We start from the raw sequence: 115,343 nt of genomic DNA, 5'->3' as shown, positions 1-115,343 counted from the left end.
GAGTTGCTGGCTCAGGCCGGCGCCGCGCTGGCCGGTCGGCTTGCCGACGGTGATGCGGAACATCACCACCGCCTCGCGGCCCTGCGAGTCGCGCGCCACCACCTTGATCGCCACATCGCTCGTCAGATTGGCCGGCGGCTCGCCGGTGAAGGTGCCGGCCTTGCCGTCGAAGCTGAGCCAGCCAGGCAGCGGCTTGCCGTTGGCGAGCGTGGCCTGGAGCGTGACGGTCTCGTTGATCTGGGTGTGGAGGAAGGTGTCGGCCGGCAGTTGCAGGTTGAGCTGCTGGCCGAGCTTCACCACCTGGTCGTCCACGCCGCGGAACACCGACAGGTTCGGCTCCGACGAGGGATTGACCATGACCTGGAAGCCGCTCGGCCGGGTGTAGATGTCGCCCTGCTCGCGGCCGAGGTCGAACTGCGGCGTCGTCGGCGAGTGCGGCGCGTCGATCGGCTGCGGATGCATGAAGCTGCCGAGCGGCGTGGACGGCGGCGTGAGCGCCGAGTCGAACACGGGCGCGGGCGCGGCGCGGGCCGGCGCCGGCGGGGCGGGCGGCTCGACCGGCGTCGGCGCGGGCACGGGTGCCGGCGTGGGCGCGGGCAGCGGCGCGGGCGGCAGCTCGCGCTGCACGGTGATCGGCACCGCCGCGCCCTCGTCGCCTCCGGCGCCCAGCGGACGCAGCGCGAAGCTGTAGGCGCCGACCGCGCCCGGCGTGCCGCCGGCATCGCCCGCGAGCGCAGTCATGTCGATGCCGGACACCGACCAGTGGCCGTCGGCATCGGCGCGCACTTCGGCCAGCAGATGGCCGTCGGGCGCGTAGAGCCGCAGCGTCTGCCCCGGCACCGCATCACCGGCCAGCGTGATGACGTTGGCCGAGGTGACGCGGTCATGGTCGGAGGCGCCGAGGTCGAAGGCGGCGGGCAGGCCGATGCTCGGCGCGCGCAGCACCTCGACCGTGGCGGTGGCGGGCACCGAACGGGCGCCGTCGTTGTCCACCGCCGCGAAGCCGAAGCTGGCGTTGCCGTTCCAGCCCGCCTCGGGCACGAACCACGCGCGCGCGCCGGCCACGATGTCGTCGGCATGCAGTTCGCGCGTGAGGCCGGCGTCGGCATAGAGCCGGCCGTGGGCGGGCAGGGCGGTTATGGCGCGGCCGGCGATGCTGCCGTCGATGTCGCTCGCAGGCAGGTCGATGGCGATGGCGCCGCCGTCCTGCAGGCCGGTGGCGCTGGCGTCGGGCGCGACCGGCGCGTCGTTGCTGCCGGTGATCTCGATGGTGACGACGGCCGTGCTGCCATCGGTGGCGCGCACGGTGAAGCGTTCGGTGCGCACCTCGCCGGCGCGCAGCTCGTCGTGGGCGGCGTTGGGCGTGAAGGTCCAGCGGCCGTCGGCGGCGAGTGTGAACGTGCCGAGCGCGCCGGCGGTGCCGGCTTGCGGCACGAAGGCGGCCAGGCCGTCCACGTCGCTGATCGGCAGGCGGCCGCTGGCGGTCATCGCCGCGAGGTCGTCGCCTTCGGTGAGGTGGACGGTCGTGCCTTCGGGCGCCGACGGGTCGTCCACGCCGTGGATCGTGACGGTGATGACCTGGCTCGCCTTGCCGTCGCTGGTGGCGACGGTGAAGGTTTCGGTGCGCGTCTCGCCGGCGCCGAGCGATTGCACGGCGTCGTTGGCGACGTGGTAGCTCCAGCGGCCGGCGGCGTCGATGGCGAGGCTGCCGAGCACGCCGTCGGCCGGCGTGACGGTGGTGGCGAAGCGCGTGCCGTCGGCGCCGCCTTCGATGGCGAGCGTGCCGCCCGCCGCGAGGTTGCCGGCGCTGACGTCGCGGTCCTCGGTCACGTCGCCGGCGTGCTCGCCGGTGATGACCGGGTCGGTGACGGGCGGCGGCGCGTCGGCCACGCCGGTGATCGTGATGACGATGTCGTGCGCCGTGCCGTCGGCGCTGCGCACGGTGAAGGTCTCGGTCTTCTGCTGGCCGGCGTCGAGCCAGGCGATGGCGGCGTTGGCGACGCTGTAGGTCCAGTGGCCGTCGGCGTCGATGACGAGGTGGCCGACCGTGCCGTCGGCGGCGACGACGGGCGCGCTGGTGTCGATGCCCGACTGGCCGTGGTCGGCGTCGGTCACGGCGAGCGTGCCGCGCACTTCGAGCGTCGTGATGCTGTCGTCCTCGGTGACGCTGCCGGCGTCGGCGCCCGCGCCGGTCGAGAACACTGGCGCGTCGGCGGTGCCGGTGACGGTGATGGTGAGCCGCGCGGTCGCGCTGCCGCCGTGGCCGTCGGAGATGGCGTAGGTGAAGACGTCGTCGGCGGTTTCGCCGGCGCGCAGGTCGGCGGCGTGGCTGGCGGTGTAGCTCAGGCTGCCGTCGGCGGCGAGGACGAGGTCGCCGAGATGGCCGGTGAGCGTGCCGCCGCCGGCGAGGCGGGCGAGCGCCACGCCGCTGACGACGAGCTGGTCGTGGGCGTCGGCGTCGCCGTCGTTGACGAGCACGCCGTCGGCAGCGTCGATGACGAGGGTCTGGCCGGCGGTGACCGACAGGCGATCGTCGGCGGCGACGGGGGCGTCGTTGCGGCCGGTGACGGTGATGCTCACGGTGGCGGTGCTGCTGCCGCCGTGGCCGTCGGCGACGGTGTAGGTGAAGACGTCGGTGGCGGTTTCGCCGGCGCCGAGCCAGGGTGCGCTGGCCTCGTAGGCGTAGCTGCCGTCGGTATTGAGCGTGAACACGCCGAGGCTGGTGGCGATCGGCCGGCCGAGCTGGTCGGCGTTGGGCGTGCCGCCGGCCACGGCGACGCCGGTGATGACGAGGCTGTCGCCGGCGTCGGGATCGCTGTCGTTGGCAAGCAGGCCGGTAGCGGCGCTGGCGGCGAGATCGCCGGTCTGGCCGACGCTGGCGTGGTCGTTGTCGGCGACGGGCGCCTGGTTGGCGGGCGGCGTGACGGCGGTGCCGGTGACCGTGATGGTCAGCGTCGCGGTGGCGGTGCCGCCGTGGCCGTCGCTGGCTTCGTAGGTGAAGACGTCGGTCGCCGTGCTGCCGGCGGCGAGGCTGGCGGCGTTGTCGGCGGCGTAGCTGTAGCTGCCGTCGGCGTTGAGCGTGAGGTGGCCGTAGCTGCCCGCGACGCTCGCGCCGAGGTTGCCCGCGAGGGGCGAGCCGGCGCCCGCGACCACGCCCGAAACCGCGAGCGAATCGCCCGAGTCGGCGTCGCCGTCGTTGGCGAGCACGCCCGCGCCGGTCGAGCTGGCGCTGTCGCCCGCGTCGAGGCTGGCGCTGTCGTTGGCGGCCGTCGGAGCGTCGTTCGTGCCGGTGACGGTGAAGCTGATCGTCGCGGTGGCTGTGCCGCCGTGGCCGTCGCTGATCTCGTAGGTGAAGCTGTCGGTGCGCGTCACGCCGGTGGACAGGCTGCCCGCGCCATCCGCGGCATAGCTGTAGCTGCCATCGGCATTGAGCGTGAGATGACCGTAGCTGCCCACGACGCTCGCGCCGACCAGGCCGGCGGCGGGTGTGCCGCCCGCGCCGGCGGCGACGCCGCTGACGACCAGCGAGTCGCCCACATCCGGATCGCTGTCGTTGGCGAGCACGGCGCCCGCGCCACCGGTGACGGTCGCGTCCTCGTCGACCGAGCGGCTGTCGTTGGCGGCGGACGGCGCGTCGTTGATGCCGGTGACCGTGATGGTCAGCGTCGCGGTGGCTGTGCCGCCGTGGCCGTCGCTGACCGCGTAGGTGAAGACATCGCTGGCCGTACTGCCGGCGGCGAGGGCGACGGCGTTGCTGGCGACATAGCTCCAGGCGCCATTGGCGCCGAGCGTCAGCTCGCCGTAACTGCCCGTGATCGCCGAGCCGACGTTGCCGGCCAGTGGCGAACCGCCGCCCGCGACCACGCCCGAGACGGCGAGCGAATCGCCGCTGTCGCCATCGCTGTCGTTGGCGAGCACGCCCGCGCCGGTCGAGCTGGCGCTGTCGCCCGCGTTGACGGCGCCGCTGTCATTCGCAGCCGACGGCGCGTCGTTCGTGCCGGTGGCGGTGAAGGTGATCGTCGCGGTGTCGGTACCGCCATGCCCGTCGCTGATTTCATAGGTGAAGCTGTCGGTGCGCGTGACGCCGGCGGAGAGGCTCCCAGCGCCATCGGCGGCATAGCTGTAGCTGCCGTCGGCATTGAGCGTGAGATGGCCGTAGCTGCCCGCGATGCTCGCGCCGACCGAACCGGCCGATGGCGTGCCGCTCGCGCCTGCCGCGACACCGCTCACGACAAGCGAGTCGCCCGCATCCGGATCGCTGTCGTTGGCGAGCACGGCGCCCGCGCCGGCGGTGACGGTCGCGTCCTCGTTGACCGAGCGGCTGTCGTTGGCGGCGGAAGGGTCGTCGTTGGCGCCGGTGATGGTGATCGTCAGCGTCGCGGTGGCCGTGCCGCCATGGCCGTCGCTGACCGCGTAGGTGAAGACGTCGCTGGCCGTGCTGCCGGCGGGGAGGCCGACCGCGTTGCTGGCGACATAGCTCCAGGTGCCATTGGCGCCGAGTGTCAGCTCGCCGTAGCTGCCCGTGATCGCCGAGCCGACATTGCCCGCGACCGGCGAACCGTTGCCCGCGACCACACCCGCCACGACGAGCGAATCGCCGCTGTCGCCATCGCCGTCGTTGGCGAGCACGCCCGCGCCGGTCGAGTTGGCGCTGCCGCCCGCGCCGACGGCGCCGCTGTCATTCGTGGCCGTCGGCGCGTCGTTCGTGCCAGTGACGGTGAACGTGATGGTCGCAGTGTCGGTACCGCCATGCCCGTCGCTGATCTCGTAGGTGAAGCTGTCCGTGCGCGTGACGCCGACCGAAAGGCTGCCCGCGCCGTCGGCCGCGTAGCTGTAGCTCCCGTCGGCATTGAGCGTCAGATGGCCGTAGCTGCCCGCGACACTCGCGCCGACCGAGCCGGCCGACGGCGTGCCGCTCGCGCCAGCGGCAACGCCGCTCACGACGAGCGAATCGCCGGTATCGGGATCGCTGTCGTTGGCGAGCACGGCACCCGCGCCGCCCGTGACGGTCGCGTCCTCGTTGACCGAGCGGCTGTCGTTGGCGGCGGTGGGGCCGTCGTTGGCACCGGTGACGGTGATCGTCAGCGTCGCACTGGCCGTCCCGCCATGGCCGTCGCTGACCGAATAGGTGAAGACATCGCTGCCGCTCGCGCCCGCGCCGAGCCGCGCGGCGTTGCTGGCGACATAGCTCCACGCGCCGTTCGCGCCGAGCGTCAGCTCGCCATACGTCCCTGCGATCGCCGAGCCGACATTGCCCGCGACCGGCGTGCCGGTGCCCGCGACCACGCCCGCCACGACGAGCGAATCGCCGCTGTCGCCATCGCTGTCGTTGGCGAGCACGCCGGTGCCGGTCGAGCTGGCGCTGCCGCCCGCGCCCACGCCGGCGCTGTCGTTCGCGGCCGTCGGCGCGTCGTTCATGCCCGTGACGGTGAAGGTGATCGTCGCCGTGTCGGTCCCGCCATGCCCGTCGCTGACCTCGTAGGTGAAGCTGTCCGTGCGCGTCACACCGGCGGACAGGCTCCCCGCGTTGTCGGCGTTGTAGCTGTAGCTGCCATCGGCATTGAGCGTGAGATGACCGTAGCTGCCCGCCACGCTCGCGCCGACCGAACTGGCCGAAGGCGTCGCGCCCGAACCCGCCGCGACACCGCTCACCACAAGCGTGTCGCCCACATCCGCATCGCTGTCGTTGGCAAGCACGGCGCCGGCCGCACCGGTGACGGTCGCATCCTCGTTGACCGAGCGGCTGTCGTCGGTCGCGCTTGGCGCGCTGTTCACCGGCGCGCCGGTCACGACGATCGTGAGCGTCGCGGTGGCCGCGCCGCCGTGGCCGTCGCTGATCTCGTAGGTGAACACCTCGTTCGCCGTCGCGCCCGGGGCGAGCGACGCGGCGTTGTTGGCGCTGTAGCTCCAGTGCCCGTTGGCGCCGAGCGTCAGGTCGCCGTAGCTGCCGGTGACGGCCGAGCCGACATTGCCCGCCAGCGGCGTGCCGCCGCCCGCGACCACGCCCGACACGGCGAGCGAGTCGCCGGTGTCGGGATCGCTGTCGTTGGCGAGCACGCCGCTGCCGGTGGACGCGGCGCTGCCGCCGCCGAGCACGGCGCTGCTGTCGTTCGCGGCCGAGGGTGCGTCGTTGGTGCCGGTGATCGTGATGCTCAGCGTGGCCGTCGCGGTCGCGCCCTGGCCGTCGGTGATCGTGTAGGTGAAGACGTCGGTCGCCGTCGCGCCGGCCGCGAGGGCCACGGCGCTGTCGGCCACGTAGCTGTAGCTGCCGTCGGCGGCGAGCGTGAGATGGCCGTAGCTGCCCGCGATCGAGCTGCCGACCGAGCCGACCGGCGCCGTGGCCGAGCTGCCCGCCGTCACGCCCGTGACGCCGAAGCTGTCGCCGAGGTCGGCGTCGCTGTCGTTGACGAGCACGCCCGCGCCGGCCGCCGCCGAGGCCGTGCCGCCCGCGCCGATGCTGTCGCTGTCGTTCACGGCGGCGGGCGCGTCATTGGCGCCGCTCACCGCGATGGTCAGCGTCGCGGTGGCCGTACCGCCGTGGCCGTCGCTCACCTCGTAGGTGAAGACGTCGTTGGCGCTGCTGCCGGCGGCGAGCCGGGCGGCGTTGCTGGCCGAATAGCTCCAGCTGCCGTTGCTGCCGAGCACGAGGTCGCCGTAGCTGCCGCTGACGGTCGTGCCGACGTTGCCGGCCACCGGCGTGCCGCTGCCAGCGACCACGCCCGACACGGCGAGCGAGTCGCCGGTGTCGGGATCGCTGTCGTTGCCGAGCACGCCCGTGCCGCTGCCGCTCGCGCTGCCGCCGGCGCTGGCCGACGCGCTGTCGTTGGCCGCGGTCGGCGCGTCGTTGGTGCCGGTGACGGTGAAGCTGATCGTCGCCGTGTCGCTGCCGCCGTGGCCGTCGCTCACGGTGTAGGTGAAGACGTCGGTCGCCTGCGCGCCGGCGGCGAGGGCCGTGGCGTTGTCGGCGTCGTAGCTCCAGCTGCCGTCGGCGTTGAGCGTCAGATGGCCGTAGCTGCCCGCGACGCTGGCGCCGAGCGAGCCGGACGGCGCCGTGCCGGGCGTGCCCGCCGCGACGCCGGTGATCGCGAGCGTGTCGCCGGTGTCGGCGTCGCTGTCGTTGGCGAGCGCGCCCGTGGCCGCGTTGTGCGACAGGTTGGCGCCCGCGTTGAGCGCGCCGCTGTCGTCGCCGGCGACCGGCGCGTCGTTGGTGCCGGTGATCGTCACAGTGAGCGTGGCGGTGGCCGTGCCGCCGTGGCCGTCGCTCACCTCGTAGGTGAACACGTCCTGGCGGGTGGCGCCGGCGGGGAGGGCTTCGGCGTTGTCGGCCACATAGCGGTAGCCGCCGCCCGAGGCGAGCGTGAGGCTGCCGTAGCTGCCGGCGACGGCGTTGCCCACGTTGCCGGCCACCGGCGTGCCCGTGCCCGCGACCACGCCCGACACGACCAGCGAGTCGCCGGTATCGGGATCGGAATCGTTGACGAGCACGCCGCTGCCTGCGGCCACGTCCACGGTCTGGCCCTCGTTGGCGGCGCCGGTGTCGGCGCTGGCGGACGGGCCGTCGTTGGCGCCCGTCACGGTGATCGTGAGCGTCGTGTACGCGGTGCGCGACGAGGTGTCGGTGATGGCGTAGGTGAAGGTGTCGGTGCGCTGCGCGCCGGCCGCGAGCGCATTCGCGTTGTCGGCCGCGTAGCTGTAGCTGCCGTCGGCATTGAGCGTGAGATGGCCGTAGCTGCCCGCCACGCTCGTGCCGACCGAGCCGCTCGGCGCGCTGCCCGCCGCGCCGGCCGTCACGCCCGTGACGGTGAGCGTGTCGCCGGACGAATGGCTGTCGTTGCCCTTGACGTTGCCGGTGGTCGAGCCGTCCTCGGTCGCGGCGCCGGTGTCGGCCACGGCCGCCGGGCCCTGGCCGCGCACGGTGATGGTGAGCGTCGTGTGTCCGGTGCCGCCCTGGCCGTCGGACACGGCGTAGGTGAACACGTCGTTCACCGAGGTGCCGGCCGCAAGGCTCCCGGCGTTGTCGGCCACATAGCTGTACGTGCCGTTGCTGTTGAGCGTGAGATGGCCGTAGCTGCCCGCGATCGACTGGCCCACGTTGCCGAGCGGCGAGCCGGTTCCGGCGCTCACGTCGGTGACGGTCAGGGCGAGCGTCGCCGTGTCGTTGGCGAGCACGCCGGTCGCGGGCGCGAGCGTCGCGCCCTGATAGACCGAGCCGGTGTCGGCGCCGAGCGAGATGCTGGCGCTGGCCGCGCGCTGGGCCGCGAGCACCACGTTCATGCCGTCGACGAAGCGGTTGTCGGCCGGCATCGACACGCGGGTTTCGGTGTTGGCGAAGTAGCCCTCGTTGCCCGGCACGATCAGCAGGAAGCCGATGCCGTTGTAGGCGGCGGTGCCGTTGCCGGCGGTCCAGAAGTAGAGCGCATCGGAATCGCTCTGGTCGCCGTCGCGGCCCTTGATGTGCTTGGAGATGGCGCCCGCGAGCGTGACCGTCACGTTGCTGTGCAGCACGCCCGCGTTGTCGCGGAAGCTGCCGGTGAAGGTGATGCTGCCGGTGACGTCGTTGCCCTGGAGCTGGAAGTTGCCGTTGGCGTCGGTGCTGGCTGCCGAGGCGGTGAAGGCGATCGAGCTGGTCGAGAAATAGCTGCCGTTGACGGCGGCATTGCTGCCGGCCGGGTCGATGTCGGGGTTGGTGCTGCTGGCCGCGAAACCGCTGGTGCTGCCGGTGAAATAGAGCTGGTAGCCGTGGTTGAGGTACAGCGTGGGCGCGGTGAGCCGACCGTCCCAGCCGGCGGTCGAAAGGTCCATCGCGGCGGCGTCGATGTGGCCGTCGCTGGCTTCGAGCTGCCAGTCGCCGCCGGCGGAGGCGGTGCCGGTGGTGTCGGTGGAGGCGGCGACGTCGGTGCCGGTGAGCGCGCCGAGCCGGTCGATGAAGGCGAGGCCGGCGGCGTCGGCGGCCACGTCGCAGCCGTAGAGCAGCAGGTCGGCGCCGGGCGCGAGGCTGGCCTGCCAGCCGGCGAGTTCGGCCGCGTGCTGGTCGAGCGTGGCGCCGGTCAGCAGCGTGCTGCCGAGGGTGATGCTGCCCGCATCGCCGTGCGACACGACGTGGATGGCTTCGATGCCGTGATGGCCGGCGAGGTAGTCGCCGATCTGCGCGAGGCCGTCGCGCGTGGGGTCGAGCACGACCACGTCCACACCCGCGCGCACGGCGGCGGCGAGCTTGCCGGGGTCCTGCAGGCCGCCGTCGATGAACACGACTTCGTGGCTGCCGGCGGTCTCGCGGACAAGGCCGTAGTTGGTGTCGCGGGGCGTGGCGGCGTGGTTGCTGTCGTCGGCAGTGGGTGCGGCGCCCGCGGTGGTGGCAGCCGGCGTGCCCGACGCGGCTGCCGGGTCGGTCGCCTGCGTCATCTGCTGCGTCGCGGCCAGGCTTTCGGTGGCACCGGCGGCGGTCGTGCCCGAGGCATCGCGCGCGAGGCCGGCCGAGGCGGCGACTGCCGCCGATTCCGAGGCGCGCGCCGCATCGGCCAGCGCCGCATCGGCGGCGGCGCTGCGGGCGGCGGCGTCGGCAGCTGCGGCGGCATCGAACATCAGGCGCGGCTCGAGCGGCTGGATGCCCGGCGTGTTGCGGCGGACGAGGAGGGGGCGCAGGGGACGATGCATCGCGGATTCCGTTGCACCGGCCGGCGGCCGGCGCGTTGTTGCTTTGTGGAAGGGGGAAGGGCGGCGCTCAGGGCGCGCGGCGCTGGACCAGCACCCGGCCGCTCATGCCGGCCACGAGTTCGGCGGGCCGGCCGTCGATGGCGGCGACGACCTTGATCGACTGGCTCACCGGATCGACGCGCGCACCGAGGCGCAGCACCTTCGCGGGATAGTCGCGGCCGGTCTCGTCCACGGTGATGCGCACCGGACTGCCGACGCGCACCTCGGCCAGCCAGCGCGACGGCATGATGAATTCCAGCTCCAGCACGCTGTCGTCGATGACTTCGAGCAGCGCCTGACCCGGCTGCACGTACTGCTGCTCGCGCACCTTCTGCTCGGCCACGCGGCCGGCGAAGGGCGCGGCGATGGCGCACTTGCCGAGCTGGACGCGGATCTGGTTCATCTCGGCGCGGGTCTTGCCGGCCTCGCCCTCGGCCTGGTCGATTTCCTGGCGGCCGGTGGCGTTGAGTTCGGCCAGCCGGCGCTGGGTGGCGAGCTGCTTCTCGGCGGCGTCGAGCGCGGCCTGGGCGCGGTCGAGCTGGGCGCGCTGGAGGCTGCAATCGAAGCTCACCAGCATCTGGCCGGCGCGGATGGCCGAGCCTTCGGTGACGGGCAGGCTCTGGATGCGCGCGCCGATCTCGGCGGCGAGCGTGGTGTAGCGGCGCGGCGCGAGCTGGGCGCGCAGTTCGAGCGCGTCGGCGGCGGTGGCGGCGGTGGCGGCGGTGGCGGCGGTGGCGGCGGGCGCGGCCGGGGCGCCGACGGGCGCGGTCGTGGCGAGCGCGGTGCGCATCGGCTGCGCGGCCTGCGGGCCGGGCTGGGCGACGGCGTTCGGCGCGCTGGCGTTCTGCGTGACGGCTGGCCGGGGCGCCGGCTGGCTCGCCGTCGGCGTGGCCTGCTGGGCGCCGGCCGCGAGGCAGGCGCCGGCCAGCGCCAGGGCGGCGGCGGTGCGCGGGAGGCTGGACTTCATCGCCATCCCCTTCAGACGCCGAGCAGGCGGCTGCGCACTTCGGCGCGCAGGGCGTCGAGGCTCAGGTCGTCGGCGCTGTCGGGCATCGCGTCCACGCCCAGCGTCGATTGCAGCCGGCTGATCGCCGCATGCCATTGCGCCAGCGCCTGGAAGCGCCGCAGCTGGCTGACGATCGCCGTCGTCTCGGCGGCCACGCGGTCGAGCTTGCTGCCGGCGCGGGCTTCCTCGCGCAGGCGGGTCTGTTCGAGGATGCGCTGGTCGAGCTGCCACAGCGATTCGGCGCGCTCGAACTGGCGGCGCGTGCCGGCCAGCTGCTCGCGGGCGATGTGCACCTGGGCGATCACCGCCACATGCGCGGCCAGCCGGCGTTCGTCGGCGAGCTGGATGGCGGCGGCGGCGCCGCGCTTCTGCGCCGGCAGGCTCAGCAGGTTGAACAGGTTGGTGCCGAACTGCGCGCCCACCTCGGTCCAGGTCGGGTTGACGAGGTAGCGGTCGGAGTCGTGCGTGGTGCCGAGCGAGAAGCTCAGGTTGGGATAGGCGCGGGCCACCACCTTGCGTGCCTCGATCGCGGCGATGCGGCGCTGGTACATCTGTTCGCGCAGGTCGGGGTTCTGGGCGAGGGCGGTGTCTTCCATCGCCTCGGCCGGCGTGGCCAGCGGGTCGGCGCCGGCCGGCAGCTCGTCGGCGGCAAGCGTGGTCTCGGCCGTGATCGGCGCGTTCATGAGCTGGGCCAGCTCGAAGCGCGCGGTCGAGAGTTCCTGCTGGATGGCTTCGAGCAGGCGCATGTTCTCGGTGAGCTGGCGCTGGTAGCGCAGGCCGTCGAGCGGGGCGCGCAGGTTCTCGCCCTCGGCCTTGCGCGAATCGGCCAGCGCCTCGTCGGCGAGTCTGAGGGCGGCGGCGACCTTGTCGCGCAGCAGCTGGGCGCTGGCGGCGCGGAAGTAGGCGATGCGCACGTCCTGCACCAGCAGGTGGGTGGCCTTGCGGCGGCGCTCCGTGGCGGCCAGCAGGCGGTCGCCGGCCTGTTCGGCGTTGTAGCGGGCGAGGCCGTAGTCGAGCAGGCTCCAGCTCAGCGTGAGCGAGTTGACCATGTGGGCGCGCGATTGCGACAGCGCCGGATTGCTGTACGACAGCGGCGTGCCTGTCACCGAATCGACACTGCGCACGAGCCGGTCGGAATCGCGCGCGGTGTAGCCGGCCGAGGCAAGCAGCTTGGGCAGCTGGTCGTAGCCCACGAGCTCGAACTGGCGCAGCTCGAAGGTTTCTTCCATCTGCCGCGCGCGGCGGTCGACGTTGAACTTGAGCGCGCGGGCGATGGCTTCATCGAGCGTGAGCCGCTCGCCGAGCGGCGGCACCTCGGCGCGCACGGCGGCGCGGTCCTCCTCGGTGGTCTGGGCAAGCGCCTTGAGGCTGATGCGCTCGGGCTGGAGCGGCGCGCAGGCCGACAGGCAGGCCGCGAGCACGGCGACGGCGCCGAGGCGCAGGGCGAAGGGACGGGAGAGCTGCAAGGAAAACCTCCGGCGTTGGAACACCGTGCAGCCGATCGTCGGAAAGGGGCGGGCGCACGGGAGCAGGAATGCGGGCGCGCTGCCGTGGTCTGCGTCGCCACGGTTACCCCGGGGAGGTCCGGGTCTGGTCACGCGCCAGATGCAACAGCGCGTAAGCGTCTTGTTACTAAGCGGCTCCGATGCTAGGGAGCGCTTCCTGTCCCGTTGGGCGGAATAGCCGGGATTTGCTGGCGGTGCCGGAGCGTTTCATCCCGACAGGCGACCCTATCGTTGCGCAGCATGAAAAAAGCCGGCGTTCGGCCGGCTTTGCTGTCGGTGGGATTTCGGGGGCGTCGGTCAGGTGGCCTCGGCCAGCAGCACATCGATGCGGGCGCTGTGCACCGCCTTCTCCTCGTCGGGCAGGAAGGAGGCGTCGATGGAATTGCGCGCGAGGCGGGCCATCTCGGCATCGCTCAAGGCCAGCGCGGCCTGGGTCTGGCGGAAGTTTTCGAGCACATAGCCGCCGAAGTAGGCCGGGTCGTCGGAGTTGATGGTGACCATCACGCCCCGGTCGAGCATGCGCTTGAGGTTGTGCTCGGCCATGGTGTCGTACACGCAGAGCTTCACGTTCGACAGCGGGCAGACCGTGAGCGGCATGCGCTCGGCGATGAGGCGGTCCATCAGCGCCGGGTCTTCCTCGCTGCGCACGCCGTGGTCGATGCGGCTCACCTTGAGCAGGTCGAGCGCTTCCCACACGTAGGACGGCGGGCCTTCCTCGCCGGCGTGCGCCACCGTCAGCAAGCCCAGCTCGCGCGCCTTCGCGAACACGCGCTCGAACTTGCCCGGCGGATGGCCGACCTCGCTCGAATCGAGGCCGACGGCGGTGATCCAGTCGCGGTACGGCGCGCTGGCGTCCAGCGTGGCGAAGGCGTCTTCCTCGCTCAGATGGCGCAGGAAGCACATGACCATGCGCGAGGTCATGCCGAACTGCTCGCGGGCGGCGTCGAGCGCGCGCTTCATTCCGGGCATGAACACCTCGAAGCCGAGGCCGCGCGCGGTATGCGTCTGCGGGTCGAAGAAGATCTCGGTGTGCACGACGCCGTCGGCCTGGGCGCGTTCGAGATAGGCCCAGGTCATGTCGAAGAAATCCTGCTCGTCGCGCAGCACGTCGGCGCCCGCGTAGTAGATGTCGAGGAAGGACTGGAGGTCGCTGAAGTCGTAGGCGGCGCGCAGGGCCTCGACGCTCGGGTACTTGAGCGTGACGCCATGTTTCTGAGCCAGGCGGAACACCAGCTCGGGTTCGAGCGAACCCTCGATGTGCAGATGCAGTTCGGCCTTGGGCAGGGCGCGCAGGAAGTCGTCGTTCATGGCTGGCTCGCGGGAGAAGGGATGTCGGCGCGGCGCGCGCGGGCGTGCCGGCCGGAGGCGCCGAGTTTGCTTGAGGGCAGCCCCGCGGCCAAAGCGCACCGCGTGCCTGAGCGTCATGGCTTGATACGTCAAGCGCCATGCTGCACCGCGACAATCCCTTCGAACCCGGCGATCCGCGCCGGCCCCCCAGGGCCGGGCGTGGCCGCCGTCCCCGCGCAGGTGGTCCGGCAGGCACCGGATCGCCGCTCGATCTCCTCCTCCGGATCGCCCATGAACGAAAACCCGTCGCCCGAACCGCTGGCCGCGCTGTCGATGACGGCGCATGGTTTCCATCGCCTTGCCGCGAGCCGCTGGCGGGCGCGTCAGCCGCGCGCCCGGCTCATCTGCGCTCACGGCCTCACCCGCAATCGTCACGACTTCGATCCGCTCGCGCGCGGACTGCACGACTCGGTCGAGGTCGTGACCTTCGACTTTTCCGGCCGGGGCGACAGCGACCGGCTCGCGGCGCCCACCGACTACGGATTCAGTCAGTACGAACTCGACGCCATGAGCGTGTTGTCGGTCTGCGAGCAGGCGCACGCGGACGATCTCGCGCTGGCCCGCCGGCTCGTGGCCGGTCCGGGGCGGGATGGCGTCGCCCAGGTCCGGTCGCGCCGCGCGCCGCCGAGGCTGTCGTGGTGGCAGCGCCTGCTCGGGGTGCGGCTGCCGATCACCGAGGTGAACTTCGACGACACGATGCCGGGGCAGCGCGCCACGGCCACCGCCGGCGCGGCGGTGCGGGGCGGTGGCGCCGGCTGGCCAGGCGAGGTCGCGGGCCGGCATGGCGACGACCTCTCCCGCGTCGAGGCGGCGGCGCGTCTGCCGCTGGTGTGGCTCGGCACGTCGATGGGCGGGCTGGTCGGGCTGATGCTGGCGGCGCGCGCCAATTCGCCGATCGACGCGCTGGTGCTCAACGATGTGGGGCCGATGGTGCCGTGGGGCGGCATCGCGCGGCTGTCGAGCTATGTGGGGCGGCACACGCGCTTCGACAGCCAGGACGATGTCGAGGCGCATCTGCGCGATGTCTGCCGGGATTTCGGCCCGCTGACCGACGAGCAATGGGCCGCGCTCGCCGCCACCAGCGCCGAGGACGACGGCAAAGGCGGCCGCGCGCTGCGCTACGACCCGGCCATCGCGCGCGGGCTGGCGCTGGGCGGTGGGCTGATCGGCCGCACCGGCCTGCGCTGGTGGGAAGGCGTGGACCTGTGGCATCTGTGGGAGCAGGTGCGCTGTCCGGTCCTGGTGCTGCGCGGCGCCGAGTCGGACATCCTCCCGGAAACGGTCGCGCGCGAGATGCAGCGGCGCCGGCCGGGCACGCGGATGGTGGAATTCCCGGGCGTCGGTCATGCCCCGGCGCTGGTGGACGCGATGCAGATCGCCGCCGTGCGCGGCTTCGTGCTGGAGCAGGGCGCGGTGCCGGCCGCGAGCGACGATTCGGCACCGCCGGCCTGGGGACTGGCGCGCGCCGGCATCTGAGAGTTGCCGGTCCGGCGCCGACCCGATGGCCGCGCGCCGGAGCTGTCGGCCGGTGTGTCCGGCTCCCTGACGACGCGCGGCGAGCCGTGTGCCTCCCGCGCCGCGGAGCGATCAGCGCTTGAGCTTGGCGAAGGCCGCGGCCATCGCGCCGCCACCCGCCGTGGCGTCATCGCGTCCGCCGCGATAGCCGCCACCGCCGCCGTCACGCCGTCCGCCGTTGCCACTATCGCGGCCGCCGCGCGAACCGCGCTCCTCGCGCCCGCCGCCGGCCGCCTTGCCCGACGCGCCCACCTCGTCATCGAGCCGCATGCTCAACCCGATGCGCTTGCGCGGGATGTCCACCTCCATGACCTTCACGCGGACGATGTCGCCGGCCTTCACGACCTCGCGCGGGTCCTTGATGAACTTGCTCGACATGGCCGAGATGTGCACCAGCCCGTCCTGGTGCACGCCGATGTCGACGAAGGCGCCGAAGGCCGCCACGTTGGTCACCGTGCCCTCCAGCACCATGCCCGGTTGCAGATCCTTGAGGTCTTCGACGCCCTCGCGGAACTCGGCCACCTTGAACGAGCCGCGCGGATCGCGGCCGGGCTTTTCCAGCTCGGCGAAGATGTCCTTCACCGTCGGCAGACCGAAGCGCTCGTCCACGAACTGGTCGGGCCGCACGCCCGACAGCGACGAGCCCTGGCCCATCACGTCGCGGATACCCTTCCTGATGCGCTCAAGGATGCGCTGCACCACCGGATAAGCCTCCGGATGCACCGCCGAGGCGTCGAGCGGCTCGTCGCCGCCGTTGATGCGCAGAAAGCCCGCCGCCTGCTCGAAAGCCTTGTCGCCGAGCCGCGCGACCGCCTTGAGCGCCTCGCGCGTGCGGAACGGCCCGTGCTGCTCGCGGTGGGCAACGATGTTGCGCGCGATGCCCTGGTCGAGGCCCGACACATAGGCCAGCAGCGGCGCGCTCGCGGTGTTCACATCCACGCCGACCGCGTTCACGCAGTCCTCCACCACCGCGTCGAGCTTCTCGCCGAGCTGGCGCTGGTTGACGTCATGCTGGTACTGGCCGACGCCGATCGCCTTCGGCTCGATCTTCACGAGCTCGGCGAGCGGGTCTTGCAGCCGGCGCGCGATCGACACCGCGCCGCGCAGGCTCACGTCGAGCTCCGGAAACTCCTTCGCCGCGACTTCCGACGCCGAATACACCGACGCGCCGGCCTCGCTCACGACCACGCGCGTCATGCGCAGCTCGGGCATCTTGCTGATGAGTTCGTCGGCCAGCTTCACGGTCTCGCGCGACGCCGTGCCGTTGCCGATCGCGATCAGCTCGACGTTGAAGCGCTTGGCAATCGCGCCGAGCGACAGCAACGAGCGGTCCCAGTCGCGGCGCGGCTCGTGCGGATAGATGGTGTCGGTCGCGAGCAGCTTGCCAGTCGCGTCCACCACGGCCACCTTCACGCCGGTGCGCAGGCCGGGGTCGAGGCCGAGCGTCGCGCGCATGCCGGCCGGCGCGGCGAGCAACAGATCCTTCAGGTTCTGGCCAAACACGCGGATCGCTTCCGCATCGGCCTTCTCGCGCAGCTCGCCGAGCAGCTCGGTTTCGAGGCCGGGTTGCAGCTTCACGCGCCAGCTCCAGCGCACGACGCTCGCGAGCCACACGTCGCCGGGGCGCGGCGTGGCCGGGCGCTTCACGCCGACCACCGCCGCGACGATCGATTCGCACGGGTGTGGCTGCTTGGCCGCGACCAGCGCCTCGGCCTCGTCGTCGAGCGTGAGCGCGATGCCGAGGATGCCGGCCTGCCGCCCGCGGAAGATCGCCAGCGCGCGGTGCGAGGGCACGGTGCGCCAGGTCTCGGAATAGTCGAAGTAGTCGCGGAACTTGTCGGCGGCGGTCGCATCCTCGGCGCGCTTGGCCTCGACCACGGTCGAGCGCACGACGCCTTCGGTGCGCAGCTTTTCGCGCAGGCGGGCGAGCACGTCGGCGTTCTCGGCGAACTCTTCCGACAGGATGTCGCGCGCGCCGTCGAGCGCGGCCTTGGCGTCGGCGACGGCTTCGGTCACGAAGGCGGCGGCCTCGGCCTGCGGGTCGAGCGACGGATCGGCGAACAGCTTGCGCGCGAGCGGCTCCAGGCCGTTCTCGCGCGCGATCTGGGCGCGGGTGCGGCGCTTGGGCTTGTAGGGCAGGTAGAGGTCTTCGAGCGTCTGCTTGGTGTCGGCGGCCTTGATGGCTGCCTCAAGCTCAGGTGTCAGCTTGCCCTGCTCGGCGATGCTAGCGAGCACGGCGGCGCGGCGGTCTTCGAGTTCGCGCAGATAGACGAGGCGCTCGGCCAGCAGGCGCAGCTGGGTGTCGTCAAGGCCGCCGGTCACTTCCTTGCGGTAGCGCGCGATGAAGGGGACGGTCGCGCCTTCGTCGAGCAGGGCGATCGCCGCCCGGGCCTGTTCGGGTCGGGCGCCAAGCTCCACGGCGAGCTGGGCGATAATCCGCGCCTCGGTCTGTTCCGGTCTGCGATCTTGTTGCTGCGACATCCAAATCTCCGTTCACGCCGGCCCCCGGCGAAGGGCGCGCATTGTGCCATGCTGTTTTTGGCACTTTTCGCGGTCATTTCCCCCTTGCGTGCCGCATCGGAAGACGACCCGATCCGCCTGCCGGCGAGCGCCGTGACGCGCGATTTCCCGCCTGGCGGCAGCATCGACGAGGGCCGCATTCCCGCCGCACGCGCCGCCGTCGAGCAGGCCCGGCGCAGCGTGGCCTGGGCCGTGTACGACGCCGAATCGGCCTGTCGCAGGCGCTTCTTCGTGTCGGACTGTCTCGATGACGTGCGCCTGCGTTCGCGCGCCGCCTATGCCGATCTGCGCGAGGTCGAGATCGCGGCCGCCCGCTCCGAGCGCGAGGCCGCCGACCGAAGCCGCCAGGAAGCGCGCGACCGCAACGCGGCCGACGCCGCCGCGCGCGAGGCCGAAGCCGCGGCCGACCGCGCCCGCAACGAAGCCGAACAGGCGCGGCGCCAGTCGGCTGCCGAGGCCGAGCGCGCACGCTTCGATGCCGCCGCGCCCGAGCGCGCCCGCAATGCCGAGAGGGACGAAGCCCGCCGCGCCGACCAGGCCACCACCCGCGAACGTGCCCTCGCCGAAACCGCGCGCCGTGAAGCCGACGCCCGTCGCGCCTGGGAAAGGAAGCAGGCCGAGGCCAAGGCCAGACAGGAAGAGATGGCACGTCGCCGGGCCGAACGTCATGGCGAGGCCGCCGACGGCGCGCAGTGAGGCGCGCTCAACTGCCAGATTCTGGTTCGAGCAGCTTCAGCAGCGCGAAGGTGCAATTGTCGCCCTTGCCGCGCGCCCGGTAGCGCGCATGCTCGACCAGCGACTCGGACACGTCGCGCGCCGGACCGCTCGTCACCATGCGGGCGAGTTCATCGTCGGTGAAGTAATGCCAGAGTCCGTCGGTGCACAGCAGGAACGAGTCACCCGGCGCGATGTCGCGGGTTTCGCCGAAATCGACCACGGGTGGCTTTTCGGTACCGAGCGCGCTGGTCAGCACATGGCCCATCTTGTGGCGCGCCGCGCCTTCGCGATCGAGCTTGCCGAGCTTCACGAGATGCTCGACATAGGAATGATCGGTGGTGCGGAATTCGAGCCGCGAGCCCTTGAAGTAGTAAAGCCGCGAATCGCCTACATGCGCCCAGCTCGCCACGTCGGGCTGAATCACCATTGCCGCGAATGTGCTGTGCGGCTCCTTTTCGGCGGTGGCGGCGGTGAGTTGAATGACTGTGTGCGCTTCACGGATAATTTCGGACAGCAAATCCGTGACCGACTGGTGCTGAGGATTGAAGTCGTCGAATAGGGCGCGGGAAGTTGTCAGCACCTGCTCGGCCGCGAGCGCGCCGCCCGTCCGGCCGCCCATGCCATCGGCGACGACGGCGAGGGCGCAACCGGTGGCACGCTTGCTGGTGAAAACGCCGGCGCGATCCTGCTGCTCCTTGCGGTCGCCGATATGCTGGCCAATGCAGGCAGACAGCCGGAAGCGCTTCGTGGCGAGGGGGGATGGCAACTTCGTTGGCATCGCGCCACGGCTCATGAAGGGAATCACGCCGTCTTCGCCCGTCATGTGCGCAGGCTGGGAATGAAAATGTGGATTCGCCATGTTTGGAACTTCGTTTCCAGCCTGGCGGTCAAGCAAAACGAACCGGAGGCCGGTCTTGGCTAAAGATCTGGATGCAATCGCGAAGCAAATCATCGAATTGCAAATCGAACACCGCGATCTCGATGATGTGATCACACGACTTTGTGCAACACCGGTCCAGGATGAACTTCAAATCCGCCGCCTGAAGAAGAGAAAACTGCAAATCAAGGACCAGATCACTTGGTTGCAGATCCAGCTGACGCCGGACATTCCAGCATAGTGACGACCGGGTGCGCGTGAATTCGCGCACTTCGCTTCACGCTGATTGCAGCGTGATCTGGTTTGTTTTCAAACGATCGTCTCCCCCGTGAGTGATATTGCGCGGCGAGACCAAGAAGCAATCCTTGCCCACCGAACAGGAATCCAGCCAGCCCGATTCGCCGGCCATTGCGGTCAAGCCGAGCGGTGCCCGTGATGCCGATGTCGAGCGCCTGTTCGCCATCGACGGGCCGGTGGCGCAGGCCGCAGGTGGTTATCGGCCGCGCTCGGCGCAAATCGAGCTTGCGAAGGCGGTCGCCGAGGCAATCGACCAGCGATCGGCCATCGTGGCCGAGGCCGGTACGGGCACAGGCAAGACCTACGCCTATCTCGCGCCAGCGCTGCTCTGGGGCGGCAAGGTGATCGTCTCGACCGGCACCAAGACGCTCCAGGACCAGCTTTACCACCGCGATCTGCCGGCGGTGCGCAAGGCGCTGAACGTTCCTGTGTCGGTGGCGCTGCTCAAGGGACGCGCCAACTACCTCTGCCATCACCACGCCAAACGAGCCTTCGAATCGGGGCGGCTCGGGTCGCGCGAGGAGTCGGCCCAGCTGAGGCGCATCCGCGCCTTCATGCTCACCACGCTCACCGGCGACAAGGCCGAGCTGGCCTCGGTGCCCGAGGGTTCGCCGGTGTGGACCCAGGTGACGTCCACGCGCGACAACTGCGTCGGCACCGAATGCGCCGACTACAAGGACTGCTTCGTGATGAAGGCGCGGCGCGAGGCCCAACAGGCCGACGTGATCGTCGTGAACCATCACCTGTTCTTCGCCGACCTGATGCTGCGCGACGAAGGCATCAACGAGCTGCTGCCGGCGGCCAACACCATCATCTTCGACGAGGCGCACCAGCTGCCCGACACCGCCACGCTGTTCTTCGGCGAGACGCTCGGCAGTTCGCAGCTACTTGAGCTGTGCCGCGACACGGTGGTGGAAGGGCTGGCCGCCGCGCGCGACGCGGCGCGCTGGCCCGAGCTGGTCGCGCCGCTCGAAAAGGCGGTGCGCGACCTGCGCCTGAGCCTGCCGAGTCCCGGCGGCCAGACGCGCACTGCCTTCAAGCTCGCGGCGAGCCAGGTCGCGCTCGACTCGGGCTTCTGGCCGGCGCTCGACGAGCTGAGCCGGCGCCTGCGCGACCTGTGCGACGTGCTTGACGACCAGGGCGTGCGCAGCGAGGAGCTGGCCGCGCTTGCCCGTCGTGCCCACGAGCAGGCGATGCGCCTGAAGTTGTGGCGCCGCGAGGCCGGTCTGCCGATGGAGCCAGAGCCGGAGGAGGGCGCTTCCACCGAGCCGCCGACAGCCGCGCTGCCGCTCGAAGGCGGCGAGAACCCGCTGCCGGAACCGCAGGCCGATCCCGATCAAGAAGACGCCGACGGCCAGCGCAGCAACTGGGTCTGCTGGATCGATGTGTTCTCGACCAGCATCCAGCTGCATCGCTCGCCGCTGTCGGTCGCGCGCATCTTCCGGCGCGAGCGCGAGGGTTCGCAGCGCGCCTGGGTGTTCACGAGCGCGACGCTGGCGGTCAAGCGCGACTTCAGCCATTTCACGCGCCGCATGGGGCTGGATGATGCGCGCGCCGAATCCTGGCCGAGCCCTTTCGACTATCCGAACCAGGGTTTGCTGTACGCGCCAGCCGGCATGCCCGAGCCCCAGCACCCGCTTTTCATCGAGCGCGTGGTGGAGGCGGCCTGGCCGTTGATCGAGGCGGCGGGCGGTCGGGCCTTTTTGCTGTGCACGACGCTGCGCGCGGTGGACAAGGCGGCCGAGCTGCTGCGCATCCGTCTGGAGGCGGCACGCATCCGGCTGCTGCGCCAGGGTGATCTGTCACGAGGCGAGCTGCTCGAAACCTTCCGCAAGTCGGAGCGCGCGCTGCTGATCGGCAGCCAGAGCTTCTGGGAAGGCATCGACGTGCGCGGGGATGCGCTGTCGCTCGTCATCATCGACAAGCTACCGTTCGCGCCGCCCGATGATCCGGTGCTGGCGGCGCGGCTTGCCAAGCTCACGGCCGATGGCGGCAATGCCTTCGCGCAATGGCAGTTGCCCGAGGCGGTCATCACACTCAAGCAGGGGGCCGGCCGGCTGATCCGCAGCGAGACCGATCGCGGCGTGCTGATGATCTGCGACCCACGGCTGGTCGATAAGCCCTACGGTCGTCGCATCTGGCAGAGCCTGCCGCCGTTCGGCCGCACCCGCGTCGAGAAGGAGGCGATCGCCTTCCTGCGCGAATGCCTGTCGTCGACCGGCGACATGGCGCAGCCGAGGGACGCCGCTCAGGACTGAGCGTGTCGCCCCGCCGGCATCACCAGAACTGCCACCACTTCTTGTCGGGCTGGCCGAGGCCTTCCTTCATGAAGCGGCTGTCGGGGTAGTTCTGCGCCAGGACGCGCTGGGTGTCGTCGCGCTGGCGGTCCATGCCGAGGCGGTCGTAGGCGGCGTACATGATGTACAGCGCCTCTTCGTTCGACTGCGTGGTCTGGAAGTCGGTGATGGCCGTCTGCGCGCGGCTGAGCGCTGCCACGTAGGCACCGCGCCGGTAGTAGTAGCGCGCGACGTGCAGCTCGTAGGCGGCCATCGCGTTGACGAGCCAGCGCATGCGCCCGCGAGCGTCGTCGGCGTAGCGCGAATCGGGATAGCGCTCGACCAGTTCGCGGAAGGCGTCGAAGGAGTCGTGCAGTGCCTTGGTGTCGCGCTCGGTCGGATCCTGGCGTGAGATGGCGCCGAGGATGCCGCTGCCGTCGTTGAAGTTGACCAGCCCGCGCAGGTAGTACAGGTAGTCGACGTTGGGATGGTTCGGGTACTGGCGCAGGAAGCGGTCGATGGTGGCCAGCGACTGCGCCGTGTCGCCCGCCTTCCACTGCGCATAGGCCTGCTCGATCATCGCCTGCTGGGCGATGCGGCCGAAGGGGAAGCGCGACTGGATCTGGTCGTATTTCTTGCCGGCTGCGTCCCAGGCGCCGCCGTCGAGGTCTTCCTTGGCCTCGGAATACAATTCCTCGGCGGTCGGGTTCTTCTTGGGGGCGCTGCCGCAGGCACCGAGCCCCGCGACCAATGCAGCCATGATTGCTGCCCGAGCCGCGTTGCGCCTCCAGCCTGCCCGCTGCGCCTTGCCAGCGCGGCTGTCGCCGCTCCGAGTGATCCGGTCCGCCATTCGAGTACTACCCGTTCAAACAAAAGCGTCGAGTATAGAGGACCGATGGTGAGCAATTCCGGCACGGCCAGCGCCGCAATCCCGGGCAGCGACGATGCCGAACATGATGACGAACTGGCCTGGCCTTCGGGGCCGCATGCCGTCGCCGAACTGACCGCCGACGTTCCTGCGGACGCCGTCGGCGAGCGCATCGATCGCGTCGTCGCGCGACTCTTCAGCCAGCATTCGCGTGCCCGCATCCAGGGCTGGATCGACGAGGGGCGCCTTTCTCTAGATGGCCGGCCGGCCACGGCGCGCACCAAGCTGCGCGGCGGCGAGCGCATCGTCCTGGTGCCGACGCCCGATCCCGAGTCGCTCGCCTACCGGCCCGAGCCGCTCGACTTTCCGGTCGTGCATGAGGATGCGCAGGTCATCGTCATCGACAAGCCGGCCGGGCTGGTCGTCCATCCGGCCGCCGGCAACTGGTCGGGCACGCTGCTGAACGGTCTGCTGCACCGCTATCCCGAACTCGCCACGCTGCCGCGCGCCGGCATCGTGCACCGGCTCGACAAGGACACGTCGGGACTCATGGTGGTGGCGCGCACGCTGGAGGCGCAGACCGATCTCGTGCGCCAGCTCCAGGCGCGCAGCGTGTCTCGACGCTACCTGGCCGTGTGCTGGGGGCGCCCGGCCGACGCGCGAACCGTCGATGCGCCGATCGGCCGCGATCAGCGCGAGCGCACCCGCATGGCGGTCGTGCCGCACGGCAAGCCCGCGATCACGCATCTGCGCAGGCTGGCGACCGCCGAGTTCGATGCCGCCGGCGGGCCGCTCAGCCTCGTCGAATGCCGGCTCGATACCGGACGCACTCATCAGATCCGCGTGCATGCGGCACATCTCGGCTTCGCTCTCGTGGGCGATCCGGTGTACGGCAACCTGCGCCGGACCAGGCTGGATCGTGAATTGCTCTCGCGTCAGGCGCTGCATGCCTGGCGGCTGGCTTTTGATCATCCCGCCAGCGGCGAGCGTCCTGCCTTCGCGGCCGAACCGCCGCCCGACTTCGTCGCCTTGTGCGAGCGGCTCGGACTGGCTGATGGGCTGGCGCTGGCAGATCAGGACTGATCCGCTTCTCTTGCCTCACTCATGACATTTCCCTCTTCCGGTCCTCGCGTGATCCGTCCCGACTGGCGGGTAGCTCCCGTGGTGCAGGCCTGCTGCACTACGCGTGTAGGCGGCGTGAGCGTCGGTCCGTATGGGGCCTCGGGCGGCCAGGGCGGGCTCAACCTGGGCAGTCATGTGGGCGACCGGCCGGAGGCGGTCGCCATCAATCGTCGGCGTGTGGTCGACGGACCGCTCGGTGGCGCACGACCGGTCTGGCTCGAGCAGGTGCATGGCACCGCGGTCGTCGAACTCGGCCCTGATCTGCCGCTCACACCACCTGTCGCCGATGCCGCCTGGACACGCGAGCCGGGTATCGCCTGCACGATCATGACCGCCGACTGCCTGCCGGTGCTGCTCGCGGATCGCGCCGGGCGCATGGTCGGTGCCGCGCATGCCGGCTGGCGCGGCCTCGCGGATGGTGTGCTGCAGGCAACCGTCTCCGCGATGCGGGACGGTCATCGCCGAGCCGGTGACAGCGCCAAGGCCGGCGGCGCGGAACTCGATCTGGTGGCTTGGGTTGGCCCGCATATCGGCGCGACCGCATTCGAGATCGGGCCGGAGGTGCGCACCCGTTTCCTGGATGTGATGCCCGGCGAGGACGACGCATTCGAACTGAATGCCGCCGGCCGCTGGCTCGGAAATCTGGCTCGCCTGGCAAGGCGCGCACTGCGCGAGGCAGGCGTTGGTGAAGTGTTTTGTGACAGTGCTTGCACTGTCGCCGACCCGTCATATTTCTATTCGTATCGGCGTGATCACATCACGGGGCGCATCGCGAGCTTCATTTGGCTCGCCGTTTGACCTTTCTCACTTTGCCGAATCTCGATTCACGTTAGTGTCGGCTTCATGATTTCGTCTTTCCCGCAACAGCCGCCGATGTGGGCCGCCAAAGATATACATGAATATCCCGAGTGGCAGCGCGCCATAAAACAGGAAAGTCAGAACGCCACCGACTACCGACTCACTGATCGCGACGGCGCTGCCCATCAGGAGCGTTACGAATAACCACGCAATTGCAATGATGTACATTTATTCAGGAATCGTGCTTGATCGGCAGACGCCGCCGGCCATCGTGCGCAGCAGCTATTTGGCGTAGTACATCACGGAGACGATCGCATGGCCAACCCGCAGCCCGCTTCGAACGAAGCAGCGCCCACGGTCCCGTTTGCGCCATTCGGTGCATTCCCGTCCACCCCGTTCAATTTCGACCCTGCGTCGATGACGGCACCGTGGAAGCAATTTACGCAAATGCTCGGCACCGCCGGCAAGCCGGGCGGTCAGGCCGCCCAGGACTGGCTGGCAAAGCTGATCGAGCCGACCAAGCTGGCCACCATCCAGGCTGATTACGTCCGCGAGCTCGGCGAACTCATGCAGTCGGGCTTCGCGCAGCAGAAGACCGAAGCCGATGCGAAGGTGAAGTCGATCGGCGATCGGCGCTTCCAGGCGCCCGAGTGGCAGGACGGCGGAATGTTCGAGTTCCTGTCCCGCGTCTACATGCTCAATGCCCGTGTGCTCACGCGGCTGGCCGAGGCGGTCGAGGCCGAGCCGCGCGTCAAGCGACGCATCACCTTTGCCGTCGGGCAATGGATCGATGCCATGTCGCCGGCCAATTTCCTGGTCACCAATCCGGAGGCGCAACGCAAGCTGGTCGAAACGCGCGGCGAAAGTCTCAGGTCAGGAATTGCGAATCTGCTGGAGGATGTCTCTAAGGGCCGGATTTCGATGACGGACGAATCGAAATTCGAGGTCGGTCGAAATGTTGCGACAACCGAAGGGCAGGTCGTTCTTCGCACCGACATGTTCGAGCTTATTCAGTACAAGCCGCTGACCGCCGAAATCGACAAGCAGCCCTTGCTGATGGTGCCGCCCTGCATCAACAAATTCTACATTCTCGATTTGCAGCCGGATAATTCGATTGTCCGCTACATGCTGTCCCAAGGCCATCCGGTCTATATGGTCAGCTGGCGCAATCCCACCCAGGAATGTGGCAATTGGAGTTGGGATGATTACATCGAGCGTGGCGTCATTGCCGCAATCGAGGCGACGGCAAAAATCGGCGCCGAATTGACCGATGCAAAGAAGATCAATGTTCTGGGTTTCTGCGTGGGTGGCACCCTCACCGCGACGGCCATTGCGGTGCTCGCCGCACGCGGCAAGCATCCGGTTGCCAGTCTCACCTTGCTGACCACGCTGCTCGACTTTTCCGATACCGGCGTTCTCGACGTCTTCATCGATCCGGCCATCGTCGCGCTGCGCGAGGAGCGCATCGGCAAGGGCGGGCTGCTGTCGGCATCCGAGCTGGCCACGACCTTTAGCTTCCTGCGCCCGAATGATCTGGTCTGGCCGTATGTGGTTGGCAACTACCTCAAGGGCGAGACGCCGGCAGCCTTCGATCTGCTGTATTGGAACAGCGACAGCACCAATCTTTCGGGACCGATGTACTGCTGGTATTTGCGCAATACCTATCTGGAAAACAAGCTGAAGATCCCGGGCGAAACCTCGGTGTGCGGCACGCCGCTCGATCTGGGCAGGGTTGATCTGCCGGTCTACTTCTACGGCTCCCGCGAAGATCACATCGTCCCCTGGGAGTCAGCCTATCAATCGATGGCCGTGCTGCCCAACGCCGACAAGGCGAAGTCCTGTTTCGTGCTCGGTGCCTCCGGCCATATCGCAGGCGTGATCAACCCGGCATCCAAGAACAAGCGCAACTATTGGGCCTATGACGGCGAGGGTTTCGGCGGCAAGGCGAGGAAGTCTGCGTTGCCGGCCACGCCGCAGGAATGGATCGACGGCGCCACGTCGGTGCCCGGCAGCTGGTGGCCGCACTGGTCCAAGTGGCTTGACCAATTCTCCGGTGGCAAGGTCGCCGCGCCCGCCGAGGCCGGCTCCCCCGGTTTCCCCGCTCTTGAACCCGCCCCGGGCAGCTACGTGAAGGTGCGCGTCGTCTGACGCGTGCCGGCAGCGCTGCCCTCAACCCCGCCTCGCGACCGCGCCTCAACCACTGCGCCCGGCGCGAAGGAACATCCATCACAGGAGATGAACATGGCTCAGAAACTCGCTTACGTGACCGGCGGCATGGGTGGTATCGGCACCGCGATGTGCCAGCGCCTGCATCAGGCCGGCTTCAAGGTCATCGCCGGTTGCGGCCCGAGCCGCAACTCCGAGGAATGGCTCAGCGAGCAGCGCAAGCTCGGTTTCGAGTTCTACGCCTCGGTCGGCAACGTGAGCGACTGGGAGTCGACCGTTGCCGCGTTCGAGAAGGTCAAGGCCGAGCATGGCGCGGTCGACGTGCTGGTCAACAATGCCGGCATCACGCGTGACGGCGTGTTCCGCAAGATGACGCTCGACGATTGGAAGGCCGTCATCGACACCAACCTGAACAGCGTGTTCAACGTGACCAAGCAGGTCATCGGCGACATGATCGATCGCGGTTGGGGCCGGATCATCAACATCTCGTCGATCAACGGCGAGAAGGGGCAGTTTGGTCAGACCAACTATTCGGCGGCCAAGGCGGGCATGCACGGCTTCACGATGGCCCTGGCGCAGGAAGTCGCCAACAAGGGCGTGACCGTCAACACCGTGTCGCCGGGGTATATCGGCACCGAGATGGTCCGCGCCATCCGTCCTGACGTGCTCGAGAAGATCGTGAGCCAGATCCCGGTCAAGCGCCTGGGGGCGCCCGAGGAAATCGCCTCGATCGTCGCCTGGCTTGCTTCGGACGAGAGCGGCTTCGCCACCGGAGCGGATTTCTCGCTCAATGGTGGCCTGCACATGGGCTGACGGGGCATAGTTCGCACCGGTGGGCGCTCGCCAAAGAGGGGCGAGCGCCTTTTTGCATTGATGCTCACGGCATATCGCCTCATATGCCGGCTTTTTCGAGGACACCATGGCGGCAAACGGCGTACGCATCATCAAGAAGTATCCGAACCGGCGCCTTTACGACACCGAAACCAGCACCTACATCACGCTCGCCGACGTCAAGCAGCTCGTGCTCGATCACGAGACCTTCCAGGTGATCGACGCCAAGTCGGCGGAAGATCTGACGCGCAGCATTCTTCTTCAGATCATTCTTGAAGAAGAGTCGGGCGGGGTGCCCATGTTTTCGGCCGAAATGCTTGCCAACGTGATCCGTTTCTACGGCCACGCAATGCAGGGAATGATGGGGTCGTATCTGGAGAAGAACATCCAGGCCTTCATCGAAATCCAGGCCAAGCTCCAGGAGCAATCGAAGGCGCTCATCGACAACAAGGCATTCGCGCCCGAGGTCTGGACGCAATTCATGAATGTCCAGGCGCCGATGATGCAAGGCATGATGACCAACTACATCGAACAATCGAAAAACCTTTTCGTGCAGATGCAGGATCAGATGCAGCAGCAAGCCCGGTCGATGTTCAGCGCCTTTCCTTTCCAGCAGCAGCCCGGCGGCAAGCCCGACGACACCGACTGATCCCGGAACGACTGCCGGCCTGGCCTAGAATCGCGGCTTTCGTCGTCACGGCCTCGCATTCATCGGATGCATTGCCGCCGGCTCAACCGCATATCCGCGCGCTCGCCACAAAAAGGCGGGCGCGTTTTGTTTCATGGCTCAAGAAAACCCTGCTGATCGCCCCGTCAATGCCGCGCCGCGCGTGGGCTTCGTCTCGCTCGGCTGCCCGAAGGCGCTGAGCGATTCCGAACAGATCCTCACGCAACTGCGCGCCGAGGGGTACGACACCGCACCTGACTACAAGAGCGCCGACCTCGTCATCGTCAACACCTGCGGCTTCATCGACGCGGCGGTGCAGGAATCGCTCGACGCGATCGGCGAGGCGCTGGACGCCAACGGCAAGGTGATCGTCACCGGCTGCCTCGGCGGCAAGAAGGATGCGGGCGGCGAGGACATCGTGCCCAAGGTGCATCCGAAGGTGCTCGCCGTGACCGGACCGCACGCAACCACCGAGGTGATGAACGCAGTGCACCAGCACCTGCCCAAGCCGCACGACCCGCTGACCGATCTCGTGCCGCCCCAGGGCGTGCGCCTGACGCCGCGCCATTACGCCTATCTGAAGATTAGCGAGGGCTGCAATCACCGGTGCAGCTTCTGCATCATCCCGAGCCTGCGCGGCGACCTCGTCTCGCGCGACATCGGCGACGTGATGCGCGAGGCCGAGGCGCTGAAGAACTCGGGCGTGAAGGAGCTGCTCGTCATCTCGCAGGACACGTCGGCCTACGGCGTGGACCTCAAGTACCGCTCTGGCTTCGTCAATGGTCGGCCGGTGCGCACGCGCATGACCGAGCTGGTGCAGGAGCTGGCGACGCTCGACCTCTGGGTGCGGCTGCATTACGTGTACCCGTATCCGCATGTTGACGAGGTGATTCCGCTGATGGCCGAGGGCAAGCTGCTGCCTTACCTCGACGTGCCGCTCCAGCACTCGCATCCCGAGGTGCTCAAGCGCATGAAGCGGCCGGCATCGGGCGAGAGCAATCTCGATCGCATCCGCGCCTGGCGCGCGATCGCGCCGGACATCACGCTGCGCTCGACCTTCATCGTCGGCTTCCCGGGCGAGACCGACGACCAGTTCGAGCATCTGCTCGACTTCCTGCGCGAGGCGGAGCTGGATCGCGTGGGCTGCTTTGCCTACTCGCCGGTCGAAGGCGCGGCAGCCAATGCGCTCGAGGGCGCGGTGCCGGAAGAGGTGAAGCAGGAGCGGCTCGCGCGCTTCATGGAAGTGCAGGCGGCCATCTCGCAACGGCGGCTCAAAAAGAAGGTCGGCCGCACGCTCAAGGTGCTGATCGACCAGGTGAACCAGGACGGCGGGGTGGGGCGCTCGTTTGCCGACGCGCCCGAGATCGACGGCGTGGTCTACGTCGCGCCGGCCGACAAGCCGTGGAAGCGCTACAAGGCCGGTGACATCGTGCGCGTGAAGATCGAGGGCGCCGACGAGCACGACCTCTGGGGCTCTGTCTGACCCGCGCCTGCCGGGGCCGACGCGACGCGAGCGTTACCGCGGGTCCTGCTTTGTAAGACCCGGTGGCGCGAAAGCCTTGCGCGACCGGCCGCGCGCTAGCTTGACCTCCGTTGAAACCCGAAGGCGAGCGCCCCGCGCCGATCCGACGCAGCAGGCTGCGGACCGCGCCGCCTTCCGAGAGGGAGGCCAGCATGACCGTCGAGCCGGCACGCGCCGACACGTCCGCATCCGATCCGCTTCCATGGCACTGGCAGGAACTCGACTGGGCGTCGATGCGCCCCGGAGGCGGGCATGACGAACTGCTCGTCGCGCTGATCGCGGCGGCGTCCTTCGTCGAGAGCGCGACCGCCGTCTATACGCGCAATCTCGTCGGTCATTTCCATGACCGCCCCGAGGTGCGCGACTGGCTCGACGCCCACTGGCGCGACGAGGAGTTGCAGCACGGCGCGGCGCTGCGCGAATTCACCCAGCGCGCCTGGCCCGACTTCGACTGGCCGGCCGCCTACGCCACCTTCCACGCCGACTACACGCGGCGCTGCACGCCCGACGATCTCAACCCCGACCCCCAGCTCGAATTGGTCGCGCGCTGCGTGGTCGAGACCGGCACCGCGACGCTCTACCGCAGCTTTCATGAACTGGCGCTTGCGCACGACGAGCCGCTGCTGGCCGATCTGACGCGCCGGATCATGCGCGACGAGGTGAGCCATTTCCGGCATTTCCACGGCTTCTTCAGGCGCGTGGCCGAGCCGCAGCGGCGATCGCGGCTGGCGCGTCTGCGGGTGATTGCCGCCCGTGCCACCGAAGTGCGCGACGACGACGCGGCCTGCGCGCTGCGCCATGTGCACGCCCATCGCTTCGCGCGCCGAGCCGGCGACACCGGCTTCGATGCGCTGCGGGCGCGCGGCGCCAGCGTGCTGCGCAGCCGCTATCCGTTCGCGATGGTGGTGCGCATGGGGCTCAAGCCGCTCGACCTGCCCGCGCGCGTGGGCATGGCAATCGAGCGGCCGGCGGCGTGGATGCTCGCGCGGCTCATGCGCTGAGCACGGCCCATGCGTTGACTGACGCGACCCTGCGTCGCGCCACGGGACGCCGCGCACTGCGGCCTCGCATCCGGCAGCGGTCCCACACGGCGAGGAGCGCGCGGAAAGCGCGCACTGCCTGACATTCCATGCCTACGCCGTGCTGACGATCGAGCAAGTACCGCCCCCCTCCTTCGGGGGGCTGTTGCTGCCCTCGGGCAAATACCGCAGCAGGCGCGCCGGGCGGGTGCAAACATCATGGATTCACATTCGCAGCCGTACGGGCTCCCGGCCCCGACGCGCGCGATCGCGGGTCCGGGGCCCGCAGCCAATCCAGCCGGGCAGGGAGAAATCAATGAGCCGAGAAGTCGTGGTTGTCAGCGCCGTGCGTACCGCCATCGGGGAGTACGGCGGCGGGCTCAAGGACGTGCCGCCGATCGAGCTGGGCGCCCTCGTCGTCAAGGAGTCGCTCGCGCGCTCGGGCCTCGCGGCGGAGGAGATCGGCCATGTGGTGTTCGGCCATGTCATCAATACCGAGCCGCGCGACATGTACCTGTCGCGCGTGGCGGCGCTGAACGGCGGGCTGCCCAAGGATGTGCCGGCCTTCAACGTGAACCGGCTGTGCGGCTCGGGCCTCCAGGCCATCGTCAATGCCTCGCAATCGATTCTGCTCGGCGATTGCGATTACGCGATCGGCGGCGGCGCCGAGAGCATGAGCCGCAGCCCCTACAGCGTGCCGGCGGCGCGCTGGGGCGCGCGCATGGGCGACGCGGCGATGGTGGACATGATGGTCGGCGCGCTGACCGATCCCTTCGAGCGTTACCACATGGGCGTCACGGCCGAGAACCTCGCGGCGCAGTGCGGCATCTCGCGCGAGGACCAGGATGCGCTCGCGGTCGAGTCGCACCGGCGCGCGGCGGCGGCCGTGGCGGCGGGCTACTTCAATGACCAGCTGGTGTCGGTGATGGTCAAGGGCCGCAAGGGCGAGGTCGAGTTCCGCACCGACGAGCATGTGCGCGCCGATGCCACGATCGCCGACATGCAGAAGCTTAAGACCGTGTTCAAGAAGGACGGCACGGTCACGGCCGGCAATGCGTCGAGCCTGAACGACGCAGCCTCGGCGGTGGTGCTGGCCGAAGCCGGTGCGGCGGCGAAGCGCGGCCTCAAGCCGCTCGCGCGGCTGGTGGCGTATTCGCATGCGGGCGTCGATCCGTCGATCATGGGCATCGGCCCGGTGCCGGCGTCGAAGAAGGTGCTGGAGAAGGCCGGCCTGCGCGCCGACCAGATGGACGTGATCGAGGCGAACGAAGCCTTCGCGGCCCAGGCGCTGGCGGTGGTGCGCGGGCTGGATCTCGATCCGGCCAAGGTCAATCCCAACGGCTCCGGCATCTCGCTCGGCCATCCGATCGGCGCGACGGGCTCGATCATCACGACGAAGGCGATCTATGAACTGCACCGCACCGGCGGACGCTATGCGCTGGTGACGATGTGTATCGGCGGCGGGCAGGGCATCGCCGCGATCTTCGAGCGCATCTGAGGCGCGGTTCCGGGCGCGGATGACGCGCCCGGCGGTGGGGGCGGCGTGGCCGTCCTTCCGCCACGGCGGGCGCGTGGGCAGTGCGAGCTGCACGCGCGCCGGCCCCGGCCACCGGGCGGCGCGATGCCGCCCGGGGCACGGACAGGGTTTCTGGCCGAAGGTCACCCGCCGCCCCGACTGCCCGCGATGACCGGCAAGCCGGGAAGGACGATTGGCTAAGCTGCGCGCTCCGCCGCCCGCCGGCACCTCACCTCCGCGCGACATGAGCCAGCCCGACAACAACAACGCCCTCGATCCCGATCTCGCCACCGACACCCGACTCGCCCAAGCCGGCTATAGCGCGCCGGGCAGCTTCGAGTCGCTGGTCGCTCCCATCCATCACGCCTCGACCGTCGTCTTCCCCAGCCTCGCCGAGATGCGCGCGCGCAACTGGGAGCGCGACGACGTCTACACCTACGGCCTGCACGGCACGCCGACCACACGCGAGCTGGAGGACCGGCTCGCCGACATCGAGGGCGGGCAGTTCTGCGTGCTGGCGCCGAGCGGGCTGGCGGCGATCTCGATGATCGATTTCGCCTTCCTCAAGTCGGGCGACGAGCTGCTGCTGCCGCACAACGTCTATGCGCCGAGCCGCGAGCTGGCGCGCACGCTGCTGGCCGACCTCGGCATCGTCACGCGCTACTACGACCCGCTCGACGCCGCCGCCCTCGCGCTGCTGCTCACGCCGGCGACGCGGCTCGTGTGGCTGGAGTCGCCCGGCTCGGTGACGATGGAAGTGGCCGACCTGCGCGGCCTCGTGGCCCAGGTGGCTGCCGCCAACGCGCGCCGCCCGGCTGCCGAGCGCATCGTGACCGCGATCGACAACACCTGGGCCGCCGGCCTCGCGCTCAAGCCCTTCGACCTCGGCATCGACATCTCGATGCAGGCGCTGACCAAGTACCAGTCCGGCGGCTCGGACGTGCTGATGGGCGCGGCCATCACGCGCGAGCAGGCGCTGCATCTGCGCATCAAGACCTCGCACATGCGCACCGGTCTGGGCGTGGGCGCGGATGATGCTTGGCTGGTGCTGCGCGGGCTCAAGTCGCTGCCGGTGCGCCATGCCCAGCACGACCGCGCCGGGCGCGAGCTGGCGGGCTGGCTGGCGGCGCGGCCGGAGGTAAAGCGCGTGCTGCATCCGGCGCTGCCGGGCTGCCCGGGGCACGAGTTCTGGCAGCGGGATTTCAGCGGGGCGGGCGGGCTGTTCTCGGTGATCTTCGACGAGCGCTATTCGACCGCGCAGGTAGAGCGCTTCGTCGAGGCGCTGCGGCTGTTTCCGCTCGGCTATTCGTGGGGCGGGGCGTCGAGCCTGTCGATGGTGTACGCGCCGTCGCGCACCGCGTGGGTGAAGGAGAAGGGCGCGATCGTCCGGTTCAACGTGGGGCTGGAGGCGGTGGGGGATCTCGTGGCGGATGTGGAGCGGGCGTTGCGGGTGCTGGCGTGACTTCCAGCCGGCGCTGAGTCATTCGTGCGCGGCATGCGCCGGTCGTGAGCGGTTGCGCGGTCCGCGCGCAGGCCGGAGCTCAGTTGAGCGCGCTCGCCGCCAATCCCCCGAGCGACAACCGCGACAAGGCCACCGCCATCCCCGCCGGCCCGCTGCCGCGATAGAGCACGCAAGGCTTCCCCGCATGCCGGCAACGGTCGCGCAGATGGGCGAGGGCGTCGTCGTCGATGGCATGGCTCGGGCAGAGCACGACATCGGCGGCGGCGATCGCGTCGAGCAGGGCGGGCGTGTCGCCTGCAGTGGCGGCGGCCGGCGTGACGAGGCGGCCATCGAGCGCGAAGCCGAGGCGCCGCGCGAAGCCTTCGCAAAGCCGGGTCAGGCCAGGTTCGGCGCCGAGGCAGAGCACGCGCGCGCCGGCCTCGGTGACGCCGCCGCAATTGCCGGCGTTGCCGCAGGCCGCGCCGCGCGTCGGCGAGGTGGCGATCAGGTCTTCGAGCGCGGCGCGTTCGTCGAGCAGTTCGTCGCGCTCGCGGGCGAAGCGGGCGGCTTCGGCGCGGGCGTCGGCGAGGGTGCGGGTCAGGTCCCAGATGCGGCTGACGCCGGCCGCGAGTTCGCGGTTGGCGGTCTGGAGGCGCTCGTTGCGGTCGCGCAGCGCGGCGGCGGTCGCGGCCTCCGCACGCAGGGCATGGGCGGCGGATTCGGCAGCGAGACGGGCCTGCTCGCTCGCGGCGATCTGCCGCTGCACGGTGGCGAGCTGGTCGCGCAAGGCCTCCACTTCGCGTTGCAGCGCCGATTCGCGGCGGGCGTTGCGGCGGCGTTCGCGCACCAGGCGTTCGAGCACGGGCGTGGCCTGGCGACGGACGGGGCGGACGGCGAGCTTCATGCCGGCACCCCGCTGCGGTCGAGCAGACGTTCGGTCATGGCTTCGCACAGCGATCGCAGTTCGGCGTCGAGGTCGCCGCTGTCGATCAGGCGTTCGAGCATCAGCGCCGCGCGGCGCGCCGCATGGCGGCAGCCGGTCAGGTCATGCCTGAGCAGCTGATCGAAGCTGCCGATCCAAAGTTCCGGGTGAGTCATGCCGCCCTCCGCGCCAAGCGCATTCACGATGGGCGGATGTTAGATGCGAACAATTCTCATTTGCAAGCGGGATGAGAAAATCCGCCTGAAGACTTGCGCGGCGTCAAGCGGGACCGGGCGATGAGGCAATGCCCGATGGCGGCAACCGATTCATTGGTTTTCGTCTGCCGGACCGTTCGCTCAGAGCGGCATCGCCGGATACATCGGCTTGCCGTCGTTGAGGTTCAGCCAGCCCCGCACGATGCGGTAGAGGAGCCAGACCATCAGCACGCCGTGCGGAATCCAAGCCACGAAGGCGCCGACGCCGAGCGTCACGACCACGAAGGCGATCAGCAGTCCGGCCCAGAGCATCCCGAACCAGAAGCTGCGCATCTGCCAGCGGAAATGGCTTTCGAGCCAGGTACCGCGTACCTCGTCGAGCTTGATGTAATTGACGATCAGCGCCGCGATCGCGGTGATGAAGGTGAACCAGCCGAGCGCATAGAGCGCGTAGAGCACGGCGGTCAGCTTGCGGTTGGAATCTTCGCGGCTGTCGAGGATGAGCACTTCGGGCATGCGGCAGTCCTTTCTGCGGTGGAAAAGCTCGGTGTCTTGCCTGGCGATCACGGGCGGACCGCCGGGCAGCAACGGATACGCAGCCCGGCGCGGATCAGCCCAGCACGCGCAGCAGGCCGTCAAGGCCGCCGTGGTTGATCGCGACCTTCGCCTGCTCGCGCACCTTGGGCTTGGCGTGGAAAGCCACCGACAGGCCCGACACGCCCATCATCTTCAGGTCGTTGGCGCCATCGCCCACGGTGATCGCCTTCTCGCCCGGCACGCCGATCTGGTCGCACACCTCCAGCACCGTGCGCGCCTTGACGTCGGCATCGACGATCTCGCCCACGACCGTGCCGTCGAGCTTGCCGTCGGCAATGCCGAGCGTGTTCGAGCGCGCGTAATCGAGTGCAAGCCGCGCCTTGAGCTTCTCGGTGAAGAAGGTGAAGCCGCCCGACACGACCATCGTCTTGAGGCCGGCGTTCTTCGCGGCGGCGAGCAGTGTCTCGGCGCCGGGCGTGAGCTTCATGCGCTCCTCGTACACGCGCTCCAGCGCGGCGGTGTCGAGGCCGTCGAGCAGCGCGACGCGGCGGCGCAGCGATTCGCTGTAGTCGGTGATCTCGCCGCGCATCGCCGCCTCGGTGATGGCGGCGACCTGTTCCTTGCGGCCGCAGTAGTCGGCGATCTCGTCGATGGTCTCGATGGTCACGAGCGTCGAGTCCATGTCGAGCGCGATGAGGCTGAAGTCGCTCAGCTTGGGTACCGTCTCGAGCCAGACGTGGTTCAGGCGATAGGTCGCGCACAGCTCGGCGATGGCCTGACGCGGGCCGGCCGTATCGGGCGCGTTGCGGAACAGGAAGCTGCGGCCGTCGTCGAGCAGGCCGTGCCGCACCGGCGCGGCGTGGCGCAGGCGGGCGCGGATCGCGTCGATGGCGAACGGGTCGATCTGGGGGCCGTGGACGACGAGATTCATGGGCATGGCGGGGCGGGAGAAAGTGATTCGCGGGCGCGGATGATCGCAAATCCGCGCCGGCCTCCGCCTCAGCGCAACTCGTCGCGGTCGCTGCGCGGGCGCAGATAGGTGGCGAAGCGCGGCAGGCGCAGACGCTCGGTGTAGCCGCTGTAGCGGTAGGTGATCCAGCTGCCGAGCGGCGGCGGGTTGCGGCGGTCGGCGTCGCTCAGGCCGCTGCCGATCGCGAAGCGCTGGCCGTCGGCGTTTTCCACCAGCAGCGCGCCGACCAGGCCGCTGTACTTGCCGCGCCCGGTCTGGTAGCCGATCACGCGCGCGTCGGCGTCGGGATGGGGCTTGAACTTGAGCAGGTCGTCGCTGCGGTCGGGGCGGTAGGGCGAATCGCCGCGCCTGAGCATCAGGCCTTCTCCGCCGCTGCGCACGGTGCGCTCAAGCAGCACATCGAGCGATTCGCGGTCGGGCACGCGGAACTGGTCCACCAGCCGCACCCATTCGACGCCGATCTCGGCCATCACCTGCTTGAGCGCCGAGCGTCGCCGGTCGAAGCCACCCGGATGCGCCGGCAGGTCGAACACCATGAAGCGCACGTTGCGCCAGCTGATGTCGTCGGGCCGCGCGCGCCGCACCAGCGCCGACACCGCCTCGAACTGCCCGCGCCCGATCCACAGCTCGCCGTCGAGCGGCTGGCGCGGCAGGTCTTCGGTGAACCAAGCCGGCGCCGCGATCACCTGGCCGCTGCGAGTGAGAAGCCGTTCGCCGTCCCACCAGGCGCGCACGCCGTCGTATTTCTCGCTCACCCAGTAGTCGGCGAGATTGATGTCGTCGCGGAAGTCGTTGGCCAGCATGACCGGCGGCGGGCCGCCCTCCCAGGCGGCGAGCGCGGCGCAGTCGTGGGTGACGGCCAGGCCGGAGACGACGCCGGCGAGCGCCAGGGCCAGCGCGAGTCCGCGCAGGCGAAAGGAGGGGGCGGAGTGGACGGTCATGGCGGGGCGATGGGCGGCGAACGGAAGCTTGAATCCTGCCTCAGCGCAGCTCGCCGAGGAGGCTGCGGATCAACTTCGTCCGCTCTTCCACCTTCTCGGCCGACTTGGAGATGCGCAGCCGGTCCTGACCGGCGAGGCGCACATGCTTGTTGCGCTGCATCAGCGACACGATCTTGCCCGGATCGACCGGCGCGTCCTTCTCGAACTGGATGACGATGGCCTCGTCGCTCGCGTCGATCTTCTGGATGCCGTAGGGCTTGCAGGCGATGCGCAGCTTGTGCACGTCGATAAGCGCCTGGGCCTGCTCGGGCAGCTTGCCGAAGCGGTCGATCAGCTCCTCGCGCATCGTGTCGATGCCGTCGGCGTGCTCGCAGTTCGACAGGCGCTTGTAGATCGTCAGCCGCTCGTGCACGTCGCCGCAGTAGTCGCTCGGCAGCAGGGCGGGCGTGTGCAGGTTGATTTCGGTGACGGCCGCGAGCGGGCGTTCGAGGTCGGGCTCCTTGCCCTTCTTCAGCGAGCGGACGGCCTCGTTGAGCATGTCGATGTAGAGCTGGAAGCCGATTTCCTGCATCTCGCCCGACTGCTTGTCGCCGAGCACCTCGCCGGCGCCGCGGATCTCCAGATCGTGCATCGCGAGGTAGAAGCCCGAACCCAGCTCCTCCATCTTCTGGATCGCGTCGAGCCGCAGCTGGGCCTGCTTGGTGAGGCCCTGCGGATCGTGCACGAGCAGATAGGCATAGGCCTGGTGGTGCGACCGGCCGACGCGCCCGCGCAGCTGGTGCAGCTGGGCGAGGCCGAACTTGTCCGACCGGTGAATGATGATCGTGTTGGCGTTCGGCACGTCGATGCCGGTCTCGATGATGGTCGTGCACAGCAGCACGTTGAAGCGCTGATGCGTGAAGTCGCGCATCACGCGTTCCAGCTCGCGCTCGTGCATCTGGCCGTGGCCCACGCCGATGCGCGCCTCGGGCAGCAGCTCTTCCAGCCGGATGCGCCGGTTCTCGATCGTCTCGACCTCGTTGTGCAGGAAGTAGACCTGGCCACCGCGCTTGATCTCGCGCAGCACCGCCTCGCGGATGACCGACTCGCTCTCGCGCCGCACAAAAGTCTTGATGGCTAGGCGCTTCTGCGGCGCGGTCGCGATCACGCTGAAATCGCGCAGCCCTTCCATCGCCATGCCCAGCGTGCGCGGGATCGGCGTGGCGGTGAGCGTCAGCACATCCACCTCGGCGCGCAGGCTCTTGAGCGCCTCCTTCTGGCGCACGCCGAAGCGGTGCTCCTCGTCGATGATGACCAGCCCCAGCCGCGCGAACTTCACGTCCTCGCTCAGCAGCTTGTGGGTGCCGATCACGATGTCCACCGTGCCGTCGTTGATGCCCTTGACCGCCGCGCTCGTCTCCTTGCCGGTACGAAAGCGCGACAGCTCGGCGAGCTTGACCGGGAAGTTGGCGAAGCGGTCGCTGAAGTTCTGGAAGTGCTGCTCGGCCAGCAGCGTGGTCGGCGCGAGGATCGCCACCTGCTTGCCGCCCGCCACCGCCATGAAGGCCGCGCGCATCGCCACCTCGGTCTTGCCGAAGCCCACGTCGCCGCACACCAGCCGGTCCATCGGCGCGCCCGAGGTCATGTCCTGCATCACCGCCGCGATCGCCTGGGCCTGGTCGGGCGTTTCCTCAAAGCCGAAGCCTTCGCAGAACAGCTCGTAGTCCGACGACGAGAACTCGAACTTGTGGCCCTGGCGCGCGGCGCGGCGCGCATACAGGTTGAGCAGTTCGGCGGCGGTATCGCGGATCTGGGCGGCGGCCTTGCGGCGGGCCTTCTCCCACTGGCCCGAGCCGAGCTGGTGCAGCGGCGCGGAATCCGGATCGGCGCCCGAGTAGCGCGAGATCACATGCAGCTGCGACACCGGCACGAACAGCTTGGCCTCGCCCGCGTATTCGAGATGCAGCAGCTCCATCGGGCCGTCGCCGAGGTCCATCGTCTCCAGCCCGCGATAGCGGCCGATGCCGTGCTGCACATGCACGACCGGATCGCCGAGCTTCAGCTCCGACAGGTCCTTGATGATCGAATCGACCGCCGTGACCTGTTCCTGCTTGCGCCGCTTGCCGCGCCGCGCGGCGCTTGCGCCGCCGCTGAACAGCTCGCCCTCGGTGATGAGGTGGACGGCGTTGTCGCCCTCGCCGGCCGAGAAGCCGAAGCTCAGCGGCGCGATGCCGAGGGTGATCGCGGCGCTGCCGGTGGTGAAGTCGTCGAGCACGTCGGCGTTGACCGACTTGAGCGCGTGGTCGCGGAACAGCTCGGCGATGGTTTCGCGGCGGCCGGCGGATTCGGTCGCGATCCAGATCCGGCCGGGCGTCGTCGCCGCGAACGCCCGCAGGGCGCCAAGCGGATCGGTCGCGCGCCGGTCGATGGCCAGCGGCGGCAGCGGGCGGGCGAGGGCGCTGCGCTCGCTGTCGGTATGCAGCGCGAGGCGCGCATGCGGCTTGGCCAGCGTGAAGAAGTCTTCCGACGTGAGGTAGATCTCTTCGGGCGACAGGATGGGCCGCTCGGGGTCGGCGCGCAGGAAGCGGAAGCGCGAGCCGGTGTCCGCCCAGAACTTGCGGATCGCGCCGTCGATGTCGCCGCACAGCACGATGCCGGCGTCGGCCGGCAGGTAGTGCAGCAGCGTGGACGTGCCATCGAAGAACAGCGGCAGGTAGTACTCGATGCCGGCCGCCGCCACGCCGTTGCCGATGTCCTTGTAGAGCGGCGAGCGCGACGGGTCGCCCTCGAAGCGCTCGCGGTAGCGCTTGCGGAAGAAGGTGCGCGAGTTCTCGTCCATCGGGAACTCGCGGCCCGGCAGCAGCTTGATGTGGCGCGTCGGGTAGAGGCTGCGCTGGCTGTCGACGTCGAAGGTGCGCAGCGTCTCGATCTCGTCGTCGAACAGGTCGATGCGGTAGGGCACGACCGAGCCCATCGGGAACAGGTCGATGATGCCGCCGCGCACCGCGTACTCGCCGGGCGACATCACCTGGCTCACGTTCTGGTAGCCGGCGAGCACGAGTTGCTGGCGCAGCTTGTCGGCGTCGAGCTTCTGGCCCTGGCGGAACTCGAAGCTGTAGGCGGCCATGAACTCGGGCGGTGCAATCCTTTGCAGCGCCGTGGTCGCGGCCACGAGCAGCACATCGACCTTGCCGTCATTCAGCGCCGACAGCGTGGCGAGGCGCCGGCTCACGAGGTCCTGGTGCGGCGAGAAGCTGTCGTAGGGCAGCGTCTCCCAGTCGGGGAAGTCGTGCACCGCGAGCGTCTTGCCGAGCTGGCCGGCCCACCACGGGATCTCGTCCATCAGCCGCTGGGCGTCGGCGGCCGAGGCGCACACGACCAGCATCGTGCGGCCCGGCGCCGCGAGCCGCGCGAGCGCCAGCGCATCGGCCGAGCCCGCGAGCGCCGGCGCGACGAAACGCTGGCCGGCGGGCGGGAAGGCAAGGCCGAGCGACCAGGCATCGGGCAGCAGCGCGGCCACCGGCGGCGCGGCGGGTGCGGGCGGGGCGGGGGGCTGGCTGGTGCGCGAGGTGGCCGTGGCCATGACGGTCGCGGCGGCGGGGCTGGCGGCGGATTTCGATTTCTTGTGCGTCATGGGCTTGGACGTGCGGCGTCGGCCCGGTCGCGGCGGAGTCGCGCTTGCGGCGATCCGCACCCGTGGGCGCCAGGGAAAGCGGCGGATTGTGCCACGCGCAAAACGGGCTTCCGGGCATTGACCGGGCGGCAGGCAAGGCGTTCGGCGGACCGGCGAACCCCCTGACGCTTCGGCCTGATCGGCGCCCGGCAGCGGTCCGTCCGTGCCCCAGCGCTGATCACCCGGGTGAAGCATGGCGACGCGGCGGCGTGGCGTCGCGGTCGTGCGCCGTCGCCCCTGTCCGGGTGATGCTGGCCGGCGCAGGATGTCACGCCCATCGCCCGAAGCCGGGGTTTGCCTGTGCCGTCAGGCTGAAACCTGCGTGCGAGAATCCGGCCCCGCTTTCCGCCAGACAACATTCGACGCGAGCGCAAACTCACATGACCGCCAGTTCAGCCCGTTTCATTGCCCTGATCCCGGCCGCCGGCGGCGGCAGCCGCGCCGACCTCGGTCTGCCCAAGCAGTACGCCGACATCGGCGGGCGCAGCATGCTCGACCGCACGCTCGACGCCTTCCGCGCCTCGCCCCTCATCGACGCGGTGTACGTGGTGCTCGCGCCCGACGATCGCCGCTTCGACCTCGCCACCGAGGAAGTGCGCCCGCTGTACGTCGGCGGCGCGTCGCGGCGCGATTCGGTGCTCGCCGGGCTGAATGCCATCGCCGGCAGCTACGGCCCGAACGACTGGGTGCTGGTGCATGACGCCGCGCGCCCCGGCATCACGACCGCGCTCATCGCAGACCTCATCGACGCCTGCCGCGACGACGCGGTGGGTGGCCTGCTCGCGCTGCCCGTGGCCGACACGCTCAAGCGCGCGAGCGGGCAGGGCGACGAGGCCCGCGTCGGCGCCACGCTGCCGCGCGACGGCCTCTGGGCCGCCCAGACACCGCAGATGTTCCGCCTCGACCTGCTGCGCCGCGCCTACGCCGCCGCCCCCGACGCCACCGACGAGGCCGGCGCCGTCGAGGCCATGGGTCACGCGCCGCGACTCGTGCCCGGCAGCCAGCGCAACTTCAAGCTCACCTGGCGCGAGGACTTCGCCCTTGCGCGCCACCTTTTCGCCAACGAATGAACACCACCGCCAAGCCCAGTACGCCGCCGTTCCGCATCGGGACCGGCTTCGACGTCCATGCCCTCGTGCCTGACCGCAAGCTCATCATCGGTGGCGTCGAGATCCCCTTCGACAAGGGCCTGCTCGGCCATTCCGACGCCGACGTGCTGCTGCATGCGATCACTGACGCGCTGCTCGGCGCCGCCGGCCTCGGCGACATCGGCATGCACTTCCCCGACACCGATGAGCGCTTCAAGGATGCCGACTCGCGCGTGCTGCTGCGCGAGGCCGTCGCCCGGGTGCACAAGGCTGGCTGGTTCGTCGGCAACATCGACTGCACGATCATTGCCCAGGCGCCGAAGATGGCGCCCTTCATCGCCATCATGGTCGGCCGCATCGCCACCGATTGCGGCATCGCGCTCACCCAGGTGAACGTCAAGGCCAAGACCACCGAGAAACTCGGCTTCACCGGCCGGGGCGAGGGCATCGCCGCCGAGGCAGTGGCGCTCGTGGTCGCGGCGCGCTGAACGGCGCCGGCCGCAGTGTGCCCACGCCATCGGATGCTTCCCCGGCGCGCCGGCGACTGCCGCGTGCCTGCCCCGACCCACTCCGCCGTGCTTCGCCCGCACGCGCAAAGCACGGCGCCAACCCGTCGTCAATCCGGTGCGGGGTGGCCCTGCCTGCCTTGCCTGACAGCCCTCGGTCCTGATTGCTGGTCAGTGATCAGAATGTTTCCCGTTTCGCCTAAAGGAAATCACTAGAGTCTCGCGCGGCGGACGTTGGCCACCGCTGATCGCCGTCCGGCGCGATTGCTTGCTTTCGCCGCTGATCGGCGGTGAGCGGCGCAGCAATTACGTCCATCGCCGATGAGCGGTTGAGGGCAATCGCTTGGTGAAATAGCCCCAGGGGGCAAAGTCAATTCGTGCGATCTGTCCGGTTTCCGGCACATATGATCCTTGCGGCACACAAGAAAACCGCCCCGAGGATCCCTTGACGAAGCCCAGGAACCGCATGCGCGGCTTCACGCTGATCGAGCTGCTGGCAGTGGTGGCGATCACCGCCATCCTTGCCGCGATCGCCGCGCCTCCGATGTCGCAGTTCATCACCCGCAACCGCATCGCCAGTCAGGCCAACGATCTGCTCTCGCTGCTGGCGAGCGCGCGGATGCAGGCCATCCGCGAACGCACGCCCGTGGGGGTATGCGCCACCAACGATCCCAAGGGCAGTGCCGATTGCGTCAGTGACGGCGACTGGGGCGCGGGCATCGCGGTGTACGCCTTCAATGCGCTAGGCAACCGCGCCGCCGACGCGGCCGGCACGCCGCTGCCGCCGGTGCGCATTCTCCAGGCCGCGAACAACGGCAACGTGGTGACGCGCAACGGCGCGAGCGGGCCGATCCGCTTCGGCCAGTCGGGCCGCTGGCTCGACTTCGCCGGCAACGGCAACATCGCCTTCATCCTGTCGTCCGACAACTCCGACGAGCCGGCCGAGCGGCGCGCCGTCTGCCTCTACCCGAGCGGCAATTCGCGGGTGGTGGCCACCCGCAGCAACGGCCGCGGCACGGGAGCGAGCTGCTGATGGACCGGCGCCCGATCCGGCCGGGCGGTCTTCCCGCCCGGCAGCAGCGTGGCTTCTCGCTCATCGAGGTGCTGATCGTGCTGATCGTGGTGTCGATCGGCCTGATCGGCCTAGCCGGCCTGCAGGTCAACGCGATGAGCTACGGCCTCACCGCCGTGTCCCGTTCGACCAGCGCCTCGCTCGCCTACGACATGGCCGACCGCATGCGCGCCAACCTGTCCGGCCTCGTGGCCGGCAACTACCTGCTCAACCAGACCTGGAGCGGCAGCAGCGCCGTGCCCGCGATGCCCTCCTGCTTCACGACCGCTACTGGCGTGACCGCGGGCAACTGCACCGCCGCCGAGATCGCCGCGATCGACCTGAACCAGTGGACCGCGCGTGTCGCGGCCGAACTGCCGAGCGGGCGTGCCCGCATCGAGGCGCTCGACGGCAGCGGCAAGGTCGCCAACTTCCGCAACGGCGTGCGGATCATCGTCGGCTACTCCGAGCGCAATGCGGCGGCCTCGCCAAGCACCGCGCCAGGCACGCGCAACGCCTACTCCACCAGCAGCAACTGCCCGACGAGCTTCAACTCGTCCAACTCCGATCCCAGCATCCAATGCTTCCAGCTCGACGTCGCGCCATGAGCCGCCGTGCCGGCCGGCGCCCGCATGGCCGCTCCCTGGTCGAACTGCTCATCACGCTGACCATCGGCCTCGTGATCTCGATCTTCCTGACCGGCATCTACATCACCGGCCAGGACAACGCCCGGCGCATCGACTCGACCCAGCAGATCGATGATGGAGCGCGCTTCGTGCAGCAGCTGCTCGCGCGCCAGCTGCGCGAGGCCGGGTATTCGCCGGTGGTCGGCACCGGCCGCGCGCGCATGTACGCCTGGGGCGACCTCAACCTCAATGCGCCGCTCTACGGCTGCACCGGCAGCTTCTCGAGCGCGATCAGCGTGGCCGGCGGCCTAGCCCAGCCCGGCTGCACCGTCGATGCCGGCACGTCGAGCGAAATGATCGAGGTGCGCGCGCTGACGGTGGCCGCCAATGCCGCGACCGGCGAAGGCCAGACCTGCGTCGGCACCGACGCGCCCGCGCTGGGCCGGCAGCCGCTGCCGGCCCAGCCCATCGTCGTCAACCGCTTCTACCTCGCTACCGGCAGCAGCGGCCAGAGCGAGCTGTTCTGCCGCTCGAACGGCAGCAACGACAGCCAGTCGCTTGCCAGCGGCGTCGAGCAGCTCGTGTTCTGGTACGGCAGCAACGCCACCGGCGACGGCCGCCAGAGCATCAGCCGTTGGGACCGCGCCAGCACCGTGCCCGACTGGAACACCGTCAGCTCGGTGCGCTTCTGCTTCGTGATGGCCTCGCCGGGCAACGGCTCGCTCAGCGCCGCCTCGGGGGACGCCGCCGCGAGCTACCAGGACTGCCTCGGCGTGACACGCACCTCGGCCGCCGACGGTCGCCTGCGCCGCGCCTACTGGACCACCGTAACGCTCAGGAATGTCGTCAATGGATCGACCACGCCGCTGCTCTGAAGCGCGCCCGGCGCGTTCGCGCGGCCCCGTCGCCGCGCGCGGCCAGCGCGGCATCGTGCTCATCATCGCCCTCGTGTTCCTGGTGGTGCTCACCACGCTCGCGCTCAACGAGATGCGCCGCACCAGTCTCCAGCAGGGCGTGGCCACGAGCGAGCGCGACCATCTGCTGGCCCAGCAGTACGCCGAGCTGGCCCTGCGCGACGCCGAGCGCGACCTGCTCGGCCTGAACGCGCAGAACGCCGTGTGCCTGCCCACCACCACCGGCTGCCGCGAGGCGCTCGACTCGCGCACCGGCGTCGATGGCCAGCCCTTCGCCAGCGCCGCTTCGCGCTTCACCAGCCAGTGCATCAACGGCCAGTGCGCCGACGTGCCGGCGCCCGGCGGCAATCCGGCCGATCCGACGTGGATCGCGCGTACCAACTGCGTCACCTATGGCCGCTACACCGGCGCGCTGATCGAGACCGCCGAGGGCCTCGCGCCCATCCGTGCTCCCTGCTACGCGCTCGAATGGATGCCGGCCAATGCAGGTGGCCGTCAGGCAATCCCGGTGATCCGCATCACCGCCTGGGGCTGGGGCCGAGACCGCAACGCCACGCCGGTCGTGGTGCAGGAAGTCTTCAACCGCGGCCCCTACTGAGCCGCCCGCCGGTGCCGAAGAAGCTCCCAACAGATCAGAACATCATGAACACCACGCTTCGTTCGCTCGCGCTCGTCGCCTGCCTCGCCGCGCCGCTGCTGGCGCACGGCCAGGGGGCGTCGATCGCGCAGACGCCGCTGACGGCGGTGATCCAGCCGCCCGCCAATCTCGCGCTCGCGCTGTCGGTCGAGTACCCGACCGCCGGCTACGCCTACAACGGCGTGGCCTATTCGCGCACCAAGGAGTTCGCGGGCAACTTCAACTCGCGCATCTGCTACAGCTACGACAGCAGCAAGCAGTACTTCGTGGCCGCGACCAACACCACGAGCAGCACCTCCAACTCCTTCGCCTGCGCCAACACCTACTGGTCGGGCAACTTCCTGAACTGGGCGACGACCTCGTCGCTCGACCTGTTCCGCATGGTGCTGTCGGGGGGCTGGCGCGTGCTCGACCAGACCTATGCCGAGGGCGGAAAGACGGTCATCAGCCGCGCCTTCCTGCCCGACGTGGCGAGCAACAGCGTCCCGTCCTTCTACGCCAGCGGCAACTTCCCGCGCCTGAGCATCAGTAGCACCAACGCCAGCGGCTCGGTGCCGACCACCGTGCTGGGCACGCTCGGCACGCTGTATGTCGTGAACTGCCGCGACAAGATGTTCGTCGGCAGCGCCTCGAACAGCACCGGCACCTGCGCCAATCCGGGCACGGACGGCGACCGCTTCGCCGGCTATGCGCGGGTGTCGATCTGCGATTCGCTCGAGGTGTCGACCGGGCGGTCGAGCCTGTACTCGGGTTCGCTCAAGCTCTGCACCCGGTACGGCAGCTCGGGCAGCTATGTGTACAAGCCCGAGGGCGTCATGCAGTTCAACCGCAATGACGTCAACTACGCCGCCTTCGGCTACCTGATGGAATCGAGCCAGTCGCGCTACGGCGGCGTGCTGCGCGCGCCGATGCGCCACATCACCGACGAGTACAGCGAGACCACCGGCGTCCAGCTCATCAACCCGCTCAACGACACGCTCGGCGTGAGCGGCGTGCTCAACTACCTCAACCGCTTCGGCCTGTCGCAGCCGTCGCTGCAACCGTATGCAAGCGACGGTACGGTCAACGCCACCTGGGACACGAACCAGTCGCATTCGTACAAGGTGTACGACCAGTTCAGCGAGCTCTGGTACCAGGCCTTCCAGTACCTGCGCGGCAAGCCGGCCGACGCGCTCGCCACGCAGAACATGACCACGGCGATGAAGTCGGGCTTCCCGGTGTACTCGGCGTGGAAGGGCTCGGGCCTGAGCGGCGCGCTGCCCGATCCGGTCACCTCGTCCTGCCAGAACAACTTCATCTTCACGATCGCCGACACCAATACCTGGTGCGATCGCTATCTGCCCGGCAACACCACCACCAACAGCAGCTGCGGCGATTCGCCACGCTCGGTCGCCAGTGGCGAGATCGACGCCTACGCGGCCACGGTGACGCTCGGCAACTCGATCGCCCAGCTCAGCGCCCAGCGCGCGGCCGGCGCGCTGGCCAACCGCTCGACGCTCGCCACCGACCTGACCGGCGTGGGCAACGCCGGCTATCTCGCCTCGGGCCTGGCCTACTGGGGTGCAACCCACGCCTTCCGCTCCGACCTCGGCAGCACCCGGCCGCTCGTCACCTATGCCTTCGACGTGATGGAGAGCTCGGGCATCGCGGTGGAGAACCGCCAGCTCTACCTCATGGGCCTGGGCGGCGGCGCCAAGCTGGTGGATGGCGTGTACCGCTCGCCGTACCAGAGCAACGGCATGCCGAACAACTACTTCCAGTCGAAGGACCCGTTCGTCATGTTCGCGTCGATGCAGTCGGCCTTCGCCCAGGTGGTGGCGGCCCAGACCAGCGGCTCGACGCCCGCGGTGAGCGCCGCGCGCACCTATGCCGGCTCGCTCGCCTTCCAGCCCATGGCCGACACCGGCGGCTGGCAGGGCACGCTGCGTGCCTTCGCCCAGCAGGCCTTCGGCAGCTACACCGCCGGCCAGCAGGTGTGGAACGCCGCCACCCAGATCACCAGCGACAGCGGCCGCAAGATCATCACCTGGAGTCCGACGCTCAGTCGCGGCGTGCCCTTCCAGTGGAGCAACCTCGCCACCGCCCAGCAGACCGCGCTCAACACCGACGAGAACGGCACGGCCGATACCAAGGGTTCGCAGCGGCTGAGCTGGCTGCGCGGCAGCGCCAGCAACGAGGGCACGACCAGCGGCTACTTCCGCCAGCGCACCAACACCAACACGCTCTACGGCAACACCAAGCTCGGTGACATCATCAATTCGAGTCCGGCCTATGCCGGCGTGCCCTCGGCCAGCATTGCCGATGCGAGCTACGGCAGCTTCCGCAGCACCTATGCCTCGCGCACGCCGGTGGTCTGGGTCGGCGCCAACGACGGGATGCTGCACGGCTTCAACGCCAACACCGGCGCCGAGGTGCTCGCCTACGTGCCGGCCTCGGTGTACAGCAACCTCAGCAAGCTGCCTTCGCTCACCTACAGCCACCGCTATTTCGTCGATGGCTCGCCGATCGTGGGCGACGCCAACATCTCGTCCACCACCACGGCCAACTGGGCCACGGTGCTGGTGGGCACGCTGGGCGCGGGCGGCAACGGCGTGTTCGCGCTCAACGTCACCAACCCGACCAACTTCAGCGAGGCCAACGCCTCGTCGATCGCGCTGTGGGAGTTCAGCAGCAGCGACGACGCCGACCTCGGCGCCATCATCGGCACGCCCACCCATGCCACCGCCACCGGCGTGCCCGAGCAGATCACGCGGCTCAAGGTCAACGGCCGCACGCGCTGGGCCGTGCTGCTCGGCAACGGCTACGGCAGCACGGCCGGCAAGCCGGTGCTGTACGCGCTCTTCCTCGACAAGACGGGCAGCGGCTGGACCGCCGGCACCGACTACGTGAAGCTCGTCGCCGCCGACACCGGCACTGAGGCCACGGGCAACGGCCTGTCGATGCCGGTGCCGGTCGATTTCGACAACGACGGCATCACCGACGTGATCTACGCCGGCGATCTGCGCGGCAACCTCTGGCGCTTCAACGTGAGCGTGGGTTCGGGCGACGGCACCGTCACCGACGCGCCGAGCACCTGGAACGTGGCCAACAGCGGCGCGCCGCTGTTCACCGCCTATGCCGCCGACGGCACGACACGCCAGCCCATCACCGGCGCGCCGGTCGCCGTCCCCAACCCGGCCACCGGCGACGGCTGGCTCGTGGTGTTCGGCACCGGCAAGCTGTTCGAGACCGGCGACCAGGCCAGCACCGGCCAGCAGGCGCTCTACGGCATCTGGGACGCCGACGGCGCCACCGCCGTGAGCATGAGCCAGCTCAAGAGCCTGGCGCTGTCCAGCACCACCTACACCTCGGCCACCAACAGCGGCACGGTGCGCGGCTTCACCACCGCGACGGGCGCCTTCTGCTTCAGCACCACGCAGAGCTATGGCGGCGCGAGCTGCAACGCGAGCAGCACGCTGTTCAAGGGCTGGCGCGTGTCGCTGCCGGCCTCGGGCGAGCGCGTGACGAGCAATGCCGAGAACGTCGGCCGCTATGCCGTCATCACCTCGTTCATTCCGCCGGCCGCCGATTGCTCGACCGCCGGCAACACCTGGCTGAACGTGATCGACATCGTGTTCGGCGGGCTGTACGCGCCGCCGTTCACCTCCACCAGCGGGGTGGAGATGCCGTCGCAATCGCTCGGCTCGTCCAACTTCACGGTCGGCATGGCGCTGCAAAGCACCACGCTGCCCGCGACCGGCGCCTGTTCGGGCTCGTCCTGCGGCACGACCTGCGGCCTCGGCGTGAACGTGGTGACGGGCGGGACCAACGGCGTCCAGACCTCGGCCCAGCTCGAAGCCTGCGGCAACCTCGGCCGCCTGAGCTGGCGTGAATTCGGCCGGCCCTGATGGCGCCGCTCATGCACCACCCCACAGGAGGAAGCGCCATGCGCATCCAGCCGGGCAGCCGCCAGCGCGGCTTCACCCTCATCGAGATCATGACGGTGGTGGCCATCGTCGGCATCCTCGCCGCGATCGCCATCCCCAACTACACCGAGTACGTGCACCGGGCCAACCGCGCAGAGGCGCGCAGCACGCTGATGTCGGCCGCGTCGTGGATGGAGCACCGCTTCGGCGAGACCAACAGCTACGTGCTCACCACCGCCGCCAGCACGCTGTTCAGCCAGCGCTTCGGCAACGTGCCATCCCAGGGCAGGGCGCGCTACACCGTGAGCGTGACCGCCTCCACCGCCACCAGCTACACGCTCACCGCCGCGCCCACCGGCTCGATGGCCAGCGACGCCTGCGGCAGCTTCACGATCGACAACTACGGCGTGCGCGGCCTGAGCGGCGCGAGCCGCGGCGTGACCGACTGCTGGGGCAAGTGACCCTCGCTGCCTGACGCGCCGACCGCGCGCTGGCGCTCGCGCTTCTCCAGCCGGCGCGCGCGACGCCGGCTCGCATGGCAGACCAGCGCCGCCACCACCGTCGCCAGCATCGAGGCCTTGGCCGACAGCGAATTGTTGGACGACGCGGTGACGATGAAGAACAGGATCGACACCCGCGACGGCCCCGGCGCCAGCCGCCACAGCCAGCGCAGCAGCATCACCATCGCCACCACGAAGGGCACGAAGCCGATCGCGCCGAACTGGAGGTACATGTTGATCCAGAAGTTCTCGATGGTTTCGAGCGGATCGGCCAGCGACAGCTGATGGATGAAATCGAGGATCTCGGCCGGTGACGCGCCCGCGACCCATTGCTCGGGCGTGAGCAGGTCGAACACCTGCCAGATGCGCGCCCGAACCTCGGCGCTGTCGTCCACCTTCATCTTGGCGAAGATGCGCTCGCCCAGCCCGGCCAGCAGCACGATGCCGACCAGCGCGCCGATGCCCAGCACCACCAGCAGGCTGCCGCCGGTGATCTGCACATAGCTGAACTGGCCGCGCAGCAGCCTTGCAAAGGCTTGCAGCATCAGGTAGCCGCCCAGGAACACCAGCGTCAGCAGGAAGGACGTGCGCCCGCCGTAGGCCAGCAGCGCCAGCACCGTGATGCCCAGCAGCGCCGCGCGCTGCCAGGTGGGAATGCGGAAGGTGAGGATGAGCGGCGCCAGCGTGCCCGTCACCAGCGCGCCATTGAGCGGATGCCCCGTGAGCGCCACGGCGCGGAACAGCTCGCCCTCGTTGGGCTCGACGCCGGCCACCGTCCACAGCACCACGTGCTGGCGCCGCGCCGTCTCGACGAAGGCCAGGAACTCGTTGAGGAACACCAGCGCGAAGATGAGCCGGAAGGCCGTCACACGCGCCGACGGCGGCAGCGCGAGCAGCGTGATGGCGATGAGCGCCGGCATGATCAGCGTGTCGATCAGGAAGGCCGCGCCCGACATGCCGTAGCGCGCGATCGAGTACACGAGCAGGAACAGCATGGAGCCGAGCCACACGCCGAGCGGCGGATGGCGCCGCAGCGCCGCCGTGAAGGTGGCAAGGGGGTTGCCGTGCGCGAGCAGCGCGGCCGCCAGCGCGAGCACGCCCACATAGGTGCCCGGATGCAGCTTGAACAGCACATTGCCCGTGGGCATCGTGTAGGGGATGCCGAGCTGGAACAGCAGCGCGTCCGACAGCGTCTGGTACAGCGCGAGCGAGGCCAGCACCGCCAGCGTCGCGAGCCGGCCCATGCCGGGGTTGACCATCCTCATGCGCGGTTCCGCCGTCGGGTTCAGCGCCGCGGCACGAGGCCGAGCGCGGCGGTGGCCTGCGGGTCGAGCACCGGATCGGCGCCGGGCGCCGACCGCGTCGCGATGCCGAACGACGCCGTGTAGGCCCAGATCGTCCAGCCGATGCCATGATGCTCGGCGGCGCGGCGCACATCGCCGATCCAGCGCCAGCGCGAGTCCGGATCGACATTCGGCCGGATCACGCCGAACTCGTTGCACAGCACGCGCACCTGCCTGTCGCGCGCCCAGGCCGCGACGTCGGCGAAATAGGCATCGACGCGCGCCGCGTCCCAGTTCTCGTCGCGGTAGGCGCCGAGCTCCTTGCCGGCCTTCGGATGCGGAATGCTCAGCGACGGCGGATGCGCCGCCAGCTCGCTCGCGGGCCAGCGCACGTCGCGCATGAAGCCGACGGCGGTGTGGAGGTTGTCGAGCCAGTTCGCGCCCTGATGCGTGAACACGTAGGGCAGGTAGAAGTGCACCAGCCAGATCACGTGCGGGTCGTCGACCAGCGCGGTCTGCTTCAGCCCTTCGAAGCTGCCGCCGTTGTAGCCGGTCAGCAGCAGCGCGTGGCGCGGCAGCGATTCGCGCACGGCGGCGATCAGCCGGGCCTGCACGCGGTCCCAGTCGGCGGGCTTGAAGCCGTAGTACTGCGGCTCGTTGTAGGGCTCGATGGCGACGCGTTCGGGCGCGGTGTCGGCCAGGCGGCGGGCAAGGTCGCGCCACAGATCGACGAAGGCGGTCTCGTCGCTGCGCGAGGCTTCCATGCGCTTCTTGAGCTCGTGGCCCGGATGCATGTCGACGATGACGTCGAGGCCGGCGGCGAGCGCGGCATCGACGCCGGCGCGGTAGCGGCTCCAGCCCGGCATCGCGGCGCCGGCGCCCGGCTTCCAGCCGAGCTTCTCCGGGTCGAAGGGGATGCGCACATGGTCGAAGCCGGCGCGCCTGACGGCCAGCAGCTGGGCCGGCGTGAAGGGTTCGTCCTGGCCCAGTTCGAACCATTGGCTCAGGTTGACGCCGCGACGCAGCGCGGGCTCGGCACGGCCGGCGGCTCCGACCGGCACGGCAGCGGCGGCGGCATCGCGCGCCTGCACGCGCGGCGGCATGGCGCAGGCGGCCAAGCCGGCGCAGGCGAGCGCGGCGGCGAGGGCGCGGCGGCGGGGCAGGGCGTTCATCGGCGCTCCGGAATCGCGGCCAGCACCGGCAGGCGCAGCCGGCGCTCGACCTGCTCGGGCAGCGCGAAGCTGTCGTTGAACAGCTCGGCGAAGCAGGCGATGGCGAGCGCCACCGCCACCGCCAGCACGAAGCCGACGGCGATGATGATCGGCTGGAGCTTCTTGGCTTCGAGCGGCGGGCGCGCGGGCTGGACCACGCTCACGTTGGTCTGGCGCTCCTTGTCGAGCGTGTCGAGCGTGCGGGCCTCGTCGAGGCGGCGGCGCGCGATGTTGTAGGCGTCCTCGGTCAGCTTGTGCTCGCGCTGCAGCTCGACCATCTCGCGCTCGCGCTGCGACAGCGTCTTGAGCTGGCGCTCGGCCTCGCGGGCGATGGCGGCCGCCTTGGCGCGCGAGGCGCTGGCGGCTTCGTAGTCGGCGCGGGTGCGCAGCAGGTCGCCCTCGACCGAATCGCGCACCGGGCTGCGGCCCACGCGCTCCGACTTGGGCGGCGACTTTTCGGTCTCGGCGATGAAGGCTTCGGTGCGCGCGATGTCGGCGCGCACGTCGGCCACGAAGGGATGGCTCTCGACATAGCGCGAGCTGAGGTCGCGCTCCTTGAGCCTGAGGTCGAGCAGGGTCTTGCGCGCGTTTTCCACCGCGTCGCTGCGCGCGGTCTCGCTGTAGAGCACCACGTCGCCCTTGACGCCGCCGAAGCTGCCGTCGAGCGCCTTGAGCCGGCTGCCCGACTGGGCCACGGCGAGATCGCTCGCATCGACGCGGTCGGTCGCGTCCTGGTACTGCTTGAGCAGCATGGCCTGCTGCTCGTTGAACGAGACGATGCCGTTCTCGCGCTTGAACTTTTCCAGCCGGGCCTCGATGTCGTCGAGCTTGGCGCGCAGCTGGTCGGCGTTGCGCTGCTCCTCGGCGCCGTAGCCGCGGCCGAAGATCTCGCGCCGGCGGTCGATGTAGGCCTGCACCAGTTCGTTGGCGATGCGCGCCGCGACTTCGGGGTCGTTGTGCTTGGCGGCGACGGTGATGGTGTTGGTGTCCTTGAGCAGCTGGCCGGTCACGGCGTCGCGCAGGGCGATGAGGGCGGCGGTCTTCTTTTCGTCGTCGGTGCCGCTGCCGGCGGCGATCTTCGGATAGAGCAGCTCGACGCCGAGCTTGTCGAGCACGGCCTGGAAGTTGTCGCGGCTCATGAGGATCTCGACTTCGGAGCGCAGGGTCTGCTCGCGGTCGTAGGCGATGGGCGCGGCGTTGCTCACGTCGCCGGTCTCGGGCCGGTAGACGTATTCGCGTCCCAGGCGCAGCAGCAGCGAGGTGTCGGCGGTGTAGCTCGGCTTGGGCAGGAAGCTGGCCGACACGCCGAGCGTGAGCGTGAGGAAGAAGCCGGTGAGGATCTTGCGGCGGTCGCGGAAGGCGATGACGAGGAACTCGCGCAGCGTGAGCTGGCGCCGCGTGTCGGTGTCGATGCTGATGACATCGGGCAGGTAGGCGCTCATTTGGTGACCTTCGTGCTCGGGTTGAGGTTGTAGTTGAGGCCGAGGCTCACGGGCAGGTTCTTGCGGATGTACTGGTCGACCCAGAGGTTGACGTTGGCCACGCCGCTGCGCGGCACCACGAGCACGTCGTCGGCGCGCAGCACCACGTCGGCCTCGGGCGCGCTGCCGTCGAGCACGCCGCGCAGGTCGATCGCGTAGGCGGCCGGCGCGCCGCCGGCCTCGGGGCGCAGCAGGACGATGTGGTCGGTGGCGGCGGTCTCGCGCAGCCCCTCGGCCAGCAGCAGCGCCTGGGTGACGGTGACGCGGCCGTTGAGCGGGATCGCGCCCGAGCGGCCCACCTCGCCGCCCACGAACACGCGCTGCGCGCTGCCGGTGGCGAGGTTGACGCTGGTGTCGGGCCGCTTGAGCACGCTGGCGTAGCGCTGGGTGAGGTCGCGCGACACCTCGTCGAGCGTGCGGCCGGCGAGCATCTGCCAGCCGATCCACGGCAGCGTGGCGCCGCCGTCGGGCGCGACCTGGATGGTCTGGGCCTGATCGGGCTGGTAGTCGAAGCGCAGCATGAGTTGGTCGCCGGCAACGATGCGGTAGGTGGCGCCGGCTTCGGTCGGCACGGCGGCGGGCGGGCGCGGCGGCGCGACGGGCAGGGTCGGCAGCGGGCTGGCGCAGCCGCCGAGGGCCAGCACGGCGACGGTGGCGAGCAGGGCGGGGCGGAGGACAGGCATGGCGTGAGCGCTCATCGGAGGGCGGTCGTTGTGATGCGAGCGTGCGCTCGCGTGCGCGCGGTGGCCGCTCGTCCGGTGGCGGACGGCGACGGCCGGCGCGCGGGCGGTGCGCAAAGGCGGACGGCGCGGCGGGTGGTGATACGGGTGGCGATCGGGACCGGCCGCGCGGCCCCGCCGACGGTCCGGCACGGGCGCGTGGCCGCGGCCGACCTCATGCGGCGCCGCCGGCGCGCGGCGGCAGCGTGCGGCCGAACATGAGCTGCTCGAACAGCGCGAGATAGCGCGACACCGCGCGGTCCTCGGTGAAGCCCATCGCATGCTCGGTCGCGCCCTCGGGCAGCGCGTCGCGGTCGACCGCGTGGGTGATGGCGCGGCGCATCGCCTCGATGTCGCCCATCGGCACCAGGGTGCCGAACTTGCCGCCTTGCAGGATCTCGCGCGGACCGACCGGGCAGTCGGTGCTGATGACATGCGTGCCGGCGGCCATCGCCTCGACCAGCACGTTGCCGAAGCCTTCGAACAGCGAGGGCAGCACGAAGACCTTGCAGCGGTGCATCCAGGCGAAGGGGTTCTCGATGTTGCCGACCAGCCTGACCTTCTCGTCGAGATCGAGCCGCTCGATCATCTGGACGATGCGTTCGCGGTCGGGGCCGTCGCCGGCAATCAGCAGGCGCAGGCGCGGCCGGCGGCGCCGGGCGCGGTTGAAGGCGCGCACCAGCGTCAGCACGCGCTTCTCGCGGCTCAGTCGGCCGACGAACAGCACCGTGTCGTAGCGCTCGCGGTCGAGCCAGGGATGGTCGATCGGCTCGGCGCAGAGGTCGGCCACGTCCTCCGGGATGATCGGATTGAAGATGAGCCTGGCGCGGAACTGCGGCGCGATCATCGCCGTGAGGTCGAGCTGCACGCCGCGCGACACCGCCACCACCGCGTCGGCCAGCGGATAGCCGCGCCGGATCAGCGTCGGCAGCATGCGGAAGCGCCAGCCGCCCTCGGCGCGGATCTGGTTGCTGATCGGCGCGTGCTCGGTCAGCACCAGCCGGCACTTCGACCGCGCGAGCTTGCGCGCGGCGACGGCGGCCAGATTGTTGTGCGGCAGGCCCGACAGCAGCACGTCGGGCTTCTCGATGGCGATGAAGCGCGCGAGCTGGCGCACGGCGGCGAAGGTGCGCTTGACGTCGAGCGACACCACTTCCAGGCCGGCGGCGAGATGCAGGGTGTCGGGATGGGTGTCGTGCACCACCAGCACCACCTGCGGGCCGCGCCGCGCCATGCCGCGCGCGAGCCGGATGAGCGACAGCTCGGCGCCGCCGACGCGGATGTCGGGCAGGTAGACGGCGATCTTGTAGTCGCTCGCCGGGCGGTCGTCGGCGTGGCGCGTGTCGCCATCGACGGCGCCGGGAGCGGGATGGCGGTCGGCCTCGGAGGCGGGAGCGGTATTGCGGACGGCGTCTGGCATGGGCATGTCCTGCGGGCTCAGTGCGCGACGGGTTCCGGCATTCGGGTGTCGAAGGCCGAGGGCAGGTCGTCGAGGAATTCGCGCGCCTTCGGGCTGACGCGCGCGAACAGTTCGAGGTAGCGGCGCGCCACCGTGTCCACATGCTGCTGCTGGGCGCGACGGCGCAGCGCGGCCGTGGGCCAGGGCGATTCGAGCTGGCGCTCCATCGCGGCGGCCAGCGCGCCCACGTCGCCCACCGGCACGAGCTGGCCGTAGCGGCCGCCGTCGAGGATCTCGTCGGGGCCGTAGGGGCAGTCGGTGCTGATGACGGCGGTGCCGCAGCCCATGGCCTCGATCAGCACGTTGCCGTAGCCCTCGTAGATCGACGACATCACCAGCGCCTCGCCGGCCGCGATGTAGGGCAAAGGGTTGTGCTTGAAGCCCGCGAGCTGCACACGCTTCTTGAGGCCGAGGTCGTGGATGAGCTGGAGCAGCGGCCGGCGCTCCGGCCCGTCGCCGAGGATGAGCAGCCGCGCCTCCGGCGCCTTCACGCGGGCGAAGGCGCGGATGAGCGTGGGGAAGTCCTTCTGGTGCACCAGCCGGCCCGCGCCGACGAACACGCGCAGCATCGGGTTCTCAAGCCAGGGGTGATGCGCGGGCTGGGCCGCGCGCTGGTGGAAGGCCGAATCGAGCACCGGGTTGTAGATGGTGTCGATGCGGTCGAGCGGAATGCCGGTGTGCTCGGCCATGTCGATGCGCACGCCTTCCGACACCGCGATGATCCCGTCGGCCCACTGGCCGAAGCGCCGGTACAGCCCGGGCATGGCACGGTGCTGCCAGTTGCCCATCTCGACGCTCTCGCGGCTGAGCGCGTTGTGCTGGCTGATGATGACCTTGGCATCGCTGCGCGCCAGCGCCCGCGCCCACAGCGCGATGATGTTGTTGTGCCCCATGCTCGACAGCAGCACATGCGGCTTGAGCGCGCGCAGGAAGCGGATCATCTTGGGCAGCGCCTCGATCGAGCGCGCCGCCTCAAGAGGCACCACGTGTACATCTTCGGGCAGCATGTGCAGCAGCTCGCCCTCGCGGCGGTGGATTGCCACCACCACGTCGATGCCCATCTTGATGAAGGCGTCGATGAGCGAGAGCTTCATCCGTTCCACGCCGCCACCGTCGAAGTTCGGCAGATAGATCGCCAATCGCAAGGGTTCGCTCATGCTCACGCCAACCTCCCGGCGCGGCGGCTTGCCAGCCAGGCCCGCGCATTCCTGATATTGAGTAGTAGTTGAATTGCCCAGTAGGTCGCGATGCCGAAGGCGATCGCCGCGGCCAGTTCGAGCGCGCCCCGGTCGGGGTCGGCCCATACCAGCGCGGCCCACATCGCCGCCGAGGCCAGCAGCGAGCCGCCGATGGCGCCGATGGGCAGCGGCACCGTCAGCACGCGCCGGCCGATGCGCGCGCTCAGCAGCACGCCAAGCGCATAGGTGGCCACCGTCACCCAGGCCGCGCCGTCCAGCCCGAAGCGCGGCAGCGCCCACAGGTTGGCCAGCACGTTGAAGACGGCGCAGGGCAGCAGGCTCCAGAGCAGGCCGGTCGTCTTGCGCGACAGGTGGAAGGCGTGGTCGAAGTAGTGCACCTGGAAGCCCGCCAGCAGTGCGCCGAGCGCGATCGGCGCCATGAGCGGCACCGCGCCGTCGCGGAACTCCGGCCCGATGAGAACGCTTGCAAGCGGACCGGCCAGCGTGGCGATGCCGACGCAGGACGGGATGGCGACCATCGCCAGCATCCCGCCGTTGCGCCGCAGCTGGGCGCGCGCGGCCGGCACGCCGCCGGTCTCGATCGCCTTCACCGCGAGCGGGAAGGCGGCGAAGTTGATCGCGATGAAGATCGACGCGAGCGAGCGGTCGACGAGGCTGTAGGCGACCGAATACACGCCCACCGCGTCGGCGCCGAGGATGTGCTCGATCAGGAAGCGGTCGACCGACGACAGCACGAAGTTGAGCGCGTAGGCGCCGGTGAGCGGCGCGCCGTAGCGCAGGTAGTCGCGGATGCGGCGCAGGTCGAGCAGGCCGCTGCTCAGGCGCGCGACGCGGCCGAGGCCGGGCAGGGCGACGAGCAGCGACGACAGCGTCGCGCCCGCGAGCAGGCCGATGACCGGATCGCGGAACACGCCGATCAGCGCCACGCCCAGCACCACCGTGCCGATCGCCTGGCCGGTCTCGACGAGATTGAAGCGCAGCACCCGCAGCCGGCTGCGGTTGAAGGCCTGCTGCACGCTCACGAGGCTGCGCAGCAGCACCATCGGCAGCAGCATCAGCAGCGCGTCGCGGCCGAGCGAATGAAAGCGCAGCGCCGCGATGACCGGCAGGTACACGGCCACGAAGGCCAGGGCCATCAGGCACCACGACTGGTAGATCGCGCCTTCCACCTTGGCGTCGCGCAGCGGGTCGGTCACCTGGCCCGGGCGCGAGAAGCGCATGGCCGAGACCTGCACCCACTGGAAGAGCGTCGATTGCAGCAGCAGCACGAGTGCGATCGCCAGCGCATAGACGCCGTACACGGCCGGGCTGGTCAGCCGCGTGAAGGCGTACACGGCCAGGAAGGAGGCGAGGCCCGGGATGATCTGGGCGGGCGCGAAGCCGGTGACGAGCTTGAGCATCGGCTCAGCCTCCCCGCGCGCCGCGCCGCGCGCGCAGCCGCAGCATCAGCTTGCGGCGCAGCACCACCGGGTTCACGACCATGCGCTTGCCGTCCACGAGCGTGAAGCGGCCCCAGGCCGACACCGTGTGCAGGCCGTCGGGGTTCGCGTCGTCGGGTTCGGGCTTCCAGAGCCGCACGATCTCTTCCTCGTAGCGGTCGGGCGTGCAGACGAGGATGCGGCGGAGGGAAATGGCGCCGCCGTAGGTGCGCGAGCAGTCCTGCGCCGGCCGGTACAGGCCGCCTTCGTGCCAGAACGGCGTGCCGCCGCAGCGCGCGCCGCGCACATCGGTCAGCACCGGATTGTTCTGGTGCTCGTGCCAGGGGCCGGTGAGGCTTTCGGAATAGCGCAGGCAGAGGTTGTCGAAGGCGCCGCGATCGGCATCGGTGTAGGCCAGCCAGTAGAAGCCGTTGCAGCGGAAGACGATCGGGTCGGCCGCCGCCACGCCTTCGAGGATGCAGGCGATGCGCACCCAGTTGCCGCGCTCGTCGAGCTCGTGCAGCCAGCATTCGCGCGCGGATGCAGTCTCGGCGATGGCCCATTGCCGACCCTCGGCCTCGAACACGAACGGGAAGGAGACGTGGTGCTCGCCGGCCGGGTTGAAGCGCGCCACGGTTTCGAGGCCGTCGGGCACGATCTTCATGCGGCGCAGATGGCCGATGCCGGTGTGTTCGTCGAGGTATTCGGCGAAGAACTCGCGCGTGCTGCCGGGCAGGCCGAAGGGATCGGCCAGATAGCCGTCGTCGCTGCGCTGGCCGAGCCATTCGATGCGCTGGCCGAGGCGCTCGTCGAAGGCGACGCGGCCGATCGGCTCGCGGATCCAGCCGACCATCCACGATTCGGCCAGCAGCAGCGAGCCGAGCTTGCGCGCGAGCGCGCGGGCCTTGCCCTCGAGCAGCCGAGCGAGCACCGGCACGCTGAGCTGGGCCGGCGCGACCTCGCCCGTCGCCTGGAGGGGCACGCCGGCCTTGAAGTCGCGCAGCACCTGGAGCAGCAGGTTCGCGGCGCAGTCCAGATAGCGTTCGAGCGCGCGGCTCCAGTCGGGGCCGGTGGCGATGCGGGCGGCGCGCAGCACCCGGCTGCTGCCGGGCGAGTCGGCCACGACGAACACGCTGCCCACGCTGTCGCGCGAGATGCCGTCGATGCCGGGGAAGGCGCCGGTCACGGGGCGGCCCCGCTCATCCACCAGACGCCAGCTCGGCCAGCGCGCCTCGGTCGAGGCGTCGCAGCCGGCGGTCAGGTCGATCACGAGGTCGCTGCTGCCGAGCGCGCGCGCGGCGGGCTGGCGGCGCAGGTAGTCGCGGTCGTCGGTGAAGGCGAGTCCGGGGAATCGGCGCGACAGGCTCCGGCGCGCCAGCTTCCATCCCAGGCCGCCAGCGGGCGCGGTGGCCGATTCGACCAGCAGCAGCGGCGTCGGCACCGCGTCCTGGATGCGGTCGAGCAGGCGACCGACCCAGGCGGGCAGTGGTCCGGGCGGGACAATGACCTGGATGCGTTGCACGGAATCTCAGAGCCGGCGGTAGAGGGCGTCGGGCACGTAGAAGCGGCGCCGGTTGAGCACCGTGCCGACCACGTTGGCGCGCAGCGAGCGCAGGTTGGCCACCAGCTTCTCGGCCACCGGCGCGCGGGTGCGCTCGGCTTCCAGCACGACCAGCACCGCGTCGGCAAAGGGCGCGCAGACGAGGCCGAGCTTGGAGCGCGAGGCCGGCGGCACGTCGAGCACGATCTCGTCGAAGCGCGAGCGCATGTGGCGCCAGACCGCGGGATCGCTCAGATCGGCGGCGGTGCGGCGGCGCGAATGGCCCGGCGGCACCAGCGCGCCCGCATGCAGGTTGTGGCCGACCTCCGACACGAGGTCATCGACAGGCGTGCCCTGACGCAGGGCCTCGAACAGAGGCCGGCTGCGGCTCGGCGCGTCGCCCAGCACCTCGGGCGTGATGCCGAGCACCAGCACGCGGCGACCATAGAGCGTGGCCGCGACCTCGGCGAAGGACCAGGCGACGGTGGACACGCCTTCGCCGCCACTCGGCGCGATGAATTCGGTGACGCGTCCGCGCGTGGCCGGCACCAGCGCGTCGAGCCGCAGCACGAGATCGATGACGGCCTGGCTCACGGCCTGGTCCGCGTGCTCGCCGGTGAGCGCGTCAACCGGCGGCCGAACCGCCGGGCGGAGATCGAGTCGGGAATCCAGAGGCATGGTCGTGTGGGCATCGGCGGGCACTGCCCAGACCGGGCCCTGCATGTGGGTGGTCAAGCTCAATTCCGCGCCTGTTGGTCTATTGGTAGTTACCCGATAAGAAGACTCGGCGAGCAACGCTTCTGACTATGCCTAGGAATTTAGCTTAGGAGTGATTCATCCACGCCATTTCCCCGATCGGCGGTCCGGGAGCCTTGCGATGACTTATCCCACCAAGAATCCGTGAAGTATTTCACGTAAATATCGTCCGACAGGCGATGAACAGCAATTCCGTATGCTGATCCGCGCGCTTCTACCGTTTGTCGCCGCGAGTCTTTCCTAGACTCCCCTAGTTTTCGTAATACGGAAGATGTGTCGCTTTGTGACGAGGTTTGCGTTGCCGGTCGATGCAGTGCAGCGACGATGAACGGTCGATGCCGACGTCCATCCGGCAGCCCTCGCCGGCCGATGGACGGCGACCGGCGCGCGATACCAGCCACGAACGGGGGACGCGATAACATCCGCGTCCTTTCGACGCCCACGCCCGGGTGGTGAAACAGGTAGACACAGCGGACTTAAACTCCGCAGCCCCTAACACGGGCGTACCGGTTCGATTCCGGTCCCGGGCACCAGTCAAGGCTGCGTTGCGGCCATGCCACCACTCATGTCCAGCCTGGATTCCGCAGAACTGATTCACCGCTTCGCCACCGCAACGGGCGGTGCCGGCGACGACGGGCTGAGGCTGTCACGCTGGATCGACGCGGCCTGGGAGCGGCTCGCCGACTTCTGCCAGGCGCAACGGGTCGAGGCCGGCGATACGGTGATCACCGCCGGCAACACCGAGCAGACGCTCTATCTGGTGTGTCGCGGCTCGCTCGAAGTGGCGTATGTGGCGCGGCCGGCGCTGACCATGTCGATCGTTTCGCGCGTGCCGGCGGGTGGCGTGGTGGGCGAGCAGTCGTTCTTCGATGCTTCGCCGCGCTCGGCCAATGTCTGGGCGGTGGAAGACAGCGAGCTGCTGCGGCTCGAATGGCGCGATTTCGAGCGCCTGGCCGCGAACGACGCGCGGCTCGGGTTCGAGTTCTGCTCAGCGCTCGGCGGCCTGCTCGCGCGACGCTTGCGTACGACGACGGCGCGCATGGGCCCATGAGTGGCGCGCGACGCGGCTAGAATGCGCGTCCGCCTCAGGAAGCGTGGCAGAGCGGTTTAATGCACCGGTCTTGAAAACCGGCGATGGGGTAACCCATCCGTGAGTTCGAATCTCACCGCTTCCGCCAGATGCCAAAAAGCCCCGGAAATCTCTCCGGGGCTTTTTCATTTCATTATCCGGATTTCCGGTGATTATCGTCTGCGCATGAAATGCCGGGGTAAAGACGTGCTCTCATTCAATTGTCCGGCAATCGGCAGAAGGATATCGGCGTCATCGGTCATCTCGGCGTGGTTTATGCAGCCAAATCATCATGGTCGGAATATCTTTTTTGAAACGGACCGACTCTGCCGGAATCTTCCGGCGCTATGTTTCGCCTGATTCGGATCTGTTTCCGTGCAATTGATGAGGACTTCATGAAAAAAATCATTCCGGCATTGTCATTGGCGCTGCTTTCGGTCGGTACCGCGCAGGCATCGATGATCACCGTCACGCTCGAGGGCCGGCCCGACTGGTCCACCGAAGGTCTTGGCGATGGCCTGTTCAGTTTCGTCGCCAGTTTCGATTCGAGCCAGTTGACCGGCAAGCCTTATGGCGCCTTTTCGGTGGATGGCACGGTCAGCGTTTCTCTCAATGGATCGGGGCTTGGCGGCTGCACCGTTGTGGGCAGTGGATGCGCGGGCAGTCCCGATGTTCATGAATCCGGAGTGAACTATTACGAGTACGAGCCCGGTCAATATATTGCGTTGCCGTGGTCCGTGGATGCCAGCTACAGCGGGTATATCGGCTTGTTCCGGAATCAGGATGGCTCCTTCGATCTTTCCCGCACCAATCTTTCGGTGGCGCAAAGCTATTCGACCTGCAGCTCGAACCTGATCTTTGGCGACATGTGCTACGGGAGCGGCACCACGATGTCGACCGACGGAACGGGCTTCGTCCGCTACAACGGCAGCTACGGACGCACCAGCGAAATGGGCCTCACGGTCGGGACGATCTCGAGTTGGTCGATCTCGCCGGTGCCCGAGCCCGATGCCGGAGTGATGGGCGCCATCGGCATGACGGCAATGCTCGCGCTCGCCATCGCTCGCCGTCGCGCTCAGCCTGGTCGACCGTCCAGCCTCGGCCGCGACAGCACCGGCCAGTAACGCAGCGCATACAGCCCGAAGCCGGCCGACCACAGCAGCGCCGACGCAATCACCGTCGCGAGGTAGTCGAGCGGGAACAGCAGCGGCAACAGCACGCGGATGACCGCAGCGAAGGCCACCAGCAGATAGCAGGCGACCTCGCTCGCATCCGCCTTGAGCGGCCGGCCGGTATGGCCGCGCGCGGTACGCGTCATCATCCCGATGCCGATCACGCCGATGGCGCCCAGCGTCAGCGCATGCACCGCGAGGTTGGGCGCGAACAGCCCGAGCGCCGCGAGCGCGCGCAGCGCCAGATGCACCGGCACCCAGGCGTAGCCGAGATGCAGCACCCAGACGAGCGGCGTGCGCAGCGTGCGCCACGGCTGCCACAGCGCGAGGCGCGCGAGATGCGTGGCGCCGGTCACGCCGGCAAGCATCGCCATCGCCAGTCCGTCGAGCCGCAGCGCATCGGCCGCGAGCAGCGCCAGCGCGCCGCCGAGCGCGAGCTTTTCCAACCAGGGCAGGCGCCGCGCCTGCGTGCCCGGAATGCCGTTGTTGGTGAACATCGGGATCACGCGCCCGCCCATCACCGCGAGCATGAACAGCACCACGTCCAGCCCCACTTGCAATCCGGCCCAGGCTGGCAGCGCCACCACGCCGAGCTGGCCCAGATGCACGAGTGCCTGGGCGCCCGCCATCAGCATCAGCAGCCCGACGAAGAAGTAGTTGCGCTTGCTGCGCGCGCGCCAGAACGGGATCGCGAGCGCAATCGCCGCCGCGAGCGGGAAGGCCACGTTCACCACCGCCGCCGCGATGCTGAAGGGCGTCAGCACCAGCACCCGCCCCGCGAGCCACAGCGCCGCGAAGCCCGCGAGCAGCGGCCCGGTCGGCGTCGGCTGGTCGCTCCAGTTGCGGCCCGCCGTGAACAGGAAGCCGACGATGAGCGCGAGCGTGAAGCCGAACAGCATCTCGTGCGCATGCCACACCGGCCCCGCGAGCCAGGCGTGCGGCGCGAGCCCGAGCAGCTGCGCCGCCCACAGCAGCACCGACAGCGCCGCGAAGCTGCTCGCCAGCAGGTAGAACGGCCGGAAGCCGAGCCGCCAGAGCGCGAAGCCTTCGGGCGGCGTCGTGCGCGGCGCCTCGTTGATGGTCAGGATCTTGGCCACGTCGGGCTCCCTTGTTGTTCTGCGTGAAAGCGCTTGCAGGCGCCGGGTCAGTTGCAGCCGCAATGCAGGTCGGCGAACGGCCCGGTGCCGCTGTGGTCGGCGCGCGAGGCGGGCACGAACTGCCCCTCATGCACGTCGAACACATGCACCTCGCCGTCCTCGATCACGTAATGCCAGCCGTGCAGCGTCAGTTCGCCGGCCTCGACGCGGCGGCGGACCATCGGATAGTCCATGAGCCGCTCGAGCTGGAGCACGACCGCGCGCTGCTCGGTGCGGCGCAGCGCCTCGGGGCCGGGGCGCACCGGCAGCGCGGCCTCGCGCGCGAGGTCGAGCCAGCGGCCGAGGTTTTCGGCTTCGGCGGGCGTCTCGTCGTAGAGGGCGCGCATCGCGCCGCAATGGCTGTGGCCGCAGACGACGATGCGGCTCACCTTGAGCACGAGCACCGCGTACTCGATCGCGGCGGCGGTGCCGTGATGGCCGCGGGTACCGTCATGCGGCGGCACGAGCGCGCCCACGTTGCGCACCAGAAACAGCTCGCCCGGCCCGGCGCCCGTCAGCAGATGCGGCACCACGCGCGAATCGGAGCAGCCGATGAACAGCGTGGTCGGATGCTGGCCGCCGTCCACCAGTTCGCGGAACTGCTCGCGGTACTGCGGAAAGGCGTGGTCGTGGAAGCGCCGCAGGCGCTGGAGGAGTTCGTCGGGCATGGCGGGCCGTGTTGATTGCACGTGCGCGGAGTCTGGGGCGTCGAGGCGGGCGGTGGCGGTGCGCGGCGCGTGGGGTTGATGCAGCGCAGTGCCCGCGTGCAAGCGGGCCAGGCTCGTCGCCGACTGCCCGGTTACGCCTTGCGATGAAGCAACGCCGACAGGCGCGCGAGACTGCGCGTCATCCGTCAACCGACTTCCGCGAGGCCGGCATGCAAGCCCGAATCACTCTCCTGACGCTCGGCGTCGATGACCTCGAACGCGCGGTCGCCTTCTACCGCGACGGCCTCGGCTGGCCGACCGAGGGCATCGTCGGCACGCAGTTCGAACATGGCGCGGTCGCGTTCTTCGACCTGCAACCGGGGCTGAAGCTGGCGCTGTGGCCGCGCGCGAGCATCGCGGCCGACACGGGCCTGCCGCTCACGCCGGGCTGCGCGACGGCGTTCACGCTGGCGCAGAACGTCGGCTCGCCGGCCGAGGTCGATGCGCTGCTCGCCGCCGCGCGGGATGCGGGCGCGACGCTGGTCAAGCCCGGGCAGCCGACCTTCTACGGCGGGCATGCGGGCTACTTCCAGGATCCGGACGGGCATCTGTGGGAGATCGCGTTCAACCCGGCGTTTGCTGCGGGCGGCTAGCCCGGCCGCGCTCTCAGCCGCGCAGCCGCCCAAGGGTCGCCAGCAGCGCCACATCGCTCTCGCAGCGGGTGGCACGGATGGCAAAGCCACGATCGGCGTCGGTCTGGACCGGCAGGCGCACGGCGGTTCCTGCGGGCGTGGGAATTCGGGCCTTGCTCGCGGGAAGACCGAGCGGAATTCCTTGGAGCGCAGGAACGGCGACGCCCGGCCCGCCGCCGTCCTCCCTCAGAAGTCCTGCTTCACAAAATCAAACGGCCCCAGATTCACCTGATGCGTCCTCACGTACTCCTGGATGTCATCCCAGAAGGCCGAGGCCGCCGCCGCGCTCAGGTCCACCAGCACGGTCTGCGTCACGACCGAGCCAAAGAACCCGCCCGCCGGCGCGATCAGATGCGGCGCGACCGCCCCGGCCACCTTGCCGCCGATGCCCGCGCCCACCTTGGCCGCCGCGTCGCCGAAGGAGGTGACCGGCGCCTGTTCCAGCCCGCCGCCGGCCATGCTCGGCGGCAGCGCCTGGCTCGCCGGCCCTTGCGCGGGCGGTGCCTGCGGTTCCAGCGCCTTGCTCACCGATTCGCGCACCGACTCCTTGGGCGCCTGGATGCCGCTCAGCGCGCCGAGCGCCGCGCCGATGGCGGCGCCGACGATCGCGCCGACCAGCACCTTCTCCATCACGTCCTTGAAGCCGTTGTTCTTCCCGCCCGCGAAGCCCGACGCAAAGCCCATCGCCGCGCCGTTGATGGCGCCGCTCACGCCGCCCGCCACGGCCCCGGCGCCGACGCCCGCGCTCATGCCGAGCCCGCCCGCGACGCCCACGCCCGCGAAGGCCGCGCCGAACGCCGCCCAGCCGCCGACCGCGCCGCCCACCAGCGCGCCGAGCACGATGTCGCCGGCGTCGCCACCCGCGCGCGCCGCCGCGATGCCGCCGATGAGCCCGCCCGCCGCGATGCCGACCATCGTCGCCGCGAACACCGCGCCCCACGTCACCGACAAGCCGCCCACCGTCAGCGCCGCCATGCCCGGCGCCGCGATGCCGAAGGTGAAGACGCTCACCACCACGGCGATCGCGATGATCGCGATGGTCGCCACCACCGCCGCGAAGATCTTCCAGAAGCTGCGTCCGCTCGGGTCCACATAGCTGGTCGGGTTGCAGCGGCAGTAGGCGTAGGCGTTCCAGGCGAGCGGGTCGGCCGCGTCGGTCACGAGCGGATCGGGTGACAGGAAGCGTCCGTGGCGCGGGCTGTACCAGCGCGCGCCGAGCAGCACCAGCCCGGCGCCGAGCGCCTCGCCGGTCGCGAAGCCGCCGGGCACGACGGCCGGCCCGCTGCGCGCGATCACCTCGCCCCAGGGGCCGTAGTCGAGCCGCAGCTGCACCGCGCCGGCGGCGTCGGTCACGAGCACGAGCGAGCCGAGATGGTCCACATGCAGCCATTGCCGCTGGCCCGCGCGCTCGCGCGCGACCGTGCGCTGGCCGTCGGAAAACTGGAGCACCGGCGTGCCGTCCTCGACGCGCAGCAGCGGGTCGGGGCTCCACACGTCGCTCGTCATCGCGCCGCCGGCGTCGAAGCGCCTGCGCCGCGCGAGCCGGCCGGCGTGGTCGTACACGTATTCCTCGTGTCCGCCGGCGGCGAGGTCGATGCGGCGCAGCCGGCCCTCGGCGTCGTGGCTGTGCGTGCCCCAGGGCGCGGAGGCGACGTTGCCGCGATCGTCGTAGCCGAAGTGGTCGGGGCCGGCGCTGGCGAGGCAGTTGGCCGGCACGCCCGCGCCGCCGTAGGCATAGGCGCCGAGCGCCGAGTTCTGCGCGAGGTTGCCGGCGGCGTCGTAGGCGTAGGTGGTGGTGCCGCCGGCGCCGGTGGCCTCGACGAGGCGGTAGAGGTCGTCGTAGCGATAGGTCCAGGCCAGCGCCGCGTCGGCCGAGGTGAGCGCGGTGACGTTGCCGACCTTGTCGTGCTCGTAGCCGAGTTCGCGCAGCACGCCGCCGGGGCCGGCGAGCTTGCTGTGCGTGCGCCAGCCGGTGAGGGCGTCGTGGGCGTCGTCCTGCGTGGTGCCGTTGGCGAGGCGCAGTTGCGAGCGCCGGCCCGTCAGGTCGTACTCGATCGCGTCGATCACGCCGTCGAGCGCGGCGAGCCGGCCGAAGCCGTCGTAGCGGTAGCGCGCGACCGTGCCGCCGGGGTAGGTGACGCTGTCGATGAGGTCGTCGGCGCGGTGGCTGATGGCGAGCACGAGCGTCGCCTGGCCGTCGGCCGAGAGCGTGCGGCGCGCGAGCCGGCCGCGCGCGTCGTAGTCGAGCACGAGGCTGCCGCTCTCGTCGTCGATGCGCACGAGGCGCCCGCCGGCCGTGTGCGTGCCGGCGTCGGCGGGGGGCGGCGCGCCGGCGTCATGCCACTGGTAGCGCGCGACCGGCGCCGAGTCGGCCGTGCCGTGGCGCACTTCCAGCGGCCGGTTGGCGAGGTCGAAGCGGCGGCGCACGGTGCTCGCGCCGCTGCGGGTCTCGACGTTGTTGCCGCTCGCGTCCCACACCGCCACCTGATGCGACTCGGGCCGCTCGACCGCGAGCAGATGGCCGAGCAGGTCGTAGCTGAAGCGCGTCGCGAAGCCGGCGGCGTCGATGTGCTCGATGCGCCGGCCCTTGAGGTCGTAACGGTCGGTCGAGGCGAGCGTGTCGGCGCCGAGGCGCTGCTCGATGCGCTCGACGCGGCCGGCGGCGTCGAGCAGGCGGCGGGTGATGGTGCCGGCATGCGGCGCGTCGGCGCCGGCGCGGCTGTCTTCCTCGTCGGCCTCCTCGATCACGCCGGGCAGGTAGCGCGCGGTGCTGACGGCGCCGTCGGGCCGCACGGTGCGTGTTGGCCGGCCGAGCGCGTCGTAATGGATGGCGGTGTGCGGCTCGGCGGCGACCGGTGCCACATGCACCGCGCCGGCCGGCGCCGGGCCGTGGCTGCGCACGACGAGGCCGCGCGCGCCATAGACGTTGCGCGTCTCGCTGATGGCGCCCGCACCGTCGCCGAGGCGGCGTTCGAGCAGGCGGCCGGCGCCGTCGATGAACTCGCGCTCGATGCGCGGCGCCGTGCCGTCGGCGGTGCGCTTCGTGACGGTCACGCTCAGCGGCAGCGTGCTGGCGTCATAGCTCCAGGCGAGAGTCGGCTCGGCCTCGCTGTCGCCGGGCAGCACCTTGGCCACCAGCCGCGCGAGCGCGTCGAAGCGCGCGGTCGAGCGTTCGCCCGACGGCTCGACGAGCGCGACCGGCTGGCTCACGCGCGCGTCGTATTCGGCGCGCAGTTCGTTGCCGGCCATGTCGCGCACGCGTACCGGCCAGCTGCCGCTCGGGTCGAAGTCGATCTCGGTCACGCCGCCGCGCGGACCGGTCGTGCGGCCCTTGACGATGCCGCCCTCGATCGCGCGGTCGTAGCGTCCCAGCTCGATCCACCAGCCATCGGTGCCCGCGCGCCGCGTGTAGCCGAGCGCCGCGAAGTCGGGCAGGGCGGCGCCGTACACCGCCGCCGCCTGCGCGTCGGTGATCGCGAGCGCCGAGCGCGCCGTCACCAGCCCTTCGGCGCCGACCTTGCCCGCGGGCTGGTGGTCATACTCGACGCGCGTCTCGGCGATGACGACGCCCTTGCCGTCGGTCTGCCGCGCCCGCGCGAGCCGCTGGCGGAAGCGCCCGACGGGATCGGCCGCGTACTCGGTGTAGGTGCGCAGCTCGCTCTCGGGCTTGGTCGCGTTGCCGCGATAGCTGCGCTCGCGCGCCTTGGTCACGTTGCCGTCGGCATCCCAGGCGAGCTGCTCGCTGACGATGCGGCTGAACGCGGTGTTCGCGCCCTCGAAACTGCTGCGCACCGTCGAGCGCAGGCGCGGCACGACCGTGCCTTCGACCGCGCCGTCGGCCACCTCCCAGCGCTGTTCCAGCCGGTCGAGCAGCTTGCCGTGGTCGTCGCGCCGGTCCTGGCGGCGCAGCCGGCCCCGGATGGCGCGCAGGCGGCGGCGTTCGTCGGTGGTGGCGGGTTCGCTGCCGTCGATGTTGGCGCCGTGGTGGAACCAGCGCTGGGTGTGCAGCGTCGCGACCGAGTCGTCGCCGGCGTCTTCCTGCTCCACGCGGCCGAAGCCGCAGACCTCGCGCAGCACGCCGTCGTAGCGGCCGTCGTGGTAGCGCAGGCGCGTGGTCTCGGTGGCGCCGCCCACGTCCGTGACCTCGATCTCGCCGACGACCGGGATCACCACCGGCAGCCGCGTCGCCCAGGGCTTGCCGAGCACGCGGTCGCGCGCGGCCTCGATCGCGGAGTTGGACCAGCGGATCTCGGTGTGCCGGCCGCAGCCGTTGTCGATGCTTTCCAGCAGGCCGCAGCGCGCGCCGCCGAGGGGCGCGAGCGCATACCAGCGCGCCCGGCCCGAGGTGGTGGGCGCGCTCCAGCACAGCGCCGGCGTGCCGTCGCCGCGCAGGTCGGCGATGCGCAGCTCGCCCATCGCGCCGGTGGGCACATGGGCGATCTCGCGCGGCGGCTCGAAGCCGGCGCCTGCGCGGTTGGGCCACCAGCGCACCACGCCGTCGGCGAGCTGGATGAGTTCGGCGCAGCCGTCGCCGTCGAGGTCGGCGAGGTAAAGGCGGCTGGCGTCGGTGTCGAAGGGCAGGGCGGGGGCGTCGGCCATGCGCACCGCGTCGCCGAACACGCCGTGGCCGAGGTGGGGCCAGTACGTCACGCCACGTCCGTCGGCGCGCACCAGGTCGGGCGAGCCGTCGCCGGTCATGTCGGCGCAGAAGACGTGCGGGTCGGCGAGGTTGACCGGCGGGCCGTCGGGTGTGGCGGGCACGACCGTGGGCCGGCGCTGCCAGCCGCCGCCATTCGCGCCGCCGTCGCCGTTGCCGGCGCGCGTGGCGAGCATGAGCGCGCGGCCGTTGCTCCAGAGCAGGTCGGCCGCGCCGTCGCCGTCGAAGTCGGCAAGCCGGCAGTCGGGCGACATGAGGGCGAGCGAGGGCGCGTCGTCCCAGTCGACCGGGCGGGCGAAGCCGTCGGCCGTGCGCGGCTGGTAGCCGCGCAGCGGTTCGTCCACGCGCACGACGTCGGCGCGGCCGTCGCCGTCCAGATCGACGAGCGCGGCGCGCGCCATCGGCGACGCGAGCTGGGGCACGAGGCCGGCGGCGCGCGGCCGGTCCCAGCGCCCGCCGAGGTTGGGCCAGACGCGCGCCGTGCCGCCCGCGCTGATCTCGATGAGGTCGGGCAGGCCGGTGCCGCTCCAGTCCACGAGTTCGACCCGGCCGCGCCCGTCGAGGCCGGGTGGCAGCGCGCCGTCATCGACCGCGCCGATGCGGTCGAGCGCGGGCGCCTTGGGCTGGGTGTAGCCGAAGCTCAGCGGCGGCGCGGCGAGGCTTTCGCCGTCGGCGTCGAAGCCCGCGAGCGCGACGGACGCGAGCCAGGACGCGCCGTTCGGCTCGCCGCGCGCATAGCCGAGCGACCAGCGCCGCAGCAGGCTCGCGTCGGCGCCGTCGAGGTGCAGCTCGATGGCCGAGCAGCGTTCGTCCGTGCGCAGCAGGAAGCCGCCGCGCCCCCAGCTCAGCGGATCGGGCCGCGCCTCGTACACGAAGGCGAGATGCCAGAGGCTCCAGCTCACGCGGTCGAGATAGCGCTGGGCGCCGGCCGCGCGCCAGTCGAAGCGCGCGACGTTGCCGAGGTTGTCCTCGATCGCATGCAGCAGCCAGGCCCAGGTGCCGCCGCCGAGGCCGGGGATGCGGCTGTCGTCGGTGGTGCCGAGCTCGAAGCGCATGCCCGCGCGGTCGGTCACGCGAAAGCCGTCGCCGAGCGCCTCGATGCGCCAGTCGCCCGTGTCCACCTCGGGGCGCAGGCCGCCGTCGGGCAAGCGCAGCAGCGGGCCGGAGCCTTCGAGGATGAGGGTGTCGCTCGCGTCGTAGCGCGGCCGGCCGAGCATGGTGCTGCGCAGGAGGCGCGGCAGCGCCAGCGTCCAGCCGAGGCCGAAGGGGCCGTTGCCCGCGCCGGAGTCGTAGCGCAGCGCGAGCTTGGGGCCGATGTCGTTGGGGCCGTTGGGCACGTCGAGCGGGATGCCGAAGGTGCCCGTGCCCGTCGAGAGGTCGGGCGAGAAGGTCTCGCCCAGACCGCCGAGGCGACCGCCGCCGGGCAGCGACGGGGCCTGGCTCGCGAAGCCGGAGTCGATCGCCATGGCGGTCTCCTCAGGCGCGCGGCGTGAAGGTGTAGGACAGCACGAGCGCGATGTTCTCGATCGCGTCGAGGTCGAGCTTGCCGTTCTTTACCCAGTCGGGGTTGTCGGCCTTGGGCAGCTCGATGCGGTAGTTGCCGAGCGCCGTGCCGTTGCCCGCCGCGAGCGCCGCGAGGTCGGCCACGGCCACGCTGCCGTCGGCGGCCGTGGTGACGGCCACCGGATCCTTGCCCGGCGCGCCGACCTTGAGCTTGATGCCGCCCGCGCGGGCGAGCGGCGTGGTCACGACGACGAGGCTCAGTTCGGCCAGCTTGGGCTCGGTCTCGGTCGCGGCAAAGTCGTTGCGGTCGAGACTGAAGGCCAGCACGCCGGAGCCCTGAAACGCGAAGAAGGCATCCGGGAACACCCAGCGCAACGGGAAGGGCCGCGTGCGCTGGTTGGCCTGCGGGCGCGCGGCGAGTTCGGCCAGCACCGTGTCGCGCAGCATCGGGTCGAAGCGCGCCTCGTAGGTGAAGGTGAGGCGCACGTCCACGAGCGCCTGGTAGTCGATGGCATTCACGGCCTTGGGCAGCTCCAGCGTCCAGGACGACGCGAGGCCCGCGCCCTCGAACACCCGCCGGCGGCGCCGGTCGCTGTCGATCACGATCGCATCGGCGCGCGGGTCGTAGTCAGAGATGACGAGCGTCTCGCGCGACTGAACGCGGGTCTTGATGCCGGTGCTGTTCTCCGGCCAGGGCATGGGCATGCGGTAGCGCGACAGCCCGGCGTTGGTGAGCGTGCCGCTGATGCCGCGCGCCGGCACGATGCCGTCCACCGCGATTTCCACATGCTCGATGCGCCCGGCATAGCTGCCCGGATAGACCGAGTCGAAGTCATCGAGGTCGGTCTGAAACTCCATGCGGCCGGTGGCGCGCAGCTGCGTCTCGAACAGGAAGGGATAGCGCTGGGCCAGCGAGATGGTCTGGCGCACCGGCTGCGACTTGGCCGTCACGCTCGTGATGAGGTCGTAGCCGAAGGACTGCACGTCGGCCATGAGCGAGTCGGCGGCGAGCATGCCGTGCACCGCGTTGGCGGCGTAGTCGGCCTTGATGACGGCGCGCTGCACATCGTTCTCGAAGTTGTAGGCGCGCTGCATGCGCTTGGCCACGTCGAGCGCCATGCCGAGGTAGCGGCCCGAGATCTGGCCCATGCGGTCGCCGAGGGCGTGCCACACGTCGGGCGTGAAGCGCTGGTCGTCGAAGGCGGCGAGCAGTTCCTGCGCGCCCGCGACGCGCACATCGGCCGCATGCACGCCGGCCTGGGCGGCGGCGGCGCGTGCCTGGGCCACGCCGAGTTCGGCGGCGGCTTGCGCGGCGGCGGTGTCGAGCTGGGCCGCCTCGCGGTTCATGCGGTCGATCTCGTACTGGTTCTGCAGGCGCGCGGCGGTGAGCTGCTCGGCCGCCGCGAGCGTGCCCCGGTCGCCCGAGATCTTGTAGCCGCCCTGGATCATGCGGTCGGCCAGCGCGTTGAGCTGGCTCGCCTTGCCGTCCTCGCCGCCGCTCAGTTGCGCCGACAGCGCCTGGTGCATCGACCAGGCGGCCGACTTGGCGGCGTATTCCCCGGCGAGGTCGCGGGCATCGGCGGCGCGCTGCTGCGCGAGCTGGCGCGCGATCTGGTACACGCCCACCTCCTGCTGCGCCGCGTTGAGCTGGGCCGCCGCCGCGTCGCGCTCGGCCTTGGACTGCGCGATGTTCTGCGTGAGTTGCAGGCGGGTGAGTTCGCCGGCGTCGGCCTTCTCCCAGAAGGTCATCGCGTCGCGCTCGGCGCTGATGGCGAGCTGGCAGAAGTTGATTGCGACCGATTGCAGGTAGTCGAAGGTCCAGATCGGCACGTTCTGGGCCCAGTGACCCCAGAAGTCGAGGCCGCCGGCGATCTTGGCGAGCTGGGCCTGAATGTCGAACATCACGGCGGCGATGGTCGGGCCGGCGGTGATCTTGTCGGGCGTGCCGAAGTTGGCGATGACGTTGCGCGCGGCGTCCGCCCCCGGCGTGAGGCCGATGAGGGTGTAGAGCGGCGCGTCGGGCGCGCTGCCGTCGGTCTTGAGCACTTTCTCGTAGATGGGCAGGGCGGCCGGCGCATCGTCGTCGCGGAACAGGGCGTTGCCCCAGTCGAGATAGAGCGTGGCGAGGCGCGACCACAGATAGGGCGCCTCGATCGCGGCGTTGAGATAGGCGTAGCCGGCGGCACGCAGATACCACTCCTCGGCCACGGCCCAGGCGCCCATCGCGTGGAAGCATTCGGCAAGGCCCAGCGGCGTCTCGTAGTACCAGGCGTGAGCGAGGCCGGCGGCGACATCGGCGGCGTGGCTCGGGCGGATGAGCACGTCGGGCAGCACGGTGAGCGCGCGACGGGCGTCGTACACGTTGGCGAGCAGGTCATCGACGGCGATGGCGTCGCCGGCGTTCCAGACCAGCTTCTTCACGTCGTCTCCCACTCTCACGCTGTAGCTGCGGCGGGCGACGGTGATCTGCGGCGGGATCTGGACCGGTGTCGGGTCGGAGAACACGCTCGGCGCGATCTTGGCGAGGCTGAGCAGCCGCGCGCCGCTGATCGTCGGCGGCGCGACGACGGCGCTGGCGGCGAGCGCATTGCTGCCGACCGTGAGCGGCTGGAGCGGCGTGCTGCCGACCATGCGGCCGACGGGCGTGGCGACGGCCGCGCCTCCCGTGGCGTCGGCCGCGAGAGCGACGGGTGCCGTCGCGTCGAGCGCGGCGGCCGGCAGGCCCGCGGCGGCGGTGGCCGCGATCGGGGCGATCGGGGTGGCGCGCAGCGCCGGCGTCGCTGCCGACTCGATGCCCTTCACCACCTCCGGCGCGGTCTGCATCGCGCGGTCGTGAAAGAAGCGCGCCGACGCCTCGTTGCCGCGCGCCATGAGCTGGTCGGCCATCTCCAGGTCGGCGGCGGCGCCCATGCCCTTCGCGTCGATGTTGTCGGCCATGAGGCCAAGCACGGGCGTGTCGGCGAGCGCGACGGTCTCGCGCGGACGGGCGCCGGCGGCGGGCTGCTCGACCGGCAGCAGGTTCATCCACTCGGCGCTCGACGAGGCCAGGGCGCGGCGCAGGTCCACGCTCCAGGCGAGTCTTTCATCGAGGTCGAGCGTCGGCTGGATCTGCGACCACAGGATCTGGCGCGCGCGCTGGTAGGTGTCGACGGCGTCCTGGTAGCGGCGCGCGCGGTAGGCGCCGCCCGCGTCGATGAGCATCTGCTCGACGATCGACAGCGTGCGGTTGGCTTCGTTGACGGTGGTGATGACGGGCCGGAAGCGACGGAACGAGTACGCAAGCTCGGCATGGATGACACTGGACATGGATCACTCCCCGATCGGTGCCCGGGCAGGCACCGCTGCAGACGGCGGGACCGGAGGTCGTCCCGCAAGGCGGTTCGAGCGGCATGCACGATGCGCACGAAACGTGACGTGCTTCTCGGATGCCGTTGTTTGTCTGCTTGATGAGAAGCGGGGCTGAGTCTCTGCCTCGCATGCCGCCCTGCCAACCCGAGGGCAATTTGCTCCGGCTGAACCTGACTGGCGCCCGCCGACAGGCGTGGCGGGCGCCGCCTGAAAGCACGACGCCCCGGCCGGTTTCCCGGTCGAGGCGTCGTCGTTTCGGCATGCCGGCGGTGCCGAAGCCCGCCGGCGGCGATGCGGCCTTACGCCGCCTTCACCTTCAGGCGCCAGGCGTGCAGCAGCGGCTCGGTGTAGCCGCTCGGCTGTTCCTTGCCCTTGAACACGAGGTCGAGCGCCGCCTGGAAGGCCGCGCCGTCGGGGTTGCCGACGAGGCTCTTGTAGGCCGGATCACCGGCGTTCTGCTGGTCCACCTTGGCGGCCATGCGCGCGAAGGTCTCGCGCACCTGGGCTTCCGTCACCACGCCGTGGTGCAGCCAGTTGCAGATGTGCTGGCTCGAGATGCGCAGCGTCGCGCGGTCTTCCATAAGACCCACGTCGTTGATGTCGGGCACCTTCGAGCAGCCGACGCCCTGGTCGACCCAGCGCACCACGTAGCCGAGGATGCCCTGGGCGTTGTTGTCGAGTTCCTGCTGCTTCTCGGCGTCGCTCCAGTTGGCTTCGGCGGCGACCGGCACCGTCAGCAGGCCGGCGAGCAGGCTGTCGCGCTCGGCGTTGGCGTCGATCTTCTCCATCTCCTGCTGGATCGCCTGCACGTCCACCTGGTGGTAGTGCAGCGCATGCAGCGTCGCGGCCGTGGGCGAGGGCACCCAGGCGGTGTTCGCGCCCGACTTCGGATGCGCGATCTTCTGCTGGAGCATCGCGGCCATCAGGTCGGGCATGGCCCACATGCCCTTGCCGATCTGCGCCTTGCCGCGCAGACCGCAGGCCAGGCCCACGAGCACGTTGTTGCGCTCGTAGCTCGTGATCCAGGCGCTGGTCTTCATGTCGCCCTTGCGGATCATCGGGCCGGCCTGCATGGCGGTGTGCATCTCGTCGCCGGTGCGGTCGAGGAAGCCGGTGTTGATGAAGGCCACGCGGCTCGCGGCTGCGGCGATGCAGGCCTTGAGGTTGACCGAGGTGCGGCGCTCCTCGTCCATGATGCCGAGCTTGACGGTGCCGTTCGGCAGGCCGAGCAGGGCTTCGACGCGATCGAAGATCTCGGTGGCGAAGGCCACTTCGACCGGGCCGTGCATCTTGGGCTTGACGATGTAGACCGAGCCGGTGCGCGAGTTGCCCTTGCGCTTGAAGTCATGCAGGGCGATGGCCGTGGTGACGACCGCGTCCATGATGCCTTCCGGAATTTCCTTGCCGTCGCCCCAGAGGATGGCCGGGTTGGTCATCAGGTGGCCGACATTGCGCAGGAACAGGAGCGAGCGGCCGTGCAGCACCACTTCGCCGCCGTTGGCGCCGGTGTACTTGCGGTCGGCATTGAGCGTGCGCTTGAAGGTCTTGCCGCCCTTGCTCACTTCTTCGACGAGCGTGCCCTGCACGATGCCGAGCCAGTTGCCGTAGCCGACCACCTTGTCTTCGGCGTCGACGGCCGCGACCGAGTCTTCCAGGTCGAGGATGGTCGAGATCGCGGCTTCGAGCACCACGTCCGACACGCCGGCCGCGTCGCTGCTGCCGATGGCGGTCGAGCGGTCGATGATGATGTCGATGTGCAGGCCGTTGTGCTTGAGCAGCACCGACTTGGGCGCGGCCGCGTCGCCGGTGTAGCCGACGAACAGCGACGGCGTGGCGAGGCCGGTCTTGTCGCCGCTCTTGAGCGTCACGACGAGCGCGCCGCCTTCGACGGCATAGCCGGTCGCGTCCTTGTGCGAGCCGCTGACGAGCGGCACCGAGCTGTCGAGGAAGTTGCGCGCGAACTCGATGACCTTGGCGCCGCGCACCGGGTTGTAGCCGCCGGCGCGGGTCGCGCCGTCGTCTTCGGGCAGGGCGTCGGTGCCGTAGAGCGCGTCGTACAGCGAGCCCCAGCGCGCGTTCGCGGCGTTGAGCGCGTAGCGGGCGTTGAGGATGGGCACGACGAGCTGCGGGCCAGCCTGCTCGCGCAGTTCGGAATCGACGTTGGCGGTCGTGGCCGTGACCGATTCCGGCTGGGGCACGAGGTAGCCGATCTTTTCGAGGAAGGCGCGGTAGCCGGCGGCATCCTTGACCGGACCCGGATTGGCGCGGTGCCAGTTGTCGAGTTCGGTTTGCAGGCGGTCGCGCTCGGCCAGCAGGGCGGCGTTCTTGGGCGCGAAGTCGCTGACGATGCTGCTGAAGCCCTTCCAGAAGGCGTCGGCGTCGATGCCGGTGCCGGGCAGGACCTGGCTGTTCACGAAGTCGTACAGCACGCTGGCCACTTGCAGGCCGTGCGCATTGATGCGTTCGGTCATTTCTCTCTCCTCGATGCGGGGTTCGACGGTTGCGGGCGCGTGGCCCGCACGGATGGTTGGGTAATCGTCGCGGCGCACCGGCTTCTGCGTGGCCGGCGTCGCGCGCGGGAGCCCCGGAGGGCGGTCTCGACCGGGCGGGCAGGGTGGCGGCGCTTTCTTGCAGCCGCCTTGCCGGTCGGTCCGCCCGAGGGGCGATGCGCGATCAGCCGAGGGCGGCGATGCCCGCCTTGGCGATCTGCGCGTCCTGGTCGCTCTTCACGCCCGACACGCCGACGGCGCCGACGGTCTGGCCATCGACCACGACCGGCACGCCGCCTTCGAGCATGCCTTGCAGCACGGGCGCCGACAGGAAGGAAACGCGGCCGCCGTTGATCATGTCCTCGTACACCTTGCTTTCGCGCCGGCCGAGGGCGGCGGTGCGCGCCTTCTCCTGGCAGATGTAGGCGCTGAGCGCGGCGGCATTGTCGAGCCGGACGAGGCCGAGCAGATGGCCGCCGTCATCGACAACGGCGATGGACACGGCCCAGTTGTTGGCGATGGCCTCGGCGCGGGCGGCGGCGAGGATGGCATCGACGTCGGAGACAGTGAGGACGGCTTTGGTTTGCATGAATCACTCCTTGTGGGAGCCGCGACTCTAACCGCATCGGAAGATTGGCAATAGTCCGCGCCTGGCACTGGATAATTGACTTTTCAGTCATGAATCACGCGGGCAGACGCGCATGGACAGACTCAAGCAGTTGCAGACCTTCGTCGCGGTGGCCAATCGCGGGACGCTCGCCGCGGCCGCCGCCGCCGAGGGCGTGGTGCCGGCGGTGATCGGGCGTCGGCTCGATGCGCTGGAGGCGCGGCTCGGCGTGCGGCTGTTCCAGCGCACGACGCGGCGGCTGTCGCTCACGGCCGAGGGCGGGGCATTTCTGGAAGACGTGCAGCGGGTGCTCGGCGAGCTGGAGGCGATCGAGGGCGCGGCGAGCGCGGGCGGAGGGCGCATCGACGGCCATCTGCGGGTGACGGCGCCGGCCGGCTTCGGGCGCAAGCATGTGGCGCCGTGGGTGCCGGGATTCGTGCAGGCCCATCCGGGACTGAGCTTCGCGCTCGACCTGACCGACCGCATCGTCGATCTGGTGCATGACGGTTACGACTGCGGCATCCGCATCGGCGATCTGCCGGATTCGTCGCTGGTGAGCTTCCGGCTCGCCGAGAACCGGCGGCTGGTGGTGGCGGCGCCTGACTACCTCGCGCGGCGCGGCACGCCGGCCACGCCGGACGATCTCAGGCATCACGACTGCCTCGGGCTGAGCGGACCGGGCGGCGTGCGGCCCTGGCTGTTCGCGGGCGGGCGCGGCGGCACGCGGGCGGTGAAGGTGCCGAGCGTGCTTGATTGCTCGGATGCCTCGGCCATCACCGACTGGGCGCGTGCCGGTCACGGGCTGGCGTGGCGCAGCCTGTGGGAGGTGGAGGACGACCTTGGGACCGGCGCGCTGGTCGCGGTGCTGACCGAGTTCGCGGCGCCGGCCAATGGCATCTACGCCGTGGTGCCGCAGCGCAAGCACCTGCCCGCGCGGGTGCGGGCCTGGGTGGACTGGTTGCGGCAGTCGTATGCGAGCGACGGACGATTGCTCGCGGCCTAAGCGGCGGCGACCCGCGCGCGATGGCCGCCATGCAGCTCAGGTCGGCTGCGAGAGCGCGTCGTGCGTCAGCGCGAGATCGAATTCGGGCGCCGACGTGACCGCGAACGCGAGCATCCCGATCAGCGCCGCAAACAGCACGGTGCAGGCGACATGATGCTGGCGGCTCAGGCTGGCGAACTCGCGCGGCTGGCCGGTCTCGATCGCGGTCGAGCGGCGGCCGGCGAGACGGTGGGTCTGGGCATGGCTCAGCAGCGCGAGCAGGCCGAGGCCGAAGCGCGGGTCGAGCAGACTGTCTGGCCCGCTCACGGGCAGCAGCAGCGCGCCGCTGATGGCCGCGGCCAGGACGATCGGACTGGCCACCGTGGCCTCGGTACAGCGGCAGTTGCCGGCCAGCATCAGCGCCTGAGCGGGGCGGTTGCCATGGCTGGACAGCTCGCAGAGCACGCCCGTGAGGAGGCAGCCGAGTGCGGCGCCCAGGGCAGCGATGTGGATGACGAAAAGTGCGGAATTCATCGGGACAACGAAGGGATGCGAACGCAAAGGCGAAGCGCGTGAGGCTAGGCCAGGGTGGATGTCGGTTTGATGAGCGGGAGCAAGTTTCATGTCATGAAGTCCCCTCTGTTCATCAAGGATTCCCCCGGATGCGGTAGTGCCAGCCTCGTGGCACGCCCGCCAAGCGCCGGTTCGGCGCCACCCGCGCCCGGATAAACTCGCCGCCCGATGAGCCCAGCCATTCCCATGCCCATGCCCGCCGCCGAGCGCGCCGCGCAACTGCGCGCGCAACTGCTCGCCCTCGACGCCGCCTATTACGAGCGCGCCGAACTCCTCGCCACCGACGCCGAGTACGACGCGTTGTTCCGCGAACTCCAGGCACTTGAAGCCGACCATCCCGATCTCGTCACGGCCGATTCGCCCACGCAGCGCGTGAGCGGCCGGGCCGCCGGCGGTTTCGAGCCCGTCGTGCATCGCGTGCCGATGCTGTCGATCCGCACCGAGACCGAGCACGGCCCGGCCGGCGCGCTCGCCTTCGATGCGCGCGTGCGGCGCGAACTCGGCCTCGGCGACGACGATCCGCCGGTCGGGTACGCCGCCGAGCTCAAGTTCGACGGCCTCGCCATCAACCTGCGCTATGAGCACGGCCGCCTGACCTGCGCCGCCACGCGCGGCGACGGCATGACCGGCGACAACGTCACGGCCAACATTCGCACGATCAAGGCGATTCCGCAGCAGCTGAAGGGCGCCGCGCCCGAGGTGCTGGAAGTGCGCGGCGAGGTGTTCATGCGGCATGACGACTTCGCGCGGCTGAACGAGAAGCAGGCCGAGCAGGGACTGAAGAACTTTGTCAATCCGCGCAACGCGGCGGCCGGCGCGCTGCGCCAGCTCGACCCGGCCATCACGGCGCAGCGCACGCTGAGCTTCTTCGCCTACGGTCTGGGCGAGGTGGCGGGCTGGGACGAGCCGGCCACCCACGCCGGCATGCTGGACGCGCTCGCCGCCTTCGGTCTGCCGGTGAGCGAGGACCGCACCGTCGCGCGCGGCGGCGAGGAACTGATCGCCTACTACGAAGGCATCGCGGCGAAGCGCGCGACGCTGCCGTTCGACATCGACGGCGTGGTCTACAAGGTGAACAGCCGAGCGCTGCGGCGCGACATGGGCTTCGTCTCGCGCGAGCCGCGCTGGGCCGTGGCGCACAAGTACCCGCCGCAGGAGCAGACGACGACGGTGGAGGGCATCGACATCCAGGTCGGCCGGACGGGCGCGCTCACGCCGGTGGCACGGCTGGCACCGGTGTTCGTCGGCGGCGTGACGGTCGCCAACGTGACGCTGCACAACGAGGACGAGATCCGCCGCAAGGACGTGCGCGTGGGCGATGTGGTGATCGTGCGGCGCGCGGGTGACGTGATCCCCGAGATCGTCGGCGTGCTGGCCGACCGCCGCGCGTCCGACCTGCCGCAGTACGTCATGCCCACTCACTGCCCGGTGTGCGGCTCGGCCGCCTATCGCGGCGAGGACGAGGCGGTGCTGCGCTGCACCGGCGGGCTGGTGTGCCCGGCGCAGCGGAAGCAGGCGCTGCTGCATTTCGCGCAGCGCCGCGCGCTCGACATCGAGGGCCTGGGCGAGAAGGTGGTCGATCAGCTCGTGGACGCGGCCATCGTCCGCACGCCGGCCGATCTCTACAACCTCGGGCTGCTCAACCTCGTCGAGCTGGAGCGCATGGGCGAGAAGAGCGCGCAGAACCTGCTCGACGCGATCGCGAAGTCGAAGCAGACGACGCTGGCGCGCTTCATCTTCGGGCTCGGCATCCGACAGGTGGGCGAGCAGACGGCCAAGGATCTGGCGCGGCATTTCGGCTCGCTCGACGCGCTGATCGCGGCGGCCGAGCAGGACGATGCCGAGGCCAAGGCCCAGGGCGTGGGCCTCGTGGGCGGCGCGGGCGAGACGGCGGCGGAGGCGATTGCCGAGACGTCGGTTCAGGAGGTGTTACAGCCTAAGCTCGAATTTGAGGCCGAGGCGCCGCAGCCCAAGCCGGAAAAACGCGCGCGAGTGAAAGCCCCCGTGCTGTTCCCGCGCCTGACCTCCGTGAAGGACGTCGGCCCGATCGTCGCGGAGTCGATCGCGCATTTCTTCGCCGAGGAGCACAACCGCACCGCGATCGAGATGCTCCGCGCCAACGGCGTGACCTGGGACGAATCCGCGCCCGGCGCCGGTCCGCGCGGCACTGCGCTCGCGGGCAAGACCTTCGTGCTCACCGGCACGCTGCCCACGCTCACGCGCGAGGACGCCAAGGAGCGCATCGAGGCCGCCGGCGGCAAGGTCAGCGGCTCGGTGTCCAAGAAGACGCACTACGTCGTGGCCGGCGCCGAGGCGGGCAGCAAGCTCGTCAAGGCCACCGAGCTGGGCCTGAACGTGCTTGACGAGGACGGCTTGCTTGCGCTGCTGGCGGGCGAGGGCGGTGATGATTCGCCACCCACCGCCGGAAGCGATGCCGCCGCCCCGTCCGCCGACGCGAGCTAGCCCGTCCACCCACCGGTCCCCCAAGGAGCCCACCGTGATCCGAGAACTCCTGCGCATGGGCGATCCGCGTCTGCTGCGCATCGCCCGCCCGGTCGAGGCCTTCGACACGCCCGAGCTGCGCGAGCTGCTCGCCGACATGCGCGACACCATGGCCGCCGCCAACGGCGTCGGCCTCGCCGCGCCGCAGATCGGCGCCGATCTGCGCGTCGTCATCTTCGGCACCGGCGAGGTCAACGATCGCTATCCCGACCAGGCCGTCGTGCCGCGTACCGTGCTCATCAACCCCGTCATCACCTTTCTCACCGACGAGACGGAGGAGGGCTGGGAAGGCTGCCTGAGCGTGCCCGGCATGCGCGGCGTGGTGCCGCGCCGCACCCGCCTGCGCTACACCGGCTTCGACGAGCTGGGCCGGCCGATCGACCGCATCGCCGAGGGCTTTCACGCGCGCGTCGTGCAGCACGAATGCGACCACCTCGACGGTGTGCTCTACCCGATGCGCATCACCGACTTCACCCGTTTCGGCTTCGCCGACGTGCTGTTTCCGGGTGTTCTCCAAGCAGACGACTGAACCATGTCCGCCTACGCTCGTCCCACGTTGCGCGATGCAGGCGCGCCAACCCCGGCAGCGCCGCCTTCGCGCGGAGGGCAGATCCGTGAACCGCTTCGATCCGGAACTCTGGCTCGGCCGGCTGACGCTGGCCGTGGTGCTCTTCCTGCTCGGCGGCCTGCTGGTGCAGGCGGTGCTGGGCGTGATCTGGGGCGAGGCAAACATGGTGGTGAGCCGCTCGGCAATGGCGCTGCTGCCGGGCGAATCGCGCGCCTGGTCGCTGGCCAAGATCGGGCTGATCCTTGGCCTGCTCGGGCTGTGGTGGCAGAAGGAGCGGGTGCCCAACGCGGTCTGGCTGGTGCGGGTGTCGATCGCCACGATGATCTGCGGCACGGTGAGCTGCGTGGGCATGGTGCTGACGCGCGCCTGACCTGGCGCGGCTCGCGCGCGGCGGGCGGGCAGGGCGGCGCGGAGCACGCGCGATGAATCGCCACGTCTTCCACGCCGACCTCGGCGCCACCGGCCATCTCGATCCGCAGGTAGCCGAGGTGCTGCGCATGGTCGAGCGCGCGCGCCACACGCCCTACGACGAACTCGGCGCGGTCAAGGCGCGCGCCGCCTACGAGCGTTCCGCGCGCATCCTGGATATCGCGCCGCTACCGGTGCACGCGGTCGAGACGCTCGCGCTGACGCGCCGAGATGGCGGCGAGATCGGCGTGCGGCTCTACTGGCCGGGCGAGCCGGACTGGACCGCGCCGCTGCCACTGCTGGTCTTCCTTCATGGCGGCGGCTTTACCGTCGGTTCCGCCGCGACGCATGACCGCATCGTGCGGCGGCTTTGCACCGGCGCCGGCTGTGCCGTGGCCTCGGTCGAATACCGGCTGGCGCCCGAGCATCCGTTTCCGGCCGCCTTCGAGGACGCCTGGGATGCGCTGGCGCATTTCGCGGCGGAGGCCGGGCGTTACGGCATCGACCCGGCGCGCATTGCCATCGGCGGCGATTCGGCCGGCGGCACGCTGTCGGCCGCCTGCGCGATCGCCGCGCGCGATGCCGGCCTGCCGCTCGCGCTGCAACTGCTGATCTATCCGGGCACCGATTCGCATCAGGACACCGAATCGCATCTGCGTCTGGCCGACGGCTTCCTGCTCACCCGCAAGACCATCCTCTGGTTCTTCGGCCACTACCTCACGGGCGAGTCCGCGCGCACCGACTGGCGCTTCGCGCCGTTGTGCGCGCCGTCACTTGGAGGCGTGGCTCCCGCCTGGGTGTGCGTGGCCGAGTTCGATCCGCTGGTGGACGAGGGCGTCGCCTATGCGCGCCGGCTCCAGGCCGCCGGCGTGCCGACCGAACTGCGCTTCTACGCCGGCATGGTCCACAACTTCTTCGCGATGGGCGGCTACGTGGCGGCGGCGAAGCTGGCGCACGAGCATGCCGTCGCAGCGCTGAAGCAAGCCTTCGAAGGCGAAGGCTGAAGCCGCTACCTGTTACAACCTAAGCTGCAAAATTCTTCTCCAGACCCATACACAAGCCGCCATGACCACGCCCACGATCGAACTCGGCCCCTGGCAAAAGCTGCGTGCCGACGCACTGGCCATCCGCTACCGCGTATTCGTCGACGAACAGGGCGTGCCTGCCCACATGGAACTGGACAAGATGGACGCGCTTTGTCTACATGCACTGGCGCGCGATGCCGAGGGCAGGGCACTTGCCACCGCCCGCCTGCTCCCTCCGGTGGACGGGGTCGGCACCATCGGCCGCATGGCAGTCGAAGCCGACCAGCGCGGGCAGGGCACAGGCCGGGCGGTGTTGCTGGCGATGATCGAGGCGGCTCGGGCGCGCGGCGATCACGCAGTCGAACTGCATGCCCAGATCACGGCACGCGGCTTCTACGAACGCGCGGGCTTCAGTGTCCAGGGCGACGAATACGACGAAGCCGGCCTGCCCCACATCACGATGCGGCGCGTGCTGGACTGAACCCGCGCGACGGCAGCTCACCTTCTCCGGTCCCATGCAGGGGGCTGACCGCCAACGCGGCCTCCTCGCTTGGGTGATCGAAGTTCAGCCCGCCGAACCGCGCTCGTCGGCGCGGCGGCCGGCCGCCGCGACCGGTGCCCCCACCTCAAGCTGCCGTTCCTGGAATACGCCGGGCCCCAGATCCGGCAGAAAGCTGCGCTCGATGTAGTCGATACGCCCGCTCGCGCCGATGTCGAGCACCTGGCTGCTGCGGGTGCCGTAGTCGTCGCTCCGGATGAACACCGATGACAGAAGCCGCTCGCGCGCGAGCGTCACGCCGGTGCGCGGCAACTCGTCATCGGGTGCCTGCCGGTCATCGCCGAGCAGCCTGAACAGTACCGTCCGTTCGCTGCTCGCCGCGAGCGCATACAGCATCGAACCCACGGCGTTGCGCACCTTCGGCCAGGGTGTGTCGAGAAGGGCATTCGACAGCCCGTAGAGTCCGGCCTTGAGTCGCAGCGGCGCCTGGCCCGAGCGGTTGGAATGCCACCAGAGCTGCGGGTCCGGGCCGAGTGTGCTGCCCACGAGCAGGTTGAAGCCGTTGTAGCGCCGAGAACGGGATTGCACGTCGAGCAGGTACTCGGCCGGTGGCAGGTCGCTCGCGAGAAATTCGGATACCAGCCGCCCGCGCGAGCTCGCGCTCGGATTCACGTCCCTCGGGGCACGGTAATTGGTAAGAGCGGCGAAGCGGCCACCGCGAGTCACGCCCATCCAGGTTCCGGGCAGGCCGTCTTCGCTGCGCGCGCCGTCGTCAATGCCGCCGAGAATGTGCTCGCGCCCGGGCCAGAACTGGAGCGGACGGGTATCGCGGTGATGAAACTCGTCGCGGTTTGCCGCGACCAGCAGGCGGTGACCATGACGCGCGTCTGGGCGCCAGTCGAAAACGATGAGACACATGACGGCGCTCCCGGAGTCAGGCTGAGGGTAGGCCGTCCCACGGCTCGAAGGGGATGAAGATTTCGACATGCCGGTCACCGTCCAGGCAGTCGGGCAGGTCGGGAAGGCAGGCCAGCGCGTTGGCGACGGCGTCCGGCGTGTCGGCGCAGTCGTAGCACTCCATCCAGGTGCTGGCGCGGGCCGGATCGGCGCGGTGCTGAAGGCGGGGTGCTGCCGCCAGCAGGGTACGGACGGCATCGAAGCGGGCTGCGGCCAGCTGCCGCGCTTCGGCTTCACGACCGGCGCGCACCCGGTAATAGACGTAGAGGTGAGCGCCGGCCATGGTGGTTGAGGTGTCAGGCTGCCTGTTGTTCGGACGGCAGCTTGTACGGCAGTTCGAGCCGCACGAGCGTCTTGCCCGCAACGGTGATCGGGGCTTCGATTGCGCCGACCGTGGTCTCGATCAGCACATCGAGCCCGCCGACGAGGTTGGGCGCAGCTTCGACCACAACGCCCACCGGATCGGCCGCGCCTTCCTGCTCGACCGGCGCGCCCGCAGCGATGCCCTCGGCCAACTCGCCGCGCATCAGGAAGCTGCGGCGGCGCAGCTTGCCCAGGTACTGGCTGCGCGCGACGACTTCCTGACCGGGATAGCAGCCCTTCTTGAAGTTGACGCCGCCGACCAGTTCGAAGTTGATCATCTGCGGCACGAAGGCTTCCTGCGTGGGCTGGGTGACGCGCGCGATGCCGGCGTCGATGTCGCTCAGGCGCCAGACATCGGCGCTGATGGCCTCGGCCTCCACGGCCACCTCGCCACTCACGATGAAGCGCGCGCGACCGAGCGCATCGGCCAGCCGCACGACCGTGCCGCCAGCGGCGATGCCGTAGGGCGCGGCGGGCCAGTCGGCCGGCACGTCGGCGAGCAGATAGCCGACCAGCGGCGTGGTCGCCGTCACGTCCTCGATCTTGACCTTCGAGCGCAACACGAACATCGACAGCCGCTTGACGAAGGCCGGCACGAGTTCGCGCGCCATTGCCAGACGCCATTCGCGCTGGCCGTCCGTCTCGAACGACCACTGGATGAAGGTCGCGAGCAGGCGACCCTTGTTGGTGCAATAGCCGTTGAGCGCGGCGACGCCGGTCTGCTTGACGACTTCATTGGTGAACTGCGTCTGCAGGAAGGCGGACGCGTCGGCGCCCGTGACCTTCACCACGCCGAGATGCTCCAGCGCGGCGCGCAGTGGGCGGCGGGCGTACGTCGCTTCGAATTCGGCGGCAGGGTTCTGCACATCGGCGGTCGCAGGCTGGCTCATGGCGGGGCTCGTTTGGTGGGGTTGGGAGAAGGGTTAAGGGAAAAATCTATCATAGGGGACCATGTTGCGAATCACTCCCATTTGACTCGATGGTCGCCCCTCGCTCCCGTCGCCACAAGGCCCGCGCAAGGGCCTTTTTCGTTGCCGTCGTCGCGCTGCTCGTGCTCGGCGGCCTGGCTTGGGTTTTCACGCCGATCAATGATGATCCGAAGCCGCGCCGGCTCGACATCGCCGCTGGCCAGGGCCTGCGCGGCGTCGCGGCAGGCGTCGAGCAGGCGACCGGCGCCAATGCCTGGGCCTTCGCCGCGCTCGCCAAGCTGTCGGGCAACGCGCCCCGGCTCAAGGCCGGCAGCTACGACATCGAGGTCGGCAGCTCGCCGTGGACGCTGCTGCGCAAGCTCGCGCGCGGCGAGGTCGCGCAGGCGCAGATCACCATCGTCGAGGGCTGGACGCTGCGCCAGTTGCGCGAGCTGCTCGCACGCAGCAATGACGTGCTGCACGACAGCGCCGGCCTGACCGACCGTGAACTCATCGAGGCCATCGGCGCGCGCGGCCTGCCTGGCCTGCCGGACGCGCCCGCCGGTGCCGAGGGCCTGTTCCTGCCCGAGACCTACCGCTTCCCGCGCATGTCGGGCGAAGTGGCGGTGCTGCGCATGGCGCACGAACTGCTGCGCAAGCGTCTGGCCGAGGCCTGGGCCGCGCGGGCGCCCGAAGTGGTGGTCGGCACGCCCTACGAGGCGCTCATCCTCGCCAGTCTGGTCGAGAAGGAAACCGGCTTGGCCGCCGATCGCGGCCGGGTTGCGGCGGTGTTCAACAACCGCCTGCGCATCGGCATGCCCCTCCAGACCGATCCGAGCGTGATCTACGGCCTCGGCGACGCCTTCGATGGCAACCTGCGCAAGCGCGACCTGCTCGCCGACACGCCCTACAACAGCTACACCCGCGCCGGCCTGCCGCCCACGCCGATCGCCCTCGTCGGCGTCGCCGCGCTCCATCCGGATGCCACGCGGGCGCTGTACTTCGTGTCGCGCGGCGACGGCAGCAGCGCCTTTTCCGAAACCCTCGAACAACATCAGCGCGCGGTCGATCGTTACCTGCGGCGCGGCAAGCCATGACTCTTTCCAGCCAGCCCGGACGCGGGCGTTTCATCACCTTCGAAGGCATCGACGGCGCCGGCAAGTCCACCCATCTCGCGCGCTTCGTCGAATTGCTGCGCGCCCGGCTCGGCGTGGCGGGGAAGGGCGTGGTGCTCACGCGCGAGCCCGGCGGCACGCCGCTCGGCGAGAAGCTGCGCGGACTGCTGCTGAACGAACCGATGCATGCCGACACCGAGGCGCTGCTGATGTTCGCCGCGCGGCGCGAGCATGTGGCGGCGCTGATCGAGCCGGCGCTCGCGCGCGGCGACTGGGTCGTGTCCGACCGCTTCGCCGACGCAACCTTCGCCTACCAGGGCGCGGGCCGCGGGCTGGACGTCTGCCGGCTCGGGCTGCTGGAGCGTTTCGCGCTCGATGGTTTCGCGCCCGATCTGACGCTGCTGTTCGACCTCGACCCGCGCGTCGCTGCCGAGCGCCGTGCCGCCGCGCGCGCCGCCGACCGCTTCGAGGCCGAGGACACGGCCTTCTTCGAACGGGTGCGCGCCGGCTACCAGGCCCGCGTCGCCGCCGCGCCGGAACGCTATCTCGTCATCGACGCGGCGCGCGCGCCAGCCGAGGTCGCGGCCGACATCGAGGCAGCGGTCGGACGACTGCCGGGTGTGGTCGATGCCGTGGCCGCCGGAGCACCCGCCGCCGTCGACGGGGCGGCGGCATTGCAAGCCATCGCCGGCGACAGGTCGCCGGAGGCCGCGTCCGCTTCCGTGCGCTCATGAGCGCCGCCATCCAGCACTGGCAGGCACCGGCCTTCGCCCGCCTGGCCGAACTGCGCGAGCGCGGCAACTGGCCGCATGCCTTGCTGCTGCACGGCAAGCCCGGCACCGGCCGGCGCGGCTTCGCTCAGGCAGTCGCCGCCGCGCTGCTGTGCGAGACGCCTGCCGCGCCGCTGCATGCCTGCGGCCAGTGCGTGTCCTGCCGGCTGATCGCCGCTGGCAGCCATCCCGACCTCAAGTTCTTCCGTTCGGCCTGGCTCGAACAGGCCGAGGGTGACGCCGAGGCAGCCGAAGCCAGCGACGACGGCGAGGGCGGCAAGCGCCTGTCGCGCGAGATCACCGTCGACACGATCCGACGCCTCGCCGATTTCGCCTCGCTCGCCTCGCATCGCGGTGGCCAGCGCGTCGCGCTGCTGTACCCGGCCGACGCGATGAACAACGTCGCCGCCAACACGCTCCTCAAGACGCTGGAGGAGCCGCCGCACGGCCTGCTGTTCGTGCTCGTGGCCGACACGCTCGACCGGTTGCTGCCGACGGTGCGCTCGCGCTGCCAGGCCGTCGCGCTGCCTGCGCCCGACGCGGCCGCGGCGGCCGGCTGGTGGTCGGCCAACGCAGCCGGTCATGATGCCGCGCTTCTCGCGCTCTGCGACAACGCGCCCTTCATCGCGCAGGCGCTCGCCCAGAGTCCGGCCGCCGCGACCGCGGTCCGACTGCAGGACGCGCTTGCCGAACCCGACCGGCTCGACATCCCCGGTCTGGCCCGCGCGATCGAGAACGACATCCGCAAGCTCGAGCGCGAGATGCCGCGTGGCGGGGCCGGATTCGCCGCCGACGCGGGCACCGTGATTGCTTGGCTCCAATCGTGGATGCATGACCTGGTTGCCCTCGGGGTGGCGGGGGGGCTGCGCTATCATCCGGCCCGCTCCGGGCAGCTCGCCCGGCTCGCGGCCCGGACGAGCCCGCATCGGGCACTCGACTACGTCCGCTGGCTGACCGAGGCAGCACGCCATGCCCGGCAGCCGCTCGGCATCGCGCTGTTCCTCGAAGACTGCCTCGGACGCTATGTCGCGCTCTTCCGCGAGGGCCGAAACCAGTAACCGAAATCCCAGTCCGGCCGGCAGAATCGGCCGGTCAACAGAACTGTGATCGCAACGGAGGACGAATGTCGAGCGAGGGGCCGAATACCGTGATGGCCGCGGACAAGACCGCTCGCCCAGCCGTCCTGGCGCTTTCGATCCGCGAGAAAGCCGCGCTCTACGCGGCCTACATGCCCTTTCTCGTGACAGGCGGCATCTTCGTGCCGACCACCAAGCCCTACAACCTCGGTGACGACGTCTATCTCCTCCTGACGCTGATGGACGATCCGACGCGCCTGCCCATCGCCGGTCGCGTCGCGTGGATCACGCCGGCCGACTCCCATGGCAATCGCACGCCGGGCGTCGGCGTCGCCTTTCCCGACGACGACACCGGCCGTGCCGCCCGCGAGCGCATCGAGACCTTGCTGGCCGGTGCGCTCAAATCCACGCGTCCCACCCACACGCTCTGACCGATGTTCCAACTCCGCCTCGCCGACCCAGCCGATCTGCCCGCGATCGTCGACATCTACAACTCGACCATCGCGTCCCGGCTGGTCACGGCGGATCTCGATCCGGTGTCGCTCGAATCCCGCTTCGCGTGGTTTCGCGCGCATCAGAAGCTGGAGCGGCCGCTGTGGGTCGCCAGTCCGCTGCCGGTCGAGGGTGAAGCCGAAGCCGGGCAGGGCGGTACCGCGCCCGTGCTGGGCTGGCTCAGCTTTTCCGACTTCTACGGCCGGCCGGCCTATGCCGGCACGGTCGAGGTCAGCGTGTATTGCCAGGAAGCCATGCGCGGGCGGGGCGTCGGCAGCTTCCTGCTCCAGGCCGCGATCGACTTCGCGCCGCGTGTCGGCGTCGAGAACCTCATCGGCTGCGTGTTCGGCCACAACGATCCGAGCCTGGGCCTGTTCGGCAAGTTCGGCTTCGAGCGCTGGGGCTCGCTGCCGCGCGTCGCGCGGCTCGACGGCGTCGAACGCGATCTCGTGATCGTCGGCCGGAGGGTCTGAGCCGATGTTCGTCGATTCGCACTGCCACCTCGACTTTCCCGAGCTGGCCGCCGACCTGCCGTCCGTGCTCGCGCGCATGGCCGAAGCCCGCGTGAGCCATGCGATGTGCATCAGCGTCAAGCTCGAGACCGTCGAGCGTGTGCTGGCCATCGCCGCGCAGGCACCGAACCTGTACGCGACGGTGGGCGTGCATCCCGATGATCCGTCGGTGCAGGAGCCGGACGAGGCCACGCTGATCGCGCTGGCCGCGCGCGAGAAGGTGGTCGCGATCGGCGAGACCGGCCTCGACTACCACTGGCACAGCAACGCCGAGCCGGGGGCGCTCGACTGGCAGCGCGAGCGCTTTCGCGTGCATATCCGCGCCGCGCGCGCCGTGAACAAGCCGCTTGTCATCCACACCCGCAAATCGGCGGAAGACACGTTGCGCATTCTCGAAGAGGAGCGCGCCGCGCCGGCCGATGGCGGGCCGGGCGGAATATTCCATTGCTTTACCGAGAATCGCGCAATTGCCGAACGTGCGCTCGATCTCGGATTCCACATTTCCTTTTCCGGAATCGTCACTTTCAAGACGGCTGCCGAATTGCGCGAAGTCGTGGCCTGGATGCCGCTCGACCGGATGCTGATCGAAACCGATTCGCCGTATCTGGCGCCGGTGCCTTATCGCGGGAAAACGAACGAGCCTTCGTATGTGCCGCATGTCGCAGCGGAAATCGCTCGGGTCAGGCAAATGCCGATAGAGGAAATCGCCCGGATAACCAGCGATAACTTCTTCCGTTTGATCGGCAATCAAGCGTAGTGCGTACGATGTATATTATGTCAAATCAAGGGCGGATTTCCGGTCGGATGGTGGCGAATTGAGTCTTCCCATCACTGCCGCCTCGCCTGCTGATTCGACAACGCTGGGCCAGCGTCTGACCGCTCTGCAATCGTCAACGCTCTGGTTCGAGTTTGCCGGCTACAGCCTGCTGGCAATGTTCGGCGCGGCGGTGCCGGGCTCGTCGATTCCGGTCAGCCTGCGGCTCCTTGCTCTCGCCAACTGCGTCGTGCTGGCGTTGACGGCCGTGGTGCCGGTACTGCGCTCGTCACGCAGCGGGGGCTGGCGCCCAGTCATCACCATCGGACGAAGCGTCGCGGGCTGCGTCACGATCTTCCTGCTGTCGGCCATGCTGCCGCAGCACGCCTGGCTCTGGGCCTGGACCACCATCTTCCTGCTCATCTACTCGCTCACGCTGCCACGCACGCTGGCGGTGGCGAACGCGGCGCTCTACGCGATCGCCTGGGTCGTCGGCGGGCGCATCGATTCGGGCGGCGTGATGATCGCCACGGTGCTGCTGTTGTTCATCGCGGCCGGCGCCGGCCAGTACGTGGGCCATCTCATCGGACGGGTCGAGCCGGGCGTGGCAATGCTCGATGTCGGGCGCTCCACCATCTTCACCGTGGCCGAACAAGGCGCCGAGCCCTCGCTCGTCGCCGACGTGGAATGGCGGGTGCTCTACGCCAACCGTCCCGCCGGCCAATGGCTGTCGGTCAGCGGCGGCGAACTGGTCGGGCGGCTCGTGAGCGACCTGATCGACCAAGGCGATCTCGGCGCCTTCGTGCGCGCGACCGAGCTGGCGGTAGCGGCCCCCCTCACCGCCCAGACCGCCACGGTGCGCATCGGTGCCGTGCCGTCGCGCCGGCGCCTGACCGACCTGCGCATCGTCAACCTGCTGCACGACCCGTCGGTCCGCGCCTTCGTCGTGCACTTCGTCGACGCGGAACCGGGGCGCATGGCAACGCTCGCGGTCGAGCGCGAGCGCGAGGTGCTGCGCACCGTGTTCGATGCGATTCCGCTGTCGCTCTACACCAAGGACCTGTCGGGCCGCTTCGTCTCCTCCAACCGCGCCAATCTCGAACGGCTCGCGCTGGCCAATCAGGACGATCTGCTCGGCAAGACCGCCGCCGAGCTGGTGCGCCCCGAGCTGGCGCGCCAGTGCGACGAGTACGAGCGGCTCGTGGCGGCGTCGGGGCGGGTTCAGTGCGAACCGCCCTTCACGGGACTGCTCGGCCCAGATGACCGCCGCTGGTTCGAGGTCACGCACGTGCCATTGCACGCTGCGGACGGCCCGGTCACCGGCCTGCTCGGCATCGTCACCGACGTGACCGAACGCAAGGAGTCCGAATCGAGGCTCGTGTTCCAAGCCGCGCACGACGCGCTCACCGGCCTGCCGAACCGCCGCAATCTGGTCGAACGGCTGCACGAGATGATCGACGAGGCGCGCGCCGGCAACACGCACCTCGCGCTCATCTTCTGCGACCTCGATTTCTTCAAGGCCATCAACGACATGCACGGTCATGAGCTGGGCGACCAGGTGCTGCGCTCGGTGGCGGCCAGCATCTCGGCCAGTCTTCGGCCGACCGACTGGATCGCGCGTTTCGGCGGCGACGAGTTCGTGATCGTCTGCCGCCCGATCCACACCGTCGACGAAGGCATGGCGATCGCCGAGCGCCTGCTCGACAGCGTCTCGCGCGAGATCCATGTGGGTGAACTCGCGCTCAAGGTCGATGCGAGTTTCGGCGTCGCCTTCCTGCGCCCGGAGCACAGCAAGGCCAGCGAACTGATCCGCGACGCGGACGCGGCGATGTATCTCGCCAAGGAAAAGGGGCGCCACCGCATCGCCGTGTTCGACGACGCGCTGCGCCAGCGCACCGTCGCCCGCTCCAAGATGGACCAGGCGCTGCGCTACGCGGTCGAGCGCAACGAGCTGTTCCTCATGTATCAGCCCAAGGTCTCGCTCCAGACCGGCAAGCTCTGCGGCTTCGAGGCGCTGATGCGCTGGCGCTCGGCCCAGGGGCTGATTTCGCCGGTCGAATTCATTCCGCTGGCCGAGGAATCGGGAACGATCATCCAGCTCGGCCATTGGGCATTGCGCGCCGCCTGCCGGCAATTGCGCCAATGGCAGAACGACTACCCTGCCCTCGACGATCTGACCGTCGCGGTCAATGTGTCGGTGCGGCAATTGTTCCAGGACGGATTCGTCGAGTCGGTCCAGGCCATCATCGACGAATTCGGCATCTATCCGAGCGCGCTCGAACTCGAGATCACCGAAAGCGCGGCAATGTCCAATCCGGCGCAGGCTGTGCGGCTGCTTTCGGATCTGAAGCGTTCCGGCGTGCGCATCGCGCTCGATGATTTCGGTACCGGCTATTCGTCGCTCGCGCACCTGCAGAAGCTGCCGATCGACGTGCTCAAGATCGATCGTGCCTTCGTGAATGGCCTCGGCGAGCGGCGCGAGAATGCCGAAATCGCCAAGCTGGTGATCGCGCTGGCCAAGACGCTCAATCTCGAAACCGTGGCCGAGGGCGTCGAAACCACCGACGACATGCGCGCCCTGCAAAAGCTGCAAGCCGATATCGCCCAGGGCTATCTGTTCTCACGCCCGATGAGCGTGAACGAGGCCGAGCAGCAATTGCGCATCGGATCGCCCTATCTGGTCTGACGGTTTCGCGGCGGAATGAAGCGGGCCGGGTTCTATAATCCGGCGCTTTCGTCATTACCGAATCCGCCAGATGACCACCGAACTCCAGAGCATCATCGAACAGGCGTGGGACAACCGCGCCGAACTCTCGCCCACCAGCGCTCCGGCGCCGATCGCCGAGGCGGTCGAACATGTGCTTGCCGAACTCGACAGCGGCAAGCTGCGCGTGGCCGAGAAGATCGATGGCGACTGGACGGTGCATCAGTGGATCAAGAAGGCGGTGCTGCTGTCCTTCCGCCTCGCCGACAACGCGCCGATGCCCTTCGCCGGTCTTGACGGCGCGCTGGCGCCGATCCAGTTCTACGACAAGGTTCCCACCAAGTTCGCCGGCTTCAGCGCGGCCGACTTCGCCGCCGCCGGCGTGCGCGTGGTGCCGCCCGCCGTCGCGCGCCGCGGCAGCTTCATCGCGAAGAACGTCGTGCTCATGCCGTCCTACGTGAACATCGGCGCCTATGTCGACAGCGGCACGATGGTCGATACCTGGGCCACGGTCGGTTCCTGCGCCCAGATCGGCAAGAACGTGCATCTGTCGGGCGGCGTCGGCATCGGCGGCGTGCTGGAACCGCTCCAGGCCAATCCGACGATCATCGAGGACAACTGCTTCATCGGCGCGCGTTCCGAAATCGTCGAGGGCGTCATCGTCGAGGAGAACTCGGTCATCTCGATGGGCGTGTACATCGGCCAGAGCACCAAGATCTACGACCGCGCCACCGGCGAGGTGTACTACGGCCGGGTGCCCTCGGGTTCGGTCGTGGTGCCGGGCTCCCTGCCCTCTGCCGACGGCAAGTACAGCCTGTACTGCGCGGTGATCGTGAAGCGGGTCGATGCGCAGACGCGCGCCAAGACCGGCATCAACGAACTGCTGCGCGACTGAGTTCTTCTTTCCTGATGCATTGATCGGCACTGATCGGAGGGCTTGCGCATGGCGATGGACCGGCTGCTTCAGCTGATGGCGGACAAGAAGGCGTCCGACCTCTATCTCTCGGCGGGCTCGCCGATCAACATCAAGATCGCCGGTTCGACCGTGCCGATCAATCAGCAGGTGATGGATCCGGAGAGCATCAGCGCTCTCCTCGCCGAAATCCTGCCCGAGGCGCGCATGCTCGAACTCGAGCAGCGCCGCGAGCTGAATGTCGGTATCCCGATCCGCGGGCTGGGCAGCTTCCGGCTGTCGGCCTTCCGCCAGCGTGGCTCGTACGCGGCGGTGATCCGCTTCATCCCGTTCGAGATACCAGCGCTCGAGACGCTCAACGTCCCGCTGGTGCTGGGCGAGCTGATCATGGAAAAGCGCGGCCTCATCCTCATGGTGGGCGCCACCGGCTCGGGCAAGACGACCTCGCTCGCGTCAATGATCGACTACCGCAACGAGAAGGTAGCCGGCCACATTCTCACGCTCGAAGACCCGATCGAATTCCTGTTCAAGAGCAAGAAGTCGGTGGTCAACCAGCGCGAGATCGGCAGCGATGCCGAGTCGTTGCAGACGGCGCTCAAGAACGCGCTGCGCCAGGCGCCCGACCTGATCATGATCGGCGAGATCCGCGACCGCGAAACCATGGCGGCCGCCCTCGCCTACGGTCAGGCCGGTCACCTCGTGCTGGCCACGCTGCATGCCAACAATGCCTATCACGCGCTCAACCGCGTGATCAGCTTCTATCCGATCGATGCCCGCAACGCGCTGCTCGCCGACATGGCGACCTGCGTGCGCGCGATCGTGTCGCAGCGCCTGCTCAAGGCGAAGGCCGGCGGCCGCGTGCCGGCCTGCGAGGTGCTGCTCAACACCCGCTACATCGCCGACCTGATCGAGCACGGCAAGGTGCACGAGATTCCGGACGCGATGCAGAACAGCCTCGCCCAGGGTTCGATCACCTTCGAGCAGAGCCTCTACAAGCTCATCCATGACGAGCTCGTCACGATGGACGAGGCGCTCGCCAATGCCGATTCGGCCACCAATCTGAGCTGGCTCATCAACAACCAGGGCCAGCTGCCCGGCGTTGCCGCCAAGCCCGATGTGCCGGAGGAAATCTCCTCGGGCCCGTCGTTCAAGGAATTCACGCTCGAAGTCTGACCGCATGGCCATCACCCTCCACGGCATCCCCAACTGTTCCACCGTCAAGAAGGCGCGTGCCTGGCTCGAGGCGCGTGGCGTCGACTACAGCTTCCGCGACTACAAGAAGACGCCTCCCACGCGCACCGAGATCGAGGGCTGGCTGGTTCACCTGACGACCGAAGCGCTGGTCAACCGCAAGGGGACGACCTGGCGCCAGCTCGACGAGGCCCAGCGCGAGGCTGCCGCCACGCGCGACGGCGCGATCGAATTGATGATTGCCAAGCCGTCGGTCATCAAGCGTCCGCTGGTCGAAGGCGCGGCCGAATGCCTGCTCGGCTTCGACGAAGCCGCGTATGCGCGCGTGTTCGGCTGAGGCGCGGTGATGTCCGCCACCTACGACCTCACGCTCGATTTCATCGCCCGCAACTCGGTCACGCCGGCCGACGCGGGTTGCCAGGAAGTCATCGCTCAACGCCTCGCGCCGCTTGGTTTCGTGTGCGAAACCATCGAGCGCGGCGGCATCGTCAACCTCTGGGCGCGACGTGGCACGACGGCCCCGTTGCTCGTCTTCGCCGGCCATACCGACGTGGTGCCGACCGGCCCGCTCGAACGCTGGACCAGCCCACCCTTCGCGCCGACCGTGCGCGACGGCAAGCTCTACGGGCGCGGCGCGGCGGACATGAAGACCTCGCTCGCCGGCTTCGTCGTCGCCATCGAGGAATTCGTCGCCGCGCATCCCGACCATGCCGGCTCGATCGCGCTGCTCATCACCGCCGACGAGGAAGGCCCGTCCATCGACGGCACGGTGGCCGTGGTGGACGCGCTCGAAGCGCGCGGCGAGACGCTCGACTACTGCATCGTCGGCGAGCCGACCTCGGTCGGCGCCCTCGGCGACATGATCAAGAACGGCCGGCGCGGCTCGCTGAGCGGCAAGCTCACGGTGCGCGGCGTGCAGGGTCATGTGGCCTACCCGCACCTCGTGCGCAACCCGGTGCACATGGTGTCGGCCGCCCTCGCCCGCCTCGTGGCCGAACGCTGGGACGAAGGCAACGAGTTCTTCCCGCCGACGAGCTTTCAGATCAGCAACATCCACGCGGGCACCGGCGCGACCAATGTCGTGCCCGGCGAATGCACGGTCGATTTCAACTTCCGCTTCAGCACCGAGAGCACGCCCGACGGCCTCAAGGCGCGGGTCGCGGCGATCCTGCGCGACTGCGGGATCGGTGATGACTGCTCCATCGCCTGGACCCTCGGCGGCTCGCCCTTCATCACCGGCCGTGGCGCGCTGTGCAACGCCATCACCGGCGCGATCAAGGCCGAGACCGGTCTCGACGCCGAGCTGTCCACCACCGGCGGCACCTCCGACGGCCGCTTCATCGCGCGCATCTGCCCCGAGGTCGTCGAATTCGGTCCGGTCAACGCGAGCATCCACAAGATCGACGAGCACGTCGAAGTCGCCGCGATCGAGCCGCTCAAGAACATCTACCGCCGCACGCTCGAAACGCTGCTGGCCCGCTGACCGTCCATGACCTCCTCGCTCCAACACGAACAGGCGCGCCTCGAACTGCGCACCGTGCGCGACCTGCTGCGCTACGCCGTCACCCGCTTCGGCACCGCCGGCCTCGCCTTCGGCCACGGCAGCGCCAATGCCTACGACGAAGCCGCCTATCTCATCCTGCACACGCTGCACCTGCCGCTCGACACGCTCGACCCCTTCCTCGACGCGCGCCTGCTGCCGTCCGAGGTGGACGCCGTGCTCGACGTGATCCGCCGCCGCGCCGATGACCGCGTGCCCGCCGCCTACCTCACCGGCGAGGCCTGGCTCGGCGAGTTCCGCTTCATCGTGGACGAGCGCGTGATCGTGCCGCGCAGCTTCATCGCCGAATGGCTGCGCGACGGCTTCGCGCCCTGGATCGACGAGCCGGGCAGCGTCACCCGCGTGCTCGACCTGTGCACCGGCTCGGGCTGCCTCGCCATCGTCGCGGCCCACCTGTTCCACAACGCCGTCGTCGACGCGGTGGACATCTCCCCCGCCGCGCTCGAAGTCGCGCGCAAGAACGTCGAGCTGTACGGCTTGCAGGACCGCGTGAACGTGATCGAGTCCGACCTGTTCCAGCGCCTGCACGGCGAGAAGTACGACGTCATCCTCACCAACCCGCCCTACGTGCCGACCGCGTCGATGGAGGTGCTGCCGCCCGAGTACCGCCACGAACCCGAGAACGCCCTCGGCGCCGGCGAGGACGGGCTCGACATCGTCCGCCGCATCATGGCCGACGCGCCGAAGCACCTGACCTCGCGCGGGATCATGGTGGTGGAGGTCGGCCACGAGCGCGACGCGGTCGAGGCCACCTGGCCGCGCATGCCGATGACCTGGCTCAGCACCAGCGCCGGCGACGACATGATCTATCTCGTCGATCGCGACGCCCTCGTTTCGTGATCCGCTTCATCGATCTCGCGCTGCGGCGCGGCAGCAAGCTGCTGTTCGAGCAGGTCACGCTCCAGATCCACCCGGGTGAGCGCGTCGGCCTCGTCGGCGACAACGGCAGCGGCAAGTCGTCGCTGATGGCGCTGCTGCTGCACGAGGTGGTGCAGGACGCGGGCGAGGTGGAGATGCCCGCCGTCTGGCGCGTCGCCCACGTGGCCCAGCACACGCCCGACAGCGACACCTCGGCGCGCGATTTCGTGCTCGCGGGCGACATCGAGCTGCAACAGCTCAACGCCGAGCTGGCCGCCGCAGAAGCCGCCCACGACGGCAACCGCATCGGCGATCTGCACGCCCGCCTCGCCGACCACGGCGCCTACACCGCCGTGTCGCGCGCCGAATCGCTGCTGCTCGGCCTCGGCTTCCAGATCGACCAGCTCGGCTCGCCCGTCAGCAGCTTCTCGGGTGGCTGGCGCATGCGGCTCGCGCTCGCGCAGACGCTGATGCGCCAGTCCGACCTGCTGCTGCTCGACGAACCGACCAACCACCTCGACCTCGACGCCATCGTCTGGCTCGAAGGCTGGCTGTCGCGCTACGCGGGCACGGTCATCGTGATCTCGCACGACCGCGACTTTCTCGATGCGATCGCGCGCTCGATCTGGCATCTCGACAACAGGCACATCCGCCGCTACGGCGGCAACTACTCGACCTTCGAGCGCGAGCGCGCCCAGCAGCTCGCGGTGCAGCAGGCGGCGTATGCGCGCCAGCAGATCCAGGTCGCGCGGCTCGAAAGCTTCATCACCCGCTTCAAGGCCAAGGCCACGAAGGCCAAGCAGGCGCAGAGCCGCGTCAAGGCGCTGGAGCGCATGGAGCTGATCGCGCCGGCGCACGTCGGCAGCGCGCTCGAATTCGAGTTCGCGACGCCCGAATCCAGCCCGAGCCCGATGCTGCAATTCGAGGCCGGGCGCTGCGGCTACGGCGAGCGCACGATCCTCGACGGCGTCAACCTCGTGATCGTGCCGGGCCAGCGCATCGGCCTGCTCGGCGCCAACGGTCAGGGCAAGTCCACGCTGATCAAGACGCTGGTGGGCGAGATCGCGCCGCTGGCGGGCACGCTGCGGCCGGCCAAGGGGCTGCGCATCGGCTATTTCGCGCAGTACGAGGTCGAGCGCCTGCGGCCCGACGACACGCCGCTCGACCATCTCGGCCGCATCGCGCGCGCCGAAGACCCGAACGTGCGCGAGCAGGTGCTGCGCGACTTCCTCGGCCGCTTCGACTTTCCCGGCCCGATGGCCACCTCGCCGATCGGCCCGTTCTCGGGCGGCGAGAAGGCGCGGCTCGCACTGGCCTGCGTGGTCTGGCTCAAGCCCAACCTGCTGCTGCTCGACGAGCCGACCAACCACCTGGACCTCGAAACCCGCCATGCGCTGACGATGGCGCTCGCGCAGTTCGACGGCACGGTCATCGTCGTCTCGCACGACCGGCATCTGCTGCGCTCGACGGTGGACGAGTTCCTGCTCGTCGCCCACGGCAAGGTCGAGCCCTTCGATGCTGACCTCGACGAATACGAGGCCTGGCTGCGCCGCAACCGCCCCAACGCCGACGCCACGCAAGGCGACGCGAAGGCCGGCGCCGCAAAAGACGCCAAGCCTGAATCCGCCGAGGAACGCAAGGCACGCCGCGCGGCCGAGGCCGACGAGCGCAAGCGCCGCGCCGAGCAGCGCAAGCCGCTCGAAAAGCGCATGACCGCTGCCGAAAAGGCCATGGCCGCCGCCACCGCCGAACGCGACGCCCTCGACGCGAAGATGGCCGGCGACGACGCCTCGCTCGACTGGACCGCGCTCATGAAGCAGCGCGCCGCCGCCCAGGCCGCGCTCGACACCGCCGAAGCCGAATGGCTCGAATGCGCGGCGGCGATCGAGGAACTGGACGCGGCGGCGAGCTGACCGCCTACTGCCGCGATTCGCCGCCGCCCGCCGGCAGCACCTCCAGCTTCGCCGCCGGGAAGTCGGGCTTGTCGCCGTCACGCGTGGGCAGCTCGGCCCAGTCGGCGCTGCCCACGTCGCAGTCCTGCCTTACCTTGAAGTAGAGCGTGCCCGGCGTCGCGGGCAGCCTGCCGCGCAGGTTGAAGGTGGTCTTCACGCTGCCGGAAATCGCCGCCGCCGGGCCGCCTGCAAGCCATTGCACCTGCTTCGGCGTCACGGTCAGCGTCCAGCCGTCGCGCGGCTCGACGGCGATCAGCGTGAAGCCTTCCGGCAGCCGCGCCGTCACGCCGGTGGTCGCGCCCGCGCCGGCGCAGGCGTGGCCGACGCGAAAGCTCGCGTCGTAATCGCTGGCGGCGGGCGCGCTCTGCTGGCTCAGCGTGATGTGCGCGAAGGCCGGCGCGGCGGCGAGCGCCAGCATGAATGCGGCTGCGACGCCGCCCGGATGCATCTTCTTCATCGCCCTGCCCTCACAGATCGAACTTCAGTTCCGCCACATAGCTGCGCTGCGGATACGGGTGGAAGTTCCAGTACTTGTCGTTGTTGACGTTGTCGATGCCGACCGCCGCCGTCCATTGCCGGTTCACGCGGTACACGGCGCGCAGGTCGACGGTCGCGTAGCGGCTCACGCCCATGTAGGCATCGCCGTTGGTGTCGGCGTTGTTGAGCGTGCGGTACTGCCTGCCGCTGTAGCGCCCGGCCACGGTGCCGCTCCATTGCTCGGTGAAGCGGTAGCTCGCGAGCGCGGTGGCGCGCCAGCGCGGGATGTTGGGCTGCCACTTGCCGAGGGTGTCGCCGGGCGTGGCGATATAGCCGTCGTTCTCGCGGATCTTCGAGTTGGTGAAGGTCAGGCTGCCGTTCACGTCCAGGCCGCGCGTGAGCCAGTCGCGGCTCGTGAGCGCCGCCTCGATGCCGCGCGTCTCGATGCGCTTCACGTTGGTGACGCGGGTGATGAAGCTGTTGGCCGTGCTGTCGTAGGTGCTCTGGCTGTAGATCGCGTCGCGCGTGTTCTCGGCGAAGAAGGTCAGGCGCGCGGTGGCGGCGCCGAGGTCCTGCTCGGCGCTCAGCTCGGTCGTCCAGGAACGTTCGGGGCGCAGGCTCGGGTCGTTGATGTACTGCGAATTGGTGCTGGACGTGGCGCCGTACAGCTCGGCCACGGTCGGATTGCGCACCGCGCGGCCGAGCGAGGCGCGCAGCAGCGTGTCGGGCAGCCATTGCCAGGACAGCGCGGCCTTGGGCGAGAGGTGGTTCTCGCGCCGCGACGGCCGGTCGGTGCCGCTGGTGGCCGAGAAATCGGTGCGGCCCTCGGTCGCTTCCCAGTGCTCGGCGCGCAGGCCGGGCACGAACACCCAGTCGTCGGCGAAGCGCCAGACGTCCTGGGCCCAAACGCTTTGCAGCCGGGTGTTGCCGCGCACCGCGCTGGCGAGCGTACCCTCGTCCTCGGTGAGCCAGTTGTTCGCGAGGCGCGTGGTTCGGTAGCGCAGCCTGTAGCTGTCCTGCTGGGCGCCGAAGTCGAGCACATGCTCGCCGCCCTGGCCAAAGGGGCGCCAGCTGCCCTTGGCCGCGAGCGTGTTCCAGCCGGTGCCGCTGCCGTCGGCGAGCGTGCCCGCGCCGCCGTTCAGGGCCGCCGGCTGCGGCGCGCCGTTCTGGCGCTTGTCGTCGCGCTGGTAGTCGTAAAGGCTCGCGGCGGTTTCCCAGTCCCATTCGCCGCCGGTGTGGCTCTTGAGCGTGAGGCCGTGCATGAGGTGGAGCAGCTTCTCGCGCGTGGCTGCGAAATCGCCGGCGCCGAGCGCCTGGTTGCCGCTGAAGGTGGTGTTGCCGATGCTGATCGGCCCGCTGTAGACGGCGTTGCCGCTGGCGTCGCGCAGCCAGCTCGTCGAGTTGCCGTCCGATTCGTTGCGCCAGACGCCGATCAGGTAGCTCGCGCGCAGCGTGGGCGTGAAGTCGTAGGCGAGCTTGATCTTGAGGTGGTCCTGGGTCGTGTCGTACTGGGTGCCGGCGCCGATCAGGTACCAGCTCTGGCCGGCCGAATTGCGCCCGGCGACCGCGCCGGTGACGGGCGTGCCTGTCGCGCCGGCGCTGCCGTTGCTGGCGAGCCGGTTGGCGAAGGTGAGGGGCTGACCTTCGCTTTCGGTGCGGTTGAGGTTGATCCACCAGGCGAAGTCGCCCTCGCGGCTGCCGATCGAGGCGCTGGCCTGCTTGGCGCGGTGGGTGCCGTGCGCGTTGTAGAGGTCGAAAGGCTGGACGACGTAGCCGACCTTGGCGTGGACTTCGAACTTCTCGGGCATGCGGGTCACGTAATCGACCACAGCGTCGGCCGAATTGCCCGGGTAGGCGGCCGAGAACGGGCCGTACATCACGTCCACGCGCTCGATCTCCTCGGGCGTGACCATGCTCCAGCGCGGCGGGAAGGACAGCCCGCCCACGCCGTTGCCGAGCCAGTTCGACAGCAGGATGCCGTCGGCATACACGGCCGAGCGCGCGCTGTTGCCGGTGCCCGAGGCGCGGCTGGAGAGGATGGCGTGGTTGTAGTCGCCGATGTAGCGCTTGCGCACGAGCAGGCTCGGGAAGTACTTGAGTGCGTCCTCGGCGTCGGTGGCGTTGACGCTGCGCTCGATGTCCTCGCGCGTGACGCCTTCGGTGGTGGTGGGGATCTGCGTGGGCAGCGAGCTGGGGCGGGCCGAGCGGACGGTGACGATGCCGAGGTGGCGCACAGGCGTGTCGGCGGCTGTGGCATGGCTGTCGTGCGCGACGGGCCCGGTTGGCGTGGCCGGGGCGCGGTCGGTGGCCGGCGCTGACGGATCGGCGGTCTGGGCCAGACTGGCCAGCGGGCAGGCGAGCGTGACCGCGAGGGCGATGCGGGTGGGTTTCATGGCGACGGTTCGGTACTGCCGGAACTACGCGGCGCGCGGGTGACGGCTGCTCCATGACGGCGCGCGTCAACCGGGACGGGCGTGACGGTCACGAGGCGAAGCGCGGTCTGCCTGGGCGGCGACGGGCGGTCCGGAACAGGATTCGGGCGGGGATTGCCAGCGCGCGGCGGAATGCCGGGCGCCGGCGGACGAGGCGAGATGGACCCGGCTCGCGGTCACCGTTGGGCGTGCGCCGGCCATCGGGCCGGTGTTCGCGGAGCGGATGCGCGGCTGGAGTCAGCCGCGTCGCGGTGGAGCGCGGGGCTGGGCGCTGGCCCAGGCGTGGAGCGTGCGTGGCGCGCGCAGGAAGGCGGTGGGCGCCTCGTGCATGGCCGGAGTGGTCAGGCGGGAGTCGGCATCTGGCGCGGGCGGCAGCAGGTCGGCGTGCAGCGCGCAGAAGGGGCAGTGGTCGAGCGTCGGAGCGTGCTGGCTCGCGGGCGAGCGCTGCTCGGGCGGGACGGCTTCGGCCGGCAGCCACTTGACCGCGCCGGCGCTGCAGATACGTACCCAGCCGTCATGACCGTCGGCCGCGATCGCATGCGAGATCGCCGGCGCGAGCGCGCCGAACAGCATCGCGGCGAGCGCGAGCCAGCTGGCGAGTCGGTGGAGGGCGGCGGGAAAACGCATGGGCGCGGATTCTAAGGCGGGCTTGGCGCGATTTCCCGCCGCCGCGCCGGGGAAGTCGGCGTTCAGCCGCCCGAGGTCGTGGCGTCGTGGCGCCGGTCGTCGTCGGCGTGCAGATAGATGGCGGTGGTCTCGATCGAGGCATGGCGCAGGTTCTGCTGGATGTGGCGCAGATCGTTGCCGGCATCGGCCTGGTGGGTGGCGGCGGTGTGGCGCAGCCAGTGGGTCGAGGCGCGGCGCAGGGTGGCGGCGCCGGCGGGGTCGTCCTGTTCGATCTGGCTGGCGAAACGGCGGAAGGCTTCCTTCACCACGAGATAGACGAGCGTGGGCGTGAGCGGCTTGCCGACCCGGCCCGCCACCGGCAGCACGAGCGGCGTGGTCTCGTCGGGGGCGGGCAGCGGCGGCAGGCCGTGAAAGCGCCGGTAGCGCGCGAAGTCGTCCATCAGCGCGGCGGAGATCGGTACATCGCCGGTGACGCCGCCCTTGCCGGTGACGGCCAGCCACCAGCGTTCGCGGCGCAGGCGCAGATCGCCGGCGCGCGCCGCCGCCACTTCCGACACCTGCAGGCCCGTGCCGACCAGCAGCCGCAGCAGCCAGCGCACGCGCTCGCGGTGCTGCCCGTCGCGCGGCGTGTCGGCCGGCATCGCATCGGCCAGCGCCAGCACGCGTGCCCACAGTGCCTGATCGATCCAGCGTTCCTGCACCCGCGCCTTTGCGCTGCCGCGCGTGTCGCCACGCCGGCGCCGCAACACCATCGGATTGGCGGCGAGATAGCCGGCCTGCACCAGCCAGGCGAACAGGCTGCCGATCACATTCATGGCCTGACGCCGGCTCGCCTCCGACAGCGGCGCGGTGAACAGCCGCCGCCCCGCCCCCGTGCGCGGCCGCGCCGGATCGGCCCAGTCGCCATGCGGCGCCGCGAGGAAGTCTTCATAGGCCAGCAGGTCGTCCCGCGTGAGCGCCGACAGCGGCTTGCCGCGCGCCTGCGTGGCCCAGACCAGCAGCCGGACCGCCTCCTTGCGATAGGCGCGCGTCGTGTGCGGCGACCCAGCGAACTCGGCCAGCCAGGCGGCGATCGCGTCGGCATCCGTGTCGGCCGCGATCTGGCGCCGGTCGGCCGAAGCGCGGTTGGGCGCGATCGAGCCGTCGAGCGCGACGCGCGACGACTCGACGGCGGCATCGACGCCATTCGGAGCGGGAATCAGATGGGAAACCATGGTTGGCGCGAGTTTATGCCTGAATTTTTGATTATTAGGATTATCGTAAATTTCATGATTGATATAGTACGTATATAACGATATACATACGAATACATCAACACGAATGCCCAAGTTCCGCGTCATGAGCCGTTTCAGCGACACCCGCCAGAAAACCCGCGAAACCGCGCATCGCCTGCTGGCCGAAGGCCGTCGCGCGCATGAACTGACCGTCGACTCGATCTATGCCGAGATCCGCCAGGGCAGCCGCACCACCATCAACGACGAACTCAAGCGTTGGCGCGACGAGCAGTCGCGCGCCAGCGAGCTGGCGCCTTCACTGCCCGACGCGGTCTCGCAGGCGGCGCTGGCGATGTGGCAGGTCGCGCTCGAACAGGGACGCGCCGCCTTCGACGAAGAACGCACTGCGCTCGCCGAGCGCACCGTTGGCGCCGAGGCCGCCGCCGCCGAGGCCACGCGCCATGCTGACGCCGCGCGGGCCGAGATCGCCGAACTGCGCCGTCAGTTGGCCGACCGCGATGGCCAGATCGCCCTGCTGCGCGCCGACCTCGGCGCCGAGCGTGAGGCCCATGCCGCCACCCGCGACCGCGCCGATACCCGGCTCGCCGCCGAGGAAGCGCGCCGCCTTCAGACCGAGCGCGACCTGGCCGACGAACGCGCCGCCGCCACGGATGCCCTCGCCGCGCTCCAGCACGATCACGCCGCGCGCGAAACCGCCTTCCGCGACGAACTCGGGCGCGCGACCGAGCGGCTCGAGGCCGTCCAGAAACATGTCCTGCTGCAATTGGCCGAAGCGCGCGAGGCCACTCGCCGCGCCGACGCCGACGCCCGCGCCGCGCGCGACGAGGCCGAGCGCGCGGCCGAGCGCCAGCGCGCCGAACTCGCGGCCGCCCAGACGCGCCAGGACGCGCTTGCCGCCCGGCTCGAAGCGCAATCGGCCCTGCTCGCCGCCCAGACAGAGCGCGCCGCCGGTGCCGAGGCCCGTGCCGACGACCTGCGCGAGCGCCTCCAGGCCAGCCTGCGCCGGCCCGCCGTCGCGGCGCGGCCGACCGGCGGCACCGGCAAGCGTGGCGCCGGGCTGCGCCCCGCGCGCTGAAGTCCCGCCCGGCCGGCCGCTTGCCGCCCGCTAGCGTTGCCCAGCCGCCCAGCCACACAGCCGACCGGGCACGCAGCCTGCAGGGCCAGCCGGTTCCGCGCCCGCGCCCGACATTCCCGACACGCCCGTGACATTCCGCGTTACGCGGTCATCGGCGTCGGGGGCGGCGGGCGCGCCGGTAAACGCCTCGCCCAGCCCGCCATGACGACGCCCAGTCTTGCCCGCCATTACGAACAGCTCGCCTTCGACCGAGCCATCCGCGAAGGCCGCGCGCTCGCCGAGGCGCTCGACTTCAACCTCGGCGACTCTCTGCTCGAACTCAACTGCGGCGCGGGCGTGCTCACCGACATCCTCGCGAAGATGGTCGGCATGCGCGGCGATGTGCTCGGTCTCGATCCGCTCGCGCTGCGCATCTCGATGGCGCAGCAGATCTCGCGCCGCAACCTGCGCTTCCAGGTCGGCTCGCCGACCGATCTGCGGCGCTTTCCGGCTGGCTGCTTCCACGCGATCGTGTTCGCCAGCGGCTTCCACAAGCTCGCCGACAAGGCCACGCCGCTGGCCGAGCTGCGCCGCATCCTCAAGCCGGGCGGTCGGCTGGGCATCGTCACGCCCAGCGCCGACCGGCCGCATCCGGTCGATGCGGTAAAGAAGCTGGTGTTCGGCCGGGCGCCCTTCTCGGCCCATCCGCTGCCGGCCGAGGCGGAGGAATTTCCGGTCGGCCAGGGCGAACTGGCCACGCTGCTCGACGGCGCCGGTTTCGCCGGCTACACGATCGACGCCCTGCCCGACGTGGCCGTGTACGCGAGCGCCGACGCCGCGATCGAGGCCGCTCAGGCGCGCAGCTGGGGGCGCTTCCTCGACCATCTGCCGCCGCATCTGCATTTCTCCGCGCGCGAGGAGATCCGTGCCGGGCTCGAGCGGCTGCGGCTCGTTGAGGGCATCCGGCATGACGGGCTCACGCTTCAGGCCGTGGCGGTCGCGCCCGGCCAGGCCGAACCGCCGGCGGCGCTCGGCTGACCCGGCGCCTGCCTCAGAAGCGCCGTATCACCAGCCCGCAGCCGAGGGCGTAGGCCGCCATCAGCCCCCATTCCGCCGCCCCGATCGGCGCGCTGCCGAACACCGCGTTGAACCACGGCAGCCAGGTCATCGCGGCCTGGAGCGCGAGCATCGCCAGCGTGCCGCGCCAGAGCCAGGGATTCGGTCCGCCGGCCCGGCAATTGAACAGATAGACCGTCTCGACCAGCACGAACAGGTTCATCGCCACGGTGCGCGCCTCGGCCAGACCGAGGCCGTGGCGCAGCGCCAGCTCGAAGCCGCCGAAGGCGCCCGCGAGCAGCAGCGCGCTGACGAGGCCGGTGCGGCGCAGCAGCCGCGCATCGAGCAGGCCGGCGCCCGGCTCGCGCGGCGGCCGGGTCATGAGGCCGGGCGCGGCCGGGTCGAACGCCAGCGTCATGCCGAGCAGCACCGCCGTTGTCATGTTGATCCACAGCACCTGGAGCGGCGTGATCGGCAGCTGGCTGCCCGCGACGATGGCCGCGAGGATGACCAGCCCCTCGCCCAGATTGGTCGGCAACGTCCACAGGATGAAGCGCACGAGGTTGTCGTACACCGCGCGGCCTTCCTCGACGGCGGCCTCGATGGTGGCGAAGTTGTCGTCGGTCAGGACCATCGCGGCGGCCTCCTTGGCCACGTCGGTGCCGCCCTGGCCCATCGCGATGCCGATGTCGGCCTGGCGCAGCGCGGGCGCATCGTTGACACCGTCGCCCGTCATCGCGACGACCTCGCCGCGCAGCTGGAGCACTTCCACCAGCCGGAGCTTCTGCTCGGGCTCGACGCGGGCGAACACATGGGTGTGGGCGGCGGCGTCGCCGAGCGCGAGCCGGTCTAGCCGCGCGAGGTCGCGGCCGGTGAGCACGGCTGCATCGGCGTCATCGACGATGCCGAGCTGGCGCGCGATGGCGAGCGCGGTGCCGGGGTGATCGCCGGTGATCATCTTCACATCGATGCCGGCGGCATGGCAGGCGGCGACGGCGGCGCGCGCGGTGGCGCGCGGCGGATCGATCATGCCGGCGAACCCGAGGAAGACGAGATCGCCGGCGAGCGCGTCGTCGGGCAGGCGGGCGCGGGCGGCGTCGGTGCTGCAACCGGGGCCAGCACCGGGGCCAGCACCGGGGTCGGCACCGGGGTCGGCACCGGGCGAGGCGGCGGCCGCCGGCAGCTCGCGCCGCGCGAAGGCGAGCACGCGCAGTCCGTCGGCGGTCATGGCGGCGGCGCTGCGCACGATGGCGTCGCGCGCGGCGTCGTCGAGCGGGCGCGGTTGGCCGTCGGCGTCGAGCACGCGCGCACAGGCTGGCAGCAGGCGTTCGAGCGCGCCCTTGGCGCAGACGACCGGCCGGCCCTCGATCTCGTGCAGCGTCGCCATGGTCTGGCGCGCCGAGTCGAAGGGCTGCTCGTCGCGGCGCGGGAAGACGGCCAGCAGCGTGGCGTCGTCGAGGCCGGCCTTGCGCGCGGCCACGATCAGCGCCGCCTCGGTCGGATCGCCCACGACGCTCCAGCGGCCGCTGTCGTCGCGGCGCAGACGGGCGTCGTTGCAGAGCACGCCGGCGAGCAGCAGCTCGCGCAGCGCCGGCGAGTGCGGCGCGGCGCCGGACCGGGCGTCGCTGGCGGCATCGCCTTCCGCATCCGCCGCCGGGCCGGGGCAGGCGGCGCCGATCGGGGTGCCGTCCATGTCCGCCAACAGCGTCAGCCGGCCCTCGGGTGCATAGCCCTGCCCCGTCACCGCCACGGTCATGCCGCCGGCATGCAACCGCCGCACGGTCATCTCGTTCTCGGTGAGGGTGCCGGTCTTGTCGGTGCAGATGACCGTGGTGCTGCCGAGCGTCTCGACCGCCGGCAGGCGCCGGATGACCGCGCGCCGGCGCGCCATGCGCGCCACGCCGATCGCGAGCGTGACCGTCACCGCCGCCGGCAGCCCCTCGGGAATCGCGCCCACCGCCAGCGCCACCGCCGCCACGAACATCTCGACCGGCGGCTCGCCGCGCCACACGCCGATGCCGAAGGTGAGCACGGTGAGCAGGCCGATCACGACCAGCAGCCGACGCGTGAAGGCGGCGATCTGGCGCGTGAGCGGCGTGGCGAGATCGGGCGCCTCGGCCATCAGCCGCGACAGCCGGCCGGCCTCGGTGGCGTCGCCGGTGGCGACCACCACGCCACTGCCCTGCCCGGCCACGACCAGACAGCCGGCATAGGCCATGTTGCGTCGATCGGCCAGCGCGGTGTCGGCCGCGAGTGCATCGCAATGCTTGCCGACCGGCGCCGATTCGCCGGTGAGCGCCGCCTCGGCCGAGCGCAGCGCCTTGCCGTGCAGCAGGCGCAGATCGGCCGGCACCTTGTCGCCGGCGGCGAGCAGCACGATGTCGCCTGGCACCAGCGCGGCCGAATCGAGCCGGCGGCGCGCGCCGTCGCGCAGCACCGTGGCCTCGGCCTGCATCGCCCGCGCCAGCGCCGCGAGCGCCGCCTCGGCCTTGCCTTCCTGCAGCAGCCCGACGAGGGCATTGATCGCCACCACGCCGAGGATCACGCCCGCATCGACCCATTCGCCGAGCGCCGCCGTCACCACGCCGGCCGCGATCAGCACTGCCACCAGCGGCGCGACGAGCTGGTCGAGCACGCGACGCCACAGCGGCCGGCCCGGCCGCCCGGTCGGCACGTTGGGGCCGTGGCTGGCAAGGCGGCTCGCGGCCTCGTCGCTGGCAAGGCCGGTGGCGGGATCGACGCCGAGCCGGGCGCTGGCATCGGTACCGGCCACGGCATGCCAGTCGCAGCGCGGAACGAAAAAGATTGAAGGCTTCATGAAAGCGATCTTGCCCGCCATGCAAGCTCCGGCAGGTGATGCCGAGCAAGCCTGATCGCCTTGTGCCGGGCAGCTGGATCGATGCGCCACGGCCGACGCCGCCGCTCTTCCGGCCGGTTTCGGCGAGGTCTGTCGGCGCGAAGGCAGCGGCGTGTGTCGGCGCCCCGGCGGACCGGCGTGTCGGTCGATTCCGAGGGGTGTTTCCGGGTTGCCAGAACCGTTGCCGAATGGATTGCCGCGTTCCCTCCGGCACGGATCAAATCCACGATCGGCACGAATGCGGCCCCGGCTTTCCGGCCGCGCTTTCCGGCCGCGAAACGCCGGTTCGGCAATTCGGACAGGCAGGCGAAAGGGCGGATTCCGGCATGACAGGTGATTCCCGACCAACAGAAAGCGACGACGCGACCGCAATGCCGGCCCGCGATGCTGGCGCGACCGTGATTCCGGTCCTGCGCGAGGAATTGCGGCTGGAAAGAAAGCCGGTCGAATTGCCCCGCGGCCTGCGTCTGCATCGCCGCGTGACGGAAAGAACCGAAACGGTCGACGCGCAATTGCGGCGCGAATCGCCAAGGATGGAACGCCACCCGGTCGGTCGTCTGGTCGACGAGCCTTTGCCGGGCGTGCGCGAGGAAGACGGCGTGGTGATCGTGCCCGTGTACGAAGAGGTACTGGTCGTCACCCGCCGCTGGCGGCTGCGGGAGGAGGTGCGCATCCATCGCGATGCGCAGACCGTCCGCGAAGAGCCGTGCACCGTGGTGCTCCGCAGCGAGCATGTGGAGGTCGAGCGATTCGACGATTCGTCGCCGGAAAGCGCGGCCGTGAAAGGCGAAATGCCATCGGGAAAAGGAGACTTATCGTGACCGACACCATCATCGGCGTTTATGAGGATTACACGCATGCCAACCGCAGCCGCGAAGAATTGCTCGAACGCGGATTTCCGGCCAGCGACGTGCAATTGGGATCGCAGCAGGACACGATTGCCGAAGGTGCGGCGGTCGATCGCAGCGAATCCTCGGGCGGATCGGGATTCGGCAATTTCTTCCGCTCGCTGTTCGGCAGCGGCGGGCGCAACGAGGATGCCGAGGTCTATTCGGAGGCATTGCGCCACGGCAGCTATCTCGTCACCGTCACCGCGCGCGACGAGGCGCATTGCGAGGAGGCGATCGAGGTGCTGAGCCACAACGGCGCGATCGACATCAACGACCGCGCGGCGCACTGGAAGGCCGAGAGCAGCGCCGCGATGGCGACGGACGCTGCCGCACTCGCGCCGGCGGCCGGTACCGGCACCCTGCCGTCCGACGTCGGCATGACCGGAACGCCGGCCCGCGCGACGGCTGCCCTGGCCGAGGACAAGGCCATCCCCGTCATCCAGGAGGAGCTTGCGATCGGCAAGCGCGAGATCGACCGTGGTGGCGTGCGCGTCTTCCGCAGGGTCGAGGAAGTGCCGGTGCATGAAAGCGTCCAGTTGCGCCAGGAAGAAGTGGTGGTCGAGCGCCGTCCGGTCGACCGCGAGGCGACGCCCGAGCAGCTCGCGGCCGCCTTCACCGAAGGCACGCTCGAAGTGCGCGAGCGCGCCGAGGAGGCCGTCGTGGCCAAGACCGCGCGCGTGGTCGAGGAAGTCGTGATCGGCAAGGAGGTGCACGAAGACACGCACGCCATCGACGAGACGCTGCGGCGCACCGAGGTCGAGGTGCAGTCGCTGCCGCCCGAGCGCGCTGGCATTGCCGCCGACGCTGGCGTGATGCCGCTGGCGGACGAAGACAGCCGCTTCCGCGAGCACTGGCAGAGCCATTACGCGAGCGCCGGCGGCAGCTACGACGAGTACGCGCCGGCCTATCGCTACGGCTCGACGCTGGCCGGCGATCCGGTGTTCGGCCAGGCGGGCGGCGAGTGGTACTCGATCGAGGACCGCGTGCGTCCCGACTGGGAGCGTCGGCATCCCGGCAGCACCTGGGAGCGCTTCAAGGACGCCATCCGCCATGGCTGGGAAAGCATGACCGGCCGCCGCTGACTCCCCCCTCGCCCCGCGCCCGCGCACGGATTGGCGGGCGCGGGGGGATGGCCTGTGATGCATTTCACGCGAATCCGGAAACGGACATCGGACCGCGACAGTGCCCATGGCTAGATTCCGCCGCTTCGGAGGGCGGGATGAGCACTGGAAAATCGAGACGGGCGGCACGCGCCCGGGACGCCAAGACGCGGCGCCGGGTCACGGCAGTCAATCTTGCGGCATTGGGTGCGGGCGCGCTGATGGCGCCGCATCTGCTGCACGGCCCCACGCTGGCGACGCTGTCGGGCGGCCTGAAGCCGATCGGCGCGCTGGCGCTGGCAGCCGGTGCCCTGCTGTTCTGGCTCGCGGGCGATGACGAAGCGCGGCTGGCGACGGGCCGGCGCCTTCCCGCCAGTCCCGTGCCGGGCCGGCGCAACCAATCGTCGGACCGACCCTTGCGTGCCGGTGGCCGCATTGCGTCGGCGCCCATCGATTCCCTGTCCGCCGACGGCGGCAGTGCCCGCCAGGCCCGCGAACGCATCGTGCTCGCGCCGCGTCAGCCCTTCGAGCCGCCGACGCGGCCGGAAATGTGGTCGCCCCGTCTGTTCGAGGTCATCGAATGGCGCCGGTTCGAGGCGCTGACCGAGGCGCTGTTCCGGCAGTCGGGATTCGAGACGCGCTCGCAATCGCATGGGCCGGACAGTGGCGCGGATGTGTGGCTGCATTCCGCGCGCGCCGACGGCCGCGTGGTGGGCGTGGTGCAGTGCAAGCACGAGATCGACCTGTGCGTGGGCGTGGACAGGTTGCGTCAGCTGCTGGGCGTGATGGACGCCAAGGGCGTGGCGCGCGGGCATTTCGTGGCGCCCGGCGGTTTCACGGCCGACGCCGTGGCGTTTGCCGAGGCGAACGGCATCCATCTGATCGACGGCCAGCGCCTGCTCGGTCTGGTGGCGCGCCGGCCGCCCGAGGCCCAGCGTCAGTTGCTCGACGTGGCGCTGGAAGGCGAGTTCTGGCGCCCGACCTGCCCGAGCTGCGGCATCAAGCTGGTCGAGCGGCGCGGCCTGGACAGCCAAGGCTTCTGGGGCTGCGCCAACCATCCGCGCTGCCGTTGCACGATGCCGAGGCGACGCAGCTGAGTCGGTCCGGCCGTCAAGCCTCAGTTGCGCCGGGCAGCTTGGGTGCGCCGCCCTCGCCTGCCACCTCCTCCACCGGCACCGCCTGCACGCCGCGCAGGTTGCGCTCGATCGCGCGGGTGCGGACTTCGGCGGCGTCCATTGTGTTGAGCACCGTCTGCAACTGCGTCTTGCTCTTGGCGAGCACGTCGCCGAACTTGCCGAACTCGGTCTTGACCGTGCCGAGCAGCGCCCATACCTCGCTCGACCGCTTCTCGATCGCCAGCGTGCGGAAGCCCATCTGCAAGGCATTGAGCATGGCCGCGAGCGTCGTCGGACCCGCCACGGTGATGCGGTGCCTGCGCTGCAGGTCGTCGGTGAGGCCGGGGCGGCGCAGGCATTCGGCGTACAGGCCCTCGGTCGGCAGGAACAGCACCGCGAAATCGGTCGTGGCCGGCGGTGCGAGGTACTTGTCGGCGATGGACCTGGCCTCCAGCCGCAGACGGTTTTCGAGCGCCTTGGCGGCGATCTCGGCGGCGGCCGGGTCGGCGGCATCCTGGGCTGCGAGCAGGCGCTCGTAATCCTCGACCGGGAACTTGGCGTCGATCGGCAGCCAGACCGGCGCATCGCCCCGACCCGGCAGGCGCAGCGCGAACTCCACCATGTCGCGCGAACCCGGTTTGGTGCTCACGTTGCGCGCGAACTGCTCGGGCGCGAGCAGATCCTCCAGCAGCGCGCCGAGCTGCACCTCGCCGAGGTTGCCGCGTGTCTTGACGTTGCCGAGCACGCGCTTGAGGTCGCCCACGCCCTGGGCCAGCGTCTGCATCTCGCCGAGGCCCTGGTGCACGCGTTCCAGGCGCTCGCTCACTTGCCGGAAGGCTTCGCCGAGGCGGGATTCGAGCGTGGCGTGCAGCTTTTCGTCGACGGTCTGGCGCATCTCGCCGAGGCGGGCATCGACCGTGCCGCGCACTTCGGCCAGCTTGCCGTCCACCGCCTGCTGCACGGCGGCGAGCTTGTCGTCCATGGTCTGGCGCATGTCATCGAGACGCTGGCCGTTGTCGGCCTGGAGCTGATGCACCTTGCGTTCGAGCGTCTCGGTCAGTTCGCGCAGGCGGATGTGCTGCTGTTCGGCCAGCTCGCGCAGGCGCTGGTGCTGGGCCTCGCCCAGTTCGCGCAGTCGCGCCGACTGCTGCTCGCCCAGCGCGCCGAGCTGGCCGTTGACGAGCTGCTGGAGCTGGGCAATGCGCTGGCCGAGTTCGTTGCGCTGGCGCGCGGCATGGTCGGCGCCGGCGTCGCGCAGTTCGCG

General features: G+C 70.1%; 86 protein-coding genes, 2 tRNA genes and 1 pseudogene (2 of these 89 cut by a window edge). 50 read left to right on the top strand and 39 right to left on the bottom strand.

Annotated elements, in window-relative coordinates; genetic code table 11:
* The 4 genes from H566_RS0110290 to H566_RS0110275 form a co-directional block, all read right to left on the bottom strand.
* Positions 1 to 9,654, bottom strand: partial view of an Ig-like domain-containing protein gene (locus H566_RS0110290; protein ID WP_028311381.1) — the 5' portion only. It extends 81 nt beyond the left edge of the window; the window shows 9,654 of its 9,735 coding nt (coding positions 1-9,654); its start codon is at positions 9,652 to 9,654; its stop codon lies off the left edge, out of view.
* A 67-nt stretch (positions 9,655 to 9,721) separates the two neighbouring features.
* On the bottom strand, positions 9,722 to 10,660 hold the full coding sequence (locus H566_RS0110285; RefSeq protein ID WP_245591323.1) for an efflux RND transporter periplasmic adaptor subunit: 939 nt from the start codon (positions 10,658 to 10,660) through the stop codon (positions 9,722 to 9,724).
* Positions 10,661 to 10,671: 11 nt separating this feature from the next.
* Positions 10,672 to 12,165, bottom strand: coding sequence for a TolC family protein (locus tag H566_RS24230; RefSeq protein WP_051378517.1), 1,494 nt, complete (start codon positions 12,163 to 12,165; stop codon positions 10,672 to 10,674).
* Positions 12,166 to 12,501: 336 nt separating this feature from the next.
* Complete coding sequence (locus H566_RS0110275) at positions 12,502 to 13,512, bottom strand: adenosine deaminase (RefSeq protein WP_028311379.1); 1,011 nt, start codon at positions 13,510 to 13,512, stop codon at positions 12,502 to 12,504.
* A 270-nt stretch (positions 13,513 to 13,782) separates the two neighbouring features.
* On the opposite strand from H566_RS0110275, the gene H566_RS27435 reads away from it, so the two are divergent.
* Entirely contained in the window at positions 13,783 to 15,027 is a 1,245-nt protein-coding gene (locus tag H566_RS27435; RefSeq protein WP_051378514.1) for an alpha/beta hydrolase, read from the top strand.
* Positions 15,028 to 15,138: 111 nt separating this feature from the next.
* Here the strand turns inward: H566_RS27435 and H566_RS0110260 are convergent, their stop codons facing one another.
* Positions 15,139 to 17,547 carry a Tex family protein gene (locus H566_RS0110260; RefSeq protein WP_051378511.1) on the bottom strand — a complete coding sequence of 803 codons (2,409 nt, stop codon included), beginning with the start codon at positions 17,545 to 17,547 and terminating at the stop codon, positions 15,139 to 15,141.
* Between the two features lie 48 nt (positions 17,548 to 17,595).
* On the opposite strand from H566_RS0110260, the gene H566_RS0110255 reads away from it, so the two are divergent.
* A complete protein-coding gene (locus H566_RS0110255) occupies positions 17,596 to 18,282 on the top strand; it encodes a hypothetical protein (RefSeq protein ID WP_028311377.1) in 687 nt (228 codons plus the stop codon).
* Between the two features lie 7 nt (positions 18,283 to 18,289).
* Here the strand turns inward: H566_RS0110255 and H566_RS0110250 are convergent, their stop codons facing one another.
* A complete protein-coding gene (locus H566_RS0110250; RefSeq protein WP_245591322.1) occupies positions 18,290 to 19,162 on the bottom strand; it encodes a PP2C family protein-serine/threonine phosphatase in 873 nt (290 codons plus the stop codon).
* Between the two features lie 55 nt (positions 19,163 to 19,217).
* On the opposite strand from H566_RS0110250, the gene H566_RS28265 reads away from it, so the two are divergent.
* On the top strand, positions 19,218 to 19,421 hold the full coding sequence (locus tag H566_RS28265) for a YdcH family protein (RefSeq protein ID WP_139826464.1): 204 nt from the start codon (positions 19,218 to 19,220) through the stop codon (positions 19,419 to 19,421).
* A gap of 124 nt (positions 19,422 to 19,545) precedes the next feature.
* Positions 19,546 to 21,735, top strand: a complete 2,190-nt coding sequence (yoaA, locus tag H566_RS0110245) for a DNA repair helicase YoaA (protein ID WP_028311375.1) — start codon at positions 19,546 to 19,548, stop codon at positions 21,733 to 21,735.
* A gap of 19 nt (positions 21,736 to 21,754) precedes the next feature.
* Here yoaA and H566_RS0110240 read toward each other — a convergent pair whose 3' ends face one another.
* Positions 21,755 to 22,513: an outer membrane protein assembly factor BamD gene (locus tag H566_RS0110240; RefSeq protein ID WP_028311374.1), complete on the bottom strand. Its 759-nt coding sequence runs from the start codon at positions 22,511 to 22,513 to the stop codon at positions 21,755 to 21,757.
* 135 nt (positions 22,514 to 22,648) lie between these two features.
* On the opposite strand from H566_RS0110240, the gene H566_RS24215 reads away from it, so the two are divergent.
* The gene (locus tag H566_RS24215) at positions 22,649 to 23,704 is read left to right on the top strand and encodes an RluA family pseudouridine synthase (protein ID WP_051378509.1); all 1,056 of its coding nucleotides are present in this window, start codon (positions 22,649 to 22,651) and stop codon (positions 23,702 to 23,704) included.
* Between the two features lie 21 nt (positions 23,705 to 23,725).
* Positions 23,726 to 24,541, top strand: a complete 816-nt coding sequence (pgeF, locus tag H566_RS0110230; RefSeq protein WP_028311373.1) for a peptidoglycan editing factor PgeF — start codon at positions 23,726 to 23,728, stop codon at positions 24,539 to 24,541.
* A 6-nt stretch (positions 24,542 to 24,547) separates the two neighbouring features.
* Here pgeF and H566_RS28260 read toward each other — a convergent pair whose 3' ends face one another.
* On the bottom strand, positions 24,548 to 24,769 hold the full coding sequence (locus H566_RS28260) for a hypothetical protein (protein ID WP_084544939.1): 222 nt from the start codon (positions 24,767 to 24,769) through the stop codon (positions 24,548 to 24,550).
* A gap of 87 nt (positions 24,770 to 24,856) precedes the next feature.
* Here H566_RS28260 and phaC point away from each other — a divergent pair, with 87 nt between their 5' ends.
* From phaC to H566_RS24205, 7 genes are all read left to right on the top strand, one after another.
* Positions 24,857 to 26,689: a class I poly(R)-hydroxyalkanoic acid synthase gene (gene phaC, locus H566_RS24210; protein WP_084544938.1), complete on the top strand. Its 1,833-nt coding sequence runs from the start codon at positions 24,857 to 24,859 to the stop codon at positions 26,687 to 26,689.
* A 93-nt stretch (positions 26,690 to 26,782) separates the two neighbouring features.
* Complete coding sequence (gene phbB, locus H566_RS0110220; RefSeq protein ID WP_028311372.1) at positions 26,783 to 27,520, top strand: acetoacetyl-CoA reductase; 738 nt, start codon at positions 26,783 to 26,785, stop codon at positions 27,518 to 27,520.
* Between the two features lie 106 nt (positions 27,521 to 27,626).
* A complete protein-coding gene (gene phaR / locus H566_RS0110215) occupies positions 27,627 to 28,187 on the top strand; it encodes a polyhydroxyalkanoate synthesis repressor PhaR (RefSeq protein ID WP_028311371.1) in 561 nt (186 codons plus the stop codon).
* Between the two features lie 133 nt (positions 28,188 to 28,320).
* A complete protein-coding gene (rimO, locus tag H566_RS0110210) occupies positions 28,321 to 29,688 on the top strand; it encodes a 30S ribosomal protein S12 methylthiotransferase RimO (protein ID WP_051378505.1) in 1,368 nt (455 codons plus the stop codon).
* A gap of 191 nt (positions 29,689 to 29,879) precedes the next feature.
* Entirely contained in the window at positions 29,880 to 30,728 is an 849-nt protein-coding gene (locus tag H566_RS0110205) for a ferritin-like domain-containing protein (RefSeq protein WP_028311369.1), read from the top strand.
* A gap of 334 nt (positions 30,729 to 31,062) precedes the next feature.
* Entirely contained in the window at positions 31,063 to 32,244 is a 1,182-nt protein-coding gene (locus H566_RS0110200; RefSeq protein ID WP_028311368.1) for an acetyl-CoA C-acyltransferase family protein, read from the top strand.
* A 262-nt stretch (positions 32,245 to 32,506) separates the two neighbouring features.
* Positions 32,507 to 33,724 (top strand): cystathionine beta-lyase, encoded by a 1,218-nt coding sequence (locus tag H566_RS24205; protein ID WP_034411042.1) that lies wholly within the window; start codon positions 32,507 to 32,509, stop codon positions 33,722 to 33,724.
* A gap of 79 nt (positions 33,725 to 33,803) precedes the next feature.
* Here H566_RS24205 and H566_RS0110190 read toward each other — a convergent pair whose 3' ends face one another.
* The 6 genes from H566_RS0110190 to mfd form a co-directional block, all read right to left on the bottom strand.
* The gene (locus H566_RS0110190) at positions 33,804 to 34,607 is read right to left on the bottom strand and encodes a hypothetical protein (RefSeq protein ID WP_028311367.1); all 804 of its coding nucleotides are present in this window, start codon (positions 34,605 to 34,607) and stop codon (positions 33,804 to 33,806) included.
* The gene (locus H566_RS0110185) at positions 34,604 to 34,801 is read right to left on the bottom strand and encodes a hypothetical protein (protein WP_028311366.1); all 198 of its coding nucleotides are present in this window, start codon (positions 34,799 to 34,801) and stop codon (positions 34,604 to 34,606) included. Before H566_RS0110185 ends, H566_RS0110190 begins: the two co-directional genes overlap by 4 nt.
* Positions 34,802 to 34,981: 180 nt before the next feature.
* Positions 34,982 to 35,356: a DUF4870 family protein gene (locus tag H566_RS0110180; protein WP_028311365.1), complete on the bottom strand. Its 375-nt coding sequence runs from the start codon at positions 35,354 to 35,356 to the stop codon at positions 34,982 to 34,984.
* Between the two features lie 94 nt (positions 35,357 to 35,450).
* Entirely contained in the window at positions 35,451 to 36,308 is an 858-nt protein-coding gene (serB, locus tag H566_RS0110175) for a phosphoserine phosphatase SerB (protein WP_034411039.1), read from the bottom strand.
* A 68-nt stretch (positions 36,309 to 36,376) separates the two neighbouring features.
* Positions 36,377 to 37,288: a DNA ligase gene (locus H566_RS0110170; RefSeq protein ID WP_028311363.1), complete on the bottom strand. Its 912-nt coding sequence runs from the start codon at positions 37,286 to 37,288 to the stop codon at positions 36,377 to 36,379.
* A 40-nt stretch (positions 37,289 to 37,328) separates the two neighbouring features.
* On the bottom strand, positions 37,329 to 40,850 hold the full coding sequence (mfd, locus tag H566_RS0110165) for a transcription-repair coupling factor (protein ID WP_084544979.1): 3,522 nt from the start codon (positions 40,848 to 40,850) through the stop codon (positions 37,329 to 37,331).
* Positions 40,851 to 41,320: 470 nt separating this feature from the next.
* On the opposite strand from mfd, the gene ispD reads away from it, so the two are divergent.
* From ispD to H566_RS0110125, 8 genes are all read left to right on the top strand, one after another.
* Positions 41,321 to 42,010, top strand: coding sequence for a 2-C-methyl-D-erythritol 4-phosphate cytidylyltransferase (gene ispD, locus H566_RS0110160; RefSeq protein WP_028311361.1), 690 nt, complete (start codon positions 41,321 to 41,323; stop codon positions 42,008 to 42,010).
* Positions 42,007 to 42,516 carry a 2-C-methyl-D-erythritol 2,4-cyclodiphosphate synthase gene (gene ispF / locus H566_RS0110155; RefSeq protein ID WP_028311360.1) on the top strand — a complete coding sequence of 170 codons (510 nt, stop codon included), beginning with the start codon at positions 42,007 to 42,009 and terminating at the stop codon, positions 42,514 to 42,516. Before ispD ends, ispF begins: the two co-directional genes overlap by 4 nt.
* A gap of 463 nt (positions 42,517 to 42,979) precedes the next feature.
* Positions 42,980 to 43,567, top strand: a complete 588-nt coding sequence (locus H566_RS24200) for a GspH/FimT family pseudopilin (protein ID WP_156924365.1) — start codon at positions 42,980 to 42,982, stop codon at positions 43,565 to 43,567.
* Positions 43,567 to 44,193 carry a type IV pilus modification protein PilV gene (pilV, locus tag H566_RS24195; protein ID WP_051378503.1) on the top strand — a complete coding sequence of 209 codons (627 nt, stop codon included), beginning with the start codon at positions 43,567 to 43,569 and terminating at the stop codon, positions 44,191 to 44,193. Before H566_RS24200 ends, pilV begins: the two co-directional genes overlap by 1 nt.
* Positions 44,190 to 45,086 carry a PilW family protein gene (locus H566_RS0110140; protein WP_028311359.1) on the top strand — a complete coding sequence of 299 codons (897 nt, stop codon included), beginning with the start codon at positions 44,190 to 44,192 and terminating at the stop codon, positions 45,084 to 45,086. Before pilV ends, H566_RS0110140 begins: the two co-directional genes overlap by 4 nt.
* Entirely contained in the window at positions 45,061 to 45,723 is a 663-nt protein-coding gene (locus H566_RS28925) for a pilus assembly PilX family protein (protein ID WP_034411035.1), read from the top strand. The genes H566_RS0110140 and H566_RS28925 overlap by 26 nt, the downstream gene beginning before the upstream one ends.
* Before the next feature lie 44 nt (positions 45,724 to 45,767).
* Positions 45,768 to 49,649, top strand: coding sequence for a pilus assembly protein (locus H566_RS0110130; RefSeq protein WP_028311358.1), 3,882 nt, complete (start codon positions 45,768 to 45,770; stop codon positions 49,647 to 49,649).
* Between the two features lie 38 nt (positions 49,650 to 49,687).
* Entirely contained in the window at positions 49,688 to 50,128 is a 441-nt protein-coding gene (locus H566_RS0110125) for a type IV pilin protein (protein WP_028311357.1), read from the top strand.
* On the opposite strand, the gene H566_RS0110120 is transcribed toward H566_RS0110125, so the two are convergent.
* From H566_RS0110120 to H566_RS0110080, 9 genes are all read right to left on the bottom strand, one after another.
* Positions 50,068 to 51,432 carry a VpsF family polysaccharide biosynthesis protein gene (locus H566_RS0110120; protein ID WP_156924363.1) on the bottom strand — a complete coding sequence of 455 codons (1,365 nt, stop codon included), beginning with the start codon at positions 51,430 to 51,432 and terminating at the stop codon, positions 50,068 to 50,070. The two genes, H566_RS0110125 and H566_RS0110120, sit on opposite strands and share 61 nt — an antisense overlap.
* Positions 51,433 to 51,452: 20 nt before the next feature.
* A complete protein-coding gene (locus tag H566_RS0110115; protein ID WP_028311355.1) occupies positions 51,453 to 52,622 on the bottom strand; it encodes a glycoside hydrolase family 5 protein in 1,170 nt (389 codons plus the stop codon).
* Complete coding sequence (locus H566_RS24185; protein WP_028311354.1) at positions 52,619 to 54,103, bottom strand: GumC family protein; 1,485 nt, start codon at positions 54,101 to 54,103, stop codon at positions 52,619 to 52,621. Before H566_RS24185 ends, H566_RS0110115 begins: the two co-directional genes overlap by 4 nt.
* Positions 54,100 to 54,825 (bottom strand): polysaccharide biosynthesis/export family protein, encoded by a 726-nt coding sequence (locus H566_RS0110105; protein WP_028311353.1) that lies wholly within the window; start codon positions 54,823 to 54,825, stop codon positions 54,100 to 54,102. Before H566_RS0110105 ends, H566_RS24185 begins: the two co-directional genes overlap by 4 nt.
* 211 nt (positions 54,826 to 55,036) lie before the next feature.
* Positions 55,037 to 56,281: a glycosyltransferase gene (locus H566_RS24180; RefSeq protein WP_169732515.1), complete on the bottom strand. Its 1,245-nt coding sequence runs from the start codon at positions 56,279 to 56,281 to the stop codon at positions 55,037 to 55,039.
* A 17-nt stretch (positions 56,282 to 56,298) separates the two neighbouring features.
* Positions 56,299 to 57,477 (bottom strand): glycosyltransferase, encoded by a 1,179-nt coding sequence (locus H566_RS24175; RefSeq protein ID WP_169732514.1) that lies wholly within the window; start codon positions 57,475 to 57,477, stop codon positions 56,299 to 56,301.
* Between the two features lie 2 nt (positions 57,478 to 57,479).
* Positions 57,480 to 58,919 (bottom strand): oligosaccharide flippase family protein, encoded by a 1,440-nt coding sequence (locus H566_RS0110090; protein WP_028311352.1) that lies wholly within the window; start codon positions 58,917 to 58,919, stop codon positions 57,480 to 57,482.
* Positions 58,920 to 58,923: 4 nt separating this feature from the next.
* A complete protein-coding gene (locus H566_RS27430) occupies positions 58,924 to 60,459 on the bottom strand; it encodes a glucosamine inositolphosphorylceramide transferase family protein (RefSeq protein WP_051378497.1) in 1,536 nt (511 codons plus the stop codon).
* A 6-nt stretch (positions 60,460 to 60,465) separates the two neighbouring features.
* Positions 60,466 to 61,071 (bottom strand): P-loop NTPase family protein, encoded by a 606-nt coding sequence (locus H566_RS0110080; RefSeq protein WP_156924362.1) that lies wholly within the window; start codon positions 61,069 to 61,071, stop codon positions 60,466 to 60,468.
* Between the two features lie 605 nt (positions 61,072 to 61,676).
* Here H566_RS0110080 and H566_RS0110075 point away from each other — a divergent pair.
* The 4 genes from H566_RS0110075 to H566_RS0110060 all read left to right on the top strand — a co-directional run bounded on the left by H566_RS0110075 (position 61,677) and on the right by H566_RS0110060 (position 63,426).
* Positions 61,677 to 61,766, top strand: a tRNA-Leu gene (locus tag H566_RS0110075).
* 32 nt (positions 61,767 to 61,798) lie between these two features.
* Complete coding sequence (locus H566_RS27425) at positions 61,799 to 62,284, top strand: Crp/Fnr family transcriptional regulator (protein WP_051378495.1); 486 nt, start codon at positions 61,799 to 61,801, stop codon at positions 62,282 to 62,284.
* Positions 62,285 to 62,321: 37 nt separating this feature from the next.
* A tRNA-Ser gene (locus H566_RS0110065) sits at positions 62,322 to 62,411 on the top strand.
* Positions 62,412 to 62,697: 286 nt separating this feature from the next.
* On the top strand, positions 62,698 to 63,426 hold the full coding sequence (locus H566_RS0110060; RefSeq protein WP_156924361.1) for a hypothetical protein: 729 nt from the start codon (positions 62,698 to 62,700) through the stop codon (positions 63,424 to 63,426).
* Here H566_RS0110060 and H566_RS0110055 read toward each other — a convergent pair.
* Positions 63,378 to 64,571 (bottom strand): NnrS family protein, encoded by a 1,194-nt coding sequence (locus H566_RS0110055; protein WP_028311349.1) that lies wholly within the window; start codon positions 64,569 to 64,571, stop codon positions 63,378 to 63,380. The genes H566_RS0110060 and H566_RS0110055 overlap by 49 nt on opposite strands.
* Positions 64,572 to 64,618: 47 nt before the next feature.
* The gene (locus H566_RS0110050; protein ID WP_028311348.1) at positions 64,619 to 65,278 is read right to left on the bottom strand and encodes a carbonic anhydrase; all 660 of its coding nucleotides are present in this window, start codon (positions 65,276 to 65,278) and stop codon (positions 64,619 to 64,621) included.
* A 209-nt stretch (positions 65,279 to 65,487) separates the two neighbouring features.
* Here H566_RS0110050 and H566_RS0110045 point away from each other — a divergent pair, with 209 nt between their 5' ends.
* The gene (locus H566_RS0110045) at positions 65,488 to 65,910 is read left to right on the top strand and encodes a VOC family protein (RefSeq protein WP_028311347.1); all 423 of its coding nucleotides are present in this window, start codon (positions 65,488 to 65,490) and stop codon (positions 65,908 to 65,910) included.
* 225 nt (positions 65,911 to 66,135) lie between these two features.
* On the opposite strand, the gene H566_RS24160 is transcribed toward H566_RS0110045, so the two are convergent.
* The 4 genes from H566_RS24160 to H566_RS0110020 all read right to left on the bottom strand — a co-directional run bounded on the left by H566_RS24160 (position 66,136) and on the right by H566_RS0110020 (position 78,535).
* Positions 66,136 to 72,072 (bottom strand): toxin TcdB middle/N-terminal domain-containing protein, encoded by a 5,937-nt coding sequence (locus H566_RS24160; RefSeq protein WP_034411029.1) that lies wholly within the window; start codon positions 72,070 to 72,072, stop codon positions 66,136 to 66,138.
* Between the two features lie 10 nt (positions 72,073 to 72,082).
* Entirely contained in the window at positions 72,083 to 75,415 is a 3,333-nt protein-coding gene (locus H566_RS24155; protein WP_051378493.1) for a Tc toxin subunit A-related protein, read from the bottom strand.
* A 341-nt stretch (positions 75,416 to 75,756) separates the two neighbouring features.
* Positions 75,757 to 77,928 (bottom strand): malate synthase G, encoded by a 2,172-nt coding sequence (locus H566_RS0110025; RefSeq protein WP_028311346.1) that lies wholly within the window; start codon positions 77,926 to 77,928, stop codon positions 75,757 to 75,759.
* A 202-nt stretch (positions 77,929 to 78,130) separates the two neighbouring features.
* On the bottom strand, positions 78,131 to 78,535 hold the full coding sequence (locus tag H566_RS0110020; protein ID WP_028311345.1) for a heme-binding protein: 405 nt from the start codon (positions 78,533 to 78,535) through the stop codon (positions 78,131 to 78,133).
* A 112-nt stretch (positions 78,536 to 78,647) separates the two neighbouring features.
* On the opposite strand from H566_RS0110020, the gene H566_RS0110015 reads away from it, so the two are divergent.
* Positions 78,648 to 79,556, top strand: coding sequence for a LysR family transcriptional regulator (locus tag H566_RS0110015; RefSeq protein ID WP_028311344.1), 909 nt, complete (start codon positions 78,648 to 78,650; stop codon positions 79,554 to 79,556).
* 36 nt (positions 79,557 to 79,592) lie between these two features.
* On the opposite strand, the gene H566_RS27420 is transcribed toward H566_RS0110015, so the two are convergent.
* Positions 79,593 to 80,069, bottom strand: a complete 477-nt coding sequence (locus H566_RS27420; RefSeq protein WP_051378491.1) for a hypothetical protein — start codon at positions 80,067 to 80,069, stop codon at positions 79,593 to 79,595.
* Positions 80,070 to 80,300: 231 nt separating this feature from the next.
* Here H566_RS27420 and ligA point away from each other — a divergent pair, with 231 nt between their 5' ends.
* The 5 genes from ligA (at position 80,301) to H566_RS0109985 (ending at position 85,092) form a co-directional block, all read left to right on the top strand.
* A complete protein-coding gene (gene ligA / locus H566_RS24145) occupies positions 80,301 to 82,571 on the top strand; it encodes an NAD-dependent DNA ligase LigA (RefSeq protein WP_425387928.1) in 2,271 nt (756 codons plus the stop codon).
* 34 nt (positions 82,572 to 82,605) lie between these two features.
* Complete coding sequence (def, locus tag H566_RS0110000) at positions 82,606 to 83,139, top strand: peptide deformylase (protein ID WP_028311343.1); 534 nt, start codon at positions 82,606 to 82,608, stop codon at positions 83,137 to 83,139.
* 85 nt (positions 83,140 to 83,224) lie between these two features.
* Positions 83,225 to 83,548: a hypothetical protein gene (locus tag H566_RS0109995; protein WP_028311342.1), complete on the top strand. Its 324-nt coding sequence runs from the start codon at positions 83,225 to 83,227 to the stop codon at positions 83,546 to 83,548.
* Between the two features lie 52 nt (positions 83,549 to 83,600).
* A complete protein-coding gene (locus H566_RS0109990) occupies positions 83,601 to 84,590 on the top strand; it encodes an alpha/beta hydrolase (RefSeq protein ID WP_051378488.1) in 990 nt (329 codons plus the stop codon).
* A 61-nt stretch (positions 84,591 to 84,651) separates the two neighbouring features.
* Positions 84,652 to 85,092 (top strand): GNAT family N-acetyltransferase, encoded by a 441-nt coding sequence (locus tag H566_RS0109985; protein WP_028311340.1) that lies wholly within the window; start codon positions 84,652 to 84,654, stop codon positions 85,090 to 85,092.
* 84 nt (positions 85,093 to 85,176) lie between these two features.
* Here H566_RS0109985 and H566_RS0109980 read toward each other — a convergent pair whose 3' ends face one another.
* From H566_RS0109980 to ygfZ, 3 genes are read right to left on the bottom strand one after another with little or no spacing between them, the layout of a single operon-like run.
* Positions 85,177 to 86,028 carry an NRDE family protein gene (locus tag H566_RS0109980; protein WP_028311339.1) on the bottom strand — a complete coding sequence of 284 codons (852 nt, stop codon included), beginning with the start codon at positions 86,026 to 86,028 and terminating at the stop codon, positions 85,177 to 85,179.
* Positions 86,029 to 86,044: 16 nt separating this feature from the next.
* The gene (locus H566_RS0109975; RefSeq protein ID WP_028311338.1) at positions 86,045 to 86,350 is read right to left on the bottom strand and encodes a DUF4936 family protein; all 306 of its coding nucleotides are present in this window, start codon (positions 86,348 to 86,350) and stop codon (positions 86,045 to 86,047) included.
* A 13-nt stretch (positions 86,351 to 86,363) separates the two neighbouring features.
* A complete protein-coding gene (gene ygfZ, locus H566_RS24140) occupies positions 86,364 to 87,320 on the bottom strand; it encodes a CAF17-like 4Fe-4S cluster assembly/insertion protein YgfZ (RefSeq protein ID WP_051378487.1) in 957 nt (318 codons plus the stop codon).
* Between the two features lie 89 nt (positions 87,321 to 87,409).
* Between ygfZ and mltG the strand changes: the two genes are divergently transcribed.
* The 13 genes and pseudogenes from mltG (at position 87,410) to H566_RS0109905 (ending at position 101,197) form a co-directional block, all read left to right on the top strand.
* Positions 87,410 to 88,435, top strand: coding sequence for an endolytic transglycosylase MltG (gene mltG / locus H566_RS0109965; protein ID WP_051378485.1), 1,026 nt, complete (start codon positions 87,410 to 87,412; stop codon positions 88,433 to 88,435).
* A pseudogene (tmk, locus tag H566_RS24135) lies at positions 88,432 to 89,067 on the top strand (dTMP kinase); the annotation flags it as partial. The gene mltG and the pseudogene tmk, both read left to right, overlap by 4 nt.
* Before the next feature lie 116 nt (positions 89,068 to 89,183).
* Entirely contained in the window at positions 89,184 to 90,281 is a 1,098-nt protein-coding gene (gene holB, locus H566_RS0109955; protein ID WP_034411026.1) for a DNA polymerase III subunit delta', read from the top strand.
* A gap of 92 nt (positions 90,282 to 90,373) precedes the next feature.
* Entirely contained in the window at positions 90,374 to 90,730 is a 357-nt protein-coding gene (locus tag H566_RS0109950; RefSeq protein ID WP_028311335.1) for a PilZ domain-containing protein, read from the top strand.
* Between the two features lie 3 nt (positions 90,731 to 90,733).
* On the top strand, positions 90,734 to 91,264 hold the full coding sequence (locus tag H566_RS0109945) for a GNAT family N-acetyltransferase (protein ID WP_028311334.1): 531 nt from the start codon (positions 90,734 to 90,736) through the stop codon (positions 91,262 to 91,264).
* Positions 91,265 to 91,268: 4 nt separating this feature from the next.
* Entirely contained in the window at positions 91,269 to 92,060 is a 792-nt protein-coding gene (locus tag H566_RS0109940; protein WP_028311333.1) for a TatD family hydrolase, read from the top strand.
* A gap of 58 nt (positions 92,061 to 92,118) precedes the next feature.
* Positions 92,119 to 94,743, top strand: coding sequence for a putative bifunctional diguanylate cyclase/phosphodiesterase (locus H566_RS27415; RefSeq protein ID WP_156924360.1), 2,625 nt, complete (start codon positions 92,119 to 92,121; stop codon positions 94,741 to 94,743).
* A gap of 70 nt (positions 94,744 to 94,813) precedes the next feature.
* Entirely contained in the window at positions 94,814 to 95,656 is an 843-nt protein-coding gene (dapD, locus tag H566_RS0109930; protein WP_028311332.1) for a 2,3,4,5-tetrahydropyridine-2,6-dicarboxylate N-succinyltransferase, read from the top strand.
* 48 nt (positions 95,657 to 95,704) lie between these two features.
* Positions 95,705 to 96,847: a PilT/PilU family type 4a pilus ATPase gene (locus H566_RS0109925; RefSeq protein ID WP_028311331.1), complete on the top strand. Its 1,143-nt coding sequence runs from the start codon at positions 95,705 to 95,707 to the stop codon at positions 96,845 to 96,847.
* A gap of 4 nt (positions 96,848 to 96,851) precedes the next feature.
* Positions 96,852 to 97,202, top strand: a complete 351-nt coding sequence (locus H566_RS0109920) for an arsenate reductase (protein WP_028311330.1) — start codon at positions 96,852 to 96,854, stop codon at positions 97,200 to 97,202.
* Between the two features lie 9 nt (positions 97,203 to 97,211).
* Positions 97,212 to 98,348: a succinyl-diaminopimelate desuccinylase gene (gene dapE / locus H566_RS0109915; protein WP_028311329.1), complete on the top strand. Its 1,137-nt coding sequence runs from the start codon at positions 97,212 to 97,214 to the stop codon at positions 98,346 to 98,348.
* A gap of 6 nt (positions 98,349 to 98,354) precedes the next feature.
* A complete protein-coding gene (gene prmB / locus H566_RS0109910) occupies positions 98,355 to 99,266 on the top strand; it encodes a 50S ribosomal protein L3 N(5)-glutamine methyltransferase (RefSeq protein ID WP_051378481.1) in 912 nt (303 codons plus the stop codon).
* The gene (locus tag H566_RS0109905) at positions 99,263 to 101,197 is read left to right on the top strand and encodes an ABC-F family ATP-binding cassette domain-containing protein (protein WP_028311327.1); all 1,935 of its coding nucleotides are present in this window, start codon (positions 99,263 to 99,265) and stop codon (positions 101,195 to 101,197) included. Before prmB ends, H566_RS0109905 begins: the two co-directional genes overlap by 4 nt.
* Positions 101,198 to 101,201: 4 nt before the next feature.
* On the opposite strand, the gene H566_RS0109900 is transcribed toward H566_RS0109905, so the two are convergent.
* The 4 genes from H566_RS0109900 to H566_RS0109885 all read right to left on the bottom strand — a co-directional run bounded on the left by H566_RS0109900 (position 101,202) and on the right by H566_RS0109885 (position 105,986).
* The gene (locus tag H566_RS0109900; RefSeq protein ID WP_245591320.1) at positions 101,202 to 101,693 is read right to left on the bottom strand and encodes a DUF1775 domain-containing protein; all 492 of its coding nucleotides are present in this window, start codon (positions 101,691 to 101,693) and stop codon (positions 101,202 to 101,204) included.
* Between the two features lie 10 nt (positions 101,694 to 101,703).
* The gene (locus tag H566_RS0109895; protein ID WP_028311325.1) at positions 101,704 to 104,106 is read right to left on the bottom strand and encodes a TonB-dependent receptor; all 2,403 of its coding nucleotides are present in this window, start codon (positions 104,104 to 104,106) and stop codon (positions 101,704 to 101,706) included.
* Positions 104,107 to 104,382: 276 nt separating this feature from the next.
* Complete coding sequence (locus H566_RS0109890) at positions 104,383 to 104,772, bottom strand: DUF2946 domain-containing protein (RefSeq protein ID WP_028311324.1); 390 nt, start codon at positions 104,770 to 104,772, stop codon at positions 104,383 to 104,385.
* Positions 104,773 to 104,834: 62 nt separating this feature from the next.
* Positions 104,835 to 105,986 carry a tyrosine-type recombinase/integrase gene (locus H566_RS0109885; RefSeq protein WP_084544931.1) on the bottom strand — a complete coding sequence of 384 codons (1,152 nt, stop codon included), beginning with the start codon at positions 105,984 to 105,986 and terminating at the stop codon, positions 104,835 to 104,837.
* Between the two features lie 106 nt (positions 105,987 to 106,092).
* Between H566_RS0109885 and H566_RS0109880 the strand changes: the two genes are divergently transcribed.
* On the top strand, positions 106,093 to 107,082 hold the full coding sequence (locus H566_RS0109880; RefSeq protein ID WP_051378479.1) for a DNA-binding protein: 990 nt from the start codon (positions 106,093 to 106,095) through the stop codon (positions 107,080 to 107,082).
* A 201-nt stretch (positions 107,083 to 107,283) separates the two neighbouring features.
* A complete protein-coding gene (locus H566_RS24125; protein WP_051378477.1) occupies positions 107,284 to 108,099 on the top strand; it encodes a class I SAM-dependent methyltransferase in 816 nt (271 codons plus the stop codon).
* Between the two features lie 13 nt (positions 108,100 to 108,112).
* Here H566_RS24125 and H566_RS24120 read toward each other — a convergent pair whose 3' ends face one another.
* On the bottom strand, positions 108,113 to 110,935 hold the full coding sequence (locus H566_RS24120) for a cation-translocating P-type ATPase (RefSeq protein ID WP_051378621.1): 2,823 nt from the start codon (positions 110,933 to 110,935) through the stop codon (positions 108,113 to 108,115).
* A gap of 227 nt (positions 110,936 to 111,162) precedes the next feature.
* Between H566_RS24120 and H566_RS28255 the strand changes: the two genes are divergently transcribed.
* From H566_RS28255 to H566_RS0109855, 3 genes are all read left to right on the top strand, one after another.
* Positions 111,163 to 111,795, top strand: coding sequence for a YsnF/AvaK domain-containing protein (locus H566_RS28255; protein ID WP_169732512.1), 633 nt, complete (start codon positions 111,163 to 111,165; stop codon positions 111,793 to 111,795).
* Complete coding sequence (locus tag H566_RS0109860) at positions 111,792 to 112,946, top strand: YsnF/AvaK domain-containing protein (RefSeq protein WP_028311321.1); 1,155 nt, start codon at positions 111,792 to 111,794, stop codon at positions 112,944 to 112,946. The genes H566_RS28255 and H566_RS0109860 overlap by 4 nt, the downstream gene beginning before the upstream one ends.
* Positions 112,947 to 113,185: 239 nt before the next feature.
* Positions 113,186 to 114,061, top strand: a complete 876-nt coding sequence (locus H566_RS0109855) for a restriction endonuclease (protein WP_051378473.1) — start codon at positions 113,186 to 113,188, stop codon at positions 114,059 to 114,061.
* Between the two features lie 13 nt (positions 114,062 to 114,074).
* Here H566_RS0109855 and H566_RS0109850 read toward each other — a convergent pair whose 3' ends face one another.
* A protein-coding gene (locus H566_RS0109850) for a DNA recombination protein RmuC (protein ID WP_028311319.1) crosses the window boundary here: on the bottom strand, positions 114,075 to 115,343 show its 3' portion. It continues 198 nt past the right edge of the window; 1,269 of the gene's 1,467 nt are visible here — the last part of the coding sequence; the start codon falls outside the window, past its right edge — the gene reads right to left on this strand; the stop codon is at positions 114,075 to 114,077.

Origin of the sequence: Derxia gummosa DSM 723 (assembly GCF_000482785.1) — a bacterium.
GTDB lineage: Bacteria > Pseudomonadota > Gammaproteobacteria > Burkholderiales > Burkholderiaceae_E > Derxia > Derxia gummosa.
Note: the sequence above shows the minus strand (reverse complement) of the source record. Positions and strands in the feature narration are given on the sequence as shown.

What these genes read in the sequence shown, in the direction of transcription:
- H566_RS0110285 (WP_245591323.1), bottom strand. Translation starts at nt 10,660, where the DNA reads ATGAAGTCCAGCCTCCCGCGCACCGCCGCCGCCCTGGCGCTGGCCGGC.
- H566_RS0110275 (WP_028311379.1), bottom strand. Translation starts at nt 13,512, where the DNA reads ATGAACGACGACTTCCTGCGCGCCCTGCCCAAGGCCGAACTGCATCTG.
- H566_RS27435 (WP_051378514.1), top strand. Translation starts at nt 13,783, where the DNA reads ATGAACGAAAACCCGTCGCCCGAACCGCTGGCCGCGCTGTCGATGACG.
- H566_RS0110260 (WP_051378511.1), bottom strand. Translation starts at nt 17,547, where the DNA reads ATGTCGCAGCAACAAGATCGCAGACCGGAACAGACCGAGGCGCGGATT.
- H566_RS0110255 (WP_028311377.1), top strand. Translation starts at nt 17,596, where the DNA reads ATGCTGTTTTTGGCACTTTTCGCGGTCATTTCCCCCTTGCGTGCCGCA.
- H566_RS0110250 (WP_245591322.1), bottom strand. Translation starts at nt 19,162, where the DNA reads ATGGCGAATCCACATTTTCATTCCCAGCCTGCGCACATGACGGGCGAA.
- H566_RS0110240 (WP_028311374.1), bottom strand. Translation starts at nt 22,513, where the DNA reads ATGGCTGCATTGGTCGCGGGGCTCGGTGCCTGCGGCAGCGCCCCCAAG.
- H566_RS24215 (WP_051378509.1), top strand. Translation starts at nt 22,649, where the DNA reads ATGGTGAGCAATTCCGGCACGGCCAGCGCCGCAATCCCGGGCAGCGAC.
- pgeF (WP_028311373.1), top strand. Translation starts at nt 23,726, where the DNA reads ATGACATTTCCCTCTTCCGGTCCTCGCGTGATCCGTCCCGACTGGCGG.
- H566_RS28260 (WP_084544939.1), bottom strand. Translation starts at nt 24,769, where the DNA reads ATGTACATCATTGCAATTGCGTGGTTATTCGTAACGCTCCTGATGGGC.
- phaC (WP_084544938.1), top strand. Translation starts at nt 24,857, where the DNA reads ATGGCCAACCCGCAGCCCGCTTCGAACGAAGCAGCGCCCACGGTCCCG.
- phbB (WP_028311372.1), top strand. Translation starts at nt 26,783, where the DNA reads ATGGCTCAGAAACTCGCTTACGTGACCGGCGGCATGGGTGGTATCGGC.
- phaR (WP_028311371.1), top strand. Translation starts at nt 27,627, where the DNA reads ATGGCGGCAAACGGCGTACGCATCATCAAGAAGTATCCGAACCGGCGC.
- rimO (WP_051378505.1), top strand. Translation starts at nt 28,321, where the DNA reads ATGGCTCAAGAAAACCCTGCTGATCGCCCCGTCAATGCCGCGCCGCGC.
- H566_RS0110205 (WP_028311369.1), top strand. Translation starts at nt 29,880, where the DNA reads ATGACCGTCGAGCCGGCACGCGCCGACACGTCCGCATCCGATCCGCTT.
- H566_RS0110200 (WP_028311368.1), top strand. Translation starts at nt 31,063, where the DNA reads ATGAGCCGAGAAGTCGTGGTTGTCAGCGCCGTGCGTACCGCCATCGGG.
- H566_RS24205 (WP_034411042.1), top strand. Translation starts at nt 32,507, where the DNA reads ATGAGCCAGCCCGACAACAACAACGCCCTCGATCCCGATCTCGCCACC.
- H566_RS0110190 (WP_028311367.1), bottom strand. Translation starts at nt 34,607, where the DNA reads ATGAAGCTCGCCGTCCGCCCCGTCCGTCGCCAGGCCACGCCCGTGCTC.
- H566_RS0110185 (WP_028311366.1), bottom strand. Translation starts at nt 34,801, where the DNA reads ATGACTCACCCGGAACTTTGGATCGGCAGCTTCGATCAGCTGCTCAGG.
- H566_RS0110180 (WP_028311365.1), bottom strand. Translation starts at nt 35,356, where the DNA reads ATGCCCGAAGTGCTCATCCTCGACAGCCGCGAAGATTCCAACCGCAAG.
- serB (WP_034411039.1), bottom strand. Translation starts at nt 36,308, where the DNA reads ATGAATCTCGTCGTCCACGGCCCCCAGATCGACCCGTTCGCCATCGAC.
- H566_RS0110170 (WP_028311363.1), bottom strand. Translation starts at nt 37,288, where the DNA reads ATGACCGTCCACTCCGCCCCCTCCTTTCGCCTGCGCGGACTCGCGCTG.
- mfd (WP_084544979.1), bottom strand. Translation starts at nt 40,850, where the DNA reads ATGGCCACGGCCACCTCGCGCACCAGCCAGCCCCCCGCCCCGCCCGCA.
- ispD (WP_028311361.1), top strand. Translation starts at nt 41,321, where the DNA reads ATGACCGCCAGTTCAGCCCGTTTCATTGCCCTGATCCCGGCCGCCGGC.
- ispF (WP_028311360.1), top strand. Translation starts at nt 42,007, where the DNA reads ATGAACACCACCGCCAAGCCCAGTACGCCGCCGTTCCGCATCGGGACC.
- pilV (WP_051378503.1), top strand. Translation starts at nt 43,567, where the DNA reads ATGGACCGGCGCCCGATCCGGCCGGGCGGTCTTCCCGCCCGGCAGCAG.
- H566_RS0110140 (WP_028311359.1), top strand. Translation starts at nt 44,190, where the DNA reads ATGAGCCGCCGTGCCGGCCGGCGCCCGCATGGCCGCTCCCTGGTCGAA.
- H566_RS28925 (WP_034411035.1), top strand. Translation starts at nt 45,061, where the DNA reads ATGGATCGACCACGCCGCTGCTCTGAAGCGCGCCCGGCGCGTTCGCGC.
- H566_RS0110130 (WP_028311358.1), top strand. Translation starts at nt 45,768, where the DNA reads ATGAACACCACGCTTCGTTCGCTCGCGCTCGTCGCCTGCCTCGCCGCG.
- H566_RS0110125 (WP_028311357.1), top strand. Translation starts at nt 49,688, where the DNA reads ATGCGCATCCAGCCGGGCAGCCGCCAGCGCGGCTTCACCCTCATCGAG.
- H566_RS0110120 (WP_156924363.1), bottom strand. Translation starts at nt 51,432, where the DNA reads ATGAGGATGGTCAACCCCGGCATGGGCCGGCTCGCGACGCTGGCGGTG.
- H566_RS0110115 (WP_028311355.1), bottom strand. Translation starts at nt 52,622, where the DNA reads ATGAACGCCCTGCCCCGCCGCCGCGCCCTCGCCGCCGCGCTCGCCTGC.
- H566_RS24185 (WP_028311354.1), bottom strand. Translation starts at nt 54,103, where the DNA reads ATGAGCGCCTACCTGCCCGATGTCATCAGCATCGACACCGACACGCGG.
- H566_RS0110105 (WP_028311353.1), bottom strand. Translation starts at nt 54,825, where the DNA reads ATGCCTGTCCTCCGCCCCGCCCTGCTCGCCACCGTCGCCGTGCTGGCC.
- H566_RS24180 (WP_169732515.1), bottom strand. Translation starts at nt 56,281, where the DNA reads ATGCCAGACGCCGTCCGCAATACCGCTCCCGCCTCCGAGGCCGACCGC.
- H566_RS24175 (WP_169732514.1), bottom strand. Translation starts at nt 57,477, where the DNA reads ATGAGCGAACCCTTGCGATTGGCGATCTATCTGCCGAACTTCGACGGT.
- H566_RS0110090 (WP_028311352.1), bottom strand. Translation starts at nt 58,919, where the DNA reads ATGCTCAAGCTCGTCACCGGCTTCGCGCCCGCCCAGATCATCCCGGGC.
- H566_RS27425 (WP_051378495.1), top strand. Translation starts at nt 61,799, where the DNA reads ATGTCCAGCCTGGATTCCGCAGAACTGATTCACCGCTTCGCCACCGCA.
- H566_RS0110060 (WP_156924361.1), top strand. Translation starts at nt 62,698, where the DNA reads ATGAAAAAAATCATTCCGGCATTGTCATTGGCGCTGCTTTCGGTCGGT.
- H566_RS0110050 (WP_028311348.1), bottom strand. Translation starts at nt 65,278, where the DNA reads ATGCCCGACGAACTCCTCCAGCGCCTGCGGCGCTTCCACGACCACGCC.
- H566_RS0110045 (WP_028311347.1), top strand. Translation starts at nt 65,488, where the DNA reads ATGCAAGCCCGAATCACTCTCCTGACGCTCGGCGTCGATGACCTCGAA.
- H566_RS24160 (WP_034411029.1), bottom strand. Translation starts at nt 72,072, where the DNA reads ATGGCGATCGACTCCGGCTTCGCGAGCCAGGCCCCGTCGCTGCCCGGC.
- H566_RS24155 (WP_051378493.1), bottom strand. Translation starts at nt 75,415, where the DNA reads ATGTCCAGTGTCATCCATGCCGAGCTTGCGTACTCGTTCCGTCGCTTC.
- H566_RS0110025 (WP_028311346.1), bottom strand. Translation starts at nt 77,928, where the DNA reads ATGACCGAACGCATCAATGCGCACGGCCTGCAAGTGGCCAGCGTGCTG.
- H566_RS0110020 (WP_028311345.1), bottom strand. Translation starts at nt 78,535, where the DNA reads ATGCAAACCAAAGCCGTCCTCACTGTCTCCGACGTCGATGCCATCCTC.
- H566_RS0110015 (WP_028311344.1), top strand. Translation starts at nt 78,648, where the DNA reads ATGGACAGACTCAAGCAGTTGCAGACCTTCGTCGCGGTGGCCAATCGC.
- H566_RS27420 (WP_051378491.1), bottom strand. Translation starts at nt 80,069, where the DNA reads ATGAATTCCGCACTTTTCGTCATCCACATCGCTGCCCTGGGCGCCGCA.
- ligA (WP_425387928.1), top strand. Translation starts at nt 80,301, where the DNA reads ATGCCCGCCGCCGAGCGCGCCGCGCAACTGCGCGCGCAACTGCTCGCC.
- H566_RS0109990 (WP_051378488.1), top strand. Translation starts at nt 83,601, where the DNA reads ATGAATCGCCACGTCTTCCACGCCGACCTCGGCGCCACCGGCCATCTC.
- H566_RS0109985 (WP_028311340.1), top strand. Translation starts at nt 84,652, where the DNA reads ATGACCACGCCCACGATCGAACTCGGCCCCTGGCAAAAGCTGCGTGCC.
- H566_RS0109980 (WP_028311339.1), bottom strand. Translation starts at nt 86,028, where the DNA reads ATGTGTCTCATCGTTTTCGACTGGCGCCCAGACGCGCGTCATGGTCAC.
- H566_RS0109975 (WP_028311338.1), bottom strand. Translation starts at nt 86,350, where the DNA reads ATGGCCGGCGCTCACCTCTACGTCTATTACCGGGTGCGCGCCGGTCGT.
- ygfZ (WP_051378487.1), bottom strand. Translation starts at nt 87,320, where the DNA reads ATGAGCCAGCCTGCGACCGCCGATGTGCAGAACCCTGCCGCCGAATTC.
- mltG (WP_051378485.1), top strand. Translation starts at nt 87,410, where the DNA reads ATGGTCGCCCCTCGCTCCCGTCGCCACAAGGCCCGCGCAAGGGCCTTT.
- holB (WP_034411026.1), top strand. Translation starts at nt 89,184, where the DNA reads ATGAGCGCCGCCATCCAGCACTGGCAGGCACCGGCCTTCGCCCGCCTG.
- H566_RS0109950 (WP_028311335.1), top strand. Translation starts at nt 90,374, where the DNA reads ATGGCCGCGGACAAGACCGCTCGCCCAGCCGTCCTGGCGCTTTCGATC.
- H566_RS0109945 (WP_028311334.1), top strand. Translation starts at nt 90,734, where the DNA reads ATGTTCCAACTCCGCCTCGCCGACCCAGCCGATCTGCCCGCGATCGTC.
- H566_RS0109940 (WP_028311333.1), top strand. Translation starts at nt 91,269, where the DNA reads ATGTTCGTCGATTCGCACTGCCACCTCGACTTTCCCGAGCTGGCCGCC.
- dapD (WP_028311332.1), top strand. Translation starts at nt 94,814, where the DNA reads ATGACCACCGAACTCCAGAGCATCATCGAACAGGCGTGGGACAACCGC.
- H566_RS0109925 (WP_028311331.1), top strand. Translation starts at nt 95,705, where the DNA reads ATGGCGATGGACCGGCTGCTTCAGCTGATGGCGGACAAGAAGGCGTCC.
- H566_RS0109920 (WP_028311330.1), top strand. Translation starts at nt 96,852, where the DNA reads ATGGCCATCACCCTCCACGGCATCCCCAACTGTTCCACCGTCAAGAAG.
- dapE (WP_028311329.1), top strand. Translation starts at nt 97,212, where the DNA reads ATGTCCGCCACCTACGACCTCACGCTCGATTTCATCGCCCGCAACTCG.
- prmB (WP_051378481.1), top strand. Translation starts at nt 98,355, where the DNA reads ATGACCTCCTCGCTCCAACACGAACAGGCGCGCCTCGAACTGCGCACC.
- H566_RS0109900 (WP_245591320.1), bottom strand. Translation starts at nt 101,693, where the DNA reads ATGAAGAAGATGCATCCGGGCGGCGTCGCAGCCGCATTCATGCTGGCG.
- H566_RS0109895 (WP_028311325.1), bottom strand. Translation starts at nt 104,106, where the DNA reads ATGAAACCCACCCGCATCGCCCTCGCGGTCACGCTCGCCTGCCCGCTG.
- H566_RS0109890 (WP_028311324.1), bottom strand. Translation starts at nt 104,772, where the DNA reads ATGCGTTTTCCCGCCGCCCTCCACCGACTCGCCAGCTGGCTCGCGCTC.
- H566_RS0109885 (WP_084544931.1), bottom strand. Translation starts at nt 105,986, where the DNA reads ATGGTTTCCCATCTGATTCCCGCTCCGAATGGCGTCGATGCCGCCGTC.
- H566_RS0109880 (WP_051378479.1), top strand. Translation starts at nt 106,093, where the DNA reads ATGCCCAAGTTCCGCGTCATGAGCCGTTTCAGCGACACCCGCCAGAAA.
- H566_RS24125 (WP_051378477.1), top strand. Translation starts at nt 107,284, where the DNA reads ATGACGACGCCCAGTCTTGCCCGCCATTACGAACAGCTCGCCTTCGAC.
- H566_RS24120 (WP_051378621.1), bottom strand. Translation starts at nt 110,935, where the DNA reads ATGAAGCCTTCAATCTTTTTCGTTCCGCGCTGCGACTGGCATGCCGTG.
- H566_RS28255 (WP_169732512.1), top strand. Translation starts at nt 111,163, where the DNA reads ATGGATTGCCGCGTTCCCTCCGGCACGGATCAAATCCACGATCGGCAC.
- H566_RS0109855 (WP_051378473.1), top strand. Translation starts at nt 113,186, where the DNA reads ATGGCGCCGCATCTGCTGCACGGCCCCACGCTGGCGACGCTGTCGGGC.